This is a genomic window from Halorubrum gandharaense (genome assembly GCF_054654575.1).
Map to the genome: position 1 here is coordinate 1 of NZ_BAAIET010000001.1, position 113,927 is coordinate 113,927.

A 113,927-nucleotide genomic window follows, 5' to 3' on the forward strand; every position below is an offset into this window, starting at 1 on the left:
CCATGAAACCGCATGACGTAGGGCGGTTGCTTCGACGGGGTTAAGTATAACCCGGGCATTCGGATTAATGCGAAGGTCGCCCCGGGTCGCCTGGGGTGACAGAGTCGGCCGCCGACCGCGGCCGTCTCGAAACGCGTTCCGGAGCCCTTAAGTGTATAAGGGCATTCGGAATGTAATGCGAAGAACGCACTCGCGAACTCGGGCCGTTCAACTCGGCCCGGTTTCGCCGAGTCGGTTTCGGCCGACTCAAAGACATGAGGATTTCGCCCCCTGCGCTCCGGCGTAAGAGGAGATCTGATGTGAGCCTTGGTAGTTCGGTGTCACCCGGAACGCCCGGTGGGACCGGACACCAATATTGGACCATGCAATGGTGTTTTGACATTACGTCAAAACCCGCCAACCCCCTCGAGCTGGGAATCAAGCTCGAGGACGTCATTCCGGTTGATCCTGCCGGAGGCCATTGCTATTGGGATTCGATTTAGCCATGCTAGTCGCACGAGTTCAGACTCGTGGCGAATAGCTCAGTAACACGTGGCCAAACTACCCTTCGGAGCACGATAACCTCGGGAAACTGAGGCTAATAGTGCATATCACACTCACTCTGGAGTGAGGAGTGTGTCAAACGCTCCGGCGCCGAAGGATGTGGCTGCGGCCGATTAGGTAGACGGTGGGGTAACGGCCCACCGTGCCGATAATCGGTACGGGTCATGAGAGTGAGAACCCGGAGACGGAATCTGAGACAAGATTCCGGGCCCTACGGGGCGCAGCAGGCGCGAAACCTTTACACTGCACGCCAGTGCGATAAGGGAATCCCAAGTGCACAGGCATAGAGCCTGTGCTTTTCTGAACCGTAGGGAGGTTCAGGAACAAGGGCTGGGCAAGACCGGTGCCAGCCGCCGCGGTAATACCGGCAGCCCAAGTGATGGCCGATTTTATTGGGCCTAAAGCGTCCGTAGCTGGCCGCGCAAGTCTATCGGGAAATCTATCCGCTCAACGGATAGACGCCCGGTGGAAACTGCGTGGCTTGGGACCGGAAGGCGCGAAGGGTACGTCCGGGGTAGGAGTGAAATCCTGTAATCCTGGACGGACCGCCGATGGCGAAAGCACTTCGCGAGGACGGATCCGACAGTGAGGGACGAAAGCTAGGGTCTCGAACCGGATTAGATACCCGGGTAGTCCTAGCCGTAAACGATGCCTGTTAGGTGTGGCTCCCACTACGAGTGGGTGCTGTGCCGTAGGGAAGCCGCTAAACAGGCCGCCTGGGAAGTACGTCCGCAAGGATGAAACTTAAAGGAATTGGCGGGGGAGCACTACAACCGGAGGAGCCTGCGGTTTAATTGGACTCAACGCCGGACATCTCACCAGCATCGACTGTGGTAATGACGGTCAGGTTGATGACCTAGCCACGAGCCACAGAGAGGAGGTGCATGGCCGCCGTCAGCTCGTACCGTGAGGCGTCCTGTTAAGTCAGGCAACGAGCGAGACCCGCATCCTTACTTGCCAGCAGCACCGAGAGGTGGCTGGGGACAGTAGGGAGACCGCCGCTGCTAAAGCGGAGGAAGGAACGGGCAACGGTAGGTCAGTATGCCCCGAATGTGCTGGGCAACACGCGGGCTACAATGGTCGAGACAAAGGGTTCCTACTCCGAGAGGAGACGGTAATCTCAGAAACTCGATCGTAGTTCGGATTGTGGGCTGAAACTCGCCCACATGAAGCTGGATTCGGTAGTAATCGCGTGTCAGAAGCGCGCGGTGAATACGTCCCTGCTCCTTGCACACACCGCCCGTCAAAGCACCCGAGTGAGGTCCGGATGAGGCCGCGTCACCGCGGTCGAATCTGGGCTTCGCAAGGGGGCTTAAGTCGTAACAAGGTAGCCGTAGGGGAATCTGCGGCTGGATCACCTCCTATTGACCCGGGACTCCCTTTCAGTAGGGAGCCCACCTTTCGACCGTTCTATTCGAACGGTCACTACTCATTCGCATGCGTCCATTGGCGTCCGCCCACCGGCCGTTCCGGGCACCGACGAACTACCGAGGCTCGCGAAACCGACGCTGACCACCACCCTTCCCCCACGGGAAGGTGGGCTCATAGCTCAGCGGTAGAGTGCCTCCCTTGCAAGGAGGATGCCCTGGGTTCGAATCCCAGTGAGTCCATGTCAGACCCGGTCCGAAACCGTCCCCTTAAGTGGGAGGCGGGATTCGGATTGGATAGACGACGACCGATGCACCACTCCGGGAAACCGCGGGTGGGAAGGGTTCGACGAACACGCCTGAAAGCCTCAGGGTGATTCGATGACGACCGTGTATACGTGCGATCCAGACGTCCACTGAACTCATACGAGTTTTCGGTGGAACGTCAGTGAACCATTACAGTCGGCGGTCTTCTTCTGGAAGACCAACGATTACGATCAGCGGTCTTTCTTTGAAAGACCAATGATCACTGAACTGGCTACTGTGCCAGCTGGTGAATGGCTCGGCTCAAGAGCCGATGAAGGACGTGCCAAGCTGCGATAAGCCCATGGGACCCGCATGGAGGGAAAGAACATGGGATTTCCGAATCGGAATCCGTTTACAATTGCCACGCGCAATAGGGAACCCCCCGAATTGAAACATCTCAGTAGGGGGAGGAAGAGAACGCAATAGCGATGTCGTCAGTAACCGCGAGTAAAATCGACACAGCCCAAACTGAAGGTCTTCGGACCGATGTGGTGTTCGGGTTGACAATCAAGACGAGAAATCGCATCTGAAGTCTCCTGGAATGGAGCGTGAGACAGGGTGATAACCCCGTAAGATGTGCGAGTACCGTCGGCGTCAATACCAGAGTAGCAGGGGTCGGATATCCTCTGTGAACAACTCAGGCATCGCCTGAGAAGGCTAAACACTCCTTGAGACCGATAGCGAACAAGTAGCGTGAGCGAACGCTGAAAAGCACCCCGAGAAGGGCGGTGCAATAGGGCCTGAAATCAGTTGGCGATCGAGCGACAGGGCGTAAAAGGCGATTCTCAAAACGACCGAGGAGCGATCCTCCAGTAGGAAGAGAATCGAGCCGGCGTCGTGTCGTGCGTTTTGAAAAACGAACCAGGGAGTGCACTTAGATGGCGAGTCTAACCGGAGTATCCGGGAAGGCGCAGGGAAACCGATATGGCCGCAGCATTGCGAGGGCCACCGTGTTCAAGCGCGGGGAGTCATCTGGGTGCGACCCGAAACCGAGCGATCTATGCACAGGCAGGGTGAAGCGTGGCGAAAGCCACGTGGAGGCCCGTTAGGGTTGGTATTCTACAATATCCTCCCGTGATCTGTGTATAGGGGTGAAAGGCCCATCGAGCTCGGCAACAGCTGGTTCCGACCGAAACATGTCGAAGCATGACCTCATCCGAGATAGCCCGCAGGGTAGAGCTACCGATTGGATGACCCGCCTCCGAGAGGAGTCGGCCATCCTGTCGAACTCCAAACCTGCAGGCGTCGTAGACGATGGGAGTCCGGTGCGCGGGGTAAGCCTGTGTACCATGAGGGGAACAACCCAGAGCTGGGTTAAGGTCCCAAAGTGTAGATTAAGTGCGATTCGAAGGTGGTCTCAAGCCCTAAACAGCCGGGAGGTGAGCTTAGAAGCAGCTACCCTCTAAGAAAAGCGTAACAGCTTACCGGCCGAGGTTTGAGGCGCCCAAAATGATCGGGGCTCAAATCTACCACCGAGACCCAGCCGTGCCCGTGAAAGGGCAACCGTGTAGGTCGGCGTACCGTTCGGATGGAAGCCCGGGAGAGATCTCGTGTGGACCGTTCGGTAACGAAAATCCTGGTCACAGTAGCAGCGATAGTCGGGTGAGAACCTCGACGGCCTGAAGAGCAAGGGTTCCTCGGCACTGCCAATCAGCCGAGGGTCAGCCGGTCCTAAGTCTGCCCGCAATTCGACGCAGACAACGGGAAACTGGTTAATATTCCAGTGCTGCTATGCATTGAAAGTCGACGCCGTGTGGAACGTTGAGCTGGGTTTTCGCCCAGTCGAATTGAGGAACGTCGTGGAAGCCGTCATGGCAGGAAGCGACCGAAGCTCAAGATAGCGCAAGTCAGCCGTACATAGGGCCCGTGAAAAGACGAGCATAGTATCCGTACCGAGATCCGACACAGGTGCTCTGGCAGCGCAAGCCAAGGCCTGTCGGGAGAACCGACGTTAGGGAATTCGGCAAGTTAGTCCCGTACCTTCGGAAGAAGGGATGCCTGCTTTCGACGAAGCAGGTCGCAGTGACTCGGGCGCTCCGACTGTCTAATAACAACACAGGTGACCGCAAATCCGCAAGGACTCGTACGGTCACTGAATCCTGCCCAGTGCGGGTATCTGAACACCTCGTACAAGAGGACGAAGGACCCGTCAACGGCGGGGGTAACTATGACCCTCTTAAGGTAGCGTAGTACCTTGCCGCTTCAGTAGCGGCTTGCATGAATGGATAAACGAGAGCGCCACTGTCCCAACGTTGGACCCGGTGAACTGTACGTTCCAGTGCGGAGTCTGGAGACCCCCAAGGGGAAGCGAAGACCCTATAGAGCTTTACTGCAGGCTGTCGCTGAGACGTGGTCGCCGATGTGCAGCATAGGTAGGAGGCATTACACAGGTGCGCGCGCCAGCGCGTCGCCGAGCCATCATTGAAATACTACCCGTCGGTGACTGCGACTCTCACTCCGGGAGGAGTACACCGGTAGCCAGGCAGTTTGACTGGGGCGGTACGTGCTCGAAAAGATATCGAGCGCGCCCAAAGATCATCTCATCCGAGTCGGGAACTCGGAGAAGAGCGCAAGAGCACAAGATGGTCTGACAGTGTCATTCCCAACGAGTGACGCTGACGCGAAAGCGTGGTCTAGCGAACCTACGAGGCTCCGTGATGGGGCCCGTAGATGACAGAAAAGCTACCTTAGGGATAACAGAGTCGTCACCCGCAAGAGCACATATCGACCGGGTGGCTTGCTACCTCGATGTCGGTTCCCTCCATCCTGCCCGTGCAGAAGCGGGCAAGGGTGAGGTTGTTCGCCTATTAAAGGAGGTCGTGAGCTGGGTTTAGACCGTCGTGAGACAGGTCGGCTGCTATCTATTGGGGGTGTTTGAGGTACCTGACGTGAACGAACGTATAGTACGAGAGGAACTACGTTTGGTCGCCACTGGTGTACCGGTTGTTCGAGAGAGCAGATGCCGGGTAGCCACGCGACACGGGGTAAGAGCTGAACGCATCTAAGCTCGAAACCCACATGGAAAAGAGGTACCCTGGAGGTCACTCGTAGAAGACGAGTTCGATAGACTCGGGATGTACGCACCAAGGCAACGAGGTGTTGAGTCCACGAGCACTAACAGACCGAGCCACAGTCATACGGTCACTGGAGTTCCACACCCGTATGAGTTCAGGCGGTAACTGGATCGCACATATACACGGTCAGTACGAACCATCGACAGTGGTCTTCGAATCCCGGTTCGATTCCGGGAGTCGACGTTAAGGCGGCCATAGCGGTGGGGTCAACACCCGTACCCATTCCGAACACGGAAGTTAAGCCCACCTGCGTTCCGAGCAGTACTGGAGTGCGCGAGCCTCTGGGAGCCTGGGTTCGCCGCCTCCCATTCATTTGCAGTCATCACCCGTCTTCGAGCGATAGCGCTCGAAGGCGGGTTTTTGTATTTCGAAAGGGGGAGCTCGCCGGCGAGCGCGCACGGCGCCCACCCGTGGACCCGTCACTCGGGAAATGTTTCGCAGCTTTCACGCTTGATTTTGCCATCGATACGCTTATTGCTGGTCTATCCGTCGTTTCTGTAAGTAATGGCTCGTTCGAGCGTCGCGTGGAAGCGGTCCACCGTACGCCTCACACGAGGACCAACGGGAGACGTTCGGTCGGGGTGTGTTTCACCACAGGTAGTGTCGGTACTGTTTGGAACGGACGTCGATGAGTGGCGCAGGGGGTGGCGCGCGACGGTCAGCGGTGAGCCTCGGCGGGAGGCGGTCGTTTCGGTTGCGGACCTGACACGCGGGGCCGCAGCGTCATCGACGCAGGTGTTTCCGGACCGGGAACTGGCGTACACGCAGCTCGACCGGCCGGTGGACCCGAACGTCGTTGGTGAGGTCGTCGAGGAGTATCTGTCGGGGAGCACGGGCGAGGTGACGGTGTTGGTCGACGATCTGGCCTCGTACGCGGCGGACGCGGGCGATGATGCGGCCATCACGGTGCTCGACGAGCTGCTGGTCGCCGCGGAGACGAGCGGTGCATCGGTGTCGGTGGGGTTCTCCGTCACTCCGGCGACGGTCTCATCGGTCAGCGCCGTCACGGGTCGCGTCGGATCGGTGGCGGTTCCCGAGTCAGTTGACGAGGCGGTCGTTCGCCTCCGGGAGGACGATCCGACGACGTTCGGGCATCTTCGCCGGCACTGGCGGGAGGTGGGTCGGGCGCTCGCCGTCGAGAATCGAAACTACGCGCAGGCGAAACAGCTCCATGCGGCGCTCGGCGAGACGGAGATGTCGACGCGGTCGCTGGGCATGGCGCTATCCGGACTCGCGGAAGTGGGTGTCATCGACACCTGGGGTGACACCGTCGGGTCAACTCGGTACGACCTGACGGGGTACGATTCGGTGCGGCTGGAGCTCGTCGGGCAGGCATTGGACGGGCTGGAGTAGGCTACCCGTCGAAGACGGGTTCTCGGAGGGAGTGGTCGACGACGGTGCCGTCGGGGTCGAGCGTGACGGTGCCGAGGGTGACGCTGTCGCCGGTGTCGGCGTGATTGGCGATCGCCGTGAGGACGGGGTCTCGTTCGAGGTGGTCCCACACGACATCGGCAACCAGCGACTGGAACGTCTCGGGGTCGGTCCATCCGGAGTCGATCTCCGAGGGAACGTGGACGACGAACCGGAGCTCGTCAGCGGTGACGTGGATGGCGACGCCGAAGGTGTCCGCACACATACGCGCGGGTTCGCGGTGGTCCCTCAAAGTCCCGTCGTCGTGGGTGGGCGTCCCAAAAGCGGTAACGGTAAGCACGGGCCGCCGGAAGCACGGGCGTGACTGGACGCGAGTCGCCGCGCGTGCCGCCGATGTGGGGGCTGGTCGTCGCGGTGGTGGCGGTGAGCGCGGGGGCGATACTGGTTCGGTGGAGCACGGCGCCGAGCTCGGTCGCGGCGTTTTATCGGGTGTTGTTTACGACGCTTCCGCTGCTTCCGATCGCCGTCGTTCGCTATCGCAGCCACTTCGCACGGATCACGCGTCGGGATCTGGTGTTCGCGTCGCTCTCCGGGGTGGCGTTGGCGCTTCATTTCGCGGCGTGGTTCGAGAGTTTGGCGTGGACGAGCGTTGCCGCGAGCGTGACGCTCGTGCAGGCACAGCCCGTCTTCGTCGCCCTTGGGGCCTGGCTGCTGTTGAGCGAGCGAGTCTCTCGCCGGATGGTTGGCGGAATCCTCGTCGCCGTCGTGGGGATGGCGGCGATGTCGTTCGGCGACCTGCTTGGCGGCGTGCTCGTCGGCCCGAATCCGCTATACGGGAACACGCTGGCGCTCATTGGTGCAGTGATGGCGGCAGGATACGTGCTCGCCGGGCGCTCGCTCCGCCAGCGGGTGGCGCTGGTGCCGTACGTGGTGGTCGTGTACGGGGTGTGTACGGTGACGCTGCTGGGACTGGTGGTGGCACAGGGGCATCCGCTGACGGGATACGCGGGCAGGGAGTGGCTCATATTCGCGGGGCTCGCACTCGGCCCGGGACTGTTCGGCCACACCGTCCTCAACTGGGCGCTGGGGCACTTGGAATCCAGCGTCGTATCGGTGTCGCTGCTCGGCGAGCCGGTGGGGGCGACGCTGTTAGCGCTCGTGCTGCTTGCGGAGGTGCCGACGGCATACACGGTGGTCGGTGGCGTCGTCGTGCTCGCGGGGATCTACCTCACCGCGTCGGACTCGGCGGCCACGTAGTTGCTCCGTCCTCCGGCTCCTTGGTCCGTGATCTCCTCAGTGGAGTTTCAGCTCGACGCGTCGTCCGTCGGGGTCTCTCACGTACGCAGCCCAGTCTCGGCCGTACGCGCCGTAGCGCTTGCGCGGCTCGTCGGGTTCGACCTCGTACCCGGCATCGGAGACCGGCTCCAGGATTTCCGCGAGCGCCTCGCGAGTGTCCACCTCGTTCGAGCGGAGCAGGAAACGGACGTGTTCGCCGCCCAGCGGCGCGTCGGCGTGGTCGGTGTCGTCGCGATCGGCACCGTCCCTCTCCGCGGTGGGGTCGATCGTGTCGTCGTCCACGGGGACGAGATGGACGTGGCGCCCGCCGGCGGCAACGGCGACGGAGGGGACCGCGCCTGCCTCGTAGCGGTCGCGGTCCCTGACGCGCATGCCCAGCAGGTCACGGTAGAAGCGAAGCGACTCCTCGAGGTCGGTGACGCGGATCGCGACGTGGTCGATGCCGACGACGTCGAGTGACTGTGGCGGACGGCAACCTGGGGTTCCGGCGACGTAGCTCTACACCCGCTCGACGAGCGACTCGTTCGGATCGCTCACGCGGACGACGGCGTGGTCGTCGGCGTACTCGAGCGCCTCGTCGAGTTTGGACTGGCGCTCGGCGTGGATCGTGTAGAGGTGGTCGCCGGCGGCCACCTCGTCGCCGCCGCGCCGGTGAATGTGGAGGCCGGCTCCAGGGTCTGACGGAGCACCGGCTCTGCGGGCGAGTCCACTCACGCGGTTGTTGGCGATCGTGTCGACGACCCCGCTATCGGCGGCGGTGACTGTGTGGGTACGGTCCCCGGGGTGGAGGTCGTCGACGGTCACGTCGCGGTCGCCGCCCTGGGCGGCGACGATGTCGCGGAAGGCGTCCGCGGCGTCGCCGGCGTCGAGCAGGGTTGCCGCATCCGGCGGGGCGCCATCGAAGGCGTCGGGACTCGCCATCTCGAGGAGGAGGTCCGCGAGCCGGACGCTCTTGCGTCGGAGGTCCGCTGGCCCGTCGCCTTCGAGAACAGCAAGCACGTCGCGCGCTTCCAGAACGGGGCCGATCCCCGTGCCGACCGGACGGGAGCCGCGGGTGATCGCACACTCCACGTCGATGTCGAGCCCCTCGGCGACGTGGGTGAGGTCCGCGGCGAGCTCGCGGGCCTCGTCGAGGGAGGTGACTTTCGCGCCCTCGCCGTAGGGGAGGTCGATGACGAGGTGGGAGGTGCCGGCGGACACTTTCTTCGAGAGCACGGAGGCGACCAGCTGGCCGTGGGGGTCGAGCGAGAGGGGCGTCTGTGCGCGGATCACCTTGTCGTCGACCGGCGAGAGGTCGACGGCGCCACCCCACACCAGACAGCCGCCGGCTTCCGTGACGATACGGTCGATGTCGTCGCGGTCGAACTCGACGGGGCAAAACACCGCCATCGTGTCGGCGGTGCCCGCTGGGGAGGTGACGGCACGCGAGGAGGTTTTCGGGACGGTGAGCCCGGCGGCGACGGCGATGGAGACGAGAATCGGGGTGGTGCGGTTCCCCGCAACGCCGCCGATGGAGTGCTTGTCGGCGACGACGGGAGCGTCCCATCGGAGCCGTTCGCCGACATCGGCCATCGCCCGCGTGAGGGTAGTGGTCTCGGACAGCGAGAGCCCGTTGGCGTAGCTGCCACAGACGTACGCGGACAGCTCCATGTCGGAGAGGCGGTCGTGGTGGATGTCGTCGACGACGGTGCGAAGCTCCGCGTCGTCGAGCTCGGCATCGTCGAGCTTGCGGCGGATGGCGCTGACGGACTCCGGCTGCGGTGCCGGTGCCACGGTCACTTCGCCACGGCGCTTCCGGAGCCCGTGGCTCACGCCGAGCCGCCCGGCCTTGACCAGTTCGTCGGTCACCTTCACGATCCCCACGTCGGTGGCGTCGTCCCAGCGAAGCTCCACGCGGTCCAGCGGGTTGACGCCGAGCGTCTCGGCGTCGGCCCCGTTGAGCAACACCACCGGACGCTTCGTCCCGATGTCGATCGGCTCGGCGACCAGTCGCATGGGCGGGTTAACGAGCGCCCGACGGTTAAGAGTCAGCGAAGCGCCGGCGGGTCCGGCGGTGGCGGTCGCGGAACATCCCCTCGAAACCGACCTTCGCGACGGGGCCGACGGCGTCGCCGATGACGCCGAAGGGGAGCCGGTAGTCGACGGTGTCGACGAGGATCGTCTCGTCGCCGTCGGCGTAGAAGGCGTGCGTGTGGTTCCAGGTGCGGAACGGCCCGCCGGTCATGTCGTCGACGAAGTAGGCGTTTCCTGCGTCGCGTTCGAGCGCGTCGTCGGCCTCCCGCTCGACGATCCGGGAGATCCAACGCTGGCGGGGCCCCACGCCGAACGGCTGGACCGACATGCGGATCTGGGCGCCCTGCTCCAGCACGTCCGGGTCACGCTCGCCGTCGGGGCCGCGCACCGCGTCGATGCGGAGGTGCATCCACTCGGGTGTGAGCGCCTCCAGTCCCTGCACGGTCGAGTGGAAGGCCCACACCTCCGAGATGGGCGCCGGCACGCGCGTTTCGCGACGGTACGTCGGCATACACGACCTACGGGGAGCCCGCCCAAAAGGGTTCGTGGCGTCAGCGGGCAACCGAGAGCCCGCCCGCCGAGCGCGGCACCGAAACCCGCATACGCTCCGCTCCCCTCGGAACGGACAATGGAACGTGGAGCGATCGACATCGGCGAGCTCGAAGGGCCGTTCGACCTCCAGGCGACCGTCGAGAGCGGCCAGTCGTACCTGTGGAACCGCGCGGACGGGCGGATGTACGAGGAGTCGGCGGCGTACGGCGGCGACGCCTGGTACGAGACGGTGGTCGCCCCGATCCCCGGCGTCACCGCCGAGCAGGTCGTCCTTCGGGCGAGACAGGTCGGCGGCGTCCACGACGGCACGCTCGAATGGGAGGCGTCGACCGACGCTGTCCCGCTCCTTACCCACCTCCTCCGATTGGACGACGACCTCGACGCGATCCTCGACGCCACTCCCGCCCTCCCGCTCCTCGACCGGGCCTACGACGCCTACGAGGGGATGCGGCTGATCCGCGATCCGGCGTTCCCGTGTCTCGTCTCCTTTATCTGCTCGGCACAGATGCGCGTCGCCCGCATCCACGGGATGCAGCGCCGCCTCCGCGAGGAGTTCGGCGAGACGCTGACGGTCGACGGCGAGCGCTACCACGCGTTCCCGACGCCCGACCGGCTCGCGGCGTGTACGGAGGAGGAACTGCGTGACCTCTCGCTGGGCTACCGCGCGCCCTACGTCCAGCGGACCGCGGAGATGGTCGCCGAGGGCGAGGCGGACCCCCGCGAGGCCGTCGACCTCGACTACGAGGATGCACGCGAGTCACTCCGTCGGTTCGTCGGCGTCGGCGACAAGGTGGCCGACTGCGTGCTCCTCTTCTCGCTGGGCTACCTGGAGGCCGTCCCGCTCGACACCTGGATCCGGTCGACCATCGAGGACCACTATCCCGACTGCGAGCGCGGCAACTACGCCGACACCTCCGCGGCGATCCGCGAGCAGTTCGGCGGCGAGTACGCCGGCTACGCACAGACGTACGTCTTCCACTATCTCCGCTCCGGCGGGGAGTAGCGGCGGTCGGCTCGGGCTTGGTCGCGCCCGGCGACGATTCGACGGCGGCCGAACCTTCATGCCGGCGCGTGCGGTACATGTTGGCACCATGGACTGCCGAGTCGTCGTCGAGGCTGCCGTCCCCGTGTACGACGTGGAGACCGCCGACGAGGCGGCGCGGATCGCCGTCTCGAAGACGGGTGAGATGTTGAACCCCGACCTGAACTACGTCGAGATCGAGGTGGGAACCCGCGAGTCGCCGAGCGGCGAGGAGCTCCCGCCGGCGTTCATCGCGGCCGACGAGGCGCTCGTCGCGCTGGAACTCGAGATGGACGTGTTCAACGTCGACCGCGAGGAACACGCCAGCCGCGTCGCCCGCAAGGAGATCGGCCAGCGACTCCGGAACATTCCGCTGAAAGTGCTCTCCATCAGCCGGATCGACGCGGAGAACTCGGCGGGCGAGTCGACCGACGGCTCGACGTTGTCTGCCGCTGATGCGGACGACGATGGTGCGGAAAACGACGGTGAAGACGATACCAGCGTCGAGCCGGACGAGAACTGAACGGCCGGCGGAAACACACGGGACGACGACGCGGGGGTGGCGCGGAGCCGGGTCGAACCAGAAGCTCGCCGGCGTGCTCGCCGTCGAACCGCTTGCGGGCGGGCGATCGCGGTCGCTCGCCGTCGAGCGTCGTGTGTGATTCCACTACGGGAGCAACGAGCTTCGGAACGCGGTCGGAAGGGTTCAGTCGGCGGTGGGTGCCAGCGGCTCGGATTCCGCTTCTCCCATCGGCGCCGTGATTCCGTCAGTCAGTTTGAAAACAGCCGCTTTGTGGTCGGTCTTCGATTTGTGGATCGATGTGGGTTTGACGCCGAGTTCCTCGTAGGCATCGAGGTCGAGGTCCTCGTCCCAGTATTCGCACTGTTTTCGTACTTCTGCGAGCAGGCCGTGAAGGTGGATGAGCTCCTGCTTCTTCATGAGCAACCAATCCTTGCTACCGGAGACATATATTACTATCTTGAGTCCCGTTAACACACCACGCCTGAGAGCGCCCCGCTATCCTCCGGATACACGGTTCTGACGAACTCCCCCCAGGGTTGATCGAGAGCGATCGGGGAACCCCGGCGACCGCCGACGGAGCCCACCGGCCGATCCGGTGAGGGCACCGTTGCTCGCTGCGGGTGACTTTCGGGAGAAACGGGCCGCGGGCGGTCGTTCTACGGAGTTCAAGGCGGAGTGCCTCGGGGCTTGACCCCGAAGCCGTTCACTGGAACTGCTTGACGGACTCCAGATCCCGTTCGGTTTGCATGAACTGCGTCAGCCGCCGGGTCGCGTGACAGCTCGGACAGCTGAAGTTGGTTCGAAGTTCAGGGAGGTCGGAGGGGCTCTCCTGCCAGTCCTTTCCACACTCCGGACACAGCAACGTGACGAAGGCTTCCACCATGTGCCGGTGTATGACACACCAGCCTAAAAGAGTATGTGGCCGCGCGTTCGTGGCCACCATGACCTCGACGGGACACGGGACACGGACCACGAGTGTCTCCCGGGGATCGCCACCTGGTCGCCGGCGGGCTCAGGCCGCCAGCTCGTCGCTCGCTTCCAACAGCTCCTTGTAGCGGTTGCGGATGGTGACCTCGCTGATGTCGGCGACCGCCGACACCTGGCTCTGGGTCACCTTCTGGTTCGTGAGCAGCGCGGCCGCGTAGACGGCGGACGCGGCGAGCCCGACGGGCGATTTTCCGCTGGTGATCCCGCTCCGTTTCGCGCTCTTGAGCAGATCGCGAGCCCGGCGCTCGACCTCGTCGGACAGCTCCAGCCGCGAGACGAACCGGGGAACGTAGCTCTCGGGGTCCGCGGGCTGGACCTCCAGCTTGAGCTCCCGGATGATGTAGCGGTACGTCCGGGTGAGCTCCATCTTCTCCACGCGCGAGACTGCGGTGAACTCGTCGAGGCTTCGGGGGTTACCGGCCTGGCGTGCGGCGGCGTACAGCGACGCCGTGCCGACGCCCTCGATGGAGCGGCCGGGCAGGAGATTCTCCCCGAGCGCACGGCGGTAGATGACGGAGGCGGTCTCGCGGACGTTCTCGGGGAGCCCGAGGGCGCTCGCCATGCGGTCGATCTCGCCGAGCGCCTGCTTGAGGTTGCGCTCCTTGGAGTTGCGGGTGCGGAACCGCTCGTTCCAGGTGCGGAGCCGCTGCATCTGCTGGCGCTGCCGGCTGGACAGCGACTTTCCGTAGCCGTCCTTGTTCTGCCAGCCGATGTTCGTCGAGAGCCCCTTGTCGTGCATCATCTTGGTCGTAGGGGCACCGACGCGGGATTTGCTGTCGCGGTCGGCGCTGTCGAACGCCCGCCACTCCGGGCCGCGGTCGATCTCGTTCTCCTCGACGACGAGCCCGCAGTCGGAACAGACGGTCTCGCCGTGCTCCGTGTCCGTCGCCAACCGGCCGTCACACTCGGGGCAGACGCGTACGGTTTCATCGGCCGTCGACTCCGCACGCTCCTTCTCCGTCCTCGTACCGTGGTTTCTGATCTGTGTTTCGGTCATGATGGTCCTCCCCTCGAACTCCGGCGAAAATGAACGGCCGGCTGGCCCGATTGGTTAACTAATGGTAATCTCTAGAAGCATATAAGTCTGTCGTTAACTTTTTAAGCATAGAAGCTGCTAACCGGCGGTAACGGGGCTAAAACTCCGTGATGGCATGCTGTGGGATCACGGACAACACGAACTGTGTGGCAAGAATCTCCTCGCCCACGTATATAAATCGTTCTTCCAACTCGACCGAGTGTCGTCACCCGCTCTCCGACAATCAGTGTGACCACCGCGGTTGCCGGCGCTCCGCCAGCGAACGCCAGCGCTCCGCCAGTGTCATCGGTCGCCACCGTCCGCGTCGTCGTCCGCGCCGCTGTCTGCGTCGTCGTCCGCGCCCCGTCCGCCTCAGCGATTCCGACTGACTGGGAAGGCCACACGGTCCGGGTTCTCGTTGAATCTGTCGAGGATCCGCTCGTACAGCTGGTTTTTCACGCGCTGTCCGCGTCGCGGGTGGGTGAGGTAGCGGAGCCGAAGCTCCATCCACGACTCTCCCTGGCTCACATTCACCGTGGGGTGGTCGTAGACCTCCAGTTCGACGGGCGTCTCCGCGAGCGCCTCCCGGTAGTCGGCAATGCTGTCGGCCATCTCCTTGCCCAGCAGGTCGGCGGCCTCCTCCTGCATCACCCCGCGCGCGAACTCGAGGTCCGTCTCGAACGCCACCTGCACGGCGACCTCGTTCCACACCGCCGCGGAGCCGCCGCCGGCGAAGTTGACGACGTTCGAGGAGAGCACCACGCTGTTCGGCACGGTCACGACTCGCCCGGATGGCTGATTCGAGGAGACGAGCTCGCCGTTGATCTCCCACAGCGTCGTCACGAGGAAGTCCACCTCGATCACGTCCCCCTTCGAGTCGCCGATCTGCACGCGGTCGCCGACGCCGTACGGCTGTTTCACCGTGATGTACACCCACGCGATCAGCGAGAGCAGCGGCTGCTGGAGCGCGAAGGTGATCGCAAAGCCGACGACGCCAAGCGACAGGAGGAGCCCGAGCCAGTTTTCGGTTAACACGGCCAGCGTCGCCACGATGCCGACGAAGCCGAATCCCAGTCGGAGGAGGTTTCGGGTGTTGTGCGCTCGCCGCTTGTTCGTCGAACGCCACACCAACTGGAGCACGAGCAGGTACAGCCCGGAGAGCACGCCGACGACGGCGGCGACGAGCAGCGCACGCCCCACCACGAGATCGGCGGGATAGCCGACCAGCTCCGGCCAGGTCGAGAGGGGATCCACGGCGAGTACGTAGCCACCGGCGACGCCGGCCAGGAGGCCACCGATCAGCGCGCCGATAGCGACGAGACGTCTCACGAGCGGTGGTCGGCGGCCTGCAGTAAAACCGTTCCGTCGGGGTGGGATCGCGGTCCCGCCCGAACGGTGCTACTCGGACCCGTCCCCGGAGACGCCCGCCGTCGACGCCACGGCGCCGGCGAGCACCCGCGTGGCGTCGGCACAGTCCTCCCAGTCAGTCCACTCCAGTGGGTTGTGCGAGATGCCGTCCCGCGAGGGGGCAAACAGGAGCGCGGCGTCGGTCACCTGCGCGACACGCATCGCGTCGTGGGCCGCGCCGGAGGGCATGTCGACGGCGTCGAGCTCGGCCGCGGCGGCAGCCTCGTGGGTCGCGCTGCGGAGCCGGTCGCTCATCCGCGTGGGACGCACGTCGAACGGGCGGCGCAGCCCGGTGCGGACGCCCCGTTCGCGTTCGAGTTCGGCGAGCGAGTCCCTCGCGGCGTCGACGATCGTCTCCATCGACTCGTACTCCACGTCGCGGATGTCGACGCCGGCCTCGACGCGACCGGGCACGACGTTGGTGGCGTTCGGCGAGACTGACAGCGAGCCCACCGTTCCGACCGCAGTCGGACTGGAGGCGTCCACGACCGCGTTGGCGGCTCGCTCCACGTCGAGGACGAACTCGCTGGCGGCCGCCAGCGCGTCGGTGCGGTCGCTCATCGGGGTGGCGCCGGCGTGGTTCGACTCGCCGGCGATGACGACCTCACAGTGGGTGATGCCGGTGATCGTCGTCACGACGCCCACGTCGTCGTCCGCCTCCTCCAGCGTCGTGTCCTGTTCGATGTGGAGCTCGTAAAAGGCGTCCCAGCCGGCGGGATCGAGCGTTCCGTCCCCGATGTAGCCGGTTTGTGCCAGCCCCTCGCGAAGAGTTCGGCCATCGTCGTCACGGGACATCAGCGCCTCCTCGACCTCCATCTCGCCGGTCGCCACCGTGGAGCCGAGCAGCCCGTCGCCGAACGTGCCGCCCTCCTCCTCGGTGAAGGAGACGACGAGAACGGGCCGCGCGGGCTCGACGCCGGCGTCCTGCATCGCCCGAACGGTCTCCAGACCGGCGTACACGCCGAGTGGACCGTCGAAGATCCCACCCTTTGGAACGCTGTCGAGGTGGCTTCCGGTTGCGACGGGCGCCGCCGACACGTCCGCACTCTCGGGCACCCACGCGCCGGCGATGTTCCCCACGCCGTCGATCGTCACGTCGAGGCCGGCGTCCTCCATCCGGCTGACGAGGTGGTCGCGGGCCTTCCGGTTCGCGTCACTGCCGGTCGGTGCAGTACGACCGCGCTTTTCCGGATCGTCGTACGAGACGGCGCCGAACTCGGCGTTTGCCTCAATGTCCGCCCGGAGACGGTCGGCGTCGACGGGTACTGGCTGGCTCATGGTCGCCGTTCGCTCGGCATCGGCAAGGAGTTTGGGTGTTCGGTCGTCACCCACCGCCCACCGGCGACAGTGACCACAAAGCCCTTTTCAGTCGACTGAGTGGACCGACCAACGATGCTCTTCACCCTCCCGCTGCAGGCTGGCGCCGGCGTTGCCCTGCTCGTCTGGCTGCTGTTCTTCGTCGTCCACCTCGGACTGATCGTCTGGACGTACTCCGACGCGAAGCGGTACAGCGACCATCCGGCGTTCCTCTGGGCGCTCGTCGTGTTCTTCGCGCCGATTCTCGGGATCCTCCTGTACCTGATCCTCGGTCGGACGAAGCGGTAGCGGGAACCGCTGAGTGGGTAGCTTCCACCTACCGAACGTGGAACTCGCCGAGCTCCCACAGCCGGTCGGCGAGCTCCTCGGTGAGTGCGTCCTCCCGGACGCGCCACTCCCAGTTCCCTTCAGCCGTCCCCGGCTCGTTGAATCGTGCGTCACTGCCGAGTCCGAGGAGGTCTTGAAGGGTGGTGAACGCGACGACCGCCTCCGATCCCCAGACGGCGTCGATGATCTCCCACTCGATGGCGCGCTCGCCGTCGATGCCGAGATTGTAGTGGAAACAGTCGCGCTGCTCGGCGGGGAGGTCCTCGTAGTAGCTCACGAACGTGTCGGTGTCGTGTGTCGAGGTGTAGCCGGCGCTGTTTTCGGGGTAGTGCATCGGCTGGTGGTCGTTACCTTCCTCACACCAGTCGGCGTAGTGGGGAACGCGCATGCCGGGCAGCTCGTACTCGATCTGCAGGTCGCGCATTTGGTCGTCGACGAACCCGAGATCCTCCGCGAGGAACGGGACCTCGCCGAACTCGGCGCGGACGCGCTCGAACAGGTCGCGGCCGGGCCCGTCACGCCACTCGCCGGCGGCTGGATCGCCGGCGTCCGCGGGGATCGCCCAGTACCGGACGAACCCCAGAAAGTGGTCGAGCCGGGCGGCGTCCGCCTGCTCGAACAGCCGGTGGAACCGGTCGAGCCACCAGTCGTAGTCGTTTGCGGCGAGGGTGTCCCAGTCGTACAGCGGGTTCCCCCAGCGCTGTCCGTCGTCGCCGGGATTCGGCGGGACGCCCGCGACCGCGGTCGGACGGTGGTCCTCGCCCAGTTGGAACGCGTCGGGGTTCGCCCACACGTCCGCGGAGTCGAGCGAGACGTAGATGGGCACGTCGCCGACCAGCGACACGTCGCGCTCGGCGGCCTCCTCGCGGAGCGCCTCCCACTGGCGGTCGAACGTCCACTGACAGAAGGCGTGGTATCGGATCCGCTCGGCGTGCTCCTCACGCGCCTCGGCGAGCGCCTCGGGCTCCCGCTCCCGGAGCGGGGCGGGCCACTCTACCCAGGTGTCCTCCGGGCGGGCGGCAGACAGCGCGCGGAACAGCGTGTAGTCGTCCAGCCACGCTTGCTCCTCGCGGAACTGTTCAAACGCCTCGCGGGCCTCTCCCGTCGCGTGGGTGTCGAACCGCTCGAAAGCGGTCTCCAGCAGGGGGAGCTTGTACTCCCGGACGGCCTCGTAGTCGACCCGGTCGGCCGGAAACTCCGGCACGGGTTCCAGCTCCTCGGCGCGCAGCGCGTCCTCCTCGACCAGCTGTTCGAGACTGATCAGGAGCGGATTCCCCGCGAACGCGGAGTACGACTGGTACGGCGATTCGCCGGCGGCGGCGATGGTCGGGCCGAGCGGACAGGTCTGCCAGTGGTCGACGCCGGCGCGGTCGAGAAAGTCGAGGAACGTTCGGGCGCCGGCGCCGAGATCCCCGATGCCGTGGGCGGACGGCAGCGAGGTGACGTGACAGAACACGCCCGACGAGCGGTCGAAGGTCATGCACCTTCCTGCGGACGCCACCGACTCAAGGCTTCCGACGGGGTGTCAGACGCGTGTACGACGCCGGGGGAACTCCTATACGTGCGCCACGAGACGTTGAGGTATTCATGGCATCACTCACAGACCATCTCGCCGATCTCGTCGCGGACGCCGACGCGACGTTCCTCTTCGCGCCGACCGGGTCGTTCTACGAGCAGTTCCGGGAGGCGGACGAGGAGGTCGTCGTCGTGGCGACCGAGAACGCCGTCGACGCCGAGACGTTCGTCGAGCTCCCGCTGGAGTTCGACAACGTCCGCGACCGCATCCGGTTCGGCATCGAGGGCGCGATGGACCAGGAGCTCGTTGCGGAGGGCGACGAGGTCGTCTGTGTCGCCTCCGTCTTCGAGGGCGAATCCGACGCCATCATTCGGATCACGGTCGACGAGAACGTCCACACGGGTATTTACGACCTGTTCGCCAACTCCCGGGCGGACCCCGGCGTCATCCGGGACGTGTTCGAGGTCGCCATCGAACTCGGACAGAAGGGCCAGAAGGGCAAGCCCGTCGGCGCGCTGTTCGTCGTCGGCGACGCGGGCAAGGTGATGAACAAGTCCCGACCGCTGAGCTACAACCCGTTCGAGAAGTCCCACGTCCACGTCGGCGACCCCATCGTCAACGTCATGCTCAAGGAGTTCTCTCGGCTCGACGGCGCGTTCGTCGTTTCCGACTCCGGGAAGATCGTCTCGGCGTACCGCTATCTGGAGCCCGGCGCCGAGGGCGTCGACATCCCGAAGGGGCTCGGCGCGCGCCACATGGCCGGCGGCGCGATCACCCGTGACACCAACGCGACGGCCATCGTGCTCTCGGAGTCGGACGGCCTCGTGCGGGCGTTCAAAGGCGGGAAGCTCGTGCTGGAGATCGATCCGGAGGAGTACTGATGACCGGGGCGTTCGCCTCCCTTTTCAGTGGTCTGCTCGCCGCACAGCTGGGGGGGTCTCCGGGAGATTTAGTCGCCACCATTCCGGACCGGGTGTGGCTGGCGCTGTTCGTGCTCCTGTTGGGGCTGGTGTCGGCGTGGATCGTCGGCGTCGTCAACCGCAGACTCCTCAAACGCGCCGGCGTTCCCGAGGCGATCGAGGGAACCGCCTTCGAGCGCACCGCCCGGGAGTTCGGCACCTCCACCGTCCGGATCGTCGCCAAGTTGTCGAGCTACTTCATCGTCGGCATCGCCGTCATCGTCGCGCTCACCGTCGCGGAGGTGGAGTACGTGGAGCTGTTCTGGTCGGACACCGCAACCTTCCTCCCGCGGCTGTTCGTCGCCGTCTTCGTCCTCATCGTCGGGGTCGTGCTCGGCGACAAAGTGGAGCTCCTCGTCGCCGAGCGTCTTCGCGGCGTGAAGGTGCCGGAGATCAGCATCATCCCCACGGCCGCGAAGTACAGCGTCGTCTACGTCGCCGTTCTCGTCGCGCTCGGGCAGATCGGCGTTGCCACTCTCGCGCTGATCGTCCTCCTTGCCGCCTACGCGTTCGCGGTCGTCGTCCTCACTGCGTTGGCGACGAAGGACCTGCTCGCCTCGGCGGCCGCCGGCATCTTCCTGCTGCTCCGCCAGCCGTACGGGATCGGTGACGAGGTGAAAGTCGCCGGCCAGCGCGGCATCGTTCAGGAGGTCGACCTCTTTACCACGCACATCGAGACCGACGGCGAGGAGCACATCCTCCCGAACCACGCGGTTTTCCGGGACGGAATTGTGCGAATCCGGAGTTAGTCGCGTCGCCCGCTCTCCCCGCTCTCACATCGTTCGCTCCTTCCGCGCTCCTCCGTGTTCTCCGTCCCCACCTTCGGTCACCGCAACGGTTACCGCCGCCGCGCTCCGAATGCGGGTCAACGTGGCAGACGCGGACACTGACCCCACTGGCGACCCAACCGAAGACGCCCCGGAGTGGCTCCGGTCACGGCCGTACTACGAGGGCCAGATCGCCGCCCACCGGCGGTTCCCGGCCAGAGACGCCGAGTTCGCGGACGTGGACCTGGAGCCGCGGCTCGCCGGCGCGCTCGACGAGCGCGGCGTCGACCGGCTCTACCGCCATCAGGCCGAGGCCATCGAGGCACTCCGTGCGGGCGACGACGTGGTGCTCGCGACGGAGACGGCGAGCGGAAAGTCGCTGGCGTACACGGTGCCCGCCTTCGAGGCCGCCATGGACCACGGCGGGCGCACCCTCTACATCGGCCCGCAGAACGCGCTGATCGCCGACCAGGAGGAGAGCCTCTCGGAGTTGGCACACGGCCTCGGCTTCGGCAGCCGGGTGTCCGTCGACTCGTACACCGGCCGGCTCTCCCAATCGGAAAAACGGGACGTGCGCGACCGCCGACCGACCGTCCTGCTGTCGAATCCGGACATGCTCCACTACGCGCTGCTCCCGCACGCCCGGCGGCTGTGGGAGTGGTTCTTCTCCTCGCTGGAGTACGTCGTCATCGACGAGGTGCACAGCTACCGCGGCGTGTTCGGCTCGCAGGTGGCGCTGACGCTCCGCCGGCTCGCGCGGGTCTGCGAGCGGTTCGACGCCGACCCCCAGTTCGTCTGCTGTTCGGCGACGATCAACAACCCGGTCGAGCACGCCGCCACGGTCACGGGCGGCGATCCGGACGGAATCACCCTCGTCGACGAGGACACCTCCGGTCGCGGCCCCCGCGACTGGGTGCTGTGGAACCCGCCGGAGTACGACGAGGAATGGCAGGAGAAGGGGACCGGTCGCCGGAAGTCCAGCCACACGGAGAGTAAGCGGCTGTTCGTGGACCTCGTTTCGGCGGGATGCCAGACGCTGACCTTCACGCGCGCGCGACAGACCGCCGAGCAGTACGCCACTGACAGCGCCGCCGAGCTCCGGTCGCGCGGGGAGACCGCCCTGGCGAATCAGGTGGGGGCGTATCAGGCCGCGCTCGGCGACGAGAAACGCCGGGAGATCGAGGCCGACCTCCACGCCGGCGACCTCCGAGGCGTCTGGTCGACGAACGCCCTCGAACTCGGGGTCGACGTGGGCGGGCTCGACGCCGTCGTGCTCGACGGCTACCCCGGAACCCGGATGGCGGCCCACCAGCGCGCCGGTCGCGCGGGGCGCGGCGACGACCCCGCGCTCGTCGTGATGGTCGGCGGGGAAGACCAGCTCGACCAGTATCTGATGACCCACCCGGCGGACTTCTTCGACGCGCCGCCGGAGGACGCGATCTGTGACCCCGCAAACGACCAGCTCCTCCCGCGGCACGTCGCCTGTGCGGCCACGGAGAGGTGGCTCTCGCCGGCCGACGAGCGCTTCTTCGGCGAGCGGTTCCCGGACGTGGTCGCGGACCTCACCGAGCAGGGCGTGCTCGACCGCCGGTCGACCGCCGAGGGCACCCGCTGGGTGTACGCCGGCGACGGCAGTCCGCAACACGAGATGAGCCTCCGGACGGCCGAGGAGCGCGAGGTCGACCTCGTCGCCGACGGAGAGACGGTCGCCTCGCTCGGGTTCGCGGACGCCCTCCGTGACGCTCACCCGGGCGCGATCTACCACCAGCAGGGCCGCACCTACGAGGTCGCGGAGCTCGACCTCGAACGCGACCGCGCGGAGCTGCGGACCACGTGGGCCGACTATTACACGCAGGTGTTGACCGACAAGGAGATCGTCGTCAACGAGGACCTCAGCGAGCGCGCGCTCGACGCCCGCCCGGACGTACCCGTGCGCTTCGCGGACGTGACCGTTACGGAGCGCGTGACGGGGTTCGTCCGCAAGGACGGCTCCACGGGCGAGTCGCTGGGCGAGACGCCGCTGGACCTGCCCGAGACGACGCTCCGGACACGCGCGCTCTACTTCCCGGTTCCCGAGGACGTGGAAGCCGAGATGCGGGCGATGGGCGGGGAGGGCGACGGCGGCGCCGGCGCGTTCAACGGCGGCATCCACGCCGCCGAACACGGGCTCATCTCGCTGTTCCCCTTCCACCTGCTGTGTGACCGCGCGGACGTGGGCGGCATCTCGACGCCGCACCACCCCCACGTCGACGGTCCCGCGGTCTTCGTCTACGACGGTTATCCCGGCGGCGTCGGGCTCACTCGCCGCGGCCACGACCGCGTCGCGGAGCTGATGACGCGAACCGCCCGGCTGATCGACGGCTGTGACTGCGAAAACGGCTGTCCGTCCTGCGTGCAGTCGCCCCACTGCGGCAACGCCAACGAGCCGCTCGCGAAGGCGCCCGCCGTCCACCTGCTGGAGACGCTGACGGGGACGAGCTCGGAGTGAGCGCCGGGAGAACCGGCGGGCGGGATGCCAGCACCTGCCCGTGACGGAATCACCGCGGCTCGTGACGACTCACGGTTCACTCCGCTCCGCGTTGATGAACAGCGTGAGCGCGATGGCGGCGAGCGCGAGACAGCAAACGCCGGTTACGACACCCCACAGTAGGTGTGGGACGCCGGCGAACACCCACAGAACGCCGAGCCCGCCGACGTGGACCACGCCGACGAGGTAGAGCACCGGCTCCCAGAATCGCGTCGAAAACAGGAACACCCCAAAGAGGAAACTCCCGCCGATGATCAGTAGTGGCGTCTCCTCGGCGGTGAGCCCGACGCCGACCCAGTGGAGGGCCGTCCACTCGCCAAAATCAGCGAGGAACCCGTCCGGCTGGTTCGTTGACATACTGTCCCGTCCACGCCCGCTTATAAAACCGTTCTCCCGGGAGGCGTTGTCGCGCGTTCGCTTGGATCGGGGTGGCCTGTCCACTTTTGAGCAGCTGACTGACTCCTCTCCATTTCCGGTCGCACAGGTCTCTTGATGAGCGATATCGGGAGTGAGTATTGCAATTCGTCGCCAGCGGTAGAGTATATAAAAGGCCGAGAGTGGCGGTGGCGCTCTCCTTATAAACAGGGTGCGGTGCGGTGGCGCGCCCGGCGAGCGCCCAGCGGGTGCTCGCCGGCGCGCGAGGGAGTCGTCGCCGGAGGCGACGACGAGGCTGGGGAGGCGTGAGGTGCGGTTGCTGTGCGGTGTGGGGTGGGACTCAAAGGGGCAGCCGGCTCCGGGAAGACGGGCGACGTAAGCACCGCAACGAGCGGAGCGAGTGAGGAGCGCAGCGAGCGTCCCGCGAGCGTGCGAGCGGGACGACGGAAGTCGCAGCCCGCGAGCGAAGCGAGCCGGACCGTCTTCCGGAACCCTCGACCGGAGCCGGCTGGGGCTTTGCCGGCGGTCCTCACCAGCGCAAAACCAGCAACTCACCGACCACACTCTGCTTATAAATGAACCACAACGCCACCAACGTCCCACTAATAAACGCCACCCCCAACCACGTACAACACTCACTCCCGGTAACACTCACGACTAGCAGTTTCTTGTGTTGTCGAGTCTCAAAAGTCCCATTTCGACGGATATGTGCGCGGTCGTGTGCGCTGTCTCGCCGCCGCCTTATCCGCTCCACCCGCCGACCATGTCGCCGGCGACGTTGCCGCGCCACGCCTCGAAGCCGCGGGCGCAGTCGTCGCGCTCCTTCAGGTGGTCGACGAACCCCGCGCCGGGGTCGTCCAGATCGCTCTCACAGAACGGACAGACGTGCGGTTTACTCCACGTTGGGTCGGGAGTCGTCGGGGTTTCAGCGGACATACGTGACACGCACAACGTGCAGGTGCTTAAAAGTGAAGAGAAGCAACTTTTTGTGTTCATATGTTCTTCTCTCTGCGGTCTCTCCCCAGAAAATTGGCTATGATAAGCACCTTTAGAGGATTATAGTGGACAATCGCAGCCCATTTAATATGGGAAGAAGATATTGAGGCCCTACTCTTCCAATACGACTGTCTCGGAATCACGCGGTCCCTGAGTAGCTCGCATCTTGCATAGAATATTAGGAGTAAATAATTTCTCGGTATCCTCGCCAATCTCGTAGTATATGGAAATAAGAAGATGACATCTGGTACTAATGATGGGTTCCCTACTTTACGCGAGGAGATTATGGGGAGTTAGCACATTCTCAAAATTCAAGCTCGTTTTCAAAAGTGGAACAGATCTTATCGTCTTCCTCAACCACATCACAAGAGAGAACTCGGAAATACAGAAAACCATCTACGTGGATTACAATTCCAACATAAACACAATCTGTATCCGCTTCAGAGGGGACATCAACCGTTTTCCACTCCTCGTCCAGACGGGCCTCTAATTGAAAGTCCCTGGGCTCTGTATCCCACTCGCACTCAATATCAGTAAAATCATCTCTCTCCGTATTTTCACCTGATTGTTCTGCGGGACCGAGAGTGATCTCCGTCTCCTGTATTTGTTGATCGCCGTCCAGAACACGGAAATCAATCGATTGCTCCTGTGAGGTTTCATTCCCTGCCTCAAGACCGGCTATTTGCACCTCTGGATTAAAATATGAAAGGCATCCACTCAGACCAGTGACGGCACCTCCAACGCCTATTGATAGATATGTTCTTCTTTTCATGGTTGTTCTCTCCCCCGAATATTATTAATATTCGGGGGTTCGCTTCGTCCAATCATTTATTGCTTCACATATACTCTAAATCTCACACCGATTTCTCACTCGTTAGTGGACATGTCGGTATGTTCGGTGTTATTTCGTTTGTCTGTATTGGCCGCAACTGTGCCGAAAATCGGTTCCCAGTGACGGTGTCAGCCGGGCCGTCCGTGCAGAACGGCCGATCGCCCCGTATCAGGGGCCGTCACATCCCGCCACCTCCCACTCCGCCTCACTCGTCGAGCGGGACGATCACTGCACTCTCCACCGAGAGGGCGCGCTCGCCGGTCTCCTCGACGGTGACCGCTTCCTCGGTGAGGAGGTTCCGGTCGCCGTGGGCGGCGTCCACGCTCACGACCGCCTCGCCGGGCGCGAAGTTGAGGACGACGAGCAGGGCGTCGTGGTTGCCGTCCCCACCGCCACGCTCCTCCTCGGGCAGCTCACGCACGAACGCCACCACGTCGTCGGGGTGGACGCCGCCGTCGGCCGCCAGGGGTCGCTCGCCGCGCTCATCGTCCGTTAACGCGTTCGTCACTCGGTAGTCGACTCGCCGGAGGTCGCCGGCGGGGCCGAGCGCGGGATAGGCGTCGTGAGCGTCGATCAGCCGCTCGTGGTGGGCACGTACCTCCTCACGGGCGTGCTCCCACGCGATGGGGTCACGCCGGCCACGCTGGCCGATCTCGCCGCCGGCGTAGATCATGGGAACGCCCGGAAGGGTGAACGTCGCCGCGATCGCGGCTGCCGCGGCCGCGTCGCCACACTCGACGCGATAGCGCGTCTCGTCGTGATTCTCGACGTACTGGAGGAAGCCGGCGTGGTCGGGGAAGCCGGTTTCCGTGCGCTCGTCGATCGCGTCGAGGGCGGCGGTCGCGGGCTCGTCGCCACGGCCGATCTGCCGGAGCCGGAAGTAGAGCGTGGCGTCGAAGTGCACGTCGAACATCCCCTCGTGGAACTCCGGGATGTAGGGGATCGTCTCGTCCAGCAGCAGGAACTCGTCGTCCATCGCCTTCACGCGGTCGCGAAGCTCCCGCCAGAAGGAGTCGGGGACGGCCCACGCCATGTCACACCGGAAGCCGTCGACGAGCGGCGCCCACTCGTCGACCACGTCGAGCAGGAACCGGCGGACTTGCAGGTTGTCGTGGTTCAGGTTGGCGATCAGCTCCCAGTCGAAGTAGGTGCCTGGCTCGCCCGTCTCCTGCCACTCGAAGTGCTCGCGGTACGCGGAGTCGGGATTTCGGTAGGCGTCCTCGAACCACGGGTGGTCGCGGGCGGTGTGGTTGGCGACGAAGTCGAACAGGACGCGCATCCCGTGGTCGTGGGCAGTTTCGACGAGCGCCTCGTACTCCTCGCGGCTGCCGAGGTCGTCGGCGGTGTCGAGGAAGTCGGTGATGTTGTAGCCGTGTGGCTTCCCGTCGTGCTGAAGGACGGGCGTGAGCCAGAGGGTGTCGACGCCGAGCTCGTCGAGCTCCGGGATCCGGTCGGTGACCGCCGCGAACCGCTCGCCCTCGGGCGCGTCGGTGAACGTGCGGACGTACACCTCGTACACCCGCGCCGTCTCGGTCCACTCGGGCGGCTGGTTGAGGCGGACGACGGAGAACTCCCCATCAGCCTCGCGCGCGATCGACACCGCGTCAGCCACGCTGTGGGACGTTCGCTCCGGGCCGCGTGCGACCGCGGCTCCGTGCACCCGGAGGCGGTCGCCGACCGCGTCGAGGGGAACGCGCCACTCCACCACGTCATCGTCGGCTCGTCGGGTCCGACAGGCGTTTCGGGGGTTCGGGCGGCCGGCGGCCGTCGCGTCGGCCACGTCCCGGTCGTCGACGAGAAACTCCACCTCCAGATCGTTCGGGTCGCGGTCGTCGTACGGGTGTGGTGTCGCACGGGCCGCCACGACCGCCTCGTCGTCCTCGATTCGCGCGTCGAGGCGGACGCGGGGCATCCCGTCGCGCGCCGTTCGGTCGTCGGCGACGTGCGGGTAGCCGGAGCCACGCGGTTCCGTCGCGTCGGCCTCCACCGGCTCCCCGGTCGCCTCGCCCTCGCGGATGGCCTCTCCACTGCCGCCGGCGACATCCACGCCGGCGAACGCTGAGGGAAACGCGCGAACGGTGAGACGGTGCTCGCCGTCGGGCGCGGAGAGTCCGAGGACGTAGCGGCCGGGTCGGTCCGGCGTGAACGGGGAGACGGCGCCGTCGCCGACGGTCGCCTCGCTGTCGGGCGGCGCGGAGACGACGCGCCAGGCGTACGACGCCTCCGGATCGGGGTCACGGGGCGCGAGCTGGGTCGTCTCCCCGGCGTCGAGGAATCGGGGTGGACCTGGGTGGTGCATACGGGCTCATCGACGCCCTCCCCCTTCGGTGTTTCCCGAGCGCGACAACCGCCACTTCGACAACGCTTTTACTTTGTCGGCCGCGGTACTCACCATGCGATTGCGAACGGCCCTCACGGAGCATGGACGACGCCGCGAGGAGCGATTTCCCGCGGAACGACCCACCACGGAGGGGGCCTTCGCCGGCGACGACGGCCGACTCGTCGCGGTCGGCAGAGACGGCACCCTCCACGACTGCTCGTACCCCCTCTCCAGTATCGGCGGGCTCGACCGCGTCCGGATCGGCGTGGCCGGCACCGGATCGGTGCGCTGGTTCGACGACCTCCCGACCACGCGCCAACACTACGCGGGCGACTCTCCCCTGGTCGAGACGGAGTACGACGCGGGCCGCTACACGGTCCACCAGTTCGACCTCACCGTGGGCGACACCCACCTCACCCACGTGGAGCTACGTGGGGCGCCGCCGACGGACGCGACGCTCGTGGCCGCCTGCGCGTTCGCCCCGGACATGGTCGAGGGACGGGTGGGCAATCTGGTTCACGAGGGTGCCGGCCCCGACGGCGGCCACGTCGTCGAGGCGTTCCACCGGTCGGAACACGACTTTCTGACGGCGTCGACCGGGGTCGCGGAGGCCCGCGGACGCCGACAGGACTCCATCCAGGAGCTGCTCGGCCAGGCGTCCGACGGCTTCCCTCGTCGCGGCGAGATCGACGAGCAGGAGGACTCCCACCTCACCGCCGACGTGGTCGTCCGCGCTCCCTTCGAGCGGGACGGGCGAGCCGAGCGGGTCACCCTCGCCACGCGCGCCGTGCGCGACGACTCCCGGACCGCCGACGGCGACGGCGCCGATCGGAACCGCTGGATCGACCAGCTCGTCGAGACGGCGACGGCACACGCCACCGCCGACGATCTCCGCGAGGCGGCGGCCGAACGCGCCCCCGATCTCCCCGAGAGCGCCCCGCGACGCAAACTGCTCGCGACCGACCTCCGAACGCTGGGTCTGCTGACCGCGGAATCGGGCGGTCGGATCGCCGCCCCCGAGTTCGACCCCTTCTACGCCACCTCCGGCGGCTACGGCTACATGTGGTTCCGCGACGACGCCGAGGTGTCGAACGCGCTGCTCGCGGCAAGCGACGAGCTCGGCGTCGACGTGGACGCCGAGCTCAGAGCGACTGCCGACTTCCTCTGTCGCACGCAGGACGGCGACGGCGGGTGGCCCCACCGGGTGTGGGCCGACAGCGGGAAGGTTGCTCCCGGCTGGGCGAACGCCCGCATCGAGGGCGCCCGCACCGAGTCGGGACCGGACGACCAGCTCGACCAGCCGGCCGCCGTCGTCGCGTTTCTCGCCCGGCTCCGCCGGACTCGTGACCTCCCCCCCTCGGAGCGTCGGCAGATCGACGCCACCGTCGCGGACGCCGTCGAGTTCCTCGTGGAGACGACCGAGGACGACGGCCTCCCCCGTCGCTGTCAGAACTGCTGGGAGAACGCGATCGGCCGGTTCACCCACACGGCCGCGACGTATCTACGAGCGTTCGCCGCCGTCGCCCGGGGTCCCTTCGACGCCGCGCTCCGCGAGCGGGCGGCCGAGGCGGCCCACGCGGCTGCCGCGGGGATCGACGACCGCTGGCTCCCGGACGAGGAGCGGTTCCCCCAGCGCGCCGGCGAGGACGGCATGGATGCCCGTGCGGACGCAAGCACGTTCGGGATCGTTGACGCGGTCGTCGAGTACGTCGCGCTCGTGGAGGCCGAGGGGGCTGCCGGCGCCCCGCCCGCCTCCCAAGCCGCGCCGGCCACACCCCCCGCATCCAACCTCGACCGGCTCGTCGACCGGGTGGCGGCCCATGTCGAGACGAGCGTCGAGGCGTTGCTGCGTGAATCCGAGGAAGTCACCGGACTCGTGCGGTTCACCGGCGACGACTGGCGCACTGCCGAGCAGTCGGACGCGAAAGTGTGGTCCGTCGCGACGCTATGGGGTGCGGAGGCCGCCGCCGAGCTCGGGGGGCTCCTCGAATCCCGCGAGGAAGCCGGCGGCCCGCTGTTCGAGCTCTCCCGAGACCTCTACGCGCTGTGTGGGCCGGACGGCCCGCTGACGAACGACGCCGGCCTCATCGCGGAGCAGGCGTTCGACGACGGCACCCTCGACAGCGCGACGCCCATCGGCTGGTCGCACGCACTCCGGCTCTCGACGACCGCGACGCTCGCGCAGTACGGGGCGCTCCCGATTCCACACGACCGACCGACGGGCCCGGAGGAGGCACCCCAGTGGACGACGGGGCGGAAGTTCGGCGTCGGGACGCCCGCGGACCACGGCACCGACGACCCGGTCCCGCTCTGGTACACGCTGACGGAAGGGGCGATGACGGAGGTCAGGTTCCCCCGCATCGACGTGATGAACCTGCGGACGTTCGACTTCCTCGTGGCCGACCCGGAGACGGGCTACACGATCCGGACCTTCGACGAGACCAGCCACGAGACGGCGACCGAGACGATCGTCCGGACCACGGAGCCGGCTGACGACCACGCGCTCGCCTACCGACAGACGATCGCGGAGACGGGCGATGAACACGGTCACGAGTGGACGCTGACGGTGGAGTACGCCGTTGACACCGACGGAGACGCGCTTCTGGCGGACGTCTCGTTCGAGGGCGGGCGGGAGTACGACGTGTACGCGCTCGTGGACACCACGCTCGCCAACAAGGGCACCGACGACCACGGGGCACGCGTCGGCGACGACGAGTACCACCTGCTCGCGCGCAACGCCGATGCCGGCCGCGAGCCTGGGAAACTCGTCGATGCTGACGGGGACCCCTTCGACGTTGCGCTCGCGCTCGTCGCCGACGGCCGGTTCGACTGGGCGACCGCCCAAACGGCCGGCACCGAGGCGCTGGCGGAGCTGTTCGCGCACGGCGAGCGCGAGCCGGCTCGCGAGGAGGCCACCGGAAACGTGGTGTTGGCCGGCAGGGTCGGCAGCGGCGAGTCCGTCACCGACACGCTCGCGCTCGGCTTCGCGGAGCACGCCGACACCGCAGCCGCGCTGGGTGAAGCCGAGGGGGCGCTCTCCCGCGGCTTCGACGCCGTCAGCGAGGCGTACGTCGAGACGTGGCACGACTGGCTCGAGGGATGGGAATATCCCGACAGCGTCGCCGAGCCCGACTTGGAGACCCAGTACCGGTTCGCGCTGATGACGCTCGCGACGGTCGAGGACAAACGCCATCCCGGCGCCGGTATCGCCAGCCCGAGCGTCCCCTGGGGCGAGACGGAACACGCCGCGGAGGAGCGCGGCTACGGCTACAACTTCGTCTGGTCCCGGGACCTGTATCAGGTGTTCTCCGTGCTGGTGGCTGTCGGCGAGTTCGAGCGCGCGGCCGACGCCGTTTCCTACCTCTACGAGGTCCAGCAGGCGGACGACGGCTTCCTGCCGCAGAACACCTACATCGACGGGCGGACCCGGTGGGGGGGCGAGCAGATGGACAACATCGCCTTCCCGGCGGTGATGGCGTGGACGCTCGCGGAGCACGGTCACGACCTCTCGGACGCCGAGTACGGCTACGAGAACGTGCGCCGGTCGGCGGCGTACGTCGCCCGAAATGGTCCTCGTACGGCACAGGAGCGCTGGGAGGAGGAGTCCGGCTACTCGCCGTCGAGCATTGCCGCAGAGGTCGCCGGGCTCGTCTGTGCGGCCGACCTCGCCGACGAGGCGGGCGAGCGGGCCGACGCACTGGCGTGGCTCGCGCTCGCCGACGACTGGACCGACCGGGTCGAGGAGTGGTGTGCGACCGATACCGGCACCGAACGCCACACGGAGACGCCCTACTATCTCCGAATCACCGCCGACGGAAACCCGAATGCGGGTCGCGCTCGCACCATCGCGAACGACGGACCGACCTACGACGAGCGGGAGATCATCGACGGCGGCTTCCTCGAACTCGTCCGACTCGGGATCAAGCCCGCGGACGACGAGACGATCCGCAACTCCGTCGCGGCCGTCGACGACGCGATCAGGGTCGACACGCCACACGGCCCGGCCTGGTACCGGTACGTCGGCGACGCCTACGGCGAGCTCGGCCGTGGCGACCCCGGTGGGCCGTGGGCCGGCCGCGGCGACGGTCGCGGACGACTGTGGCCCATCTTCACCGGCGAGCGCGGCGAGTACGAGCTCCGTGCTCGGGCCGACGGTCCGGACGCGTTCGGCGGCACGGACGAGTCGGCGTTGGAGCCCGATTCCCTCCTCCGGTCGATGGCCGGGTTCGCCAACTCCGGCCGGATGCTCCCCGAACAGGTCTGGGACCGCGAACACCCGACGGCGTACGGCTGGGAGTTCGGCGAGGGGACCGGCGGGGCCACGCCGCTGGCGTGGTCGATGGCGGGATTCATCCGCCTCGCACACGGCATCGACGCGGGCGAACCCGTCGAAACGCCGGAGGTCGTCCGCGACCGGTACGTCGAGAGGGACCGTCCGGTCGGCCCCGACCTCCGGGCGGGCGTCGACTACGCCGGCGAGCACCTCGTCGTCTCCGGCACCACCACCGGCGAAGTGGTCGCCGTCCACACGGATGGGGAGGCACGGCTCGTGGAACCGACCGATGGCGCCTATACGGTCGAACTCGATGCCGACACTCGCACCGAGACGGTCGTCGTCGCGGCGGCCGACACCCACGACTTCGACCGAGCGGGGACTGCCGTCGAACGACTCCACGTCTGAGCGGCTCCGGACTCCCCCAACCCGTCCGTCGGACCTCCGGCCGTTCCCCTTTTCCCCGCGCCGCGACTCCGTAGCGATATGCCAACGCGTCGTCGTCTGCTTGCGGTCGCCGGCACCTCATCGCTCGCCGGGCTCGCTGGCTGCTCGGCGCTGGTCACGGGTGAGCCGGTCGAAGTCGCCTCGGAGCCGGCACGCGGCTCCGAGCGGACCGCGGAGGACACCGGCTACGACCTGAAGGACCTCTCGGAGGAGTCAGTCGAGGAGGAGTTTTCGGTGTTCGGCCGCCCCGTCGAGGTACAGGCGTCGAACTGGGTCGCCACCCACGGTAAGACCATTGTCCACTCGGTGATCGGCCCTGCCGATCTGGGGGTGTTCGCCGTGCTTACCACACCGTCAGTGAAAGTCGCCGGTCAGGAGTTCAACCCGGTTGGGGGGTACGACAACGACGACTTGGTCGACCTGATGGACGACGAGTACGAGGACATCGATGTCGAGGACGAGGCCGTCGACACGCTCGACCGAACGGTCCTCGGCGAGTCGGTCGAGGTGTCCGTGTACGAGGGCGACGCGACCTTCGACGACCGCTCGCTCGACGTGTACGTCCACACCGGCGTGGTTCGACACGAGGACGACTACGTCGTCACGATGGCGATCTACCCACAGGAGCTCGAAGACGAGGAGCGCGAAAACATTCGGCGGATGGGGGAGTCGGTCGAACACCCCGTCACGCCGGACGAGACCTAGTTCTCACTCACGTCGCCCACCTCATCCGAGCGGCACGACCCGAATCTCGTGAGCGGCGCCGTCGACGGTGACGGTTACGGTGTCCGACACGCTCTCGCGGACGGCCGCGCGCCACTCGTCGACGGCGGCCGCGTGGCGTTCGCGACGCTCCTCGAGGTCCGCATCCGGGTGTGCGGCGGCCGTGTCGTCGACCTCCGGATACGGCGGCGGCTCCGCCACCAGATCGCGAGGATCGAGGTGGACGGCGGCGCCGTCCTCCTCGCCAGGACCGGCTGCCTGCTCACGCTCGCCGACTTCGTGGATCCGGCCGCGCATTCGGCCTGCAAACGGGGGCGTCATCCGCAACACCACCCGTCGGTCCGTCCGGAGCGTGGCCTCAAGGGCGGTCGCGACGTCCTCGCGGTGGACGGCGACCGAGCGGACTCGCTCGACGGCGGATTCGGAATCGTCCCGTTCAGTCATCGCCCGGAGTCCACTTCGCATCCGAGAGCGTTCGCTGGACGGCTTCCTCGCCGACCGCCTGCGCGAGGTGTTCGAACCCCTGCCGGACGCCGCGGTCGCCCGCGTTCGCGACCAGTCGGGAGACGATAAACTCCGGGGTGGACTTCCCCACGGTGCCGAACCGCGGCTGGTAGTCGACGCGGAGTTCGAGATCGTTCGTCAGTCCCTCCGCGAAGATGCCGTCGATGCGTGCGGCGTCGGGAAGCGGCGAGAGGTCGTCCGCGAGGTGCGTGACGTAGACGCCGAGCGCCTCACGGTCGACGGTGAGGTCGACCAGCCCGTTGAGCAGGTCGGCCGCGCGCCCCGGCTCGGTGATCGCCTCGAACTCGTCGACGAGCATCAACGTCCGCCCCTCGGCGACCAGCGGGGGGACGACCGACTTCAGCGTCGACTCCAACACGCCGGCGTTGAAGGAGGCGTGACGTCGGTGGAAGACGATGCGGTCGAAGCTGCCGACTTCCGCCTCCTCCGCGGGAACGGGCAGCCCCATCGATGCCAACAGGGTCACGGCACACAGCGTCTCCAAAAGCGTCGTCTTCCCGCCGGAGTTCGCTCCGGTGAGCACGCTCACGCGGTCGCCGGACGGCGGCTCGTTCGCGGCGGCGACGCCCGGACCGCCGCCGAGCCCGTGGCTGCCGACGCCGTACGACACCGGCTGTACCTCGCCGTCGAGAAAGAGGTTGCGTGCGTTTCGCACGGCGACGCCGTCGTCGACGAGCGCCGGGCGAACGAGGTCGTGCTCGGCAGCAAACCGGCCCAGAGAGAGGTAAAAGGCGATGTCGGAGACGGCGTCGACGGCGGCGGCCACATCCGACTCCGCGGCGTCGATCCGGTCGCGGAGGTCTGCGGCGACCTCGCGTTCCCGGTCATCGACCGCGGCTTCCAGTTCGTCGACGAGCGCGCGAAGGGTCCCCGAGACGAAATCCGCGGCGTCGAGCGCCTCGTCCGGTGCCGCCGACCGGATGCGGGCGTGTTCGACGCCGGTTCGGTCCGCCACGTGGTCGACGACGCCACCTTTGAACGACTCGAAATCCCGAACGGAGCCGTCACGGACGGAGTCGATCACGTCGAAGGCGGCGTTCTCCAGTTCGCGTGCGGCGTCGAGCTGCTCGCGAAGCTCGTCCAGTTGCTCGTCCGCACCCGTGAGCACCTCCGGACTCTCGCCCTCGCCCGTCACTCGGACGTAGCCCAGCGCACCCGCGGCCGCCGAGAGCGCCTCCTCGTCGATGCCGTCGAGCGCGTCGAAGGTCGATCCCGAAAGACCGGCCGACCGGAGTTCGAGGGCTGTCTCCACGGCAGCCCGATCGGAGCCGCCGGCGTCGTCGTAGTCGGCGAACGCCGCGGCGACGAGCTCGCGGTCCGTCTCATTGAGCCCTTCCCACGCGTCGCGTGCGGCGAGCACGTCGTCGAGCCGGTTCGAGATGGCGTCGCGGTCGAGCAGCGGCGTCAACACACGGATCCGGTCGCCGGCGTGCTCAGTGAGCGCGTAGCTCGACGCAAGGGTCAGCAGGTCGTCGTAGACGGAGCGGGCGTCGCCGGTCGAGAGCACGTCCATGCCGGCCTCCCCGTTGGCGCGGCGGAGGATGCGCGTCGCTCGGCCTCTGTGGAGGCCGGCATCGACCAGCGTCCGCACGTCGGAGGACTCGATCGCCTCGACGGCGCGTTCGACGCCGAGCTCCTCGACGAGCAGGTCGCTCGTCTTCGGCCCGATCCCCCAGTAGTCCTCGAGTCGCATACGGTCCCGTAACGGCGTACCGTCTTGTCGGTTTCGTCGCGATCAGGCCGCGAGCGTGGGCTGCGCCTCGCGCTCGTCGGCCTCGGTGTCCGCGTCGCGGTCGGTGTCTGCAGGTTTCTCGATGTCCGACTCCAGCGCCTCGGCGAGCACCTCCGCCAGCTTCAGCGCGGCCTCCTTGTGGTCGTCGCGGGAGCCGCGCATCGCCATCGGCGAGGTGCCGACCGCCTTGTACGCGCCGAGGTCCTCGTCAGCGATGTCCCCCTCGTCGATGAGGTCCTTGGCGACGGTGCCGAGCAGGCCGTGGAAGTGAACGATCTCGGTTTTCTTCATCTACTCCTATGTTGTCTCCGTGAGGTCAAAAGTCCGTTGCCGAACGGTGCTATTTAAAACCAAGAGAACAGCCGGCTCGACTGCGCTCGCCGGCGATAGGGGAGGAAAAGATCCCGAAAAACCGCACGACGGCAACCAGTTTAAATGGAGGGGGAATCGGAGTTCGTCCGTCGCTCGGCGGGCGAGTCAGGCGTCTCCGCGAAGCTCGCGGTAGTAGCCCTGCAGGTACGCGCCGACGAACATCCCGGCGACGCCGTAGAGGATCACGACGTTGCCGATGCCAAGGCTCGCGTAGGCAGCCCCCGGGCAGATCCCGGAGAGTCCCCACCCGATGCCGAAGATCCCGCCGCCGACGACCACGTCACGGTCCATCGACTTCAGCCGGCGACCGTACCGGGTGCCGGTGAACGGTGCCGAGCGCCCCGATAGCGTCAGCCCCCAGAACGTGAGCGCGACGACGACGCTCGCGCCGCCCATCACGAAGGCGAGCCCGAAGTCGCGCAGCTGCAGGAACTCCAAGACGATCTCCGGGCGGGCCATCTGGCTCATCGCCAGCCCCACGCCGAAGACGGCCCCGCCGAGGAAGATAAGCGGGAGGAACAACGGGTGGCTCTCGTGGTCGGCGACGACGCCGGCGCCGCTCATGGGGTCACCCCCAGCGCCATCACGAGCTGGGCGACGCCGACCGCGACGAGCATGAAGATCCCGACGTTGAGGATCGAGACCCGGGAGGCGGAGCCGACGCCACAGACCCCGTGACCGGAGGTACACCCCTTCCCGAGACGGGTGCCGATTCCGATGAGGATCCCGCCGCCGAACAGCCGCCAGGGCTGGACCTCGGTGGTCCAGCCGAAGTCGCCGAGCGCCAGCGAGTAGGCGGCCGCGCCGGCGACGATGCCGAGCGTGAAGACGACGCGCCAGTCACGGGAGGCGACGAAGCGGGGCTGTTGGAACCGGCGGAGCTTCGAGCCGTACGACAGCGTCGACTCGAGGAAGGTGCTCGCGCCGGCGTGGATGCCGGTGCCGACGTAGATCAGCGCGGTGCCGAGCCCGATGAGGATCCCACCGAGCAGGTAGTGGGAGATCCCCCGCGGGAACAGGGCGTCCGCGAGAAGCGTGACCTCGTTCATGCTCGTCTCTGGGCGGCCGTCGCGGGAAAGGGCTGCGCTCGCCGGCCGATCTTGCCGTTCTCGGTCACTTCTTCGGTTCGAGCGGGAGCTCGTCGTCGGGGCCGCTCACCTCCTCGATCCACTCGGCGCGGCTCTCGCGCTCCATCTCGCCCCCGGATTCGAGCCACTCGCGGAGCGCGTCGGGACAGTCGTCGCTCTCACAGAGGTCGCGGAGCGACCGGCCGTTCAGGTAGTGGTCGCGGAACACGTCGGAGAAGAACCCGTCGGCGATGGGGAAGTTGTGCTCGTCCTCCCGCGAGGCGACGATGGCGGGGTTCCGCGGTCCCTCGATCGGCTGCCGGCCGCTCTCGTGGCCGGAGTTCGAGTAGGTGTACCAGCCGACGGAGACGCCGCGGTCCGTCTTGATCCCGAGCATCGAGGCCGGCTCCTCGAAAAACCGGATGCGAATGTCGTACTCCGGGGCGTACATGTGGAGGAACTGCAGCGTCGAGATGACCGGCTTCTGGTCCTGGTCCTCGAACAGATGGTCGGGGTGCTGGAACAGCAGGAACACTCGGGCGCCGTTCCCGGCGGTGGTGTCGATCGCCTGTCGGAGATAGCTGGAGATGCCGTCGTAGCAGAGGATGTAGACGTCCTCGCCGGGCTCGACATCGAGAATATCGCTCTGCTCGGCGACCTCCGAGTGTTTCTCGGCGAGCATGACGCGGTCGAGCACCCAGTTCCCGATGCGATGGACCTCGGACTCCAGCGCCTCCTGTGAGACCAACAGGAGGAGCATCACGATCAACACCGTCTCCGTCAAGGGAACGAAGCCGAGCGCGGTCTGTAAGCCGAACCAGATGATCCCGAGGACGACGAGGAAGCCGAACTTGACGGCCCGACGATATTTCGAGTTGGAGTAGTACCGCCAGACGATCTCCGAGAGTCGTTGCATTGCCATTGTCGGGCGTCTCCCGACAGCCCCCGTAGATCTTTCGGAACCCGCAAGCCGTCAGGGGTTCGACCGCGCACGACGAGCCGCGCCAGCCGGTCGCCGGCCGGTCGTCGAACGCCGCGGACATCGCAGGCACCGCAGACACCGCAGACACCGCAGGCACCGCAGAAACCGCGGAACACCGCCGAATGCCACCTACCGCGACTGGCGGTAGATCAGGTTGCGCTGGATGTCGTTGGCACCCTCGTAGATGACGGGAATGCGGGCGTCACGGTAGACGCGGGCAATGCGGCGGTCAGTGAGGATGGAGCGCCCGCCGTGGAGCTTCATCCCCTTCTCCGCGCAGTCGACGGCGACCTCCGTCGACTTCGTCTTGGCGAGGGCGGCCCAGTAGCCGGCGTCCTCGTGGTTCGCGACTTTCTCGCAGGCGCGCCAGTTGAGCGCGCGGGCGGACTCGAACTCGATCCGCATATCCGAGAGCGTGTGCTGGACCGCCTGGAACTCGTTGACCGTCCGGCCGAAGGCGTTGCGCCCGTGGACGAACTCCTCGGCCTCCTCGATGGCCGCCGCCGCAAGCCCGAGCCCGTGGCCGCCGACGACGACCCGGCCGTGGTTGAAGAAGTCGGCGAGGACGTAGAAGCCGCCGCCCTCGCTGCCGACGACGTTCTCCTCGGGGACGAAACAGTCGTCGAAGACGATGCGGCCCTGCTTGGAGGCGCGCATGCCCATCTTCTCGGGGATGTGCTCGGCCTCGTAGCCGTCCGTGTCCGTCTCGACGATGAACAGCGTGTAGTTGGAGTAGCGGTCCTCGCCGTCGCCGGTTTTGGCGTAGACGGTGAGCCAGTCTGCCTCGACCGCGTTGCCGACCCAGTACTTCTCGCCGGTGAGCTCGTAGCCGCCTTCGACCTTCTCGGCTTCCGTCGTCATCCCCGCGAGGTCGGAGCCGGTCTCCGGCTCGGAGACGGCGAGCCCGGAGATCTGGTCGTTCTCGGCGACCGGCCGGAGGTACTCCTCCTTCTGTGCCTCGGTCCCGTACTGCTCGACCATCTCACAGCCGAAGCTCGCGAGCTGGAGCGTGAGCGCGATGCCGGCGTCCGCCCGGTAGAACTCCTCCGCGATGGCGAGAATCTGGGGCAGGTCGAGCCCGCGACCGCCGTACTCCTCACTGATGTCCTGTGCGACGAGCCCGGCGTCCATCCCGGCTTCGAGGATCTCCCAGGGGTACTCGCCGGCGCGGAACGCCTCCTCCGCGTTGGGCTCGATATACTCGGCCGCGAACTCCCGTGCTTCCGCTTTCACGTCCCGGGCGTGCTCCGGAACGATGCTGTCGTCGAGTAGGTCCATACACCCCCGTGTGACGCCGAGGGCAAAACCTTCGTGGAATAACGAAAAACGAGTTGGGAGTTTACTCGTCCAGATATCGCTCCGCAAGCCGCCGCTCCGCCCGTCGGAGCGTCTCGGCGGTCGCCGATTTGGTGAGGCGCTCGGCGTCGGCCACGTCGGCGACGGACGCCTCCCGCGGCACGGCGTAGTAGCCGGCGTCGAGCGCGGTCGAGAGCACGCGCTCCTGTTTCGCGGAGAGCGGCTCCGGACGGCTCGTCCGGGAGTGGACCACCTCCACCTCGTACTCCCGCACGTGCTCGTCGAGTGCGTTGTGGAGCGCGGAGAGTCGCTCGCTGGTGGTCCGGACCCGAAACCGGAGCGTCGTCCCGTCGACGGCGGCCGGCGGGTCGAGGGCGACGCGGGCCGCACTCAGTGCCGCAAGCGGCGCACACGGAACGGAGATGTGAACCTCCTCACGGTCCTCACCGCCGGCGAGAACGCCGCCTACCCCCAGTCCGTGGGCGTGATCCCCCTCCGATCCGCCGTGGTCGTCTCGTCGTGCGGCGTCCACGAGGCGCTCGGCGGCGTCCGCCGCGTCGGCGCCCGTCAGCCGAACCAGCAGGGGGACGGAATCCACCACGCCACCGCTACCTTCGTCCCTGTCGCACTCGGCGGTCTCGAGATCAGGTTCGGATTCGGAGTCGGACGCGGGTCGGGACCCGGATTCGTGGCAACCCACCGGGTGTGCCGGAGCGATGCCGACGATCTCCACGGCCCCCGCGGCGTGCTCGGCGCCGACGACGAGCGGGTGGTCCGGCGGCAGCGACGCTGACAGGGTTGCTTCGGGCATCGGTGGTTGTTCTCACGGTGGACGGTTAAGCGTCCTCGTCAGTCTCGCGCTGTTCGGGTGGCTGGTTCCCGTTCGACTCTGCCGCCTCTCCTGTCTCGGTCGGCTCCGCCCGTTCGATGGGCACGGCACCGTCATCGGACACAGCAACGTCATCGGGCGCGTCATGCTCGTCGGGCGCGTCATGCTCGTCAACGCCATCGCTCTCGTCGACCGCGTCGGTGTTCCGTACCGGCTCGGGCTCCGCGGGCTCGAAGCCGGCGGCGTCGAACTCCCCTTCCTCCGGACGGGGTGGCTCGTGCCCGTCACGGCGGACGATCTCCCGAACGGCCTCGCGGTCGACCGTTCCGGAGACGGTTCGCGGCAGTTCGCCGGCGAACGCCACCGTCCTCGGGAGCTTGAACCCGGCGAGACGGTCTCGCAGGAACGCGAACAGGTCGTCCTCGATCAGGGCGTCGCCATCGGGAGTGGCCGTCTCGGTGGTGCTCCCCGCTTCGCCGGGGGTCCGGTCGGTGTCCGAAGCGTCGCCTGCCGCTTCCGGGACCTCCGGCTCCTCGCCGGCCGTCTCCGCCGGTTCGTCCTCGTCGTCGACCGCTTCCACCGCACCCCCTTTCTCTCCCGCACCCTCACTCACACCCGCCCCTTCCGATCTCCCGGGCTCCGCCGTTGCCGAATCCTCATCCGCCGCGGTCTGCACGGGCCCGTTGGGAACGACGAGCGCGGCGACCCGCTCGCCCCACTCGGGATCCGAGAGCCCGACGACGGCGGCGTCCATCACCTGCGGATGGGTGCGGAGCACGCCGGCGACCTCCCCGGGCTCGACGTTCTCGCCGCCGGTGAGGATCCGGTCGTCGCGCCGATTGAGCACGTGGAGGTAACCGTCCGCGTCGAGCGTTCCGATGTCGCCGGTGTGGAGGCCGTACTTGCCGAAGGCGTCCGCGGTGGCGGCCGGGTCGCCGTAGTATCCCGGGGTGATCGTGGGGCCGCTCACCACCACCTCGCCGGTTTCGCCGCGCTCCACGGGCACGCCGGCGTCGTCGACCACGGTGATGTCGGTGCCGAAGAGCGGTCGTCCGACGGTGCCCAGCCGGTCGGTGGCCTCCTGCGGCGTCGCGGTCGCCACCTGGGAGGCGGCTTCGGTCATGCCGTAGGTGGGATAAACGGGGACGGAGTAGTTCTGACAGCGTTCGATCAGCTCGTCCGGCGCGGGCGCGCCGCCGACGAGGACGACCCGCAGCGAGTCGGCGAGCGTCCCGCGGCTGTCGAGAGTCCGCTTGAGCATCGTCGGCACCAGCGAGATACCCGTCACGTCGTAGCGGCCGATGTCGTCGGCGGTGCCGCCGGGATCGAATCCCTCACGCAACACGACGGTGGTGCCGTACAGGGTCGAGCGGTAGATGGGCGCGAGCCCGCCCATGTGGTGTAAGGAGAGACAGACGAGCCAGCGGTCGTCCGGATCGACGCCCAGCCGAAACGCGGAGGCGACCGCGCTCGCGTAGAGGTTGCCGGCGGTGAGCTCGACCGGCTTCGGCTCGCCGGTCGTGCCGGACGTAAAGAGGAGACAGCAGCGGTCGTCGTCGCTCCACGACGGGGCCTGCACCGGTTCGGGCTCCACGTCGTGAAGCCCGGCGACGCTCGGTTCGGTGGGCTCGTCGACGGAGAGGACGGGCACGTCGTCGGTCGCCGCGACGGCATCCGACTCGGTCGACTCCGCGCAGACGAGCACGGAGAGGTCCGCCCGGTCGACGCGCGCGGAGAGTTCACGCGGCGTGAGCCGCTCGCCGAGCGGGACGAGCGTCGCGCCGACCCGCATCGCGGCGTGGACGAGCCCGACGTAGCCGACGTACGGCGGCATCAGGACGCCGAGGTGGTCCCCCTCGCCGATGCCGCGTGCGGCGAGCCGGCCGGCCGTCTCCGCGACGAGTCGGTCGAGGTCCGCGTACGTCCACGCCTCGCCGTCCTCCGCGCGGATAAGGGCGGTGGCGTCGGGGGAGGCGGCGACGCGGTGAGAGAGCCAGTCGCGCATGGCCCGCCTATTCGGGGGTGGGTACTATTGCCTTGCGGTCGTCGCCGTCTCGTTGCCGTTTCGTCGCCGTCTCGTTGCCGTTTCGTCGCCGTCTCGTCGATCCGAAAGCGACCGCCTGGGGCGCGGTCGGAGGCGCTCGGCGCCCGCCGTCGGTCAGTTTTCGACTCAGTCCTCGGCGGGCTGGCGGACGGTCAGGACGGGCACCTCGGAGGTCCGAACGACACGTTCGGTGACGGAGCCGAGGAGGTAGCGGTCCAGCCCCTTGCGGCCGTGCGTCCCCATCACGACCATGTCGATGTCGTTCTCGTCGACGTACTCGGAGATGGAGCGATAGGCGGTGCCGGTGGTCACCGTGGTGACGTTCTCGACGCCCGCTTCCTCGGCGGCTTCGGCGACGCGCTCGGTCGCCTCCTCCCCTTCGGATTCCAGCGCCTCGATCACGATCTCGGAGCCCGCCTCCAGCGTGGAGTAGGCGGCGCCGTCGACGACGTACAGCGCGTGAACGCGCGCGTCATACTTCGCGGCGAGGTCGATCGCGTGCTCGATGGCGGCGTCGGACGCCGGACTACCGTCGGTGGGAACGAGAATCTCGTCGTACATGTCGGTCGACGATACGACGGGGAGCGGTTAAAAACCACTCCCCGGGAGTCGTCGTGTTGCTAGGAGAGTCGGTCGACGACGGCGTCCTCACAGGTCCGCAGCGCATCCGGGCGGTCGGCGTCCGCAAGCGGCACCTTCTCGACGACGACCCAGCCCTCCGGGTCGGCGTCGGGATCGTCCGGGCCGTCCGCCAGTGCTGACGCCAGCGCGGCACCCGTCACGGCGTTCTCCGTGGCGATCACGAGCCCGGGCGTCTCCCCGTTCGTCTCGGTGGCGACGGCGTAGGAGACGTCCTCGGAGCGGTTCAGCGCCGCGACCTCCGCCTCGCGAAGCCGGCGACGAGGCAGCGTCGTGAGTTCGGTCATGCCCCGTCCTCGGCGCTGGCCGGCTTTCAGGCTTCCGAGAACGCCGGAGCGGAACACTCAGGTTCCCCGCGTCGGAAGCCGTCGCGTATGCTCTCGGGTCGCGACCGCGTGGCCGTCGTCGGCGCCGTCGGCGCCGTCGTCCTCGCCGCCGTTCTCGTGCGGGTGGTCGGGTTGGGCACGCGCCCGTTCCACTGGGACGAAGCCCGCGTCGGCTACTGGACCCTCCGATCGCTGGAGACGGGCTCGTACTCGTCTCGGCCGGTTGCCGGCGGCCCGCTCGTCTACCTGCTCGCCCGGCTCGCGCTCGGCGTCGGCACCGCCTCGGACTTCCTCGCCCGTCTCCCCATCGCGCTCCTCTCGGGACTCCTCCCGGCTGCGGCGCTGCTCTATCGTGGACGACTACGGGACGATGAGACGGTCGCGCTGGCGCTGCTGTTGGCGTTCTCCCCGCTTCTGCTCTACTACGGGCGGTTTCTTCGCGGCGACCTCCTCGCAGCGGGCGCCGCGCTCGTCGCCGTCGGCTTCCTTCTTCGGTGGGTCGACACCGACCGCGACGGGTTCCTCTATGCCGCGACGGTCTCGGCGGTCGCCGCGTTCGCCGCGTCCGGATTTGCCGTCGCGACCCTCGTCCTCGTGGTTGTCGCCGGCGTCTTCACCTTCGACCGACACCGGATCGAAGGGGATCCTGTGGCGGCTCGCGAGGCGGTCGCCCTCCGCGGCGCGTGGCTCCGCGAGCGCCTGACGCCGCTTGCGCGGGCACTGTTCGTGTTCCTCGGTGCGTGGGCAGTCGCGTTCGCCCCTCGCGGGTACGGCGCGCTCTCGGACCCGGTCGGATTCCTGCTGGCGACGTACCGCACGCCGGTCGTCGAGTTTCTCGCGGTGCGGGTGTCGGGCCGGGAGGGCACGGAGCTGCTCCCGTTCCTGACCGACGCTGCCGGCACGCTTCTCGCCACGTCCGCGGTCGTGTTCGCGCTCGGCGTCGCCGGGTTCCTGCTCGACCGCTACGAGGGACTTCCGGCCGTCGAGGGGCCTCGGCCGTTCGTCGCGTTCGCGGCGTTTTGGGCCGGTCTCGGGCTGATCGGGTACCCGATCGTCGCCGAGGTGACGGCGCCGTGGACGCTCGTCCACGCAATCGTCCCGATGACGGTCCCTGCCGCCGTCGGGCTCGCGGCAGTCGTCCGATACGGTCGACGCGCGCTCGCTCGCGAGGACGCGGCCCGCGCGGCCACCGCCCTGCTCGTCCTCGTCGCGGTCGCCGCCGGCGTCGGAGTGGTTGCGCTTGACGGAATCGCCGGCGAGCCGACACACGAGGACGGCTTCTCGCAGTACGGCCAACCTACGGGCGACCTCGAGCCGCTGGTCGGGGAGATGACCGCGGCGCTCGCCGCCGGCGACGACGGCCGAGTCGTCTACGTGGGCGAGCGGTTTTACCTGGCTGACGAATCCACCGTGACGGACCCGCCGGTCCCCGATCCGGACGCCCGGGCCGCGTTCGGCGAGCGCCTCCCGCTGCCGTGGTACGTCGAGCGCACCGGCGCGACGACCGCCAGCGTGGCCGACCCCGGGGAGATCGACGGTGAGCCCGCCGTCATGATCGCCGACCCGACCCACGAGGGAACGGTCGCCGACCGCTACCCGGACCACGAGGCCGTCGTCGTGGAGACGGCGCTGTACGACCGGGAGGTCGTCGTGTTTCTGCACGCAAGATAGCGGATCAGCAGCGGAGAAAGAAGGGGTGTGCGGTCGCGCGCCGACCGACCTAGCGGAACCCCATCGCCTCGATCTGCTCCTGATAGCGGTTGCGGATGGTGACCTCGGTCACCTGCGCGACATCCGCGACCTCGCGCTGGGTCTTCTTCTCGTTACAGAGCAGCGAGGCGGCGTAGATGGCGGCGGCCGCGAATCCGGTCGGGGACTTGCCGGAGAGGAGTCCCTGCTCGGCGGACACGTCGATGATCTCCGTTGCCTTTGCCTGCACTTCCTCGGAGAGCTCCAGCGAGGAGGCGAACCGGGGGACGAACTGCTTGGGGTCGACGGGTTTCAGCTCCAGACCGAGCTCCTGGGAGATGTAGCGGTAGGTACGGCCGATCTCCTTTTGCGGAACGCGGGAGACCTCGGCCACTTCGTCGAGGCTGCGCGGAATCCCCTCCTGCCGGCAGGCGGCGTACAGCGCGGCCGTCGAGACGCCCTCGATGGAGCGGCCGCGGATGAGGTCCTCCGTCAGCGCGCGGCGGTAGATGACGGAGGCAACCTCGCGCACCGAGCGGGGGACGCCGAGCGCGGACGCCATCCGGTCGATCTCGGAAAGGGCGAACTGGAGGTTGCGCTCGCCGGCGTCCTTCGTGCGGATCCGCTCTTGCCACTTGCGCAGCCGGTGCATCTGTGACCGCTTCTCCGAGGAGAGCGACCGGCCGTAGGCGTCCTTGTCCTTCCAGTCGATCGTCGTCGTCAGCCCCTTATCGTGCATCGTCTCGGTGATGGGGGCGCCGACGCGCGACTTCGACTGGCGCTCGGAGTGGTTGAACGCGCGCCACTCCGGGCCGCGGTCGATCGTCTGCTCGTCCAGGACAAGGCCACAGTCCTCACAGACCAACTCCTGGTCCGCGTCCGTCACGAGTTCGCTGGAATCACACTCCGGACACTGGAAAGTTTCTCCGTCCGACTCTTGTTCGGGTTCTCGCTCCTGCTGGCGTTGTCGGGTCGGACGTTCCATTATAAGGTTTCTGGTAATCTTCGTATTTAAACCTTCGGAGAACGTGACGGACCGCTTAGATGATTTGTCGACGGCGTGGAGACGGCCACTGACGGGGATGAACCCTCTCAAGCCTCCGTATTTTCGGATAATTAGCGACAAATGAACTAATTGGGTTGTCCAAAAGACGACTAATTACGAGGGGTGAATCCTGCTCACTTCCGGGTATTAAAAGAGGAGATCACGCTCGCGCGCCGAGCGCGGGATCGTGGGTGGACGGCGACGACCGACCGGCGTTTGATATTACTGTTGGACATTCACAAAGGCTTTTGTATAACCTGCAACAATGGGTGAGTATGAGCACGACGGAGTCCGCGGGCGTGGAACGCACCATTGAGGGCTGTCAGCCGGCGGAGATCGAGCCGATCGTCATCGACGGCGACGACCTGGGAAGTACCGCACCCGACCATCTGCGCGACCTCAAGGCCGGCCTCTCGGCGCGCGGCTACCAGCCGGCGACCCTCTCGGTCGACGCCTGCTTCGCCGAGGACTGCTCGCTCGCCACCCAGGAGGAGGCGGACCGCCTCCGTGGCTACGTTCGCGCCGCGGCGTTCCTCGGCGCCGGGCGCATCGAGCTGTCCGTCGACGAGATCGCCGAACCCGGGAAGGTCGATCCGGCGCTCGCCGCGCTCGCCGAGCGCGCGAGTCGCGAGGGCGTCTCCCTCCGCGTCGTCGGCGACGCCGCCGCCGAACTCGACCTGGCAGCGTAACGCGATGGCGAGCAAGCGAGCGCTGGCCGCCGACCTCGGCGTCGTCGCCGGGTTCGAGAGCCCGCGCGCCGCGCTCGAACAGTATCCCACGCCCCCCGATCTCGCCGCCCACGTCGTCCACCTCGCCGACCTCCACGGCGACATCGACGGCCGCACCGTCGTCGACCTCGGAACCGGCACCGGCATGTTCGCGCTCGCGGCCGCCCTGCGGGGCGCCGCGCGCGTCGTCGGCGTCGAACTCGACCCCGCACCCCTCGACACCGCCCGCGACAACGAGCGACGTGTCGCCGCCAGCGCCCCCGTTCACTGGGTGCGTGGCGACGCCACCCGCATCCCACTCTGTCCTGCCGAACCCGTCACCCTCCTCATGAACCCGCCGTTCGGCGCACAGAAGGGCAACCGCAACGCCGACCGCGCGTTTCTGGAGACGGCCGCCGATCTGGCGACGGTCTCCTACTCCGTCCACAACGCCGGCTCCCGCGAGTTCGTCGAGGCGTTCGCCGGCGACAACGGCGGCGAGGTGACCCACGCGTTCGCCGCCGCCTTCGAGGTCGAGGCGCAGTTCGACCACCACACCGAGGACGTGCGCGAGCTCGACACCGAAGTGTATCGGATCGAGTGGACCTAAGCCGCCACGCTCCGCTCCGTTCAGCCTTGGCTACGCCTTTTTGAGTGCCGCCCGGTAGTGGTGTCCGGAGTCACCGCGCACGACGTCCGCGACCGTCCAGCCGGTGCCGACGGCGGCCTCCCGGAGGCGGTCGGGGCTGAACAGCCGAATCTGGAGGATCGGATTGCTGTCGCCCTCGTACTCGAAGAACATCACCCGGTGTGCCAGCCCGGGCGTCGGGTCGTCGCGGTAGCCGATCAGCTCGGCGGTCTCCGGATGCGTGGGATCGTAGCTGTCGAGGATGGCGGTCGCGTCCGGACGGGTGACGTACGCGAGGTCGCCGAGAAACTCCGAGAGTCCCCGCATCGACCCCGCCAGCCCGACCTGAGTGCCGTTCGACAGCGCGGACCCGAAACGGTCCCGCTCGAACTGCTCGCGGAGCGCGAACATGTCGCCCTCGCGGGCGTCGTGGACGCCGCGCTCGCGCATCGTCTCGACGAGCGCCGGGCTCGGTTCGATGGCGACCGTCTCGAACTGCTCCTGAAAGTGGAGGGCGTGCCGCCCCGTGCCGGCGCCGAGGTCGACGAGCGGCCCCTGCAGCCACGACGCCATCCACTCGTGGGTGGGCGTCTCCGGGTCGAACCCGCAGAAGTAGAACGACTCGATCGGATGTTCGAGCGTCTCCTCGCCGTCCCGATGCAGCAGCGGGGCGTCGCGCTCCCCGCGGTAGTGGTCGCGGATCGCCCGGCCGAAGGCGTCGGTCATACCGGCTACAACGTGACGGAGCTGAAAAAGCTCGCGTGAGAGGCGGTACCGCGTTCCGAACCGGAGTTGTTCGAGCCGGTTCCGCGTCCTCGCTCACCCCTCGAAGCTCTGCTCCGCCAGCGCCTCCTCCAGCGCGGCCAGCAGGAACTCGACGTTCTTGGGGCGTGCGGAGTGGCCCATACAGCCGATCCGCCACACGTCGCCCGCGAGGTCGCCGAGGCCGCCGGCGATCTCCAGGTCGTACTCCGCGAGCAGGTAGTCGATGACGGCGCCGTCGTCCACGCCGTCGGGAACCTGCACGGCATTCAAACTCGGGAGCCAGTACTCGTCGGGCGCGTTCATCTCCAGTCCGATCTCCTGCAGGCCGGCCTTGAGGCCGCCGGCGACCTCGCGGTGGCGCTCCCACCGGCTCTCGATCCCCTCCTCAGCCACGAGCCGGAGTGCCTCGCGGAGCGCGTACACGTTCGTGATCGGTGCGGTGTGGTGATACGCGCGCTCGTCGCCCCAGTACCCCTCAAGCAGCGAGAGGTCGAGGTACCACGACCGGGGCTGTTCCTCGCGGGAGAGCACCTTGTCCATCGCGCGGTCGTTGAGCGTGAGCGGGCTCGCGCCGGGCGGACAGGAGAGACACTTTTGCGGGCCCGAGTAGGCCACGTCCACGTCCCACTCGTCGACGCGTAGCTCGACGCCGCCGAGCGAGGTGACCGTGTCCGCGATCACGAACGCGTCGTGGGCGTGGGCGATGTCGGTGAGCTCGTCGACGCCAGGCTGGAGCACGCCGGTCGAGGTCTCCGCGTGGACGAACCCGAACACGTCGGGCTGGTGTTCGTCGAACGCCGCCTGCACGTCGACGGGGTCGAGCGGCTCCCCCCACGGGGCGTCCACCTCCACGACCTCACCGCCGGCGCGCTCGGCCATCGACGCCATCCGCCCGCCGAAGTAGCCGTTGGTGGGCACGAGCATCGTGTCGCCGGGCGCCACGAGGTTGCCGATGGCGGCCTCCATCGAGGCGGACCCCGTACCCGAGACGGGAATCGTCCACTGGTTGTCCGTCCGGAAGGTGTAGCGCAACAGCTCCTGGACCTCGTTCATGATCTCGACGAACGAGGGGTCGAGGTGGCCGACGAGCGGCGTGCTCATCGCTCGCAGTACGCGAGGGTTGACGTCGCTCGGTCCTGGCCCCATCAGCGTCCGGTCCGGCGGGGTGAGCTCGCCGACATCCGGCGGTTGCTCGACTTCGGCTCCCGTACTCTCGTGGTCAGGCATGGGTGATGATCGCGGAGATAACGTATAAAAACCATGAACGGGGAAACACGCGCAGTGATCGACATCCCGCAACGGCTAGCGATCGGTAACAGTCGTTTGTCGACCGTCAGCGCTTCCTCGCGGCCCCGTTCACGGTGTGGTTCGATCCCCTCATTAAAGTGTACCGCTCCACTATCTTTGGTAATGACTGATCTTCCATCGGTGTCGGGGGCGGAGGATTTCAAAACGATCCTCGACCGGATGGGAGACGGATTCTTTGCGGTCGACTCCGAGTGGCGGATCACCTACGCGAACGACCGTGGCCGGGAGATACTCCGAGCGGCGATGTCCAGCGATGTCCTCGAATCCGTGGACCAAATCGACGGGATTCACTTTTGGGACGCCATTCCTGACGCGGTTGACACCGAATTCCACGAGCGATATCACCATGCGATGGAGATTCAAGAGCCGGTTTCGTTCGACGCGTACTATCCGCCCCTACGGATGTGGGTGGACGTGCGAGCGTTCCCCTCCGAGACCGGGCTCTCCGTGTATCTTCGGGACATCACGGACGAGCGGAAATTAGAACGGCGACAACAGGAGAGCCTCCACGCCATCCAGCGGTTGTACGCCGTCTCATCGGACCGGAAGCTGTCGTTCGAACGGAAGGTTGACGCGCTGCTCGAATTGGGTTGTGAGTATCTTGAGCTTCCAAACGGCTTTCTCACCCATATCGACGAAGAGACGCAGCGCATCGATCGGTCCCATGCGGAACATCCGGCGTTACAGTCGGGTGCGAGCTGCCCGCTCGATGAGGCGTACTGCAGGCGGACGATAGAGCTCGATCGGTTGTTGACGGTGGTTAACGCCGTCGAAGAGGGCTGGGACGGCGATCCGGCTCACGACCGGTTCGGGCTCGGGAGCTACATCGGCGGGCGGGTCGAGGTCGACGGGAATCTGTACGGCACGCTGTGTTTCGCGGACACCGACGCCCGTGATGAGCCGTTCAGCGACACTCAACGGACGTTCGTGGAGCTGTTGACGCGGTGGGTGAGCTACGAGCTGGAGCGACGGCGCGCGCAGTCGCAGCTCGAACGGGAACGCGACCGACTCGACCAGTTCGCGAGCGTGGTGAGCCACGACCTTCGGAACCCGCTGAACACGGCGAAGGGGCGAGCGGACATGCTCGCGGATGAGTGTGACAGCGAGCATCTGCCGCCGATACGCCGGTCACTCTCGCGGATGGAGTCGCTCATCGAGGATCTGCTCACCCTGGCCCGTGACGGCGTGCCCGTCGAGGGGATGGTCGAGGTCGACTTCGGCACGCTCGCGGATGAGGCGTGGACGACGACCGAAACGAAGGACGCCACGATCGACATCGACATCGACGAGCTCCGGATTCGCGCCGACGAGTCCCGGCTTCGACAGCTCCTTGAGAACCTGTTTCGCAACGCGGTGGAGCACGGCGGCGACTCCGTCACGGTCACGGTCGGCGCCCTCCCGAACGGAAACGGGTTCTACGTCGAAGACGACGGCCCCGGGATTCCGGAATCTGAACGCGAACGCGTGTTCGAAACCGGCTACACGACCACGACCGAAGGGACCGGCTTCGGACTGAGCATCGTTACGGAAATCGCGTCAGCCCACGGCTGGGACGTGACGATATCCGACGGAAAAGCAGGCGGCGCGCGGTTCGAGGTTTCGGGCGTTACCGCGCTGTAGGCGAACGCCCTCGCCAGACTCCTACTTCCTACTCCCTACTCCGCGTCGATAAAGTCCGGCTCGGTCCGCTTCTCGTCGCGCTCGTCGACGAGGTGGTCGACGAAGGCGTCGAGCTCGACGCCGCTCTGCTCGTTCTCGAAGCGGTCGCGCACGGAGACCGTGCCGGCCTCCTGCTCGTCCGGCCCCACGACGACCATGTACGGGAGGCGGTCGTCGTGGCCCTGCCGGATCTTGCGGCCGACCGTCCAGTCGCGGTCCTCGACCTCGACGCGGACGCCGGCGTCCGCGAGCGCGTTCTTCACCCGGTGGGCGTACCCCAGCGTGTCGTCGGAGACGGGGAGCACGCGCACCTGCTCGGGTGCGAGCCACAGCGGGAAGTTGCCGTCGAAGTGCTCGATCAGCACCATGAAGAACCGCTCGTAGGAGCCGTACAGCGCCCGGTGGATCATCACGGGCTCGTGGTCCTCGTTGTCCTCGCCCGTGTACGTCAGGTCGAAGCGGTCGGGCATGTTGAAGTCGAGTTGGACCGTCGGGCCGTCCCAGACACGACCCAGCGCGTCCTCGAACCCGAAGTCGATCTTCGGGCCGTAGAAGGCGCCATCGCCGGCCTCGATGTCGTAGTCGTAGCCGCCGGACTCCAACACGTCACGCAGCTGCTCCTCGGCGGACTCCCAGATCTCGTCGCTTCCGACCGACTTGTCGGGACGGGTCGCAAGCGCGACCTCGACCTCGAGGTCCAGCGTCTCGACGACCTCGAAGATCATCTCGATGACGGACTCGATCTCCTGGCGGATCTGGTCGGGGCGGACGAACAGGTGGCCGTCGTCGATGGTGAACGACCAGACGCGCGAGAGCCCGGAGAGCTCGCCGCGCTGCTCCTTTCGGTACACCTTCCCGTTCTCGAAGTAGCGGATCGGCAGGTCGCGGTACGACCACGACGACTGGTCGAAGATAGTCGCGTGGCCCGGACAGTTCATCGGCTTGAGGCCGTACTCCTCGTCGTTGACGTCGAGGAGGAACATGTCGTCCTTGTAGTTCTCGTAGTGGCCCGACTGCTTCCACAGCTCCGTCCGGAACACGTGTGGCGTCTCGACCTCCTCGTAGCCGTGCTCGCGGTTGAGCTCGTTCGCGAAGTTCGAGAGTTCGCGCAGCACGGTCTTGCCCGGCGGGTGGTACAGCGGCAGCCCCGGACCCGTCACCGTCGGGATGGAGAACAGGTCCATCTCCTGGCCGATCTTCCGGTGGTCGCGCTCCTTGGCCTCCTCGCGCAGTTCGAGGTACTCCTGAAGGTCGGACTCCGAGGCGAACGCCGTGCCGTACACGCGCGTCAGCGTCTCGTTGTCCTCCTCGCCGCGCCAGTAGGCGGCGGAGATGTCGAGGAGCTCGACGGCGCCGATCTCGCCCGTCGACTCGACGTGCGGGCCCTGACAGAGGTCCTGCCAGTCGTCCTGCACGTAGAAGGTGACCTCCTCGCCGGCGGCCTCCTCGTCGAGGATCTCGCGTTTGAACCGGTTGTCCTCGTAGATCTCCAGCGCCTCCTCGCGGTCGCGCACGACGCGTTCGATGTCGTAGTCGGCCTCGATGATCGACTGCATCTCCGACTCGATCGCCGCGAGGTCGTCCTCGTCGAGGTCGACGTTCGCGATGTCGTAGTGGAACCCCTCGTCGGTGTACGGGCCGATCGTCAGCTTCGCCTCGGGATACAGCCGCTGGAGCGCCTGTGCGAACACGTGCGCCGCCGAGTGTCGGAGCACCTGCAGGTACTCATCGGACTGGTCGGTGACGATCTCGATCCGGGCCCCGTCGTGCACCTCGGCGTGTTTGTCGACGAGCTCGCCGTCGATCTTGCCCGCGACCGTGTCGCGACCGAGCCCGGGGCCGATCTCGTAGGCGACGTCCTCGACTGTCGACCCCTCCGGTACGGAGAGTGCTGATCCGTCCGGGAGGACGACCGTCACGTCGGCCTGAGCATCGGTCTCGCTCATGGATCCGGAAAGCCGGACGAGCGTCATAAGTGTTGTTTGATGGCGGGGCGGATCCACACACTACCAGTACCGACATCCAGGCCTCATTGAAATTCGATCTCTGATAATTTGGCCCGGACGTTCATGACCCACAGCCATCAACCGATCCCATGAACGACGACCGCATCGACGATCTCGTCGACCATCTCCACGAGACGGTCGGTGAGAACCTCCGAAGCGTCATCACCTACAATTACGACTGTCGGGAATACGACGTGGTGTACGCACGGGAGGGGGTACTCGACGCGTATCACGAACAGCAGATCGCCAACATCGTCCGCACCTACGAGAGCGACTCACTCTCGAAGCCCGGACAGGAACAGTGGTACGCCCATGGCGAACAACAGTGCGTGCTCCGGTGTTTCGAGGGCGGCGTCGAGCTCAACCTCATCGGCGACGGGCGGGGCGTCGCCGTCGGACTCGATGTCGGCGCGCTCGCCGGACAGCACTCCTTCGTCGGCACCTGTCTGGAGATCGCCGGCGTCGACTGAGCGGCCGCGTCGATCCCCGTCGCAGCTTACTCTTTCGGGTGGTCGGCTTTTCCGTCTCTCCCCACATCAGGATCCGCGGAGATCACCGTCGCCGGCACGCCGGCGACCGTCGTACCGGGCGCAACGTCCTCGGCCACCAGCGAGTTGGCGGCCACCTGCGCGCCCTCGCCGACCGTCACGCCGGGGAGCACGACGGCGCCGGCGCCGATCATCGCGCGCTCCTCCACCACCACGTCGCCGAGCCGATACTCGTCCTGCAGAAACTCGTGACACAGCAGCGTGGCGTCGTAGCCGATGATCGCGTCGTCCGCGACGGTGATCCGCTCGGGCCAGAACACGTCCGGCGTCGACTCCAACCCCCACGCGACGCCCGTCCCGACCGTGACGCCGAGCCGGCGCAGCAGCCAGTTTTTCAGTCGGAGACTGGGGCAGATTCGCGCAAGCACGATCACGAGGTAGTTCCGCATCACGACCAGCGGGGACTTCGCACGCGGCCACGACCACAGCGAGTTTCGGAGCCCGCCGGTCGCGTGCCGCTCCAGCCGCTCGCGGCGAGAGGGTCCGGAGCCGTCGCGCCCGCCGGCGCCCTCCCCGCCGTCTTCCGAATTTGTCGGCTCATCACCCGAACTTGCCGACTCGTCGTCCGTACCGGCCTCACCGGTATCGTCGTCGCTCACGCTCGGCGCTTGGCGCGGAGCGCTTAAAAGGGACAGGCCGGCGGGCGACCGGAGAGGCGTTTGCTGCCGATACACGCCGACTGTGGCACCCCACGTTTCAAGTGCGAAGCCGGGACCAACCCCGCCGTGACCTGAAACGCGCCCGCGGCGGTCGAGACGGGAGTCCGGCACGCCGTCGCGGAGTCGACCCGAGCAGGACGCCGGTGCCGGCTGTTCGCCCTTTTAACCCGAGAGCGACTGCCTCGTCGCCTTCCCGACGACCCTACTCGCCGCGTAGCTCGTTCATGTGGGCGATCCGCCGCTGCACCAGCGACGGCTTCCCGATGTCGTGGCGGATCCGCACGCGGTCGCCGGCGGCCGCCAGCCCCGCCTCCGCCTGCTCCTCGGCGGCCGGGATGGACGACCCGCGTCCCACCACGGCGAACGCTCGCGAGGTCGTGGTGTAGAGCCCGTCGTCGCGCTCGTCCACACTCGCGTAAAACAGCAGCGCGTCGCCCACGCTCTCCTCGTCGACGGCGATCCGCGCGCCGCTGTCCGGATCGACCGGGTAGCCCTCGGGCACCGCGTACTTGCAGACGGTCGCGTCACCCGAGAAGGAGAGTTCGGGGAGCGGCTCGGCGTCGCGTGCGGCCGTCAGCACGTCGATGAAGGGTGTCTCGAGCACGGGCAGGGTGTTCATCGCCTCCGGGTCACCGAATCGGGCGTTGAACTCCACGACCTTCGGTCCCTCGTCGGTCAGCATGAACTGGCCGTAGAGGACGCCCTTGTACTCCGGGAGCCCCTCGACGACGGCGTCGAGCACGTCGACGGCGGCCTCGTAGTCGCCGTCGTCCATGAACGGCAGCGAGAGCCCGGTGTCGGTGTACGACCCCATCCCGCCGGTGTTTGGACCTTCGTCACCCTCGTAGGCGCGCTTGTGGTCCTGCACGGCGGGCGTCGTCCGAAACTCGCCGTTCGCGACGAACGCCTGGATCGTGAACTCCTCGCCGACAAGCCGCTCTTCGAGCACAACCCGGTCGTACCCCTCCTCGCGCAGGTACGCCTTCGCCTCCTCGGGCGTGACCTGGTCGCCGATCACCTTCACGCCCTTGCCACCGGTGAGCCCGGCGGGCTTGACCGCGAGGTCGCCATCGTACGCGTCGATGTACGCGCAGGCCTCCTCGGTATCCTCGAAGACGGCGAAGTCCGGACAGCCCGGTACGTTCGCCTCCTCCATGAACCGGCGCTGGTACGCCTTGTCCGTCTCCAGGCGTGCCTCCGCCTCCCGCGGCCCGAACGCGTACACGCCGGCGTCGTCGAGCGCGTCAGCGACGCCCGCTGCCAGTGCCGACTCCGGGCCGATCACGGCCAGGTCGGCGTCCACGTCGGTCGCGTATGCGACGACCTCCTCGGCGTCCGTCTCCTCGACGACCGCGAACCCGTCCGCCAACGCGCGGATTCCGGGATTGCGGTTGCTTGCGCAGGCATACAGCGTGCAGTCGTCCGCCAGCGACCGCGCGATTGCGTGTTCGCGTCCGCCGCCGCCGACCACCAGAACGGTCTCCGTCATACTCGACGGGTCTGCGCACGGTAGTGTAAAGGTTACTCTCCATGCGAACAGTGTTAAACACGTTTGTGCATACTACTGCGGATGCCCCGACGACGCCGGTCGTCGATTGGCGTACTGGGACGCCGGCGTGGTGGAGTGACTTTTTGAGTCGGGCGCTGGAAGCCGGGGTATGTCACAGCCCACGGAGCGGAACCGGTTGGACGAGGAGGCCAGCCCGTACCTCCGCCAACACGCCGACAACCCCGTCAACTGGCAGCCGTGGGGCGAGGAGGCGTTCGAGCGCGCCCGCGAGCACGACGTTCCCGTGTTCGTCTCCATCGGCTACTCCGCCTGCCACTGGTGTCACGTGATGGAAGAGGAGAGCTTCGAGGACGAGTCGGTGGCGGCGACGCTCAACGAGTCGTTCGTCCCGGTGAAAGTCGACCGCGAGGAGCGCCCCGACGTGGACTCGACGTTCATGACCGTCTGCCAGCTCGTCACCGGCGGCGGTGGATGGCCGCTGTCAGCGTGGTGTACGCCGGACGGGAAGCCCTTCTACGTCGGGACGTACTTCCCGCCGGAGCCGCGCGGCAATCATCCCGGCTTCAAGGGGCTCTGTGAGCGGATCTCCGAGTCGTGGGCTGATCCGGATCAGCGGGCGGACATGAAAGACCGGGCCGACCAGTGGGTCGCCAGCGCACGCGACGAGCTTGAGGCCGTTCCGGACCAGCCGGGGGAGGTGCCCGACGAGGACCTGATCGGCGACGCGGCGGCCGCCGCGCTCCGCGGCTACGACGAGGCGTACGGCGGCTTCGGGACGAGCGGCCCGAAGTTCCCGATGCCCGGCCGGATCGACCTGCTGATGCGGGCGTACGCCGCGTCCGGTCGAGACGCCTTCGCGAACGCCGCGCTCGGAACGCTCGACGGGATGGCGTCCGGCGGGATGTACGACCACATCGGCGGCGGTTTCCACCGCTACGCCGTCGACCGCGACTGGACGGTTCCCCACTTCGAGAAGATGCTGTACGACAACGCCGAACTCCCGCTCAACTACCTCGACGCCTACCGGCTGACGGGAGACACGTCGTACGCCCGGGTGGCCCAGGAATCGCTGGGCTTTCTCATCCGGGAAATGCGCCACGAGCGCGGCGCCTTCTTCAGCACGCTCGACGCCCGGAGCCGGCCGCCGGAAAGCCGCGGTCGAGACGGTGACGAACCGGAGGAGGGCGCCTTCTACGCGTGGACGCCGTCGGAGGTTGACGCGGTTCTCGACGAGCCGGCGGCCTCAGTCGTGAAAGACCGGTACGGGATCGAGCCCGGCGGCAACTTCGAGCGCGGGACGACGGTTCTCACGATCGCGACCTCACTGGAGGCGATCGAGGAGGAGTACGGGCTCACCCGGCCGGAGATCCGTGACCTACTGATGGAGGCCCGCCTTGACTTGTTCGACGCGCGAGAGGAGCGCCCGCGTCCGGCGCGCGACGACAAGGTGATCGCGGCGTGGAACGGCCGCACCATCTCCGCGTTCGCCTCGGCGTCCCGTGCGCTCGGGGACGCCTACGCGGAGACGGCACGCGAGGCACTCGACTTCTGCCGAGAAGCGCTGTACGATGCGGAGACGAGGACGCTGAACCGGCGGTGGCTCGACGGTGACGTGCAAGGGCCAGGCTACCTCGACGACTACGCGTTCCTCGCGCGTGGCGCGCTCGACACGTACGCCGTCACGGGCGACGTAGAGCCGCTGGCGTTCGCGCTGGAGCTCGCGGAGGAGCTGCTCGACGCCTTCCACGACGAGGACGACGGCACGCTGTACTTCACGCGAGAGGGTGGGCCGGATGAGAGCGAGGACGGCGCCGGCGACGGACTCTTCGCCCGTCCCCAGGAGTTCACGGACCGGTCGACTCCGTCCAGCCTCGGCATAGCGACGGAGCTGCTCGCGCTCCTCGACGGATTTCGTCCCGATGACCGGTTCCGGTCCGTGGCGGAGTCGGTCGTCGCCACGCACGCCGGCCGGATCCAGGCGAGCCCGCTGGAGCACGTCTCGCTGGTTCGGGCCGCCGAACGCGTGCGCTCGGGCGGCACGGAGTTGACGATCGCGGCCGCCCCCGACAGCGCCGGTCGCGTCGACGTGCCGGCGTCCTGGAACCGGCAGCTTGGCGAGCGCTATCTCCCGGGCGTGCTTGTCGCGCCGCGCCCGGCGTCGGGCGCCGGACTCGACGAGTGGCTGGACCGTCTCGGGTTGGACACGACACCGCCGATATGGGCGGGCCGTGACGCGCTCGACGGCGAATCGACGGTGTACGCCTGTCAGGACTTCGCCTGCTCGCCGCCGGAAACGGACCTCGAGGCTGCGCTCGACTGGTTCGGCGAGGACGCGTAACCGACCTCCTCGGACCTGTCGTCACCGCACCCTGTCCGGCGGACGTTGCCCGAACGCCGTCCCTTTAACAGCCGGCGTGATGGAGATCATTCATGGAGCGGTACGACCTTCTCTATCGGCTTTATAACGAGTTCGATGCGGACGCCCTCCGCGAGTATCAGACGTTCGTCGACCTGTTTCCACCCGTCGACTCCCGGGTCGCCCTCGAACACTGGGAGGAGGCGAGCGACGAGCTGGACCGCCGGAAGACTGAGATCCGGACGACGCTGCCGGCGGGCGCGACGATGGCCGACGTGGCGGCGTACGCCGACCGCGAAACAGCCTTTCAGGCGCTGGACCTCCACAACCGGTACGGGCGGGCGGTGAACGCCCTCGTGCTTGACGTGGATGAGACGTTGCGCTCGGCGGGCGGGACGGACAACGAGATTCCGCGGGAGACGCTGCACATGCTGACACGGCTCCATGACGCCGGCGTCCCGGTCGTCATCTGCACCGGCCAGACGCTGGAGAACGTCAAGGGGTTCATGATCCAGGGACTCGGCAACGCGCTCGTCCACTCCGGCACGCTGTCGATCGTCTATGAGGCGGGCAACGGCGTGTTCACGCCTGGCCACGGCTCTCGGACGAAACAGCTGCTGTACGAGGAGCTCGACGAGTCGGTGCGGTCGGTGTTCGACGAGGTTCGCTCGCGAGTCCTGCCGGAGGCGCCGGAGAACGTCCGGCGGGGCTGTCATCTGCAGGGCAACGAGTTCAACGTGACGCTCAAGCCCAACTTCGAGACGGGGAGCGAGGAGGCGGAGACCGTGATCGACGACGGGCTCGTCCACATCGTCGATCTCCTGGGGAAGGCAGTTGTCGCGGCCGCCGAGCTCGACGGGAAGCAAGCGGTTGAGCAGCCGGACGGTGGGGGACGCTCCGGTGGAGCGGAAGGCTCGGGCAGCGTGGAACTCGTCGCCGACGACCGGGAGTACGACGCGTCGTCGGCCGGTGCGGCGTGGGCGCGCGCCCACTACGCCGCGGCGGACCCGGAGATCAGGGAGGTGCTGGAAGCAGACGGCGCAAGCGTCGACCTCGACCCCGGAGCGGTTCCCGATCCCGTTGTGGACTTGTTCGAGCGGGTCGATGTGGGGTACTACCACGCCGATGCCGCCGAGATCAGCTCGCTGGAGTTGAACAAGGTCGCCGGCGTGGAGGCCGCACTCGACGTGCTCGGCGTCACGGACCCGTTCGTGCTGGTGATGGGCGACAGCAAGTCGGACCTGCGGGTGATGGAGTGGGCGAAGCGGGAGGACGCCGGCATCGCGGCCGCGCCCGAACACGCCTCCGACGACGTGCTCTCACACGTTCGCGACACCGACGATCTGGTGTACGCCCGCGGGCATGCGGACGACCTGCTTCGGACGGTGTACGTGCTCAATCGGCTGGCACAGCTCTCCTGAGGGTGGGGTCCTGACACCGAGGCTTGACACCGCACTTCGACGCCGCACTCCGACGCCCCGTTTATATAGTCGGGCGCGGTTGGATCGGGTATGTACGACTTCGTCGTCGTGGGAGCGGGGCCGCCGGGCTCCCGCTTTGCACGACGGGCAGCCGAAGCCGGGTACGACGTGGTCGCCTTTGAAAAGGGAGCGGTGGGAACGCCGCTCGCCTGCTCGGGCCACGTGTCGACGGACATCTGGGAGTACGTGCCCGACGCCGCCAAAGCGGAGCTGTTCCAGAATCGGGTGTTCGGCGCCCGGTTCCACGTCGGTGACCCCGGTTCCCGGAGCTACCCCTTTTATAAGGACGAGGAGGTGTCGAACGTGATCGACCGGGTTGGCCTCGACCGGACGCTGGCCGAGTGTGCCCGCGAGGCGGGCGCCGAGGTGCGCGAACACCACACGGTGACGGGCATCGAGGAGCACGACGACCACGTGGCTGTCACGGTGAACCCGGCTGACGGCGAGACGATGACGGTCGACGCTCGGATGGTCGCCGGCTGTGACGGCCCCACCTCACGAGTTCGGCGGAGCGTCGGCCTCGGGGAACCCGACGACATTCTGCACGGCGTGTTGGCGTTCGATCCCGAACCGGACGACGGCGACTTCGTCGACGTGCATCTCACCGCGCCGACGTTCTTCGCGTGGCGGATCCCGCGTGGCGACGCCGGCGTCGAGTACGGCCTTGCCGCACCCCCCGGCAAGGAGGTTAACGAGCTGTTCGAGGCGCTCGTTGACGCGTACGACGTGGAGACTGAACACTTCTGTTCGGGCGCCATTCCCGTGGGGCCGCCGGATTCCGTGACGACCGACCGGGTGTTTCTGATCGGCGACGCCGCCGCCCAGACGAAGCCGTTCACCGGCGGCGGAATCCTCTACGGCATGACCGCGGCCGACATCGCGGCCCGGGTGATCGACCCGACGCGTCCCGAGACGCTCGCGGACTACGAGAAGGGGTGGCGCGACGAGCTGGCGACCGAGATCCGTCTCGGGAAGGCGATCCGTGCCTGCTACTCGCTGCCCGAACCGGTCCAGCGCGTCGGGCTCCGGGCGCTCTCCGGCGAAATCGGCGTCCACATGGACAAACCCTCGTCGTTCTTCTCACGGGAGCACCTCACGACTCTGTTCTCGCGTGGGTCGACGCCGGAGCCGGAGGCGGCTGCTGATCGGGATACCGGATCGCCGTCGAAAAAGCAGCCGTAATTGCTGCGGAAGAGACCCGTTATTCGCCGACAACGCTCGCGAACGACACGTTCTCGCGGACGCTCGTGATCTCGACGGTCACCTCGTCGCCGAGCTCGGCGTCGGGGACGATGACGACGTATCCGCGCTCGATCTTGGCGATTCCGTCGCCCTGGTCGCCGAGCGTCTCGATGGTCACGTCCCGCACGTCGCCCTCCGACACCGGCGGACCGTTGGACGCCGGGTCGTGCTCGCTTTGGCCGCCGGCGCTTCGTCCGTCGGAACTCCGTCGAGTGGACGTGTCGGAGCCGCCGGCGGCACCGCCCGCAGCCGGTCCGCTGGTTGCGCCCCCGTCAGCCGAGCGGCCGTCTCCGCTTGCGCCCGACGACGCCTCACGGTCCAGCAGCACGACGCGGTACGTCTCGCCGTTCCGGACGGTGTCGTGTTCGACCTCCGTGCGAGGGATGCGCACGACGTACTCGCCACTCTCGGACTCCTCGACCTCACCCGTAAACAGACATTTAAGTGAATCAGTCAGCTCGACCATGGGCCTGATACGGGACCCCCCATTGAAAAGGTCCCTATCCGCACCAACGATGACGGTGTTTTGGCGGCTCTGCTCGCCGGCGAATCCGTGGACACAAAGATTTACTTCGGTCCGAATTAACCACGATCCATGAGCAGAAACTACGAGTCGTTACACGACCCGAACGCGGAGTACACGATGCGGGAGCTGTCGAGCGAGACGATGGGCGTCACGGGGTCGCGCGGCGGCCGGCGCGACGTGGAGATCACGGACGTGCAGACGACGATGGTCGACGGGAACTTCCCGTGGACGCTCGTTCGCGTCTACACCGACGCCGGCGTCGTCGGCACGGGTGAGGCGTACTGGGGCGCCGGCGTCCCCGAGCTGATCGAGCGCATGAAGCCGTTCGTCGTTGGCGAGAACCCGCTGGACATCGACCGACTGTACGAGCACCTCATCCAGAAGATGTCCGGCGAGGGCTCCGTCGAGGGCGTGACCGTCACCGCGATCTCCGGCATCGAGGTCGCGCTCCACGACCTCGCAGGGAAGATCCTCGACGTGCCCGCCTACCAGCTGCTCGGCGGGAAGTACCGCGACCGAATGCGCGTTTACTGTGACTGTCACACCGAGGAGGAGGCCGACCCCGAGGCGTGTGCCGACGAGGCCGAGCGCGTCGTCGAGGAGCTGGGCTACGATGCCCTCAAGTTCGACCTCGACGTGCCGAGCGGCTTCGAGAAGGACCGCGCGAACCGCCACCTGCGCCCCGGCGAGATCCGCCATAAGGCGGAGATCGTCGAAGCCGTCACCGAGCGTGTGAAGGACAAAGCCGACGTGGCCTTCGACTGTCACTGGACGTTCTCGGGCGGCTCCGCAAAGCGGCTCGCCGCCGCCCTCGAGGAGTACGACGTGTGGTGGCTGGAGGACCCCGTCCCGCCGGAGAACCTGGAGGTGCAAGAGGAGGTCACCAAGTCCACGATCACGCCCATCGCAGTCGGTGAGAACCGCTACCGCGTCACGGAGGAGCGTCGCCTCATCGAGAACCAGGCGGTCGACATCGTCGCGCCCGACCTGCCGAAGGTCGGCGGCATGCGCGAGACGCGCAAGATCGCGGACGTGGCGAACCAGTACTACGTCCCGGTCGCGATGCACAACGTCTCCTCACCGGTTGCGACGATGGCCGCCGCGCACGTCGGCGCCTCCATCCCCAACTCGCTGGCCGTCGAGTACCACTCCTACGAGCTCGGCTGGTGGAGCGACCTCGTCGAGGAGACCGTCATCGAGGACGGCTACATCGAGGTGCCCGAGAAGCCGGGCCTCGGCGTGACCCTCGACATGGACACCGTCGAGGAGCATATGGTCGAGGGCGAGACGTTGTTTGATGAAGCGTAGCTTCATCGAGCCAGCAAATCTCCGATTTGCGTTGTTCGATCCGGCGTAAGCGCCAGTCCGCTGCGCGGATCTTCTTAAGACTCTCCCCTTCCCACAAGCCGCCGCACGGTTCCGGCGCCCGGCTTGCCGTCCTGCCACCACAGCCACACCCCCGCGACGAGGACGACGGCCTCGAACCAGAGCGTTGTCACCTCCACGCCGGCGACCGTGGCGACGTGTTTCACGCCGGAGTACGGGGGCATCTCGGTGACCGGCCACAGGAGGAAGCCGAGTTCGTGGGTGTCGCCAGCGAGGAGGTGCCACGGCACGTCCGCGGCGAGGTGTGAGAGGTAGCCGACGGCGAAGGCGACGCCGAGCTCCGGACGGTTCCGCCGGCGGGCGACGATCCATGCGGCGCCGACCGCAACCGCCGCGCCGAACAGCGAGTGGGCGATTGTCCGCCCCACGGGGGTGACGCCGAGCAGCCACAGCGGCTGGTCGATGAGGTCCGGGATGGCCGCAGCAGTGACCGCGACGAGTGTCGGTGCCCCCTCCGGCGGTCGCCCCTCCCAGACACGGGTCGTTGCGGCGTAACAGAGGTAGCCGACGACCGGATGCACGAACGGTTGCATCGCCGTCCGCTACACGCTGGAGGATCAAAAGCTCGGCCCCTCGTTTCGGAAATCCTGCCGTCGAACACCGGCTACGTCCGGTGGTGCCGAGTCGCCGGCGACTCAGACGACGGAGACGGGTTCGATCCCGCGCGTCTCGAACTCGCGTTCGATCGCCTCGATGCGGGGGGCGATCGCGTCGGGCTCATGGCTGTCGGTGCCGACGGTGAAGTTGACGCCGTGCTCGACGAGCGTGTCGAGAAACGCGGGGGCGGGGTGGAACTCACCGTAGTCGTCCAGCAGCCGACCGGCGTTGAGCTCGGGAACGGTCCGGGAGTCACGGAACGCTTTCGCCACGCGGTCGTACTGCTCCCGGCGCGCGAACCCTCGCAGGTGCGGGTTGCGCTCAACCAGGTCGGGATGGGCAGCGATGGCGAACAGCTCCGAGTCGACCAGCGCGACGAGCTTCTCGAAGTAGCGGTCGACGAACGCCCGCCGCTCGGCCTCGGACGCCGGCGCGAAGTGGTCGCGGACGTGCACGTTGACGCCGTCGAGGTCGTGGACGCTGCCGATCGCGTAGTCGAAGTCGGCCTCGTCGAGGAACGCGGCGATCGCCGCCTCGTGGTCGGGGTGGTAGTCCATCTCCACGGCGTCGTGGATGTCGACCGGCGCATCCACCTGCAGGTCGTCGATCGCCTCGCGCCGGCGTTCGTACGTCAGGTCGAGGTTGAACCCGTATGCGTGTTTGAACGACTCGGCATCCGGATCGGGGAAAACGTTGCAGTGATCGGCGATCCCGACACCGTCGATCCCGGCGTCGGCGGCGGCATCGACCATCCACTGGAGGAAGGTTCCGTCCGAGTACGTTGAGTGGACGTGGTAGTCGTGCATGGGAGGACACTCGTTCGAGGGGCCTTGTCGCTTGTGTCACCATGGGACCAGATCACGGGAGGCACCCGTCGGAACGACCGACCTGCCGGCGGGAGCCTCCGGGACGTCCGTATTTAAGTCCAATGCGGTGGATGTTGATCACGTATGACACACTACGACGAGCACGACGAGCCGTCCACCCGGCGCGAGTACACCGTTGACCACCACCTCTCGGACGCCGAGCGCAACATCCACCGCGCGTGGGACAACTCGCTCGACCCAGTCCTCTCCGTCGAGGACGGTGACGTGGTGCGGTTCGAGTGTCGCGACGCGGTCGACCGCCAGCTCGACGTGGAGTCGACCGCCGAGGACTTCGCGAACGTGAGCTTCGACCCCGTCCACCCCCTGACGGGCCCCGTCGCCGTCGAGGGCGCGGAGCCCGGCGACGTGCTCCAGGTCGAGCTGCTCGACCTCCAGCACAAGGGCTGGGGGTACACGGGGTACATGCCCGGCGAGATGGGTCTCGGGCTCCTGCCCGAGGACTTCCCCGACTCGGACGTGCACATCTGGGACCTGGAGGGCGACGTGGGCCACTTCGTCAACGGCATCGAGGTGCCGCTGGACCCCTTCCCGGGCGTCATCGGCGTCGCGCCGGGCGACGACGGCGAGCACGACACGCTTCCGCCGCTCTCGACGGGCGGGAACATGGACGTAAAGCACATGACGGCGGGCTCGACGGTCTACCTCCCCGTCGAAGTCGAGGGCGCGCTGTTCTCGACGGCCGACTGCCACGCCGCGCAGGGCGACGGCGAGGTGTGCGTGACGGGCGTCGAGGCGCCGATGTTCGTCACCGCCCGCTTCTCCGTCCGGAAGGACATGGAGATCGAACAGCCGCAGTTCGAGACGACGGGGCCGTTCACGCCCACCGGCCGCGACGAGCCGATGTACGCCACGACGGGAATCAGCGACGATCTGATGGAGGCGACGAAGAAGGCGACGCGGCACATGATCGACCACCTCGCGGAGAACCGCGACCTCACCCGCGGCGAAGCGTACATCCTCTGTTCGGCCGCGATGGACCTGAAGGTGAGCGAGGTCGTCGACGCGCCCAACTGGACGGTCACCGCCTACATCCCCGACAGCATCTTCCCGGACGAGTAGCCCTACTCGCTCCGGTCCGTCTCACGAGTGTCCGGCTGTCCCGTCCCGTTTTCGAGTCGCTCGGCGATCGCCGCGCCCGCCGTGCGCGGGTCGGCCTCGACGATTTGGACGGTATCACCGACCGAGACGGCTCCCGGTTCGACCACGTCACAGCAGAGCCCACCCCGATTTTTCAGTGCCGACGCGACGCCGTCCTCGCCGGCGAGTTGTTCCAGGTGAGCACACGGAGGACGACGACTCATCGGCCGGAGGTGGGCGTTGCCCACGGCGACGGTCGCATTCAACAGCGGGTCCATCCCCTCATCGAATCCGCGAACAACGACGTTTCGCCGGTGACGGCCGTCCGAGAGGTCGACGCCGATGTCGTCGTGAACGGCGTCGAGCGCCTCCGCCGCGACGAGCGTGACCGCACACGCGTCCAGCTGGAAGTGGCCGTCACCCCGGCAGTAACGGTCGCCCGACACGCCACCCGACACGATCTCGACCGTCTCGTGTTGTTCCGGTGGCGCGCTCTCGGCGGGGGCTGTGACCAGTCCCTTGACGGTCCCCGCGGGGGCCTTCTCATCCGTCAGGTCGTCCTCGCCCGTCATGGCGCTGGCTCCTCCAGCAGGTCCGGGTCGCCCGGTTTCAGCCACTCGCGGTGCGCGTAGTAGACGACGGCAACGACGGGGTACACCAGCGCGACGAGCGCGTACAGCCATTTGAACAGGCCGAGGTCGACGACGCCGTCGTCGCGTAGTGAGAGGGCGTCGAGGAGGATCGTCGCGGTCGCCAGCGGTGCCAGCAGGTAGGCGTACACGAACTCCACGCCTGCGCCCGCTGGCGTCACCGGATCGAGAAGTAGGCGATTGACCGCGAACAGGATGGTCCAGCCGACGACCGCGACGGCGAGGATCGCGAGCCACGGCCCGTCGAAGCCGCGGTCGGGCTCGATGAACCCGCGACTCTCGCGGGTTTCTCCGTCAGTTTCGTCCGAATCGTCGTTTCGGTCGCTCACGGCTGCTGTAGGTGATGCGCCGACATGAACGTCCGGATGGCAGGCTACAAGACCCCGGGGAACGGGGCGTTTACTATGGCCCGAGTAACCGTCTGGAACGAGCACCGACACGAGCGCGAGAGCGACGTGGTTGCCGACATCTACCCCGACGGCATTCACGCCGTCATAGCCGAGGTCCTGGACGCCGCCGGCCACGAGGTCCGCACCGCTACCCTCGACGAGGGGCCCGAACACGGGCTCACCGAGGAGGTTCTCGCGGAGACCGACGTGTTGACTTGGTGGGGCCACGCCGCCCACGACGAGGTGAGCGACGCGGTCGTCGACCGCGTGCAGGAGCGCGTTCTGGAGGGGATGGGGCTGCTCGTCCTCCACTCCGCCCACTACTCGAAGATCTTCAAGCGGCTGATGGGGACGACCTGCTCGCTCAAGTGGCGGGAGGCCGCCGAGCGCGAGCGGCTGTGGGTCGTCGAACCCGGCCACCCGATCGCCGACGGGCTCGACGAGTACATCCAGCTCGAGGAGACGGAGATGTACGGCGAGCGCTTCGACATTCCCGCGCCCGACACCCTCGTGTTCAACTCCTGGTTCGCCGGCGGCGAGGTGTTCCGCTCCGGCTGCTGTTACCACCGCGGCAACGGGAAGGTGTTCTACTTCCGTCCCGGCCACGAGACGTACCCCGTCTACCACGACGAGGACGTACAGCAGGTTCTGCAGAACGCGGTCGAGTGGGCGGCGCCCGGCGACGGCCCCCAACCCGATTTCGGCAACGCCGACCCGATCGAGGAGATCGACACGACTGACGACCGAACCGTCCACTAGGCGGTTTCAGCGCCGTTGAAACGCTGTTCTTTACCACGAAGCCGAATAGAACAGTCGCTCGGTGAGGCGTGCGAACTGGCCATGACAGAGAAAAATAAATATAACCTGATTGGATAAAAGTAACTCATGGTCGAATTAGAACGGTGGCAGTACCCGTGGATCATATTGGGTGGTGTCACTTTGGGGCTCTCCGGTATCGGAGGATACCTTGGATTCCCCATCGCGACGCTGTTCGCTTTTATTGTTGGTACTGGCATCCTCAGTATCGTTATCAAGCCAAGAGCGTACCCAATCGTAATGACAGGGATTGGTATCCTTGCGGTGGCCCTCTCCGGATTGCTACTTGTGTGGGATTGGAGCCTCCTCACGGTAGTGATTCTTGCTCTCGTCGGAATTGGGGCCGTTGTTCGGGGAATTCATACCTCTCTGAATATGGAACCCGAGCGGTAGTTGACCTGTACTGACCGCAAGGAGAGGCAAACAGCTCACACTCTATGGCTGCAACAGAGCCACGTTTTCCAATTTGTATCAAGCGGAGCGGCGAACGACGCCGTCGCTCATCGGTGTAGAACGGGTCGCCGCTACGGTGCGGGTTCGGCGGGATGTCACAGGCGCAGAGCGCAGGTGACGCCGATCTACTCGGCACCGGCGGCCGACCCGTTTCTTTGTCTTCCGCCGCGACTGATAAGGGCGTCGTACTCGGCCGGCGGCATGTGGTCGGCTGTCGGCGGTCGGCGGTCGGCGGTCGGCTGTCGGCGGTCGCCGGAACCTCTACCTCGCCGCGATCACTCGGGTCGGTGAACTTCGCCCTCCCGCGAATCGGCATCCTTCCGCCGGAGCGCGGCGGCCGCGTTGCTCGCGTCGTAGCCGAAGAACACGTCTTTGGCGTACACCTCGGCGACCTCCGTCGCGTGGATCAGGTCGTCCACGTCGACGTTCACCGCGTACAGCTCGAGTGAAAAGGGCGTCTCCGGCGGCGCGCCGTGGAGGTCGTAATCGCCGCCGAGCAACGTCCGGAAGCCGCGCGCGATCGTCTCCAGCCAGTAGGTGGTCCCATAGTCCATGTCGTACAGCGGCACGACGAACTCGTCGACGTGTTCCGCGAGGGCCTCGATGTCGAGGCCGGCGCGCTCCCGGAGGTGGCCCGGATACGGGTCGGGGTACAGCGTGAGGAAGGTCCGGCCCGGGATCCGGTCGGTCGCCTCGGCGACGAACGTCGTGATCACGTCGGCGCGCCAGTCGGCCCACTCGTCGTGGTCGGACTCCGCAAACAGGCGCTCACACCGGTCACACCGACAGAACCCCTCGCGGGGGAACCCCACGTCGTCGAGGCGCACGTCGCCGTTCTCGTCGGCGCAGTCCTCGATGATCTCGAAGAGCCCCTCGCGATACTCCGAGTGGGTGGGACAGACGTACGCCCAGTCGAAGTAGTCGCGGTCGCGCGTCGCGGGCTCGCCGCGCTCGTCGACCGGCACCAGCTCCGGGTTCTCGCCGGCGGCGGCGTTGTCGCCGAAACACGACACCATGTTCACCGCGTTCGGGAGCGGCGCCGCCGCGCGCCCGGTAACGTCCTTCACCTCGTAGAAGCCGAGATCGAACGGCTCCATGTCGACCTCGTCGGCGTTCCGCGTCACGACCCCGTACATACCAGCCGCTACGGGGTCGGGGTGGTAAAAGACCGTGGACCGTCCGCGGGACGAGGCTACTCGACTTCGACCGGCTCCTTGTCGCCGGCGAACAGGAAGTACGCGAGGACCACGAACGCCAGTACCACGACGAGCTTCACTTTCTTGCTCATGTCCAATCCTGCGACCGGCGGCGGCTAAAAGCTACCGGCGGCCGGGTAGGAAACCGCCGGTCCGATTGCGGAACACTCTGCCCTAGACGTCGATGTGCTCCGCCAGATTCTCGCGGATGATCGTCGAACAGTAGTCGCAGCGCACGCCGTCGGATACCACGTCGAAGCGCGTGTCGACGGGCTCGTCCGCGTTCGTGATACAGTTGTGGTTCGGACACGAGAGGACGCCGCGGACGTTCTCCGGGCGGGTGACGCGGTTCTTCTCGGCGACCTCGAACTCGCGGATGATGTTGATCGTCGCCTCGGGGGCGATCAGCGAGAGCACGTCGACCTCGGAGGCCGAGAGCTCGCGACCCTCAACCTTCACCACGTCCTTGTGCCCGAGTCGGTCCGAGGGGACGTTCATCCCGATGGAGACGCCGAACCCCTCGGAGCCGTCGATGCCGAGGATGGCGAGGACGTTGAGCGCCTGTCCGCCCTCGACGTGGTCGATGACGGTGCCGTTGCGGATCTTCGAGACGCGGAGTTCGTGGTCACTCATCGGTGGCCTCCATGAGGGTGTCGAGCAGCGCCATGCGAACCGGGACGCCGTTGTGCGCCTGCTCGAAGTAGCGGGCGTGGTCGGTGTCGTCGACGTCGGGCGCGATCTCGTCGACGCGTGGCAGCGGGTGCATCACGGTAAGGTCGTCCTTTGCCGCTTCGAGCGTCTCGGCGTCGATGCGGTACTCGCCGGCGACCTTGTGATACTCGTTCTCGTCGGGGAAGCGCTCGCGCTGAATGCGGGTGACGTACAGCACGTCGAGCTCCGGGAGCACGGCCTCCAACTCGGTGTGCTCGCGAACCTGCGCGCCGGCCTCGTGGAGGTCGAAGCGCACCGAGCGGGGGAGCCGCAGCGACTCGGGGCTGATGAAGTGCTGGCGCGCATCGAAGTTGGTGAGCGCGCTCGCCAGCGAGTGGACGGTGCGGCCGTACTTCAGGTCGCCCATGATCCCGACGGTGAGGTCGTCGAGCCCGTGGTTCTCCCGGATGGTGTGGAGGTCGAGCAGGGTCTGTGAGGGGTGCTGCCCCGCGCCGTCGCCCGCGTTGACGACGGGCACGTCGACGAACTCGGCGGCGAGCGTCGCCGCGCCCTCGCTTGGGTGGCGGAGCACGATGGCGTCGCCGTACCCCTCGATGACGCGCATCGTATCGGCGAGCGACTCCCCCTTCTTGACGGAGGAGGATTCGACGCTGCCCATGTCGATCGTCTCGGCGCCCAGTCGCTTCGCGGCGGTGTCGAAGCTCATCTTCGTGCGCGTGCTCGGCTCGAAGAAACAGAGCGCGAGCACCGACCCCGCGTGTCGGTCCGCGTACGCGGCGGGATCGGCGGCGACGTCGCGCGCCCGGTCGAGCACCGCCTCGATGTCGGCCCGCGAGAGCTGGGTCGCGGTGATGAGGTGGTCCTGACGCATTGTCTGAGAGGGGGACGCCGGTCGTCTTGAAACCCGCGGCTTACCCCCGAGAAAACCGCCCGCACATCCGTGCGCACCCGCCCCCGCCGGCGTTTCGAAATTCGCAACCTGACCATGTTCCTCGGTCACCTCCTGCCCACGTCACCGCTTATAAGCGCGCGCCGCCCCAACCGTCGTTCATGTCCGATGACGAGTTCGACCTCGACGACCTGCTCCCGAACGACCGCGTGCGCAAGGCGGCGCTCGCCGGCGACGTAACGCAGCTCCACCGCGGAAACCGCTACGGCGACCCCGGCGACACGTTCGAGGTCGACGGCGTGACCTTCGAGCTGACTGACGTCACGGAGCACACCCTCGGTGACATGACCGACGCGGACGCGAAACGCGAGGGGTCGCCATCGCTGGAGGCGTATAAGGAGCGAATGGTCAAGGTCCACGGCGGCAACTTCGAGTGGAACGACGACGCCGAGGTCGTTCGGCACCGCTTCGCGCGCGCCGAGGAGTCGTCGTAGTCGATTACCAAGACTCGCTTATAAGCGCTCGACGGCCCCGTGGAATGCTCACGAATTGCTCCCCGACCAAACCAGTCGGCGCGCCCGCGAGCGCCTGATAAGGCGCGAGCGGAGCGCGAGGGAGGCAGCGGGCGCCGGCGGAGCGGTTTCCCGCCGGCGGCCGTCTGCCGAGGCTGGGGAGGCGTGAGGTGCGGTTGCGGTGCGGTAGGGTGGGACTCAAAGGGGCAGCCGGCGAGGACGAAGCACGCCGACGTTTAGCACCGCAGCGAGCGACGCGAGCGAGGAGCGCAACGAGGCGCGCGAGTCGTCGCCGGCTGGGGCTTTGACGGTCGTGTTCTCCGTGGTCGCCGGCGCACTCCCCGCACAAACCGCTTATAAGGAGCCGGCTGGGGCTTTGGAGGCGTTCGCCGGCGCACTAACTCACTTCGCGGAACTACTCGCTTAAAAACCACCTCAAAACACGTACTAGTCGTCGTCGGCCGCCGCGCTCCCGCTCGCCGCGGCGTCGTCCTCGATGCTTGGCGGGTACTTGCCGCGGTCGAGCTTCAGGTCGCTCTGCGGGCGCGCCATACAGGTGAGCGCGAACTCCTCGGCCTCCTCGTCGGTGAGCCCGCGGGCGGCCGGCTGGGTCACCTCGCCCTCGACGATCTCCGCCGAACAGGCCAGACACATGCCGACGCGGCAGGAGTACTCCTGAGCGATCCCCTCCTCGATGCAGGGGTTGAGGATCGTCTCCGTGTCCGACACCTCGATCGTCTCGCCGGTGCCGACGAACTCCACGGTGTACTCGGTCATGCCACCGAGTTCCCGTGGGGCAATCAAAAGCGTTCCCCTCGGTTTCGTCGCCGTGAGGTCGCCGGAATCGGCCTGAAGGACCCTCCCGGACACCAGCCTTCCGGAACACTACCCGGACGAACTCGTCGGCCAAAGGACACCAGGTCGCCTCGCGGTGAACGCTCCCAGCACCTGCTGGACCGTTTATCGCATGCAGGGACCGTCTGCGCTACAATTATACTTCGTCCATGTGATGTGCTACCATGGATGACGGAGATCTCGAAAGCGAGTTGATCAGTGCGTGTCGGACCGTGATCGGAGATGAGATCCGGAGTATCACCCATTTCACCGAGGAGACGGTCGATCAGATCTACCTTCGTTCGGACCTCGAACGAACGGCCGATCTCACCGGCTTTGCCGAACTGGAACGAATGGGGTTCCGGACGGATTCGCTGTACGTCGACTCACAGCTCGGATCGTACCAGGCAACGGTTCGGATGTTCGAGCGCGGCTATCTGACGCGTGTCATTCACGGTCCGCATGGCGTCTGGGTGACGACTGACTCGATGTCGATGGAACGGTTCGAGGAGCTCGCCAGCTCCGCCAAGTCCATCCTCGCTGCGTATTCGAGTGACATCGACGGTTCGTAATCCGGGACTCACACGGGCCGATCCTCGCCGCCGGCCATCGCAACGACTAATCCCCCGCCGAACGCTTCCGGAGGTATGACCATGAAAGCCACCGCGCGAGCCCACCCCATCCAGGGGCTCGTGAAGTACCACGGGATCCGCGACCAGGAGAAGCGACACCCGTACCACGACAGCATCAGCCTCTGTACGGCGCCGACGGCGTCGACCACGACCGTCGAGTGGCAGCCCGATGCGAGCGAGGACACCTACGTGATCGACGGCGAGGAGGTCGAGGGCCACGCCGCGGAGCGGATCGTCAACGTCGTCGACCACGTCCGGGAGCTGTCGGGCTCCGACCACGCGGTTCGGCTGGAGAGCGAGAACTCCTTCCCGTCGAACATCGGGTTCGGCTCGTCGGCGTCCGGATTCGCCGCCGCCGCGCTGGCGCTCACCGAGGCCGCCGGCCTCGACATGACGCTGCCGGACGTGTCGGCCGTCGCGCGCCGCGGGTCGTCGTCCGCGGCCCGCGCGGTCACGGGCGCATACTCGATCCTCGAGACCGGCCTCAACGACGAGGACTGCCGCTCCTACCGGCTCGACGTGGGCGAGGGCGAGGACGGGTTCGACCCCGAGGAGGACCTTCGCGTCATCGCGTGCCACGTCCCCGCGTACAAGGAGACCGAGCAGGCCCACGAGGAGGCCGCCGCGAGCCACATGATGGACGCGCGGATGGCACACGTCCAGGACCAGCTCGTCGAGATGAAGGACGCGCTCCGCGAGGGTGCGTTCGACCGGATCTACAAGACGGCCGAACACGACTCGCTGTCGCTGACGGCGACGACGATGACCGGACCCTCGGGCTGGGTGTACTGGCAGCCGGAGACGATCGAGGTGTTCAACGCGGTCCGCGAACTCCGCACCGAGGAGGACGTGCCCGTTTACTTCTCGACAGACACCGGCGCGTCCGTGTACGTCAACACCCGGGAGGAGTACGTCGACCGCGTCGAAGCCCGCATCGCGGAGATCGGCATCGAGACCGACGTCTGGGAGGTCGGCGGCCCCGCCCACATCCTCGACGAGAGCGAAGCGCTGTTCTAGCCGTCCGAATCGGCGCCGATTAGCTCCGTTTCAGATCAACGCCGCTGCCTGCGTGAACGGCACCCCGACGGCGTCCGTAATTCCCGCAATCGGAAGGACGGTCAACACGAGGATGGCCGATCCCCAGGCGATGAAGCCGATGATGGCGGCGTGGACCCACGACGCACCGTAGCGCCACCGGATCACCCAGACCCACGCGATCAGCGGGATGAAGCCTCCGACGAGCGGGATCCACGACAGCAGGAGCTCGGAGAGCCCCCACACGAGCGCGCCGACGAGCGCGGTGAAGACGGCGTGGCTGTAGTCCCGCGTGCCGGTGACGACGCTTGCGGCGATGAAGATGGCGAGCCCGCCGACGAGCAGGCTCACCACGAACGCGACGAGCGACCCGATCAGTGACATTGTGAACGATTGCGAGCGGGAGTCACTTCAGGATACTGGGTGACCGGGACCGTACCACGGCGACCGTTCGGCAGCCGGCGGCCTCACTCCCCCGCTGCTGTTCGGCGTGGGTGGTGCGCCGGCGGCGACGACCGCGGCCAGCTCGGGGGCGCACACGGGGGGCCGAGACGACGTTTGTTTAAAAGTCGGTCACCCACGTACGGGTATGACCGTCCGGCTGGGCTACGAGAACGGGACGATCCGCGTCGACGCCGACGAGTCGGCGCCGTCGCTCCCGCCGCTTCCGGGGGTGGAGACGGACCCACGGTCCGGAACGAGCCGGGCGCCGGCCCACGAGTACGCGGCCATCCGGCGCGCCCTGGAGGTTGCTGGCCGGCACGTCGAGGACGACGTTCTCGCGGACCTCCCCGAACTCGACCTCTCCACGGAGTACGACCTCCGGGAGTACCAGCACGAGGCACTCTCGGCGTGGCACGACGCCGGCGACCGTGGCGTACTCGAACTCCCGACCGGCGCAGGAAAAACGGTGATCGCGATCCGCGCGATCGTCGACCTCGGCGTGCCGACGCTCGTCGTCGTCCCGACCGTCGACCTCCTCGATCAGTGGCAGCGCGAACTGGAGACGGAGTTCGACGTGCCGATCGGCCGCTTTGGCGGCGGTGAACAGCGACAGGAGGCGATCACGGTGTCCACGTACGACTCCGCGTACCTCAAAGCGGAGGGCGTGGGGAACGACTTCGGCTTCGTCGTGTTCGACGAGGTCCACCACCTCGGCGGCGAGGGGTTCCGCGACGTGGCGCGGCTCCTGCCCACGCCCGCACGACTCGGGCTCACGGCGACGTTCGAGCGCCCCGACGGTGCTCACGAGACGGTCGCGGAGCTCGTTGGCGACCGGGTGTACGGCCTCGACGTGGACGACCTCGCCGGCGAGCACCTCGCGCCCTACGACATCCGGCGGATCGAGGTCGACCTCACGCCGGAGGAGCGCGAGCGATACGAGGAGAAACAGGGCACCTTCGTCGAGTACGTCCGCGACGCCGGCATCACGTTCTCAAGCGGGAGCGACTATCGCGAACTCGTCAAGCGGTCGGGCAACGACCCGCGGGCCCGCGAGGCGCTCCTCGCCAAACAGGACGCGCGGGAGATCATGATGAACGCCGACCGGAAGGTCGAGCGACTCGGCGACATCCTCGACCGCCATCGCGACGACCGTGTTATCGTCTTCACGGCACACACGGACCTCGTCTACCGGCTCTCCGAGCGGTTCCTCCTCCCGGCCGTCACCGCGGAGACCGGCGCCCCCGAGCGCCGCGAGACGCTCGAACGGTTCCGTGACGGCACCTACAGTCGGATCGTCGCCGCGAACGTGCTCGACGAGGGGGTGGACGTGCCGGACGCCAACGTCGCCGTCGTGCTCTCCGGCTCCGGCAGCGAGCGGGAGTTCACCCAGCGGCTCGGCCGGATCCTCCGCCCGAAGGACGACGGCGGGAGAGCGACGCTGTACGAGCTGGTTAGCAGCGAAACCGCGGAGGAGCGCGTCGCCGACCGCCGGCGGTAGGGAGTGATAGCGGGCCGGAACAGAGCAGTAGCCGCCCAGCGTCTCAGTCGCGTTCGAGGTCCACCGTCAGCGAACCGCCGGCGTCGAACGCCTCGTACGACACCTCGAAGTGGAGAGGGACCGTTTCGACTTCCTCAGCGGGGACGGCCACGTCCGCCCGCTCCTCGTGGCGCTCGTCGCCGACCGTAACGGCGACGACGACCGTCCCGGAGCGCTCGCTGGGGGCCTCGTTGATCACGTTCGTCTCCACGCGGAGGTCGCCGTCGTCGTCCGACCCGAAGTCCCAGTCGCCGAGCCTGAACGCCGGCGAACCGTCGTCGGGTTCGGTGGGGTCCGGCGCCGCGGACCCGTCCCCGTCCGGCGGATTTCGAGGACCAGACGGCGGGCTCGCACCCAAACACCCGGCCGCGGTCGTCCCGACGAGCAGTCCCAATACCGCTCTCCGTCGCATATTCGGAGGTTCGCGCCGGCGCGTATAGGCGTTTCCCCGTCGGGCTCGAAGGTGGGCCCGGCGCTCTCGACGGGAAACTCTCCGCCCACGTCCGTCGCCTTTTAAAAGACGGACCGATTACTCCGAGACGTGTTACGGAAGGACCTCCTGCGCGTCTCCCGGGCCGGCGGCGGCTACCGTCCCAGGTTCGTCAGCCGGGAGCGCCGTCCGATCGCCGCGCATGTGCTCGGCACGTTCCGCAAGCACGTCGGCGAGCGCCGGGGCGACCTCGACGACGCACTGGAGGACCTGGAGGCCGACGCCCCGGACTTCAAGCTCGTCCGAGGGTTCGCCACACTCGTCGAGCGCGAGTGCGAGTTTGAGACTCGAGCACCTGTTCCGCCGCAGCGGGTCCGTCGAACCGCCTTCGAGACTGCCGAGGCGGTCGGCGTCGCCTCGGAGGCGGAACGCACCGAGGCACTCGACCGCGCGGCCGACCGCCTCGGGGTCGACGCCGACACGGTCGAGGCGACGCTGTACGCCGACCGCGACGTGAACGAGATCCTGATCGACGCCGACGTACGGTGGGACCCCGACGACCTGATCGAGCAGTACAACCTCTCGCTGGCGCAGACGGCGCTGTTCGACGCGACGGAGGTCCGCGTCCGGTCGGCGGACCCCAAGCGACTCGTCTCCGCGGTCAAACGCCTCCGGCTGATGTACGAGGTCGAGCAAACCCCGGACGGTCGAGAGCTCGTCGTCACCGGCCCTGACGCGCTGTTCTCGCGAACCCGCCGATACGGCACCGCCTTCGCACGCCTGCTCCGAACCGTCGCTGAGACCGACGACTGGCGCCTGGAGGCGACGATCGACGACCGGGGTACGGAGCGCACGATGACGCTCACCGACGGCGACGTGACCGTTCCCGGCGTCGAGCCGGTCGCCGAACCCGGATTCGACAGCGGGGTGGAGGCCGACTTCGCCGCTCGGTTCCGTGGGCTCGATCTCGACTGGACGCTCGTCCGCGAGCCGGAACCGCTCGAAACCGGGACGAGCGTGATGATCCCCGACTTCGCGTTCGACTACGCGCACGCCGACTTCCGGCTGTTCTTCGAGGTGATGGGCTTTTGGACCCCCGAGTACGTCGCCAAGAAGCTCGACCAGCTGGCCGACGTCGAGGACGTGGACCTGCTCGTCGCCGTCGACGAGAGCCTCGGCGTCGGCGAAGCGGTCGCCGCCCGCGACCACCGCGTCGTCACTTACTCCGGAACCGTCCGTGTGAAGGAGATCGTCGACGTGCTCCGCGAGTACGAGACCGAGTTCGTCGCCGACGCAGCCGCCGATCTCCCCGACGAGCTCGTCCCCGAGGGCGACACCGTCGCGCTCGACGCCCTCGCGGAGCGACACGGTGTGAGCGTGGATGCACTCGAAGACAAACGCTTTCCGAACCACGAGCGGGTGGGCCGCACCCTCGTCAAACCGGCCGTCCTCGAAGAAGTCGCCGGCAACCTCGATGCCGACATGACGCTCGACGACGCGGAGACCGTCCTCGCGGACCACGGCATCGACGACGCCAGCGCCGCGCTCTCCTGGCTCGGCTACCGCGTCGCGTGGGAGGGGCTCGGCGGCGGCACGCTCCGGAAAAAGGACGCGTAGCGTCGTCACTCATTCGACTGAACCGTCCGCCCAACACCTTTTGAGTGAAGCCGAAGCAACTCGCCGCGATGCAGTGACCAGCCACCACACGGCGGCCCGCGGGTGTGCGACGCTCCGCCGTGTGATCTCCGGTTTCCGCGCCAAGCGGCGTCGCCTGTCAGCCATCATCCGAATCGGCTCCGCCACTCCGCTTATCCGCCGTCCGCCAGCGACGGCGCTCCGTTACTCGTCGCGCTCGACGACCGCCAGGTTCTCGCGGCTCCCCTTCGGCACCACCGACCGGAGCTCGTCGTAGAGGTAGAGCCCGACGCCCATCGGCGCGGTCTCGCCGGCGACCTCGTGAGTCGCCACGAGGTAGCCCCAGTCACCGTCCCACTCGGGGAGGTCCTGGTCCTCGCCGGCCGCGAACCGGGCGGCCTGTTCGGGGTCGAGCTCGACGACGTTCCGCGTCGCCAGTCCACCGAATCGCTGGACGGCACGCGTCGTCGGCTTCCAGTGTTCCTGTCGCGTCCGCAGGAACGACATGCCGATCGCCTCGATCCGCGAGGGGTCCCCGGCCTCGCCGTTGAAGATCCAGACCTTCCCGGCGCCCTTCTCCCAGAAGGTGTACTCGCCGAGAGTCTCCTCGCCGATGCCGAACCGCTCGTCCCACCAGTCGAGCACCTCCTCGCGGGTCGCGCGCCCCGCGACCTCGCGCTCGGCGTCGGTCGCCGGCAGCTGGTCGAAGCGCTGGCCGTCGTTGGAGGGGCCGCCAGCGGCGTCGCCGTTCTCGTCGCTCATGCGTCCACCTCCTCGCCCGTGCTCGTCGACTCGGGTGTGCCGCCGTCGGGCTTCGTCTCGCCGCCGTCCGCCACGGCCGTACCACCGTCAGTCGCAACCTCCCCACCGACGCGCAGCTTCGCACAGAAGAACCCGCCCGTGTCGTTGTGGTGCGGGTAGACGCGGTGTGCGCGCGTCACCGACTCGTCGTACGTCTCGCCGTCCCACTCGGTGACGCCGGGGACCGTCTCCAGCGGCAGGTCAAACTCGACCAGCTCGCAGTCCTCCTCGCGGAGCACGTGGTCCAGCACGGCCTCGTTCTCCTCCGGGGCGAACGTGCACGTGGAGTAGACGACGACGCCGCCCGGGCGGGTTGCCTGGACGGCCCGCGTCAGGACGCCCTTCTGGATGCCGGCGACCTGCTTGACGTGGTTGAGGGTCCACTCGTCGAGCACGTCCGGGTTCTTCCGGCAGGTTCCCTCACACGAGCAGGGCGCGTCGACGAGCGCGCGGTCGAACTCGTCGAACGCCAGCGGCTTCGTCGAGAAGTTCCGGGCGTCCTGGTTGGTGACGACCACGTTCGTCGCGCCGAGCCGCTCCGAGTTGTGTCGGAGCGCGGAGAGTCGGCCGAGATTGTTGTCGTTGGCGACGAGCGTGCCCTCGTCGTCCATATCCGCAGCGATCTGGCTGGTCTTGCTCCCGGGAGCCGCGCAGGCGTCCCAGACGCGTTCGCCGGGCTGGGCGTCGAGCGCCAGCCCCGGAAGCACGGACACCTCCTCCTGGCCGTGGAGCCAGCCGTGGAAGTAGGGCCAGTTGGTGCCCGGGCTCCGGTCTGGTAGCCGGAACAGCCCGTCGTGCCAGTCGACGGCCTCGTAGGTCACGCCCTCCTCGTCGAGCGCGGCGCGCGCCTGCTCGGGAGTCGCCTTGATCGTGTTCACGCGGACGACGGACGGAAGCGGCCGCTCGCAGGCGGCTCGAAACGCCTCCACGTCGTCGACGAGCGGCTCGTACCGCTCAAGGGGGTTCATACCCCGTCTTCCAGCCGCCCCGATTAGACGGTTTCGGAGCAGCACCGCCGCCGACCGACTGAAGCCGCACGTTTACCATGTCGGTTAGCGTATGGTAGCATATGGCACAAATCTCCGTCGTCGAAGACGTCGAGTTGACCGACCCCGTGTTGGTCGAGGGGTTTCCGGGTGTGGGATTGGTCGGGAGCATCGCCGTCTCGCACCTGATCGAGACGTACGACATGGTCCACCACGCGAACGTCCACTGTGGGGGACTTCCGCGTGTGGCCACCTACGAGTCGTCGGATCCGTCGCTCACGACGCCGGTTCGGCTGTACGCCGACCCTGAGCACGACGTCGTCGCGCTCCGGAGCGACGTGCCGGTGACGCCGGACGCGGCCGTCGAGTTCGTGGACTGTTTCGCCGGCTGGCTCGACGAGACGAACGCGATGCCGATTTACCTCTCGGGGATCGGCCGTGAGACGGACGAGGAGCAGCCGGGATTGTACGGGGTCGCCACTGGCGGCGCGGAGTCGGCCCTCTCCGATGCGGGAATCGACGACCCCCCCGAGTCCGGCGTCGTCGCCGGCCCGACCGGCGCGCTGCTTGCCGACGCGCTGGAGCGGGGCATCCGCTCGGTCGGTCTCATCGTCGAGTCGGATCCGCAGTTCCCCGATCCGACGGCGGCGCGCGTGCTCATCGAGAAGGGCATCGACCCGATCGCCGGCCTCGACACCGCGACGAGCGAACTCACCGATCGGGCAGCCGAGATCCGCGATGCGAAACGACAGCTCGCACAGCAGCTCCAGAGCGGCGAGGCGAGCGCCCGAGCGGAGCCGCTGCGCGGGTTCCAATAGGGCCACCCGGGTGGATGCGCGCCTGCTCGGCTCAGTCGTCCGTCTCCAGCTCGTCGAGGATCGGCCGGTACTTCAACTGGACTTCGTCCCACTCGCGGTCCGGATCCGAATCGGCCACGAGGCCGACGCCGGCGAACAAGGTTGCCTGTCGGTCGGTGGCGACCGCCGACCGGATGGCGACCGCGAACGCGCCGTTGCCGGCGGCGTCGATCCACCCCACCGGAGCGGCGTACCAGCCGCGGTCGAACGGCTCCGTGTCGTGGATGGTCTCCAGCGCGCGGTCCGGTGGCAGGCCGCCAACCGCCGGCGTCGGATGGAGCGCCTCCACGAGTTCGAGGACGTGGCGGTCGGCGTCGAGCTCCGCCGTCACCGGCGTGTGGAGATGCTGGACCGTCGCGAGTCGCCGGACTCGTCGTTCGCCGGCGGCGATGGAGGCGGCGAACGGCTCCAGCTGATCACGGATCGTCTCGGCGACCAGTTCGTGTTCGTGGACGTTTTTCGGATCGGTGAGCAGCTCCTCGGCGAGCCACTCGTCCTCCGACGGCGTCTCGCCGCGGCCGGTCGTCCCGGCGAGCGCGTCGGTCTCCAGCGTCCGTCCACGGAGGGCGACCAGTCGTTCCGGTGTGGCACCAAAGAAGCTGGCTTGGCCGCCGTTCGGCTCGAAGCTGTAGCGGTAGCAGTCGGGATATTTGTCGGCCAGTCGCTCCAGCGTCGCGGGTCGTGAGAGGTCGCTTACGAGATCGGCCTCCAGTGCCTGCGCGAGCACCACCTTACGGAGGTCGCCGCCGCGGATCCGGTCGACGGCGGCCTCGACGCTCTCGCGCCACGCCTCACGACTCGTGGTGCGCCGTTGGGAGGCGATCCCCGGACGTGGCGGTTGCGGGCCGTCGTTCGAGCGGCCGGAGAAGCGGTCGACGGCCGCTTCGAGACGCTTCTCGACGGCTTCCGGCGTTGCATCGGGGGCGGCCTCGGTGGCCGTGAGCCACGTCCCGTTGTTTGCGTACGTGACCTGTGTCCGGGGCAGGACGAACCGTGCCTCCGGAAAGTCGGTCCACGGGTCGGTTGCACAGCCTCCCTCGTGGAAGGCGAAGCCGCCGAAGAGGCGGGGGCGTGCGGCTTCCGTGCCGGCGTGAACGTCCCCGGACTCGAACAGCTCCTCGGCGCCGTCACGTACCGCAGTGAACCGGTCCGCTCCGGCAGCTTCGATGACGGCGGCTGCACCGCCAGCGAGGACGGTGGCGTCGTCCGGCGCGGACCAGGCGGTTCGTGGGCTCGGGAGCGCCTCGTACGCCGCGCGGAAGTCGGGCGCGTCGATGCGGGTCGTGCGACTGACCAGCGTCGTCGCGGCCGTCGAACGCGGCGGTTCCATTGAAAAGGGGTCCGGTCCCCGGCTCCTTTACGCTAACTATCCCGGTGGTCCGGTTGCGCGCGGGTCCCCACTCCGGGGGCTAGCTGTAACGCTCCTCGTTCCAGGGGTTCGCGGTGTCGCTGTAGCCGCGCTTCTCCCAGTAGCCCAACTCCTTGTCGGTCAGGAACTCGACGCCGGAGACCCACTTGGCCCCCTTATAGGCGTACTTGTGAGGGGTGACAACCCGGAGGGGGCCGCCGTGGTCCGCCGGGAGCGGGTCGCCGTCGAAGCCGTACGCGAGGAGCACGCCCTCGTGCCGGCACTCGGACAGCGGGAGGTTCGTCGTGTAACCGTCGTGCGCGTGAAACAGCACGTGGTCGGCGTCGTCGTGGACGCCGGCGCGCTCAACGAGTTCGTCGAAGACCACTCCCGTAAACTCACAGTCGAACTTGCTCCAGCCGGTGACACAGTGGAAGTCCTGCCGCTGGGTGACCGACGGAAGTGCCTTGAACTCGGACAGCGAGTAGTCGAGCGGTTCGTCGACCGCGCCGTACACGTCGAGCCCGGCGTCATCGGGGTCGACCGACGGCGTGCCGCTCTTCGAGAGCACGGGGAACCGGTCGGTCTTCCGCTGGCCCGGCGGGAGCCGGTCGTCGCCGTACTCGCGGTGGATGTGCGTAACGTCCTCGACCATGCCCGACGTAGGGCGTCGATTCACCTATGGGTACCGAATTCGCGACGACCGGCGCGATCGGCCGACCCACGATAGTTTGGGTGTCTTGACAAGAGGAGTTTCCGGAGTGCGAAACGTAATTGGGAGCGTATCGAACCGTGCTTTCCTATCCTCGTATTGTCGACGCCAAACTTATATGCCCTATGCGATTACAGCGGAACGTAGAATGCCCAAAGTAGAGATCACGGTGCCCGAGCATCTGGAGATGCAGATCGCCCAGATGGTCGAGGAAGGCGAGTTCCTCAACCGCGGTGAGGCGGTCGAAGAGCTCCTCTCCACCGGCATCAAGGCGTACAAGACGAGCGGCCCGATGGACGACGAGGAGACCGGCGGCAGCGGGTTCGAGGAGGAAGGAATGATGGGACACGAAGACGAGTACGTCTTCTAACGGTCCACGCGGCTCGCGCGCCACCGCGTCCGGCCACGGCCACGAACCGGCGCGTGTGGCAGTCGACCGCAAGAAGGATTAAAAGCCCTTCGTCCCCTATTCATAAGCATGCACAAAGATGAACTGCTCGAGCTCCACGAACAGATGGTTACCATCATGGAACACTTTCGTGAGCGCGAGAGCGTCGACGAGGAGCTGTTCGACCCCTACGACGAGCTCAGCGTCGATCCGTCCCACGTCCACAAATCCAAAAGCGAGCACAAACACGCCGTCTTCGTGCTCGGCAACGCGCTCGCCACCGCGATGAGCGAGGACGAGTTCTCGCCCGCGGGCCGCGTCGGCAAGCGCATGGAGGAGTTGGCGAAGGACGCCGAGAACAAGATCTGAACCGGTCCGACGTTCACGTTCACCAACGTGCACTGGAACCGGGAGCGACGGCCATCCCCACCGGATGCTGCATGCGCTCCGCTGCTCGTGACTTCGCCTGGTGGCCGACTCCTTCAAGACCCGCCCATTGATTAGCCGTGCGCCGGAGTGTGGAATATGCTCGCGGACGCGCTCGTTTCGGATGCCGGCCACCTCCTCGTCGCGCTTGCGACGGTGGCGCTCGCCGCGCTCGTCGTCCGCCGGATCGACCGCCCCGCCGGCGAGTGGGGCCGAACGCTTCGATCCCGCCTGTTGCTCGGCGTCCCGTGGGGGACGCTCGTCGCCGTCACGTTCGTCGTCGCCGTCTACCTGTTCGTTCAGAGCGGGCTGGAGAATCCGAACCGGCCGGTCGTGATCCCGTTTCGGGCGTGGTCGTACTTCTACCCGGAAGGCGTGCTCTGGTCCGGATTCGCACACTCCTCGCGGAGCCACATCACGGGGAACCTCCTGTCGACGCTCGTCGCCGGCGCGCTCGCCGAGTACGCCTACGGTCACTTCCCCCGTGAACGGGGGTCGTCGTCGTTCGCCGACGCTCGGTCGAACTCGTACGTCCGGGCGTTTCTGTTCGTCCCCGGCGCGATCCTCCTGTTCGGCTTCCTCTCGTCGCTGTTCGCGCTCGGTCCCGTCATCGGCTTCTCGGGCGTCGTCTTCGCGCTGTGGGGTTTCGCGCTGGTCCACTATCCGCTCGGCACGATCGCGGCGCTGACTGCCTCGACGCTGGTCAGCACGGTCCACTCGACGATACAGAGTCCGGTCGAGGTGGCGAGCGCGTCATCCTCCTACGGGCCGCCGAGCTGGGCGAACATCGCGGTCCAGGGTCACGCGCTCGGCCTGCTCGGGGGCATCCTCGCCGGCGTGCTCCTGATCCGCCATCGCGAGACGGCGATGGCGGCGGTTGGCGCCACTGGGGCGGTTGGGGCAGCCGCACCGGCCGGGGATGCCGACGGCGTCGACCGCGTGGACCGCGCCAGAGACGTCCTCACGAGTCGCTCGGCGCTCGCCGTCTTCACCGCCGTCCTGCTGTTCGGCGCGTCCCGACGGCTGTGGGCCGTCTACTGGTACCTCGGCAACGAGCGCTACGAGCTGTATCGGGCGATCGGCCTCGCGCTGCTGGTCCTGCTGGCGCTGATCGTGGCCGTGGCGGTGGCCGGACGCGACGAGCCGGTGTGGCCCGAGCGGGCGGTTTCTAACCCCGAGTCGACCGCGGAGCAAGTGCGCTCGGCGACGCCCGCCGCCGTCGGACTGCTCTGTGTCGTGCTCGCGCTCGCGGCGGTCGCCGGGCCGGGCATTCTCCCGAACCTCGTGACGGTGTCCGACGACGAGCTCCCGGGCGACCCGATCGAGGTCGAGGGGTATCAGGTCACCTACGCCGAGAACGTCGAGGACGGAATGGTGAACGTGGTCGACGTCGAGGCGTTCGGCCGGTCGACCTCCGTGCGGACCTCGGGGGTGATCGTGCGGAGCCCCGACCGAAACATCTGGACGACGGCGGTCTCGCGCGGCAATCTGGCGTTCTGGGAGTATCGCGCCGTCGACGTGGGTGGCACGGGCTGGCGGGAAACCGTCTGGGCGATCCGCTCGGGCTGGCAGCCGGCGGGCGCCGACGCCACCTACCGCGTCGACCTCCAGCACGACGGCGAGCGCTCGACGGCGTTCGTCTCGGAGGCTCAGGCGGCCGAGCCTCGAATCGACGGCCGGAACGTGACCGTGGCCGCCACCGAGGGCGGCTTCGACCTGATCGTCGAACACGACGGCGCAAACGAGACGGCGCGGATCCCCGCGGCCGGCGAGTCGGTCAGGCTGCAGGGGGTCGACTTCGTCCGTGAGGACCGCCGGCTGTACGCCGAGCGCGGCGAGACGCGGCTCCGGATCGCCGAGCGCGAGCAGTACGAGGGGCGGGAACGGAGCTAACCCGCTCCCCTTCCTTGCTCCTCTCGCTCGCCCCCTGCTACCCTAAAAAGCGGCCCTGAACCGGTCGATCAGGCGAGCGAGGAGGCGCGTGTTCCGGCCTCCTCGGGGGCGGTTCCGCCGTCTCCGTCGCTATCGCCGTCTCCACTGCTCCCCCCATCGGTCCCGTCGCCGCCACCGCTTCCGCCGTCGCCGAGCGCAACGAGGGTCGCTCGGGTTTCGCGTCTTCAGACGGGCTCACCACGCCGCGAGCGCCCGGCGACCGTGGTCGCGGACGAGGATCGCGAGGAACATGGCGACGCCGAGCAGCGCGAACCCGCCGCCGACGTAGAACACCGACGCCATGCTCACCTCGATCATCAGCCAGCCCGCCAGGAGCGGGCCGAGCACGGATCCCGGACGCCAGACGAGCTCGCGAATGCCGAAGCTGGAGGCGACGCCGCCGTCGTCGGTGCCCTCGTCCGCGAACAGCGCCATCGAGGCGGGCTCACGGAAGGAGTCGGCGACGCCGAGCAGCCCCGACAGCGCGACGAGTGGGAGGTACGCCGGCGGGAGGTCGCCGAGGAACGGCAGGCTCACGTCCGTGCCGAGCGCGGTGCCGATGGCCGGCGAGAAGGGGATGCAGATGGCGATCAGCCCGTAGGCACCGCCGCCGGCGAAGACGAACAGCGACCGCCCGTAGGCGTCCGAGAGCCGGCCGGTGAACAGCTGGCCGACCATGTTCGTCGCCTTCTCCGCGGTGACCGTGACGGCGACCGCGAGACCGGCGACGCCGAGCCCGCCCGACAGCATCGCCGTGCCGGCGTAGATGGGGATCCAGTTGCGCACCATCTCGACGGCGAAGGCGTAGTTGAACCGGAAGCTCGTCATCGTGAGGATCCGGCGGTTGACGGCCAGATCCGAGAAGGGGAACCCCTTGACGCGGGTCTCGTCGTCGTCGAGGAAGCCGAGCGTGACGAGCCACGCGGCGACCATCAGGACGGCGATGATGGTGAAGATGGGGCCGAAGCCGTAGAGGTCGTACAGTCCGCCGGCGGACAGCGAGCCGACGATGGAGGCCGCAAAGGAGGCGGCGTTCGCCTTGCCGATCTTGTCCGCGCGGGTGCCCACGTCGGCGATCTGCCCGACCAGCGACAGCGTCATCAGCCCCGCGCCGGTGACGACGACGCCCTGTAACGCCCGGACGCCGATGAACGACGCCGAGGAGTCGACCATCGGGAACAGCGCGTAGACGCCGGCGCCCGCCGCGAGGATCCACAACAGGACGGTCCGCTTGTCGAAGCGGTCGCCGGCCCACGCCAGGGGGACGACGGCGACCGTCTTCGCGAGCGTGTAGCCCGCGGTGTACATCCCGATGATCAGCCCCGCGCTGATCGTGATCCCGAAGATGGCGGTGGACTGCGGGTCCAGCGCCTCGATGTACATCGGCAACAGCGTGACGAGCGTGATGAACCCGAACCCCTCCGCGAAGCGGGTGAGGTAGATGGCCCAAAACTGGATCCGGTTGTCGGCGTTGCTCACAGTCGTAGGCGGCAGAGTCGTTTCAAAGGGGTTGCGGTTCGGAAGTCGCGGTCGAGTGCGTCGACGCCCGTCGGCGTCCGCCGGCGAGCGCTCGCGACGCCCCGCCGTCCCGCCCACTGATAAGGGAGGCCGCCGACTCCACGGGTATGCCCGACCTACTCGACACCTATCTGGAGAATCGCTCGCGGATCCAGCCGAACCACACCAACAACTACGAGATGGCCCACGGGGGGAACGTGATGAAGTGGATGGACGAGGTCGGCGCCATGTCCGCCATGCGCTTCGCCGGCGAGACCTGCGTCACGGCCAACATCGAGGGGATGGACTTCAAACGCCCAATCCCCGTCGGTGACACGGCCCTTATCAAGGCGTACGTGTACGACGCCGGGCGCACGAGCATGCAGGTCCGCATCCAGGCGTTCCGCGAGCAGCCCCGCACCGGGGAGGTCGAGCAGACGACGGAGTCCGCGTTCGTCTTCGTCGCCGTCGATGAGGCGAAGCGCCCGGTCGAGGTCCCCGAGCTCATCGTCTCCTCCGAGCGCGGCCGCCGGCTCCGGCAGGAGGCCCGCGAGCGCGCACTCGACCACTGATGGGCGACCCCGCCTGCGACCGCCGATTTTGTGCGGTCTGTGACGCGCCGGCGACACGCACCGACGAGGCGTGTCCCGAGTGTGGGGTGGCGTTGGAGGACTAGTCGCTCACGACGTGGGACATACTGTCCCTGTGTGCGGACGGAGGCCCGAATCTCGACATCTTAGTGCCCGGTCTGCGGTCGTCGTTCGCGACCGTCAGGCGGGCTGGTTGTTTCAGTTGATCGACGACCGCGTTTCTCGCCTTCGCCTTTTCAACCGTTTTTAAAGAACTCGCGAACTTCGATAATAGCCGTTGTTCAGTTGTCGTCAGCGTCGTCGTCATCGTCACGCTGGCGACCTTTCGAGACCCGCTCGCCGCCGCTGAGGAGGCTTTCACGCGCCTTTTCTCGGTCGGACCGTTCTTCACTCTCTGCGCTCATACAACCACTTTTACAGTCAATTGTATAACCGTTTGGTCGATACCACTTCTGAAGGTCGTCAAGCGTTCGGCAAGTTTGATCAGACCGGGTGTCAATGGGTCCTCTCCGAGGAGAAAGATCGACGCTACCGAGACCCCCCGAACGCACAAGTGTAGCTGCCGCCGGTTGCCATCGTCAGTTCACCGCCTCCTCGACGATCTCGATCTCCTCCTCGCTAAGCCCGTAGAGCTCGTAGACGATCTCGTCGATCAGGTCGTCAGTCTTCGCGATCTTCTCGTCGAGCTCGCCGGCGCGCTCGACCGTTCGGAGGTAGTTCTCAAGGTCGTCGGCCACGTCGTCGGGGTCCGGCAGTTCGATCGCCTTCAGGCGGTCGACGAGCGAGTTCGTCTTCGTCGCCGTCTCGCGGAAGTTCGCGAAGCCGCTGGCCTCGTCGACGGCGACCGGCACGAAGTGCTCGATGAGGTCCGCCTCCGTCTCCGTGAGGTCCGTGATCCGGAACGCGGGGAGGAACTCTGTCTCCGTGTAGCCCCACTGGTCCGTCTCGGAGGCGTCCTCGTCGTCGGGCTTGTAGCGAGCGGTGGCCTTTATCAGGACCGTGTTCGGGGATTCGCGCTCGACGGCGGCGGTGCCGATGCGGAGGCTGGGATAATCGCCGGCACACTTCTCTAATTTCTGGCTGCTCTGTGATGCCGGCTGGAAGAGGCCTAAATCGGTGATTGATTTTGGATCCACAGTGCTATTTATATAGTCTAAAAGGTCGGTGTTGAGTCTCCGACGTTGATCTACATTCTCCAACATATCCTCAGTGTGGCTCTCCAAAACATCACGCATTGATTCGGAGCTCTCGTCGGTTTTCTGCTGTAGCTCTTTCACACAGACTGGCAACTTCTCTATAAACCGACGGGCATACGAATAATAGCCTCCACGGAACTGTGAACTCTCTTTCTGTAATACCCATTCGAGCAGGTTACTGTTCAAAATGGGCAGTAGTGACTTGTGCTCAAGATTAGTCTCTGGAGATAAGACAACACCGTAACCACCGGCGTTACCTCCCCCGACGAATACGTACTCTCCATCCTCGTCAAGAGCAAATGATGATTCGGCTGCTAACACCTGAGTCATCAATTTGTCAGTTTCAAATTTGTCAAGGTTTTGTGGCCTCCCGTACTGCCACCAGTCTTCTTCATTCACACCGGACCGGTCAATGAGTCTCTGACGGTTCTGAGACAGGTATTCCCACGTTTTTGGATAACTCTCCCTCATAACATTCTCAGAAATCAGTGAATAGTGGCCCTCTGACGGGTTCGTGTTATATGGGAATATCACTCTTTGATCACAGTTCGACATAGTCCACTTTGACATGTCTTTCCCCCTCAAAAGGGGGTTCAAGATCTCTTTTTCCAGTTCCACAACGTCCTCCTGCTCCTTCGAGAACAGGCTCACTGTGTCATTCTTCTCATCACGAACCTCCAGAATGTATATTGGATCAGCACCTGTAATTATTCCCTGAAAAATCTCGTCAGTGATCGATCCTAATTCTGGATAGGGCTCAATCTTATCAAGTATTTCACGTTCTCCCGGTAGCGCAAATACCCATGGATCGCCTCCCAGATTTTCAATATTCTCGTCGTATGCGTACATCCCTTCAGTGCGCATCTGCCCTTCTCCGCCTGCGTCTTTGAGCTGTGAAACTGTTCCCTCTAGATCGGATACGTTGAGGTATCTGAACTCAGGACTATGTGACTTCTCCAAGAACAGCAGGACAGTGTATGTGCTGGCGCCATCGAAGATCTGTTGATCACCAAAATCAACTAGTTCAGTCACTGCTTCCCTTTCCGTGAGATATTCTCGGAGCATCTCACCGTACTCGCCTTGTATCCACTTCTTCGTCTCAATATACCCAAATATTCCTCTCTCAGAGAGGAGTTGATAGCCCTTCTCAGTGAACGGAACTGCCAGGTCGTAATTTTGATGAGTTGACTGATATACGATTCCAAGATAGTCAACCAATGTGTCGTTCGCAATGTTCTGTATGCGAATGTATGGTGGGTTCCCCACAACCGCATCAAACCCGGCCCCCGCCAGCTTCTCACCGTCTCTCCCGAAGAACACCTCGGGGAACTCCAGTTCCCAGTGGAAGAACGCCTGCTCCGCCGCGGTCGCCTGTGCCGCCTCGAACCAGTCCTCGCCGGCGATCGCTTCCCAATCGGCTTCGTCCTCGATAGCCCCCGCCATCTGCTCGTAGGCGCCCTCGGGCACGTCGACGCCGAACTCCGCGGCGGTGTGGACGTTCGCAAGCTCGAACAGCCGCTGGTACAGCGGGTCCTCGCGGATCTCGTCGTACAGCTCCTCCATCGACTTCACGTCTTCGAGCGTCTCGTTGTCGAACGCGAGCAAGTCCGCCATCAGCTCCATCACGTGTTCGAGCGTGTCCTGGCGCACGCGGGCGAACGCCTGCGTGAGCGTGATCTGTCCGGTGTCGTCGTCGCCGCCGTCCTCCGAGAGCACCTCCGTGATGTCGCTGCCCACGAGGGAGTTCCCCGCTTTGAGGTGGTGGTCCAGGAAAGCGAGCGGCTGGTCGGCGGCGAGCGTCTCCAGCCACATCGACAGCTTCGCGAGCTCGACGGCCATCCCGTTCAGGTCGACGCCGTAGATGCACTCCTTGGAGATCTCACGACGGAGGTACTGCTCGTCGTACGATCCGACCTCCTCCTGCTCGCGAACGACCGCCATCACCTGCTCGGTGAGGTAGCCCGTCGCCTTCGTCAGGAAGTGACCCGACCCCATCGCCGGGTCGAGCACCGTGAGGTCCTTCACCTCCTGCCAGAACTCGACGAAGTACTCCCGGTCGCTCGGTTCGAGCCCCTGCTCGCGGAGGTCGGCGTCGATCTCGTCGATCAGCGGATCGACCGTCTCCTCCACGATGTACGTCACCACGTAGTCGGGCGTGTAGTACGCCCCCGTCGCCTTGCGCTCGCCCTCGTCGTTGACGACGTAGAGCCCGCCCTCGTCGACGACCTCGACGGCGTCCGCGACCGAGACCTCGCCGGCGGGCTCCCACACCTGCCCGCCGTCCGCCGAGACCGCCGCGACGCCCTCCTCGCCCGCGATCCGGAACTCGTGTTCCAGAAGCCCCTCGTAGATGGAGCCGAGGTGCCGCGTGTCGAGGTCGGCGTAGTCCGCGGGGACGTGGTCGCCCTCGTCGTTCTCCGTGGTCGACAGCCAGAATACCACCTCCGCGATGTACGGGTCCGTCACCTCGTGCTCGTCGAGGAACGCGTGGTCCTCCCGGCTGAACAGCCCCCCGTTGTACGGCGGGATGTCGAGGTCCTCCTCGCCCTCGTCGATCAGCTCGAACAGCTCGGTGAGCCGCCCCCAGATCGACGACGAGTAGCTGCTGTACTCGTCGTCGAACGCCGCGCCCGACTCGACGTCGAGGCCGTCCACGTCGTCGACGATCTCCTCGCGCTTCGCTTCGAGGCTGAAGTACTCCTGATACTCCTCGCTGGCGGCGGGGTCGTCGGGGTCGATCAGCCCGCGCGACTCCGCGTAGAGGACGAACATCAGCCGGTAGAGGAGCACGAGCGACTGCTCTTTCAGCTCGTCGCGGGCCGCCTCGTCGTCGGGATCGATGTCGAGGTCGTTCGACTCGACGAACCCCTTCCCGAGCACGCGCAGCGCCCGGAACACGTTGTCCTGGAGGTCCTCGCCGAGCTCCTGTGCGGCCGTCTCCGACTCCGTCCACACGTCGTCGAGGAAGGAACTGCCGGCGCGCTCGACGAACGCCTCCGGCCGGAAGAAGACGTAGAAGTACTTGAACGCCTCCAGATTCCCGCTTTCGAGGATCTCCGGGAGGTCGACCTCGTAGTAGGTCTGCGTCTCGTAGTCCTTCGTCCCGTAGAGCCGCCACTTCTTCCCGTCGGTGAGCACGCCCCACTTGAGGTCGCCCGGCGTCCGCTCAAGGTAGTACTTGATCTGATGCGAGGCGTCGCGATAGGAGCGCTGTTCGGAGAAGAACTTCTCGAAGTCGGCGTCCCACTGCTTGGCTTCGAGGATCGCTGCGGCCCGCGAGAAATGTCCCGCAGTACCGCTGTCGAGCGCCTGCTTGGCGCTCTCTCGGCGTACGTCGTCGCTCTCGAAAAGCAGCCGGTCGACGTATCCGCCGCCGTCCGGAAGGGTCACCTCCGAACTCGTGCCGTACCCGAGGACATCGAGGATCTCGGCGATCCACGTGTCGAGCAGTTCGTCCTCCTTATACGACGAGAGCAACGACCCCTCTTGCTCCCAGAGTTCGCGTATCTGCTCGAACGCCGCCTCCGCTTCGTCGTCGCAGTCCCACGCGTCGAGGTCGGCGACGCGCTCGTCGAGAAAGTAGCCGGAGAAGAGATTCGAGTTCCGGTAGGGACCACTTCCGAGCGTCGCTTGGCTCATGTGCTGTCACATTCACACGTCAGCGTGGCTAAATAGATGACGGAGCGATCACCCGTTCCGACCGTCGTCGACCCACTCACACGGATGCCGCCGGTATTCGATCCATGCCCGAGAGAACGTTGTTGCGCTTTGATAAGTGCGTGAAGTCGCGCCGCCGCGCTCTATCCCGCAACCGTGGGTGAACCGCATCCGATACCCGCCGCTCGCGAAGCTGTTCGCGTCGAGAAAGCGGGCCGAGCGCGATTTGAACACACGGTCGGACGTGCTCGCTACCGCTGCGCGCGACCTCCCTGCGTTCAAATCGTGCCTGCCGGTTCCTGCACCGCCTCGCTGTCGCTCGGCGGTTCAGTGTACGGGCCGGGCGCGATTTGAACACGCGACCGACGGATTAAGAGTCCGTCGCTCTCCCTAACTGAGCTACCGGCCCTCATGACATCGTATCGTCGTCGGCTTAAAAGGTGTTTCCATTCGGTACGCGAGCGGCGGCGATTCACACGGCACGCCCTCCCACGATTTCTCGCAAATCATGTGACAACCCTACAAGACGACTGAACGAGGGAAACGGTTATCCCCGTATGTGACATCTGTACAAGAGTATGACAGACGACCAAATACACCATGGCACGGACCGACGCAATCTCTTAAAAGGGCTTGCGGCGGCCGGTGTCATCGGCATGGCGGGTTGTACGGACGACGACAATGGCGACGACGGTGACGCCGGAGACAACGGCGACAACGGAGACAACGGCGACGACGAAACCGCCGTGATCCGCTGGCACGCCGGCGGAACGGGCGGGACGTACTACCCGCTCTCCGGCGAGTTCGAGGGGATCATCGAGGACACCACGAACTACAACGTCGAGGTCTCCTCGACGGGGGCATCCGTCGAGAACGTCGGCAGCCTCGGCAACGGCGACGCCGACTTCGCGCTGATCCAGAACGACATCGCGTACTTCGCCGCCAACGGCACCGGGCTGGAGGCGTTCGAGGGCGACCCGATCGAGAACCTCCGTGGCGTCGCGACGCTGTACCCGGAAACGATCCACATCATCACGCGCCCCGACGCGAACATCGAGTCGCTCGCCGACCTCGAGGGCGAGCGCGTCAACACCGGCGACCTCGGCAGCGGGACGCAGGTGAACGCGCTGCAGATCCTCGAATCCGTCGCCGGGCTCACCACCGACGACTTCGACGAGCAGAACACCGACTTCACGCAGGCGGCCGACCAGATCCGCGACGGCGACGTCGAGGCGGCGTTCGTCGTGGGCGGCTGGCCCGTCGGCGCCGTCGAGGAGCTCGCGACGACCTCCGACATCGACATCCTCTCGCTCACGGACGACGAGCGCGAGGCCGCCCGCGAGGACGCCTCCTGGTTCGCGGACGACACGATCCCCGGTGGCACCTACGAGGGCGTCGACGAGGACACGCCGACCGTCTCCGTGCAGGCGATGATCGCGACCCGCGAGGAGTACGACGCCGACATCGTCGAGGGGATCAGCGAGGCCCTCTTCGAGAACGTCGACCAGCTGTCGATCAAGACGGACTTCATCAACCGCGACTCCGCACAGGAGGGCATGTCGATCGACCTCCACGAGGGCGCGGCCCGCTACTTCGAGTAGCGTGACGCGCAGGTCGCGGGCACCGACGGTCGTCGGTGTCGTCGCCGTCCTGCTCGTTATCAGCGGTATCGCGGTTTTTCTTGCGGGCGGCGTCGACCGAGTCGCCGGCGAGCCAACGCTCGTCGTGACCGATAGCGACGGCAACGAACTGGTCGCGGCACCGATCGGAGAAAACGAGGAGATCATCCTCGAATACACCCATAGCGTCGAGCGCACCCTCGTTCGGGACGTGTACGTCCACGAGGACGGACGGCTCGTGATGACGCGGATGGAGTTCAGCTCCTTCGGCGCGGGATTGCCATCGGACGCCGAGGTCGTCGTCCGTGACGGACGATACGTATATTACCCGCCACGGTCAGAGTACGAGACACTACGTGTCATGACCGGATCAACCGCCGACCACGACCTGATCATCGGCGGTGACCGGTACGACATCGCCGCGATGAGCGACGATGGAGCCGTGGAACTAACCGTGGTGAAACGAACACGGGAACTACTGTGACGACCCCAAGCCCACAGAGTGCCTCCATCCCGGATCCCGACGCTGACTCCGCCCCGGAGGAGGTTTTCGAGGAGATCGACAAGCGCCGAACCCTCCGCGGGGCCGCCGCCCTCGCCGTCACGCTCGTCGCGATCACGTTCTCGGCGTTCCAGCTGTGGATCGCCGCCCGAGGGTTCGTCTTTCAGTTCACGATCCCCGGCTATGGGCCCATCCGTCTGGGCGCGCTCGCCCAGCTGCAGATCCGCGCCATCCACGTCAACTTCGCGCTGATACTGGCGTTTCTGTTGTTCCCCGGGTCGACGGGGGATGGTGCGATCACCCGTCGGGTGGCGGCGGTGCCGGCGTTGCTCCGCGAGCACGTCGGCGGCGGCGTAGCGACCGCCGCGGAGCGCGTCCGCCGTGCGCTGTGGTGGCTGTTCGTCGACCCCGACTCGCGGCGGGTGGCGCCCTCGGACGTCGCGCTCATTCTGCTGTCGCTGTTGCCGACGGCGTACTACCTCACCCGCTACAACGAGGTGACGAACGTCGTTCGCGTTCGCGGGCTCGCCGGCGCCGGCACCGTCGGTGACGTGTACCCGTGGCTGGCGCCGCTGGAGATCGGGCCGCTGGTGGAGTACCCGCTCGCGTACCTGATGGGGGTCCTCGCCATTCTGCTCGTGTTGGAGGCGACTCGTCGCGCGCTCGGGCTGATGCTCACCCTGTTGGTCGCACTGTTCCTGCTGTACGCCAAATACGGCTACCTGATACCGCGTGATTTCCCGGTGCTCGGATCGTTCACGGTCTCGCAGCTTCGGTGGGAGCAGATCGTCCAGAACCTCTGGTACACCGTCGAGGGGATCCTCGGCGTGCCGGTGGGCGTCTCCGTGCGTTTCATCTTCATCTTCATCCTGTTCGGGGCGTTTCTGGAGATGTCGGGCGCCGGCAAGTGGTTCATCGACCTCGCCTACTCGCTGACCGGCACCCGGAAAGGTGGCCCCGCAAAGGCTAGCGTCGTCTCCTCCGGGTTCATGGGGATGCTCTCGGGGTCGTCGGTCGCGAACACGGTGACGACGGGCGCGCTCACGATCCCCCTGATGAAGCGCTCCGGCTACTCGCCGGAGTTCGCCGGCGCCGTCGAGTCGTCGGTCTCCTCGGGCGGACAGATCCTCCCGCCCGTCATGGGCGCGGCGGCGTTCCTCATCGTCGAGTACACCGCGACACCGTTCCGGGAGGTCGTGATCGCGGCGACGCTGCCCGCGCTCGCGTTCTTCTTCGGCATGTGGGTGATGGTCCACTTCGAGGCCGCAAAGGAGGGGATCGGCGGGCTCGCCCGGAGCGAGCTGCTCGACATCGGCCCCCACATGCGCCGGGGCTGGTTCTACCTCGTGCCGCTTGGACTACTCCTGTACTACCTCGTGATCGCCCGCCTCTCCGTCGGTCGCGCCGGGTGGCTCACGATCGCCGCGACCGTCGCGCTCATCGCGATGGTCGCCGCATACAACGAGCGCACGGGCCCGTACCTCGTCGCCGGGATCGCCGCCGGATTCACCGCGTACGCCGTCTCGTTGTTCTACACGGGGACCACCCCGGTGGGGCTGGTGTATGGCGAGGCGGGCGCCGGCCTCGCGACCCTTGAGGCGCTCCGTGAAGCGGTCTCCTCGCTCCCGACGGTCGTCACCGCGGTGAGTCTCGCGTTCCTGCTTGCGGACCCGCGCGGCTCCGCGCCACTGCTGGACCTCGACGACTCCGTCGAGGGGGCAGCTCAGTCCGTCGACGAGATGGCCGGCGGCGAGGTCGCGAACTCCCGGGCCGGGCGCTTCGCCACGTTCGTCCTGAAGTCGATGGACAGCGGGGCGCGCACGGCGACCATCGTCGTCATCGCGGTCGCGGCCGCCGGCATCATCCCGGGCGTCATCGGCATCACGGGACTCGGCGGGAGCCTCCGGGCGCTCATCCTGGCCGCCAGTGGTGGCTCGCTCGTGCTGCTGCTCATCCTCGCCGGCATCGCCTCCGTCATCGTCGGGATGGGGATGCCCACGACCGTGATGTACATCATCATCGTCGTGCTGCTCGGGCCCGTGCTGCCCGAGTTCGGGATCGCGATCCTCGCCGTCCACCTGTTCGTCCTCTATCTGGGGCTGATGGCGGACGTGACGCCCCCGGTGATGGTCGCCGCCTACGCGGCCGCCGGCATCGCCAAGTCCGACCCGTTCGAGACGGGGAAGAAGGCGTTCCTGCTCTCGCTGAACAAGATCCTCGTCCCGTTCGCGTTCGTGTTCGCGCCGGGGATCCTCCTGTTGCGCTCGGAGAACGGCTCCGCCTCCATCATCACGGCCGCGGACGTGACCGACCTCGGCTTCTTCCTGCCGGAAGTGGTCGTGCCGGTCCTCGCGACGTTCGCCGGCGTCTACGCGCTCGGCGTCGCCATCATCGGCTACTACCACACGCACGTCTCGCGTCTCTCGCGTGTGTCGCTTACGGTGGCAGCGCTCTTCCTCTCCGTCCCGGGGATGGTGCTGCTGCCGGCGTCAACCGGGCTGGGTCTCGTTGGCGTTGATGTGGCGTTCCACACGGTCACCAACGACGTACTCCTGCGTGCCGTCGGCGCGGTGCTGCTCGTCGGCGGACTCGTGCGGAACCGTCGCCGCGCCGCGCGCGGCGCGGACGGAACCCCCGTGGGAGACTCCGCGGAGGCCGACGACCGGAGCGAGGCGGCGGACGCGACGGACGCGACCGCCTGACCGAGCGTCCCAGTCATTCCCGCCCCGGCAGACGGTCTCCGGCGGTCTCCGGCAGCCCTCCCGGCTTTCAACACCGTTTGTGAACGGAATGCCCCCTGCCGGAACCCGGCGTGGCAACGCGCCACCGGCGGATCGGGACGCAACACTCCGGTCGGCAGTCCACTGCTCGCGCCGTCGGACAACGCCGTGAGCGACTCACGGCATCCGGTCCCGTTTTCGCCGCCCGCGACCCCGAGAACGTACTGATTAAGTGGCGTCGACACACAGCAACGTCAATGAGTAATGGGGTACGCGGTTCGGCACGAACGCGGTACGCCATCCTCGGCTGTGGCAGCGTCGGCCACGCGGTCGCCGAGGAACTGACGGACCGAGGCAAGGACGTGCTGATCCTCGACCGCGACGAGAGCCGGGTCGAGGCGCTTCGCGACCAGGACCTCAACGCCCAGGTACAGGATATCGCCGAGCCGGACGTGGTTGATGCGGTCGACGACCGCGACATCATCCTCATCCTCGCGTCCGACGTGGAGGCGAACAAGGCCGCGGTGTCGGCGGTCCGCGACACCGGCGGCGACCACTACGTCGTCGTGCGCGCCTCCGACCCCGTCAGTGAGGACGAGCTTCGCGATCTCGGCGCCGACGTGGTGATCAACCCCTCCACCGTCATCGCCGATAGCGCGCTCCGCTCGCTGGAGACCGGCGAGCTGGAGTATATGGCCCGCCAGCTCGCGGAGATCATCGAGGGGACCGACGGCAAGATGGCGATCCTCACCCACGACAACCCCGATCCCGACTCGATCGCGTCCGCGACCGCCCTCCAGGCGATCGCGGAGGCGTTCGACGTGGACGCCGACATCCTCTACGCCGGCGACGTGGGGCATCAGGAGAACCGCGCGTTCGTCAACCTGCTCGGCATCGACCTGCTCGCGCGCGACGAGGCGCAACCCCTCTCGGAGTACGACACGCTCGCGGTCGTCGACCTCGCGAAGTCGGGCGAGAGCGACCTCGCGCTCGACGCCGAGGTCGACGTGTACATCGACCACTTCGAGGCGGAGACGGCGCCGGACGCCCGGTTCGTCGACGTGCGGACGAACGTCTCCTCGACCTCGACGATCCTCACGAAGTACCTCCAGGAGTTCGACCTCTCGCCGTCGGAGGCGGTCGCGACCGCGCTGCTGTACGGCATCCGCGCGGAGACGCTCGACTTCAAGCGGGACACGACGCCGGCGGACCTGACGGCGGCCGCGTACCTCCACCCGTTCGCGAACCACGACACGCTCGAACAGGTGGAGTCGCCGTCGATGAGCCCGGAGACGCTCGACGTGCTCGCGGAGGCGATCCAGAACCGCGAGGTGCAGGGGAGCCACCTGTTCTCGACGGCCGGGTTCATTCGTGACCGCGAGGCGCTCGCGCAGGCGGCCCAACACCTGCTCAACCTTGAGGGGATCACGACGACCGCGGTGCTGGGGATCGCCGACGACAACATCTACCTCGCCGCCCGCTCGAAGGACATCCGGCTCAACATCGGCAACGTCCTCCAGGAGGCGTTCGCGGAGATGGGCGACGCCGCCGGCCACTCCACGCAGGGGTCCGTGGAGATCCCCCTCGGGATCTTCACCGGGATCGAGACCAGCGACGAGAACCGCGACACGCTGCTCCAGCTTACCGAGGAGGCCGTCCGCCGCAAGCTGTTCGACGCGATGGGCGTCGAAGGGTCGTCCTCGGAGCCGGCGAACGGGTCGTAGTGTGGGCGTGTCGGCGTGCGCCGGCGGTGAGACGCGGTTTCGTGTTCTCGAATCGGGAACGCCGACTTCGAGACCGACCCTCGACTGGACTAGTCGGTCGATGCCACTCCATACTGGCTACTGAGCGTTTTACTGTAGACAGTAGTACTATCCACTCTAGGTGCTGATCAGCACTCCATAGTGACTAAGATCGAATCAACTGTGGAACGTTCTTCGATAAGATCTATCGTAAATTCGTCCGCCTCTCCGCGCTCCATAGCAGTCACTTCAAACCTGATCTCGGATTCATCTACGTCCTTCCGCACGACAACTTCACCGTCGGCCCTTCGTGCTTCAATTACATCCACGGCGGCCGGATCAAGGTGGAGAGAAACCACTAAACAGGTCGTACGTGTTGAGCGGTCACAACTCCCATTGATTCGGGCGGTGTTGCTTGAGTGACTGACCGATTGTTGTTCAACGATGTCGGTGTCAAAACGGTCACTAGATGAAGAACAATCGGGACCAGGATCAATATAGCTTAAACATCCTGCAGTCCCGCTTGCAATCACTGTTCCGAGTATCGCTCTTCGTGAAGCGAACTGTGGAGGGCGCATAGTCAATAAGAATACCAGTACCAATTAATAATTTCTGTCATATTTATAAAAGTAATCATGGCTTGTTCTGGGATGATATTTTGATGATGCTGATAGATGTCGGGAGTAGGTGTATCACCTGAGCGGGTGCTGGGTTTATAAGTTAGACGTGGATGGTTCTGTCTGTCCTTTATAAAGAGTGTTTGTTTGGTGAGTTGCTCGTTCTGCGCATGTGAGGACCGCCTGCAAAGCCCCAGCCGGCTCCGGTCGAGGGGCTCGCTGCGCTCCTCGCTCTCAGCACCGCCCGCTGCGGTGCTTACGTCGCCCGTCGTCCCGGAGCCGGCTGCCCCTTTGAGTCCCGCCCCGCACAGCACTGCACCCGCACCTCACACCTCCCCAGCCTCGGCAGACGGCCGCCGGCGGGAAACCGCTCCGCCGGCGCCCGCTGCCTCCCTCGCGCGCCGGCTCGCGCCCGCTGGGCGCTCACCGGGCGCGCCACCGCACCGCGCGTCCATTTATAAGGAGAGCGTCACTTCCATTCTCGACCGTTTATATACCACGTCGCCGGCGACGATCTGATCCACCCCCTCCCGATATCACTCATCGAGGACTTTGTATAGACCACAACCAGGGCGGATCTTCTCAGCCACAGCGGATTCCACGAGCCACGTCCCGTATCAGGCGATGTCGCGACTCGTGTCCACGCTGACCGTGTCGGTGAGCTTCACCTTCACCGGCTCGGTGAGCGCGCTGCCGCCGCGGAACTTCGTCACGTACAGTCGGGTGTCGATGGACAGCGACGTTTTCACGATGTCCACCTCACACACCAGATCCGACCGCGCCAGCGTCCGGGTGCGCCCGGCGCCGTCGGCGTCGTCCACGAGACAGTGGACCATGCCGACCGCGCCGGCGGCCTCCAGTCCCGACTTGAGCGCGTCGAGCACCCCGACGTGGCGGGTACGGTCGACCGTCTCGACGGGGTTGAACGGGTCGACCACGACGACGCCGTCCTCCGGAATATCCGCCAGCAACCGGTCCGGCTCCGTGGTGAGCGTCTGTGGGTCACACGACCGGACGGAGACGTTCTCGACGCCGGCGTCCGCCAGCTGTCGTTCCACCTCCACGGCGGGACGCAGGGTGGTGAGGTACACTGCCTCCGTGGTGTCACACAGCGCGCGCAAAAACAGCTCACTCTGTGACTCCGGCGGGGCGACGAGCGCCGCCAGCGACCCCGGCGGCAGCCCCCCGCCGAGGCGCCGGTCGAGCACCGGCACCCCGGTCGACAGTCGGCTCACGTCAGACGTCGTCGTCCTCGTCGTCGCCCGTGTCGTACCGCTCGACCACGTCGTTGACGAGGACGATGTCGCCGACGGCACGCACCCAGCGGTACGGGACGATGACGCCCTTGCCGGCGTCGATTCGGCCCGCGAACAGCTCGGCGTTCAGCTCCGCCAGCGCCAGCCCGGTGACGGACTGGGCGTCCAGATCGAGGCGAACGTCCTCCACCTCGCCGACGAACACTCCGTTGTTCGAGTACACCTCTCGTCCGACCAGGGACGTGATCTCCTCCGGCGGTCCGCTCATCGCGTTCATACTCCATACGGTCACGAGCGCGCCTAATAAGCGTTCGTTGTCCGACGACGAGCGTCTGACGCTCGGCCGACGGAACGGGGCGTCGACTCCCCCTACGACGACGGCGCCACCAGTTCGACGGGGTGTCGCGCCGGCGCGTCCAACAGCGCGTCCAGTTGCTCGCCACACGAGGTACCCGTCGCGACGAGCGTCCGGTCGGTGTCCCCGAACTGCTCTTGAAGCGGCTCGCCAACGGCCATGCTCAACTCGTAGTAGTCGGCCTTGTAGCCGAACGACCCGGCCATGCCGCAACACTCCGTCTCCGAGACGCGCACGTCGTAGCCGAGCCGTTCGAGGACGGCGGTCGCGTGCTCGCCCACGCCCAACGTCCGGGCCTGACAGTGTGGGTGGTAGGCGACTCCCTCGCGGGCGTCGATGCCGGCGGGCGCCGCGAGCGCGTCGGGGTCGCCGCCGTTCTCCAACAGGCCGAAGAGGTACTCCATCAGGTCGTAGCTCCCGTCCGCGAGTCGCTCGGCCGAGCGCTCGGCGAGGAACCGCTCGTACTCGCCGCGGAACATGGCGAGGTCGCTCGGCTCGACGACGACGAGGTCGCGCTCGGCATCGAGGTGTTCGGCGACCGCACCGTAGAGGTCGTGCGCCCGCGACTCAGCGGTGGCGATCATCCCCTGTGAGAGCGGGGGTCTGCCACTTGGCGGGAGGTCGGGGACGGTCACGCGCACGTCGAGCGCTTCCAGCGCGCGCACGGCGGCTTTCCCCCGACCGACGTGGACGTAGTTGGTGGCGGTGTCGGGGTAGAGTACGGCCTCGCGGGTCGCTTCCGTAGCGGACACCTGCGCCCCGCCCCGCCTGTCGAACCACTCGACGAGGGACTCGCTCGCGAACTCCGGGAGGTCGCGCCGGCGGTCGATGCCGAGGGTTCGCTCCATGACGGCCCGGAGGGGACCAGTCTTCGCAAGGTGGTTGCTGATCGGCGCCGTTCGGCTTCCCCACTTCGCCAGCGTGGCGAAGTTGCCGACGAGCCGCTTGGTGCGGTCGAGGCCGGCGGGCTCGCCGGAGTCGTCAGGTGCCGCTCGTTCGGTGACGCTGTCGGGAACCAGCTCGTCGTACGCCCACTCCAGCGACCCGGGGTCGGTCTCCCCGCGGTTGATCCGGTCGCGTACGACGGTGTTGAGCCACGGGATGTCGATGCCGACGGGACAGGCGGGTACACAGCGCGAGCAGCCGGTACAGAGGTCGTTGAACTCGGCGGCGACGTCGAGCCCCTCGACGCCGGCCTCCCAGCCGGTCGCGATGCCGCCGGAGTACGTCTCGCCGCCGAACGCGTGGCCGCCAACCGCCTGAAAGTTGCCGCAGGCGTTCGCACACGCCGAACACCGGATGCAGTAGAGCGTCTCCCGGAGTTCAGGATCCTCGCGCATCTCGGTGCGCCCGTTGTCCACGAGCACAAGGTGGAACTCGCGGTCGTCGGCATCTCGCGCCGCGACCGGCGCCTCGTCATCGGAGAACTCCGGTACGGGCGAGTCGACGGGCGGCGTCAGCGTCGAGATGTAGGCGGTCACGTCCTGGCCCGTCCCCGAGCGCCCTATCAGCTCGACGAACGGGGCCACGTCCCCCTGCGTCGGGACGAGCTTCTCGACGCCGGCGACGGCGACGTGCGTGTCGGTCGCCGTCACGGTCTTGCGCGCGTTCCCCTCGCTGGTGACGAGCGTGAGCGTCCCCGAGTCCGCGGCGATGAAGTTCGCCCCCGTCACGCCCACGTCGGCGTCCTCGATCAGGTCGCCGAGGCGCTCGCGGGCGAATCGGGTGAGCTCCTCGGCCGTTTCCAGCGGCTCATCCGGGTCGAACCGCTCGTTGAACAGCGCCGCGATCGACTCCCGAGAGCGGTGGATCGCCGGCGCGACGATGTGAGAAGGCGTCTCGTCGGCGACCTGCAACACCCACTCGCCGAGGTCGGTCTCGACCACCTCGACACCGTCGCCCGCCAGCGCCTCGTTGAGGTCGAGCTCCTCGGTCGTCATCGACTTCGACTTGACGACGCGCTCGCCCTCGCGCTCGTCGACGACGTTCCGGATGTAGTCGTTCGCGTCGGCGGCGTCTTCGGCGACGTAGACGGTGCCGCCGTTGGCCTCCACGGCATCCCGCACCTCGTCGATCAGCGACGGGAGGCGCTCGATGGCGTCCTCCTTGATGGCCCGTGCTTCCGCCTTGAGCTCCTCGTAGTCGTCGAGCTCGGCGGTCGACTCGTACCGACCGGCGTTGAACCCGCGGGTCGCGTCGGCGACGGCGTCGCCCTCCGTCGCGAGCAGCTCTCGGATGCGGCCGGCGCGGTCAGGCGGATGTGGATCGTGTTCCCCCCTCGCGTCACTCATCAGTCGAGTCCTCCTCATCTTCCGCGGCATCTCGAATCAGCACGACGTGGACCTCCTTCGGCCCGTGTGCGCCCCGCACGAGTCCGCCCATGTCCGCCGTCGCGCTCGGGCCGGTGGCCCACACCACGTCAGCCGAATCCTCGCGGAGTCGCGGGGCGAGCCAGTCGAACGCCTCGGCCCACCCGTCCACGAGGTCGCTTTCGTCGAGAACGACGACGTGGCGCTCCACGAACAGCGAGACGGGTTCGGTGGCCGCCCCGTCGGCCTCGATCGCCACGGAGCCGTACTCAGCGATGCCGAGCGCGCCGGCCGTGACCCCGGTATGTGCCGCCCGGAGGTCCGCGGTCGTCGGGGTCGTTGCCACGCGCTCGGGGAGGTGCGCACCGTCAGCGCGGTCGAGCGGCACCCCGACTGCGGGCTCGCCGGCGGCTGCGTCCACGGCGTCAGCACACTCCGCGGGGGACGCGATCGTCCAGGACACGTCGAGAGCGTCGAGCTCCTCGCGGAACGCCGACGTGCGTGCAGTTGACATGGAGAGTCGTTCGCGGGACGGGGGTTTGGATGTTGTGCCGCCCGCCGCTGAAACCGGCGGGTTTGGTTCGGTCCGGGGGCTTTTCGTCGCTCGGGCGTGACGGTGTCGCATGGCCACTCATACGCCCGGTCCCGACCCGCGGGACGGCGGCGACTTCGACTACGTCGGCGGCGATGTCGAGCGCCCCGACCTCGTGGATGCGCTCGACGCGCGCGTTGACGGCGACGTGCGGTTCGACGACTACTCCCGCCGGCTGTATGCCACGGACGCCTCCGCCTACGAGGTGACGCCGATCGGGGTCGTCTTCCCCGAATCGACCGCGGATGTCGCAGCAGTTCACGAGTACTGCTTCGCGGAGGGGATTCCCGTGCTCCCACGGGGCGGGGGCACCTCGCTGGCGGGCCAGACGGTGAACGAGGCGGTCGTCCTCGACTTCTCGCACTCGATGGACGGTCAGCTCGAGGTGGACCCGGAGGAGGAGATCGCCCGCGTCCAGTCGGGGGCGATCGTCGGCGAGCTCAACACCACACTGGAGCCGCACGGACTCAAGTTCGCTCCCGACCCGGCGTGGCGCGACAAGTCCGCCGTGGGCGGCGCGATCGGCAACAACTCGACCGGCTCACACTCGCTGAAGTACGGCAAGACCGACCACTACGTCGAGGACGTCGAGGTCGTGCTCGCGGACGGTACCGTCGAGACGTTCGGCGAGGTCGCCGTCGAGGACCTCCGGGAGTCCGCCGACCCCGACAGCGACGAGCTCCTGCCGCGGATCCACGCCGAGGTCGTCCGGATCCTCGACGAGGAGGCCGACGCGATCGACGACCGCTACCCGGAGCTGAAACGGAACGTCTCGGGATACAACTTCGACCGTCTGCTCGCAGAGTATCGCGGCGAGTACGGCGAGGAAGGCGTCGTCAACCTCGGCCGATTGCTTGCGGGCAGCGAGGGGACGCTCGCGACGATCACCGAGGCGACGGTCTCGCTGGAGCCGATCCCGAACACGAAGGCCGTCGCGCTCCTGACGTACGACGACCTGCTCTCGGCGATGGAGGACGTGGCCCCCGTGCTCGAACACGACCCGGCCGCAGTCGAGGTGATGGACGACGTGCTGCTCGACCTCGCGCGCGACACCGCGGAGTTCGAGGGCGTGGTCGGGATGCTCCCCGAGGGGACGGACTCGCTGCTGCTCGTCGAGTTCTACGCGGAGACCGACGAGGAGGGACGACAGAAGGTCGCGGACCTCGTCGCGGATCGGTGTCCGGGCACCGAGACGGCTGCTGATCCCGAGGCGGGCGCCGGCGACACGACGAGCCAGCCCGTGCGCGCACACGCCGCGATGGAGGCACACGATCCGGAGCGGCGCGACCGCTTCTGGAAGATGCGGAAGGCCGGGATGCCGATCCTGCTCTCGCGCACCTCCGACGCCAAGCACATCTCCTTCATCGAGGACTGTGCCATTCCGCCGGAGCACCTCCCGGAGTACACCCGCGAGTTCCAGCAGATCCTCGCGGACAACGACACGTTCGCGACGTTCTACGCGCACGCTGGCCCCGGCGTGCTCCACGTGCGTCCCCTGATCAACACGAAGGACGTGGACGACGTGGACGCGATGGTCGACATCGCGGACCGCGTCACCGACCTCGTCGTGCGCCTCGGGGGGTCGGTGTCGGGCGAGCACGGCGACGGCCGCGCACGCACCCAGTGGAACCGGAAGCTGTACGGCGACGACCTCTGGGAGTCGTTCCGCGAGCTGAAGACCGCCTTCGACCCCGACTGGCTGCTCAACCCGGGCAACGTCTGTGGCGACTTCGACATGCGGGAGAACCTCCGGTTCGACCCCGACTACGACCTCGAACTCGGGCTCGACCCCGAACTGGCGTGGCCCAACGAGAACGGGATGCAGGGCATGGTTGAACTCTGTCACGGCTGTGGGGGCTGCCGCGGCTCACAGGAGACCACCGGTGGCGTGATGTGCCCGACGTACCGGGCCGCCGGCGAGGAGGTGCAGGCCACCCGCGGCCGCGCGAACGCGCTCCGCGGCGCGATGGCCGGCGAGCTCCCGGCCGACCCGACGGACGACGAGTTCGTCACCGAGGTGATGGACCTCTGTATCGGCTGTAAGGGCTGTACCGTCGACTGCCCGAGCGAGGTCGACATGGCGAAGCTGAAGACGGAGGTGGAACACGCCCACCACGAGGAGCACGGCGTCGACCTCCGCACCCGGCTGTTCGGCACGTTCGAGTCGCTCGCGCCGCTTGCCTCGCGGTTCGCGCCCGTCGCCAACGCGCTCCCGAAGGTCCCCGGCGCCAGCACGGTGATGGAGAAAACGCTCGGCATCGCCAGCGAACGCAAACTCCCGACGTTCCGCTCGGAGAGTCTCGTCGACTGGTTCGACAGTCGGGGCGGCGCCGGCGTGCCGCTGGAGAACGCCGAACACAAGGTGCTGTTGTTCCCCGACACGTATACCACGTACACGAATCCGGGCGCCGGCAAAGCCGCCGTCCGCGTGCTGGAGGCCGCGAACTGCCACGTCCGGATCCCGGACGTTCCCGGCAGCGGACGCCCGGCCTACTCGAAGGGGCTGGTCGACGACGCCCGCGACATCGCCGCGGAGACGGTCGAGACGCTGGCGTCCGACGCCGCTGACGGCTGGGACGTGGTCGTCGTCGAGCCCTCCGACGCGGTGATGCTCCAGTCGGACTACTTCGACCTGCTCGGCGGCGACGCGAGCGACGTGGACGACGAGGCCCTGGAGACGGTCGCCGCCAACGCCTACGGCGTGCTGGAGTTCGTGGACGCGTTCCGGCTGGACGACGAGCTCTCCTTTGCGGCCTCGACGGAGACGCTCACCTACCACGGCCACTGCCACCAGAAGGCAACCAAGAAGGACCACCACGCGGTCGGCGTGCTCCGCCGTGCCGGGTACGGGGTCGACCCGCTCGACTCCACCTGCTGTGGCATGGCCGGCACGTTCGGCTACGAGGCCGAGCACTACTCGATGAGCAAGGCGATCGGCCGGATCCTCTACGACCAGGTCGACGACAGCGACGGCGAGACGGTCGTCGCGCCGGGCGCCTCCTGCCGCACCCAACTGGAGGACCGCGAGGCGGACGCCGGCGAGCCGCCACACCCGATCGAGAAGGTGGCGGCGGCGCTGGAGTAGCGTCGAACGCGGTCGCGGTGGCGACCGACGGCCTCGACGGGCGACTTCTGAAGAGAAACGGGACCTCAACCGGGTGGAACGGCTCCGTTGAACCTCTCTGAGGCGGATCGCCGGCCCCTGAAACAGTCGGTCGATGAGAGCTCCTTGTTGAGCGATGTTGGGAGTGGGTGTATTACGTGAGTGGGTGTGGGGTTTATCAGTGAGGCGTCGGTGAGGTTGTGGATCATTTATAAGGAGTGCTTGAAACACGAGTCGTTGGAGTGAGCACGACGACAAACACCTCCAAAGCCCCAGCCGGCTCCGGTCGAGGGGCTCGTTGCGCGCTTTTCGGGGCGTCTCTCCACACCGCCCGACGCCCCGAAAAGTGCTTACGTCGCCCGTCGTCCCGGAGCCGGTTGCCCCTTTGAGTCCCACCCCGCACGGCACCGCAGCCTCAGCCCTCCCCAGCCTCGGCGGACGGACCGCCGCGGGACCGCTCCGCGGCGGCCCGCCGCCTCCCTCGCGCGCGTTTCTCGCGCGCGCCGACCGCAGTCGGGTTTATAAGCGAGCAGCGGGACCACTCACGGTTGTTTATAAGCGATCACCGATGGCGCCGGTTACAATACCCACTCCCGAGGTCACTCACTGAAAACTCTCGCTCGCCGACGAAAGGTAGTGTCCGACCGGCGTGATTTCGGGGCGATCTCGGTCGCCTGAACGTGCTTTCCGAAGTGGTTCACCAACCGCCATCATCCGTGGGTTCAATACGTTTACCACGTGTTCACATACGTCTCGTAATATTCACTATAATTGAAAGTCAATTATAAGATAACTATGAAAGCTCGAATGAGATTCAAACAAATCTTCGAGAGTCGCTTCGACTGGATCCGGACGTCGGCGGACGGTTCCCTCTATCCGTTCGACGCGGTCGGGATCAAGTCCGCGCAGTATCTCGGCGGCCGATCGACCGATCCGCGGACGTCCATCTCCGTCTCTCACGACGGCTACGTCGTCGAGACGGACGAGTAGTACCGGCGTTCGGCCGGAGCGCGGGTGCCGACGGGGCCGCCGGCGAACCCGCATGCGGTCCGTTGCGGGTCGATACCGGAGTGGCTCCTGACGAGCGGCCTCACTCCCCGCCGGCGGTCCGCTCACGCTCGCGCTCGCGCCGGCGCTCAAGGAGGCCTTTCACGCCCTTCCCAGGACCGCCCTCGATCGGCCACCCCTTCGTCCGCCACTGCGGGGGTTCCGGCGAGAACTCCGGACAGGAGCCCGAACACTCCCGCGCAGTCGGCGTCTTCTCCTTCGCGGCACAGTGCGGCGTCAGCGCCCGGCCGCGCCGCTCCAGCTCGAAGTGGCGGCAGTCGGGGCGCATCGTGTCGTGGAACGAGCGCCAGCCCTTGCCGTAGGCCCGCTCTGCGATCTCCAGCCGGAGGGTCTCGGTTTCCGGGTCGCGCCCACGGGTGAGGTCGTCGCCCGCGGCGGCGTTCTCACCGATGCCGCCCGCTCCCGGTCCGAGGTCGCTCGGGTGCCACGCAACGGTGCCAGAACCCGCCCGCACACCCTCCGAAAAGTCCGTGGTGAGCACGCCGGCCTCGACCGGCATCGCCCGGAGGAGTGCGGGCTCGACGCGCTCGCCGGTCGTCTCGGTGGCGAGCCACGCCTCGTCGGCGAGTCCCGCCTCGACATCGTGGGAGAGCTGGTCGGCGAGCGCGTCCGCGGCGCTCGCGTCCAGATCAGGCTTGTTCTCGACGGCGACGATCCGGCGCACCCAGTCGGGGTACGGGCGCTTGCGCCGGAGCTGGATCCGGTTGTTCCGCCGGCGCTTGTCGATCAGGTCACGGCCGGCGGCACGGTGGACGGCCTGCCGGACGTACCGCCAGGGGTAGTCGGGTTCGGGGAGCGCGTCGCGGTACCACGCCCACTCGGCGGGCGCGTGCCGGACGACGTGGAGGAGGTCCGAGTCGAGGGTGCGGTCGCCAAAGCGCCGGCGTGCGGCGAGTCCTTCCGGGTCGACCTCGACGACCACCGTGTCCCAGCGCCGGCGTTTGGTGCCGAGCTGGCGGGCGACGAGCACGGGCGTCGGGTCGCCGCCGGGTCGCCAGGCCAGCTCCGCGTAGCGGCAGACGAGCAGCTCGTACTCGAACTCGGCGTCGAAGCTCACGGGTGGGGTTCCGCGTCGGTGGTGAAAAAGCGCTCGCCGGCGGTCGGGATCGGCGCCCTCGCTAGACGTACTCGCCCGACTCGTCGTCCTGCAGCTCGTCGAGGTACTCGTGGGCCTCCTCGAGGATCTCGCGGGGGCCGTCCTGCGTGATCGTGTTGACCGCCTGGTCGTAGTCGCGCCACTGCAGGTCGCGGTGTTCCTTCGAGAGTTCGGCGCTCGCCTCGAACGAGCGCGCGATGAACAGGTGAACGGTCTTGTGGATCGTCTTGCCGTTCGCCTCGAACACGTAGTCGTACTCCTCGCGGAAGCCGTCGATCAGCCGGAAATCCTCGATCCCGGCCTCCTCACCGACTTCTCTGATCGCCGTCTGCTGGAGCTCCTCGTCCCCCTCGACCCCGCCTTTGGGGAACTCCCAGTCCCCCGGTCGGCTCTTCAGGAGCAAATACTCCCGTTCGCCGCGGGTATCGCGGAAGAGGATGGCTCCAGCGCTGGTCGCTTCGACCGTCATTATCATCAGGTAAGCAACCCCCCGTAAAGAGGGTGTCGGACTCGACGGTGCATCCGGGTTCTGCGACTCTCTCCGCCGATCTGGCCGCGTTTCGGCAGTCCGACAGGCTGATCTTTGGCCCGGTTCCCCCGGGAGGCCGGGGAGTGCGCTGGCGGGCGTCGGCGTGCGCCACCGTCCACACGTGCCGTCCGTCGGTCGCTCCGGGGCGGAAAGCGGAGACGTGGCAAGCAGTTCGCATGGGTGTGTCTCCCACGTAGGAGGCCGGTAGATGCGTTTTTACCGCTCGGGCAACGATTGACTGGTAACCCCCAGCCATGACCTTCGTGACCAAACTCTCCTTTACCTCCGGCGACCGCGACGTGCTCGCGGAGACCGTCGAGGACGTGAAGACGACGATCGAACGCAAGGGCGCCGAGTGTAAGGGCCCGCACTCCGCGCCCGCCGAGCGCGTGCAGGTACCGCTGTACAAGCAGCTCCGCGCCGGCGACGAGTTCTCGCCGTGGGAGTACACCGTCTACTCCCGGTCGATGGAGATCCACGGCTCCGACGACATCGCCCGTGAAGTCGTCGCGACGGACTTTCCGGACTCGATCCACATCGAAGTCCAGGTCGACCGCAAGAAGCCACTCGGGCATCGTCGCGACTGAGCGGCAGGGACAGCGGGTGCGCGACCGCCGGCGCTCTCGGACGCCGCGTTCGCCGCCGCCGCGTTCGCCGTCACGTGGACACGGTCCGATGGTCGGACGTTCCAGAATTTTCACAATTTCCAGAAATTGTGATGTTGTGGGCGCGATCACGGTCCTCCCTCTCTCCTCGATCCCGGCGCGTCTCCCCGCCACTGGACCGTTTAAGTTCCGTCGGGTGCATCCGGTCGTATGAGCACGCGAGACGCCGACGCGTACAGCGAGTTCCGCCGCGACCTCCACCGCCACCCCGAACCCGCGTGGTGTGAGTTCTACACTACCGCCCGCATCGTCGAGGCGCTCCGGGAGCGCGACATCGACGAGATCCACGTCGGGCGCGACGCGCTCGCTGACGGCGAGCGCATGAACGTCCCGGACGAGGAGACGCTCGCGGAGTGGCTGAGCAAGGCCCGCGAAGCCGGGGGCGACCCCGACGTGCTCGACGACGTGGCCGGCGGCTACACCGGCTGTGTCGCCGTGATCGAGCGCGGCGAGGGGCCGGTGGTCGGCCTCCGGGTCGACATCGACGCGCTCCCCATTCTGGAGGCGGACGACGATGAGCACGTCCCCGTTTCGGAGGGATTCCGGTCGGAGAACGAGGGCTACATGCACGCCTGCGGCCACGACGCCCACGCGACCATCGGACTCGGCACCATCGACGCCGTGCTCGACTCCGATTTCGAGGGAACGTTGAAGGTGTTCTTCCAGCCGAGCGAGGAGCAGGTATCCGGCGGGAAGCCCATGGCCGAATCCGGCCACCTCGACGACGTGGAGTACCTCTACGCCGTCCACATCGGCCTCGACCACCCGTCGGGTGAGGTGGTCTGCGGGGTCGACGGCTTCCTCGCGGTGCGCCACTTCCTCGCGGCGTTCGACGGCGAATCCGCCCACGCCGGCGCGCGCCCCGAGCAGGGCCGGAACACGGTGCAGGCGATGGCTGCGGCGGTCCAGAACCTCTACGCGATACCCCGTCATTCCGAGGGCCCAACCCGCGTGAACGCCGGACTGGTCGGCGGCGGCACCGCGACCAACATCATCCCCGAGGAGTCGTTCGTGGAGGGCGAGGTCCGCGGCGCGACGACGGAGCTCGCGGAGTACATGGCCGAAAAGGCCGACCGCGTGCTGCAGTCGGCGGCCGACATGCACGACGTGTCCGTCGAAGTCACCACCAAGGGCGAGGCGCCGAGCGCGACCAGCGACGAGGCGCTCGCCAGCATCGTCGGGGAGGTTGCGCGCGAGAACCCCGGCATCACGTCGATCGTCGACAGCGACGACCTCGGCGGGTCGGAGGACGCCACCTACCTGATGCAGCACGTCCAGGACCGCGGCGGCTTTGCCTGCTACGTCGGCGTCGGCACGGACCACCCGGGCGGCCACCACACCGGGACCTTCGACGTGGTCGAGGACGACATCGAGCTGGGGATCACGGTGTTGGCCGACGCCATCGAGCGCGTCTCGGCGACGCGGCCGTAACGCCAGCCATCACGGCACAGTGCCGTCGAGCATCCCGTCGAGCACCGTTTCGAGCGAGTTTTGCAGCGACGTGTCGACGCGTCCGAGCGCCGCATGGGCGGCGGCGGAGCGCCGGTCCGCGCGTCGGTCGGCCGCATTGAGCAGCGACGCCCGCGCGAGCTCCGCACGCAACGACTCACATCGTCGGAGCGCGACGGCGACGGCGAGGTGACGGCCCGCCTGTCGCACGGCGACGCGCTCCCCCTCGTCGGCGACGTTACCGATGCCGACGACCAGCGCGGTGGCGTACAGCGACCCCGCGCCGCGAGCCAGTGCTGCCTCGATGTCGGCGAGCGACTCGCCGTCCCACTCGGTGGCCTGACAGACGCCGGCGGTCACGTCCGCCATCGTCTTCGCGAGCGTGGCGAATCGTTCGACCCCGCTCTCGGGGTCGTCGACCGACTCGATCGACCCGAACCCGAGCGCGAAGCCGACGTCCCCGGCCAGAATTGCCGGAGGGATCCCGGCATCGAACTCGTCGTCAATCGGTGCGTCCGGCGCCCCGGGGGCTTCGGCGAGCGCGGCGTGAATGCGTGCAGCGAGGTCGATCAGGCCGATCGCGACGGCGGACTCCATCAGGTCGTCTCCGAAGTCGACGGCTGTGCTCCCGTCAGGGAGGGCCGAACCGGGCTGGGAGTCGGGAACGTGTTCGGCGGTCGCGAGCGCGAGCGCGGCGGGCTCGGACGGACCGAGTTCGGCCGCCGACCGGAGGGTGTCGGCGAGCGACTCCGACCGGCAGTCGTCGAGCCGTGATCGGAGCGCTCGTTCGATGCGGGTCGCGTGCGGGGCGAGAAACGCGCTGGAGTGGGCGGACATCAGTGGCGGTGTGTGCGGGGCTCAGTACTTCGGATCCGCGCCGGTCGTCTCGTAGATCCGGTCCATGATCTCGTCGCGCCGGCCCGTCCAGTTGGCCATCGCCGCCGGGCTCGTCGGGTACGACTCGTAGTGGTCGAGCAGCTCGTCGGCGAGCGTTTTCGTCCGGTAGAAGTTCCGAATCGTCCCCCAGTAGCCGAACGACTTGACGGCACACTTGAGCTTGAGGCCGAACGACATCGACGTGGATCCCTCGTACAGCGCCTCCGCGAGGTTCTCGCCCGGGAGGCTGGCGAGCAGCCCCATCAGGTCGTCGACGTCGACCGCCGTCGACAGCACGTTGTACACGTCGAGGGCGGCGTATCGGCCGCCGTAGTGGTCCATCACGCGCTCGTTGTACCGCCAGAGGTTCTCCTCGGAGAGGTCGCCATCGGAGATCGCCTTGACGGCCTGCTCGCCGGCGTATTTGCCGGCGTAAGCGGCGCCGGCGATGCCGCCGCCGGTGGTGGGATTGACGTGACCTGCGGCGTCGCCGACCGCCATATAGCCGGGTGCGACCGCGGAGTCGTACGGCCGACGGGTGGGCAGTGCGGCGCCGAGCTTGTCGCGGACCTCCGCGCCGGCGAACTCCGGCCGGCTCTGGAGGTCCTCACGGAGCGCCTCGACCAGCTTCATCGGCTCCTCGTTCATCTGGAAGCCGAGCCCGGCGTTGATCTCCGTGCTCGTCCGCGGGAAGTACCAGAGGTAGCCCGCCGCGCGGTCGGTGGGCTTGAACACGAGCGCGTCGTCCCACTCGACCGGCTCGGGCACCTCGACGATCTCGCGGTACGCCGAGCAGAACTGCGAGTAGCGAACGTTGGTGTCGAACGTCGTCCCCTCGAAGTCGGCTTTATCCTGGAGGATCGAGAGCGCGCCGGCGCCGTCGATCACGACATCGGCGTTGTACTCTCGGAGGTTGCCCTTGCGCTTCGCGCGGAGGCCGGTGACGCGACCGGCGGCGTCCTGCGTCACGTCGTTGATGACGGTGTCGTAGTGGAAGTCGACGCCCGCCGACTTCGCGCCGTCGATGAGCCGGCGACCGTACTCCCAGCGGTCGATGACGGCGAGCTCGCCCGGAATCGGGATATTGAGGACCGTGTCCTCTTTGGGGATCTCGAAGCGTCCGTGGTCGACGCCGGTGTTGGTGAACGCGGGTTCGAGGTGTGATTTCGGGATCACGTCGGGGAACGAGTCCGCGCCCTTCAGCGCGTCCCCGCAGGCGATGTGGCCCGCCTCCGTCTCGTCTTTGCGCTCGACGACGACGACATCGAGACCCGCCTCCGCGGCGGTCGCGGCGGCGTAACACCCGGACGTTCCTGCGCCCGCCACGACGACGTCGTACTCGAAAGTGCTCATAACCCGACTGTGGTTCCGCCGGTGGCAAAACTCTTTATGCCCGATTCGGTTGCCGTTGGGGGAACAGGAACGTGAGTGAGCGCGGCTACAGGCCGAGCTGGCGGCCCAACACGACGTGTTGGATCTCGCTGGTTCCCTCGCCGATCTCCATCAACTTTGCGTCGCGGTAGAAGCGCTGCGGGGCGAAGTCCGTGGTGTAGCCGTAGCCACCGAGCGTCTGGACGGCCTCCTCGGCCACTTCACGGGCGGCCTCGCTGGCGTCGAGCTTCGCGAGCGCGGACTCCTGGGTGACGCGCTCGCCGTCGTCGTACGTCACCGCCGCCTTGTGGGTGAGCAGGCGCGCGCGCTCGGTCTGGCGGTGCATGTGGACGATCTTGTCGCGAATGGCGTCGAACTTCGAGATCGGCTCGCCGAACTGCTCGCGCTCGCCGGCGTACTCCTTGGCGGCCTCGTAGGCGCCCTGTGCGAGCCCCGTCGAGAGCGCGGCGATGGAGATGCGGCCGCCGTCGAGCGTCTTCATCGTCTGTTTCCAGCCTTCTCCCTCCTCGCCGAGCAGGCGGTCGGCCGGAATGCGAACGTCGTCGAAGCTGATCTCGCAGGTGGGCGAGCAGTTGAGCCCCATCTTCTCCCAGACGGAGACAACCTCGAACCCGTCGTCGTTCTCGGGGTCGACAATAAAGGTGGAAATGCCGTCGTAGCCCGCGCCGGGCTCCGTGACGGCCTTCACCAGAATGCTGTTGGCGACGTTCGCGTTGGTGATGAACTGCTTGGTGCCGTTGAGCACGTACTCGTCGGCGTCCGCGTCGTACTCGGCGGTCGT

98 protein-coding genes, 2 tRNA genes and 3 rRNA genes (1 of these 103 running past the window's edge) are annotated in these 113,927 nt (G+C 67.0%); 44 read left to right on the forward strand and 59 right to left on the reverse strand.

Annotated features, from left to right (window positions below; genetic code table 11):
* Positions 1–434: 434 nt before the first annotated feature.
* The 5 genes from ACYQ07_RS00005 (at position 435) to ACYQ07_RS00025 (ending at position 6,643) form a co-directional block, all read left to right on the forward strand.
* Positions 435–1,906 (forward strand): 16S ribosomal RNA (locus ACYQ07_RS00005).
* A gap of 175 nt (positions 1,907–2,081) precedes the next feature.
* A tRNA-Ala gene (locus ACYQ07_RS00010) sits at positions 2,082–2,153 on the forward strand.
* Positions 2,154–2,439: 286 nt separating this feature from the next.
* A 23S ribosomal RNA gene (locus ACYQ07_RS00015) occupies positions 2,440–5,354 on the forward strand.
* 120 nt (positions 5,355–5,474) lie between these two features.
* A 5S ribosomal RNA gene (gene rrf, locus ACYQ07_RS00020) occupies positions 5,475–5,597 on the forward strand.
* Together the 16S, 23S and 5S rRNA genes with 1 tRNA gene alongside form the textbook arrangement of a ribosomal RNA operon.
* Positions 5,598–5,890: 293 nt before the next feature.
* Positions 5,891–6,643, forward strand: coding sequence for a hypothetical protein (locus ACYQ07_RS00025; protein WP_459875631.1), 753 nt, complete (start codon positions 5,891–5,893; stop codon positions 6,641–6,643).
* 1 nt (position 6,644) lies between these two features.
* On the opposite strand, the gene ACYQ07_RS00030 is transcribed toward ACYQ07_RS00025, so the two are convergent.
* Positions 6,645–6,926, reverse strand: a complete 282-nt coding sequence (locus tag ACYQ07_RS00030; RefSeq protein ID WP_459875634.1) for a DUF8124 family protein — start codon at positions 6,924–6,926, stop codon at positions 6,645–6,647.
* A 128-nt stretch (positions 6,927–7,054) separates the two neighbouring features.
* Here ACYQ07_RS00030 and ACYQ07_RS00035 point away from each other — a divergent pair, with 128 nt between their 5' ends.
* Positions 7,055–7,918, forward strand: coding sequence for a DMT family transporter (locus ACYQ07_RS00035; RefSeq protein WP_459880160.1), 864 nt, complete (start codon positions 7,055–7,057; stop codon positions 7,916–7,918).
* 36 nt (positions 7,919–7,954) lie between these two features.
* Here ACYQ07_RS00035 and ACYQ07_RS00040 read toward each other — a convergent pair whose 3' ends face one another.
* The 3 genes from ACYQ07_RS00040 to ACYQ07_RS00050 are packed head-to-tail and all read right to left on the reverse strand — an operon-like array spanning position 7,955 to position 10,481.
* Complete coding sequence (locus ACYQ07_RS00040) at positions 7,955–8,398, reverse strand: VOC family protein (RefSeq protein WP_459880163.1); 444 nt, start codon at positions 8,396–8,398, stop codon at positions 7,955–7,957.
* A 57-nt stretch (positions 8,399–8,455) separates the two neighbouring features.
* Positions 8,456–9,952 carry an AMP phosphorylase gene (locus ACYQ07_RS00045; RefSeq protein ID WP_459875637.1) on the reverse strand — a complete coding sequence of 499 codons (1,497 nt, stop codon included), beginning with the start codon at positions 9,950–9,952 and terminating at the stop codon, positions 8,456–8,458.
* A gap of 25 nt (positions 9,953–9,977) precedes the next feature.
* Positions 9,978–10,481 (reverse strand): SRPBCC family protein, encoded by a 504-nt coding sequence (locus tag ACYQ07_RS00050; protein WP_459875640.1) that lies wholly within the window; start codon positions 10,479–10,481, stop codon positions 9,978–9,980.
* Positions 10,482–10,598: 117 nt separating this feature from the next.
* Here ACYQ07_RS00050 and ACYQ07_RS00055 point away from each other — a divergent pair, with 117 nt between their 5' ends.
* On the forward strand, positions 10,599–11,525 hold the full coding sequence (locus ACYQ07_RS00055) for a DNA-3-methyladenine glycosylase family protein (protein ID WP_459875643.1): 927 nt from the start codon (positions 10,599–10,601) through the stop codon (positions 11,523–11,525).
* An 88-nt stretch (positions 11,526–11,613) separates the two neighbouring features.
* Positions 11,614–12,066, forward strand: coding sequence for a DUF555 domain-containing protein (locus ACYQ07_RS00060; protein ID WP_459875644.1), 453 nt, complete (start codon positions 11,614–11,616; stop codon positions 12,064–12,066).
* A 183-nt stretch (positions 12,067–12,249) separates the two neighbouring features.
* Here the strand turns inward: ACYQ07_RS00060 and ACYQ07_RS00065 are convergent, their stop codons facing one another.
* The 5 genes from ACYQ07_RS00065 to ACYQ07_RS00085 all read right to left on the reverse strand — a co-directional run bounded on the left by ACYQ07_RS00065 (position 12,250) and on the right by ACYQ07_RS00085 (position 16,753).
* Entirely contained in the window at positions 12,250–12,483 is a 234-nt protein-coding gene (locus ACYQ07_RS00065; protein ID WP_459875646.1) for a UPF0058 family protein, read from the reverse strand.
* A 286-nt stretch (positions 12,484–12,769) separates the two neighbouring features.
* Positions 12,770–12,949 (reverse strand): DUF7836 family putative zinc-binding protein, encoded by a 180-nt coding sequence (locus ACYQ07_RS00070; protein WP_459875649.1) that lies wholly within the window; start codon positions 12,947–12,949, stop codon positions 12,770–12,772.
* 129 nt (positions 12,950–13,078) lie between these two features.
* Entirely contained in the window at positions 13,079–14,050 is a 972-nt protein-coding gene (locus tag ACYQ07_RS00075; RefSeq protein ID WP_459875652.1) for a transcription initiation factor IIB, read from the reverse strand.
* 390 nt (positions 14,051–14,440) lie between these two features.
* Complete coding sequence (locus tag ACYQ07_RS00080; RefSeq protein ID WP_459875655.1) at positions 14,441–15,397, reverse strand: mechanosensitive ion channel family protein; 957 nt, start codon at positions 15,395–15,397, stop codon at positions 14,441–14,443.
* A 69-nt stretch (positions 15,398–15,466) separates the two neighbouring features.
* Entirely contained in the window at positions 15,467–16,753 is a 1,287-nt protein-coding gene (locus ACYQ07_RS00085) for a Zn-dependent hydrolase (RefSeq protein ID WP_459875658.1), read from the reverse strand.
* Between the two features lie 114 nt (positions 16,754–16,867).
* Here ACYQ07_RS00085 and ACYQ07_RS00090 point away from each other — a divergent pair, with 114 nt between their 5' ends.
* Positions 16,868–17,080: a PLDc N-terminal domain-containing protein gene (locus ACYQ07_RS00090; RefSeq protein WP_459875660.1), complete on the forward strand. Its 213-nt coding sequence runs from the start codon at positions 16,868–16,870 to the stop codon at positions 17,078–17,080.
* A 28-nt stretch (positions 17,081–17,108) separates the two neighbouring features.
* Here the strand turns inward: ACYQ07_RS00090 and malQ are convergent, their stop codons facing one another.
* Positions 17,109–18,599: a 4-alpha-glucanotransferase gene (malQ, locus tag ACYQ07_RS00095; RefSeq protein ID WP_459875663.1), complete on the reverse strand. Its 1,491-nt coding sequence runs from the start codon at positions 18,597–18,599 to the stop codon at positions 17,109–17,111.
* A gap of 107 nt (positions 18,600–18,706) precedes the next feature.
* On the opposite strand from malQ, the gene dacZ reads away from it, so the two are divergent.
* From dacZ to ACYQ07_RS00110, 3 genes are all read left to right on the forward strand, one after another.
* Positions 18,707–19,516: a diadenylate cyclase DacZ gene (dacZ, locus tag ACYQ07_RS00100; protein ID WP_459875666.1), complete on the forward strand. Its 810-nt coding sequence runs from the start codon at positions 18,707–18,709 to the stop codon at positions 19,514–19,516.
* Positions 19,516–20,343, forward strand: coding sequence for a mechanosensitive ion channel domain-containing protein (locus ACYQ07_RS00105; RefSeq protein ID WP_459875669.1), 828 nt, complete (start codon positions 19,516–19,518; stop codon positions 20,341–20,343). Before dacZ ends, ACYQ07_RS00105 begins: the two co-directional genes overlap by 1 nt.
* 121 nt (positions 20,344–20,464) lie before the next feature.
* Positions 20,465–22,849 (forward strand): DEAD/DEAH box helicase, encoded by a 2,385-nt coding sequence (locus tag ACYQ07_RS00110; protein WP_459875672.1) that lies wholly within the window; start codon positions 20,465–20,467, stop codon positions 22,847–22,849.
* A gap of 69 nt (positions 22,850–22,918) precedes the next feature.
* Here ACYQ07_RS00110 and ACYQ07_RS00115 read toward each other — a convergent pair whose 3' ends face one another.
* The 4 genes from ACYQ07_RS00115 to malA form a co-directional block, all read right to left on the reverse strand.
* Positions 22,919–23,245: a hypothetical protein gene (locus ACYQ07_RS00115; RefSeq protein ID WP_459875675.1), complete on the reverse strand. Its 327-nt coding sequence runs from the start codon at positions 23,243–23,245 to the stop codon at positions 22,919–22,921.
* Between the two features lie 759 nt (positions 23,246–24,004).
* On the reverse strand, positions 24,005–24,199 hold the full coding sequence (locus tag ACYQ07_RS00120; protein ID WP_459875678.1) for a DUF7501 family protein: 195 nt from the start codon (positions 24,197–24,199) through the stop codon (positions 24,005–24,007).
* 364 nt (positions 24,200–24,563) lie between these two features.
* Positions 24,564–25,031 carry a hypothetical protein gene (locus ACYQ07_RS00125; RefSeq protein WP_459875681.1) on the reverse strand — a complete coding sequence of 156 codons (468 nt, stop codon included), beginning with the start codon at positions 25,029–25,031 and terminating at the stop codon, positions 24,564–24,566.
* 265 nt (positions 25,032–25,296) lie between these two features.
* Positions 25,297–27,390, reverse strand: coding sequence for an alpha-amylase MalA (gene malA, locus ACYQ07_RS00130; protein ID WP_459875684.1), 2,094 nt, complete (start codon positions 27,388–27,390; stop codon positions 25,297–25,299).
* Between the two features lie 94 nt (positions 27,391–27,484).
* On the opposite strand from malA, the gene ACYQ07_RS00135 reads away from it, so the two are divergent.
* Both ACYQ07_RS00135 and ACYQ07_RS00140 read left to right on the forward strand, forming a co-directional pair.
* A complete protein-coding gene (locus tag ACYQ07_RS00135; RefSeq protein ID WP_459875686.1) occupies positions 27,485–32,092 on the forward strand; it encodes a DUF7997 domain-containing protein in 4,608 nt (1,535 codons plus the stop codon).
* A gap of 78 nt (positions 32,093–32,170) precedes the next feature.
* On the forward strand, positions 32,171–32,836 hold the full coding sequence (locus ACYQ07_RS00140; RefSeq protein WP_459875689.1) for a DUF6517 family protein: 666 nt from the start codon (positions 32,171–32,173) through the stop codon (positions 32,834–32,836).
* Between the two features lie 21 nt (positions 32,837–32,857).
* Here ACYQ07_RS00140 and ACYQ07_RS00145 read toward each other — a convergent pair whose 3' ends face one another.
* From ACYQ07_RS00145 to ACYQ07_RS00195, 11 genes are all read right to left on the reverse strand, one after another.
* Entirely contained in the window at positions 32,858–33,298 is a 441-nt protein-coding gene (locus ACYQ07_RS00145; RefSeq protein WP_459875692.1) for a DUF8009 family protein, read from the reverse strand.
* Positions 33,291–35,072, reverse strand: a complete 1,782-nt coding sequence (locus ACYQ07_RS00150) for a MutS-related protein (RefSeq protein ID WP_459875694.1) — start codon at positions 35,070–35,072, stop codon at positions 33,291–33,293. The genes ACYQ07_RS00145 and ACYQ07_RS00150 overlap by 8 nt, the downstream gene beginning before the upstream one ends.
* 42 nt (positions 35,073–35,114) lie before the next feature.
* A complete protein-coding gene (locus ACYQ07_RS00155; RefSeq protein WP_459875696.1) occupies positions 35,115–35,402 on the reverse strand; it encodes a UPF0058 family protein in 288 nt (95 codons plus the stop codon).
* A 186-nt stretch (positions 35,403–35,588) separates the two neighbouring features.
* Positions 35,589–36,047, reverse strand: coding sequence for a DUF6691 family protein (locus tag ACYQ07_RS00160; RefSeq protein ID WP_459875699.1), 459 nt, complete (start codon positions 36,045–36,047; stop codon positions 35,589–35,591).
* A complete protein-coding gene (locus ACYQ07_RS00165) occupies positions 36,044–36,532 on the reverse strand; it encodes a YeeE/YedE family protein (protein WP_459875702.1) in 489 nt (162 codons plus the stop codon). The genes ACYQ07_RS00160 and ACYQ07_RS00165 overlap by 4 nt, the downstream gene beginning before the upstream one ends.
* A gap of 64 nt (positions 36,533–36,596) precedes the next feature.
* Positions 36,597–37,472, reverse strand: a complete 876-nt coding sequence (locus ACYQ07_RS00170; protein ID WP_459875704.1) for a hypothetical protein — start codon at positions 37,470–37,472, stop codon at positions 36,597–36,599.
* 189 nt (positions 37,473–37,661) lie between these two features.
* Positions 37,662–38,810, reverse strand: a complete 1,149-nt coding sequence (locus ACYQ07_RS00175; protein ID WP_459875706.1) for an acyl-CoA dehydrogenase family protein — start codon at positions 38,808–38,810, stop codon at positions 37,662–37,664.
* A 61-nt stretch (positions 38,811–38,871) separates the two neighbouring features.
* Positions 38,872–39,639, reverse strand: a complete 768-nt coding sequence (locus ACYQ07_RS00180; RefSeq protein ID WP_459875709.1) for a helix-turn-helix domain-containing protein — start codon at positions 39,637–39,639, stop codon at positions 38,872–38,874.
* Between the two features lie 25 nt (positions 39,640–39,664).
* Positions 39,665–41,662, reverse strand: coding sequence for a class I adenylate-forming enzyme family protein (locus tag ACYQ07_RS00185; RefSeq protein ID WP_459875712.1), 1,998 nt, complete (start codon positions 41,660–41,662; stop codon positions 39,665–39,667).
* Positions 41,663–41,827: 165 nt separating this feature from the next.
* Positions 41,828–42,262 (reverse strand): universal stress protein, encoded by a 435-nt coding sequence (locus ACYQ07_RS00190; protein WP_459875714.1) that lies wholly within the window; start codon positions 42,260–42,262, stop codon positions 41,828–41,830.
* A 59-nt stretch (positions 42,263–42,321) separates the two neighbouring features.
* Entirely contained in the window at positions 42,322–42,627 is a 306-nt protein-coding gene (locus tag ACYQ07_RS00195; protein ID WP_459875717.1) for a DUF7964 domain-containing protein, read from the reverse strand.
* 87 nt (positions 42,628–42,714) lie between these two features.
* Between ACYQ07_RS00195 and ACYQ07_RS00200 the strand changes: the two genes are divergently transcribed.
* A complete protein-coding gene (locus ACYQ07_RS00200; RefSeq protein WP_459875720.1) occupies positions 42,715–44,337 on the forward strand; it encodes a flippase activity-associated protein Agl23 in 1,623 nt (540 codons plus the stop codon).
* Between the two features lie 49 nt (positions 44,338–44,386).
* Here the strand turns inward: ACYQ07_RS00200 and ACYQ07_RS00205 are convergent, their stop codons facing one another.
* A complete protein-coding gene (locus tag ACYQ07_RS00205; RefSeq protein ID WP_459875723.1) occupies positions 44,387–45,340 on the reverse strand; it encodes a transcription initiation factor IIB in 954 nt (317 codons plus the stop codon).
* Positions 45,341–45,675: 335 nt separating this feature from the next.
* On the opposite strand from ACYQ07_RS00205, the gene ACYQ07_RS00210 reads away from it, so the two are divergent.
* Together ACYQ07_RS00210 and ACYQ07_RS00215 are read left to right on the forward strand one after the other, a co-directional pair.
* Complete coding sequence (locus ACYQ07_RS00210; protein WP_459875726.1) at positions 45,676–46,089, forward strand: DUF7961 family protein; 414 nt, start codon at positions 45,676–45,678, stop codon at positions 46,087–46,089.
* Positions 46,090–46,093: 4 nt separating this feature from the next.
* Positions 46,094–46,717, forward strand: a complete 624-nt coding sequence (locus ACYQ07_RS00215; protein WP_459875729.1) for an METTL5 family protein — start codon at positions 46,094–46,096, stop codon at positions 46,715–46,717.
* A gap of 30 nt (positions 46,718–46,747) precedes the next feature.
* Here the strand turns inward: ACYQ07_RS00215 and ACYQ07_RS00220 are convergent, their stop codons facing one another.
* Together ACYQ07_RS00220 and ACYQ07_RS00225 are read right to left on the reverse strand one after the other, a co-directional pair.
* Entirely contained in the window at positions 46,748–47,461 is a 714-nt protein-coding gene (locus tag ACYQ07_RS00220) for a methyltransferase domain-containing protein (protein ID WP_459875732.1), read from the reverse strand.
* Positions 47,462–47,554: 93 nt separating this feature from the next.
* On the reverse strand, positions 47,555–48,727 hold the full coding sequence (locus ACYQ07_RS00225) for a pyridoxal-phosphate-dependent aminotransferase family protein (protein ID WP_459875735.1): 1,173 nt from the start codon (positions 48,725–48,727) through the stop codon (positions 47,555–47,557).
* A gap of 183 nt (positions 48,728–48,910) precedes the next feature.
* On the opposite strand from ACYQ07_RS00225, the gene ACYQ07_RS00230 reads away from it, so the two are divergent.
* Positions 48,911–50,428 (forward strand): ATP-binding protein, encoded by a 1,518-nt coding sequence (locus ACYQ07_RS00230; protein WP_459875738.1) that lies wholly within the window; start codon positions 48,911–48,913, stop codon positions 50,426–50,428.
* Between the two features lie 35 nt (positions 50,429–50,463).
* On the opposite strand, the gene thrS is transcribed toward ACYQ07_RS00230, so the two are convergent.
* Positions 50,464–52,440 carry a threonine--tRNA ligase gene (gene thrS / locus ACYQ07_RS00235; protein WP_459875741.1) on the reverse strand — a complete coding sequence of 659 codons (1,977 nt, stop codon included), beginning with the start codon at positions 52,438–52,440 and terminating at the stop codon, positions 50,464–50,466.
* 122 nt (positions 52,441–52,562) lie between these two features.
* Between thrS and ACYQ07_RS00240 the strand changes: the two genes are divergently transcribed.
* Positions 52,563–52,943 (forward strand): DUF7522 family protein, encoded by a 381-nt coding sequence (locus ACYQ07_RS00240; RefSeq protein ID WP_459875744.1) that lies wholly within the window; start codon positions 52,563–52,565, stop codon positions 52,941–52,943.
* A 26-nt stretch (positions 52,944–52,969) separates the two neighbouring features.
* Here ACYQ07_RS00240 and ACYQ07_RS00245 read toward each other — a convergent pair whose 3' ends face one another.
* Both ACYQ07_RS00245 and purD read right to left on the reverse strand, forming a co-directional pair.
* Positions 52,970–53,485, reverse strand: coding sequence for an acyltransferase (locus tag ACYQ07_RS00245; protein WP_459880166.1), 516 nt, complete (start codon positions 53,483–53,485; stop codon positions 52,970–52,972).
* A gap of 397 nt (positions 53,486–53,882) precedes the next feature.
* Positions 53,883–55,169, reverse strand: coding sequence for a phosphoribosylamine--glycine ligase (purD, locus tag ACYQ07_RS00250; protein WP_459875747.1), 1,287 nt, complete (start codon positions 55,167–55,169; stop codon positions 53,883–53,885).
* Between the two features lie 169 nt (positions 55,170–55,338).
* On the opposite strand from purD, the gene ACYQ07_RS00255 reads away from it, so the two are divergent.
* From ACYQ07_RS00255 to ACYQ07_RS00265, 3 genes are all read left to right on the forward strand, one after another.
* Complete coding sequence (locus ACYQ07_RS00255; protein WP_459875750.1) at positions 55,339–57,528, forward strand: thioredoxin domain-containing protein; 2,190 nt, start codon at positions 55,339–55,341, stop codon at positions 57,526–57,528.
* Between the two features lie 92 nt (positions 57,529–57,620).
* Positions 57,621–58,967, forward strand: coding sequence for an HAD family hydrolase (locus ACYQ07_RS00260; RefSeq protein WP_459875753.1), 1,347 nt, complete (start codon positions 57,621–57,623; stop codon positions 58,965–58,967).
* A 90-nt stretch (positions 58,968–59,057) separates the two neighbouring features.
* The gene (locus tag ACYQ07_RS00265; RefSeq protein ID WP_459875755.1) at positions 59,058–60,209 is read left to right on the forward strand and encodes a geranylgeranyl reductase family protein; all 1,152 of its coding nucleotides are present in this window, start codon (positions 59,058–59,060) and stop codon (positions 60,207–60,209) included.
* Between the two features lie 19 nt (positions 60,210–60,228).
* On the opposite strand, the gene ACYQ07_RS00270 is transcribed toward ACYQ07_RS00265, so the two are convergent.
* On the reverse strand, positions 60,229–60,735 hold the full coding sequence (locus ACYQ07_RS00270) for a TRAM domain-containing protein (protein WP_459875758.1): 507 nt from the start codon (positions 60,733–60,735) through the stop codon (positions 60,229–60,231).
* 129 nt (positions 60,736–60,864) lie between these two features.
* On the opposite strand from ACYQ07_RS00270, the gene ACYQ07_RS00275 reads away from it, so the two are divergent.
* A complete protein-coding gene (locus ACYQ07_RS00275; RefSeq protein WP_459875760.1) occupies positions 60,865–62,103 on the forward strand; it encodes a mandelate racemase/muconate lactonizing enzyme family protein in 1,239 nt (412 codons plus the stop codon).
* 74 nt (positions 62,104–62,177) lie between these two features.
* Here the strand turns inward: ACYQ07_RS00275 and ACYQ07_RS00280 are convergent, their stop codons facing one another.
* Both ACYQ07_RS00280 and ACYQ07_RS00285 read right to left on the reverse strand, forming a co-directional pair.
* Positions 62,178–62,714, reverse strand: a complete 537-nt coding sequence (locus ACYQ07_RS00280; RefSeq protein ID WP_459875763.1) for a metal-dependent hydrolase — start codon at positions 62,712–62,714, stop codon at positions 62,178–62,180.
* A 102-nt stretch (positions 62,715–62,816) separates the two neighbouring features.
* The gene (locus tag ACYQ07_RS00285; RefSeq protein ID WP_459875765.1) at positions 62,817–63,584 is read right to left on the reverse strand and encodes a PHP domain-containing protein; all 768 of its coding nucleotides are present in this window, start codon (positions 63,582–63,584) and stop codon (positions 62,817–62,819) included.
* 144 nt (positions 63,585–63,728) lie between these two features.
* On the opposite strand from ACYQ07_RS00285, the gene ACYQ07_RS00290 reads away from it, so the two are divergent.
* Positions 63,729–64,724, forward strand: coding sequence for an acetamidase/formamidase family protein (locus ACYQ07_RS00290; RefSeq protein WP_459875768.1), 996 nt, complete (start codon positions 63,729–63,731; stop codon positions 64,722–64,724).
* Between the two features lie 2 nt (positions 64,725–64,726).
* On the opposite strand, the gene ACYQ07_RS00295 is transcribed toward ACYQ07_RS00290, so the two are convergent.
* Both ACYQ07_RS00295 and ACYQ07_RS00300 read right to left on the reverse strand, forming a co-directional pair.
* Complete coding sequence (locus tag ACYQ07_RS00295; RefSeq protein ID WP_459875771.1) at positions 64,727–65,314, reverse strand: MOSC domain-containing protein; 588 nt, start codon at positions 65,312–65,314, stop codon at positions 64,727–64,729.
* On the reverse strand, positions 65,311–65,658 hold the full coding sequence (locus ACYQ07_RS00300) for a hypothetical protein (RefSeq protein WP_459880168.1): 348 nt from the start codon (positions 65,656–65,658) through the stop codon (positions 65,311–65,313). The genes ACYQ07_RS00295 and ACYQ07_RS00300 overlap by 4 nt, the downstream gene beginning before the upstream one ends.
* Positions 65,659–65,796: 138 nt before the next feature.
* On the opposite strand from ACYQ07_RS00300, the gene ACYQ07_RS00305 reads away from it, so the two are divergent.
* Positions 65,797–66,540: a ThuA domain-containing protein gene (locus ACYQ07_RS00305; RefSeq protein ID WP_459875774.1), complete on the forward strand. Its 744-nt coding sequence runs from the start codon at positions 65,797–65,799 to the stop codon at positions 66,538–66,540.
* Positions 66,541–66,666: 126 nt separating this feature from the next.
* Entirely contained in the window at positions 66,667–66,990 is a 324-nt protein-coding gene (locus tag ACYQ07_RS00310; RefSeq protein ID WP_459875777.1) for a hypothetical protein, read from the forward strand.
* A gap of 335 nt (positions 66,991–67,325) precedes the next feature.
* Here ACYQ07_RS00310 and ACYQ07_RS00315 read toward each other — a convergent pair whose 3' ends face one another.
* The 3 genes from ACYQ07_RS00315 to pyrB form a co-directional block, all read right to left on the reverse strand.
* The gene (locus tag ACYQ07_RS00315) at positions 67,326–68,186 is read right to left on the reverse strand and encodes a hypothetical protein (RefSeq protein WP_459875780.1); all 861 of its coding nucleotides are present in this window, start codon (positions 68,184–68,186) and stop codon (positions 67,326–67,328) included.
* Between the two features lie 234 nt (positions 68,187–68,420).
* Positions 68,421–68,879, reverse strand: coding sequence for an aspartate carbamoyltransferase regulatory subunit (gene pyrI, locus ACYQ07_RS00320; protein WP_459875782.1), 459 nt, complete (start codon positions 68,877–68,879; stop codon positions 68,421–68,423).
* On the reverse strand, positions 68,872–69,789 hold the full coding sequence (gene pyrB / locus ACYQ07_RS00325; RefSeq protein WP_459875785.1) for an aspartate carbamoyltransferase: 918 nt from the start codon (positions 69,787–69,789) through the stop codon (positions 68,872–68,874). Before pyrB ends, pyrI begins: the two co-directional genes overlap by 8 nt.
* A 179-nt stretch (positions 69,790–69,968) precedes the next feature.
* Between pyrB and ACYQ07_RS00330 the strand changes: the two genes are divergently transcribed.
* Complete coding sequence (locus ACYQ07_RS00330; RefSeq protein ID WP_459875788.1) at positions 69,969–70,301, forward strand: ASCH domain-containing protein; 333 nt, start codon at positions 69,969–69,971, stop codon at positions 70,299–70,301.
* A gap of 465 nt (positions 70,302–70,766) precedes the next feature.
* On the opposite strand, the gene ACYQ07_RS00335 is transcribed toward ACYQ07_RS00330, so the two are convergent.
* On the reverse strand, positions 70,767–71,096 hold the full coding sequence (locus ACYQ07_RS00335) for a 2Fe-2S iron-sulfur cluster-binding protein (protein WP_459875791.1): 330 nt from the start codon (positions 71,094–71,096) through the stop codon (positions 70,767–70,769).
* 242 nt (positions 71,097–71,338) lie between these two features.
* On the opposite strand from ACYQ07_RS00335, the gene ACYQ07_RS00340 reads away from it, so the two are divergent.
* A complete protein-coding gene (locus ACYQ07_RS00340; protein WP_459875793.1) occupies positions 71,339–71,725 on the forward strand; it encodes a DUF7522 family protein in 387 nt (128 codons plus the stop codon).
* Positions 71,726–71,806: 81 nt separating this feature from the next.
* Positions 71,807–72,802, forward strand: a complete 996-nt coding sequence (gene mvaD / locus ACYQ07_RS00345) for a phosphomevalonate decarboxylase MvaD (RefSeq protein WP_459880171.1) — start codon at positions 71,807–71,809, stop codon at positions 72,800–72,802.
* 30 nt (positions 72,803–72,832) lie between these two features.
* Here mvaD and ACYQ07_RS00350 read toward each other — a convergent pair whose 3' ends face one another.
* A complete protein-coding gene (locus ACYQ07_RS00350) occupies positions 72,833–73,204 on the reverse strand; it encodes a hypothetical protein (protein WP_459875795.1) in 372 nt (123 codons plus the stop codon).
* Positions 73,205–73,409: 205 nt separating this feature from the next.
* On the opposite strand from ACYQ07_RS00350, the gene ACYQ07_RS00355 reads away from it, so the two are divergent.
* The gene (locus ACYQ07_RS00355) at positions 73,410–74,762 is read left to right on the forward strand and encodes a DEAD/DEAH box helicase family protein (RefSeq protein WP_459875798.1); all 1,353 of its coding nucleotides are present in this window, start codon (positions 73,410–73,412) and stop codon (positions 74,760–74,762) included.
* 43 nt (positions 74,763–74,805) lie between these two features.
* Here ACYQ07_RS00355 and ACYQ07_RS00360 read toward each other — a convergent pair whose 3' ends face one another.
* Entirely contained in the window at positions 74,806–75,213 is a 408-nt protein-coding gene (locus ACYQ07_RS00360; protein WP_459875801.1) for a transcriptional initiation protein Tat, read from the reverse strand.
* 129 nt (positions 75,214–75,342) lie between these two features.
* Between ACYQ07_RS00360 and ACYQ07_RS00365 the strand changes: the two genes are divergently transcribed.
* Positions 75,343–76,848: a DUF790 family protein gene (locus ACYQ07_RS00365; protein ID WP_459875804.1), complete on the forward strand. Its 1,506-nt coding sequence runs from the start codon at positions 75,343–75,345 to the stop codon at positions 76,846–76,848.
* 222 nt (positions 76,849–77,070) lie between these two features.
* Here ACYQ07_RS00365 and ACYQ07_RS00370 read toward each other — a convergent pair whose 3' ends face one another.
* Together ACYQ07_RS00370 and ACYQ07_RS00375 are read right to left on the reverse strand one after the other, a co-directional pair.
* Positions 77,071–77,628, reverse strand: coding sequence for a DUF7122 family protein (locus ACYQ07_RS00370; protein ID WP_459875806.1), 558 nt, complete (start codon positions 77,626–77,628; stop codon positions 77,071–77,073).
* Positions 77,625–78,635, reverse strand: coding sequence for an RsmB/NOP family class I SAM-dependent RNA methyltransferase (locus ACYQ07_RS00375; protein ID WP_459875808.1), 1,011 nt, complete (start codon positions 78,633–78,635; stop codon positions 77,625–77,627). The genes ACYQ07_RS00370 and ACYQ07_RS00375 overlap by 4 nt, the downstream gene beginning before the upstream one ends.
* A gap of 101 nt (positions 78,636–78,736) precedes the next feature.
* Here ACYQ07_RS00375 and ACYQ07_RS00380 point away from each other — a divergent pair, with 101 nt between their 5' ends.
* On the forward strand, positions 78,737–79,471 hold the full coding sequence (locus ACYQ07_RS00380) for a proteasome assembly chaperone family protein (protein WP_459875811.1): 735 nt from the start codon (positions 78,737–78,739) through the stop codon (positions 79,469–79,471).
* 31 nt (positions 79,472–79,502) lie between these two features.
* On the opposite strand, the gene ACYQ07_RS00385 is transcribed toward ACYQ07_RS00380, so the two are convergent.
* Together ACYQ07_RS00385 and ACYQ07_RS00390 are read right to left on the reverse strand one after the other, a co-directional pair.
* Complete coding sequence (locus tag ACYQ07_RS00385; RefSeq protein ID WP_459875814.1) at positions 79,503–80,840, reverse strand: isochorismate synthase; 1,338 nt, start codon at positions 80,838–80,840, stop codon at positions 79,503–79,505.
* A 79-nt stretch (positions 80,841–80,919) separates the two neighbouring features.
* Positions 80,920–81,513: a sulfite oxidase-like oxidoreductase gene (locus ACYQ07_RS00390; RefSeq protein WP_459875816.1), complete on the reverse strand. Its 594-nt coding sequence runs from the start codon at positions 81,511–81,513 to the stop codon at positions 80,920–80,922.
* Between the two features lie 205 nt (positions 81,514–81,718).
* On the opposite strand from ACYQ07_RS00390, the gene ACYQ07_RS00395 reads away from it, so the two are divergent.
* From ACYQ07_RS00395 to ACYQ07_RS00405, 3 genes are all read left to right on the forward strand, one after another.
* Positions 81,719–81,940, forward strand: coding sequence for a DUF7120 family protein (locus ACYQ07_RS00395; RefSeq protein WP_459875818.1), 222 nt, complete (start codon positions 81,719–81,721; stop codon positions 81,938–81,940).
* A 108-nt stretch (positions 81,941–82,048) separates the two neighbouring features.
* Entirely contained in the window at positions 82,049–82,327 is a 279-nt protein-coding gene (locus ACYQ07_RS00400) for a UPF0058 family protein (RefSeq protein ID WP_459875820.1), read from the forward strand.
* Positions 82,328–82,483: 156 nt separating this feature from the next.
* Positions 82,484–84,277, forward strand: a complete 1,794-nt coding sequence (locus ACYQ07_RS00405; protein ID WP_459875822.1) for a rhomboid family intramembrane serine protease — start codon at positions 82,484–82,486, stop codon at positions 84,275–84,277.
* 234 nt (positions 84,278–84,511) lie between these two features.
* On the opposite strand, the gene ACYQ07_RS00410 is transcribed toward ACYQ07_RS00405, so the two are convergent.
* A complete protein-coding gene (locus tag ACYQ07_RS00410; protein WP_459875824.1) occupies positions 84,512–85,795 on the reverse strand; it encodes an MFS transporter in 1,284 nt (427 codons plus the stop codon).
* 146 nt (positions 85,796–85,941) lie between these two features.
* Between ACYQ07_RS00410 and ACYQ07_RS00415 the strand changes: the two genes are divergently transcribed.
* The gene (locus ACYQ07_RS00415; protein ID WP_459875827.1) at positions 85,942–86,385 is read left to right on the forward strand and encodes an acyl-CoA thioesterase; all 444 of its coding nucleotides are present in this window, start codon (positions 85,942–85,944) and stop codon (positions 86,383–86,385) included.
* Between the two features lie 299 nt (positions 86,386–86,684).
* Here ACYQ07_RS00415 and ACYQ07_RS00420 read toward each other — a convergent pair whose 3' ends face one another.
* The 3 genes from ACYQ07_RS00420 to ACYQ07_RS00430 form a co-directional block, all read right to left on the reverse strand.
* Positions 86,685–86,807 carry a hypothetical protein gene (locus ACYQ07_RS00420; protein WP_459875830.1) on the reverse strand — a complete coding sequence of 41 codons (123 nt, stop codon included), beginning with the start codon at positions 86,805–86,807 and terminating at the stop codon, positions 86,685–86,687.
* Between the two features lie 174 nt (positions 86,808–86,981).
* Positions 86,982–91,238, reverse strand: a complete 4,257-nt coding sequence (locus tag ACYQ07_RS00425) for an Eco57I restriction-modification methylase domain-containing protein (RefSeq protein WP_459875833.1) — start codon at positions 91,236–91,238, stop codon at positions 86,982–86,984.
* 353 nt (positions 91,239–91,591) lie between these two features.
* Positions 91,592–91,665: transfer RNA gene (locus ACYQ07_RS00430), tRNA-Lys, on the reverse strand.
* A 169-nt stretch (positions 91,666–91,834) separates the two neighbouring features.
* On the opposite strand from ACYQ07_RS00430, the gene ACYQ07_RS00435 reads away from it, so the two are divergent.
* The 4 genes from ACYQ07_RS00435 (at position 91,835) to ACYQ07_RS00450 (ending at position 97,821) form a co-directional block, all read left to right on the forward strand.
* The gene (locus tag ACYQ07_RS00435) at positions 91,835–92,857 is read left to right on the forward strand and encodes a TAXI family TRAP transporter solute-binding subunit (RefSeq protein ID WP_459875836.1); all 1,023 of its coding nucleotides are present in this window, start codon (positions 91,835–91,837) and stop codon (positions 92,855–92,857) included.
* A gap of 1 nt (position 92,858) precedes the next feature.
* The gene (locus ACYQ07_RS00440) at positions 92,859–93,359 is read left to right on the forward strand and encodes a DUF1850 domain-containing protein (protein ID WP_459875839.1); all 501 of its coding nucleotides are present in this window, start codon (positions 92,859–92,861) and stop codon (positions 93,357–93,359) included.
* A complete protein-coding gene (locus ACYQ07_RS00445; RefSeq protein WP_459875842.1) occupies positions 93,356–96,079 on the forward strand; it encodes a TRAP transporter permease in 2,724 nt (907 codons plus the stop codon). The genes ACYQ07_RS00440 and ACYQ07_RS00445 overlap by 4 nt, the downstream gene beginning before the upstream one ends.
* Positions 96,080–96,354: 275 nt before the next feature.
* Positions 96,355–97,821, forward strand: a complete 1,467-nt coding sequence (locus tag ACYQ07_RS00450) for an NAD-binding protein (RefSeq protein ID WP_459875844.1) — start codon at positions 96,355–96,357, stop codon at positions 97,819–97,821.
* 1,252 nt (positions 97,822–99,073) lie between these two features.
* Here the strand turns inward: ACYQ07_RS00450 and ACYQ07_RS00455 are convergent.
* The 4 genes from ACYQ07_RS00455 to ACYQ07_RS00470 form a co-directional block, all read right to left on the reverse strand.
* Complete coding sequence (locus tag ACYQ07_RS00455) at positions 99,074–99,691, reverse strand: RAD55 family ATPase (RefSeq protein WP_459875847.1); 618 nt, start codon at positions 99,689–99,691, stop codon at positions 99,074–99,076.
* 1 nt (position 99,692) lies between these two features.
* A complete protein-coding gene (locus ACYQ07_RS00460) occupies positions 99,693–99,980 on the reverse strand; it encodes a PRC-barrel domain-containing protein (protein ID WP_459880174.1) in 288 nt (95 codons plus the stop codon).
* A 101-nt stretch (positions 99,981–100,081) separates the two neighbouring features.
* Positions 100,082–102,358, reverse strand: a complete 2,277-nt coding sequence (locus ACYQ07_RS00465; protein ID WP_459875850.1) for an LUD domain-containing protein — start codon at positions 102,356–102,358, stop codon at positions 100,082–100,084.
* Positions 102,351–102,890, reverse strand: a complete 540-nt coding sequence (locus ACYQ07_RS00470) for an LUD domain-containing protein (protein WP_459875853.1) — start codon at positions 102,888–102,890, stop codon at positions 102,351–102,353. Before ACYQ07_RS00470 ends, ACYQ07_RS00465 begins: the two co-directional genes overlap by 8 nt.
* Before the next feature lie 109 nt (positions 102,891–102,999).
* On the opposite strand from ACYQ07_RS00470, the gene ACYQ07_RS00475 reads away from it, so the two are divergent.
* Both ACYQ07_RS00475 and ACYQ07_RS00480 read left to right on the forward strand, forming a co-directional pair.
* Positions 103,000–106,053 (forward strand): FAD-binding and (Fe-S)-binding domain-containing protein, encoded by a 3,054-nt coding sequence (locus ACYQ07_RS00475; RefSeq protein ID WP_459875856.1) that lies wholly within the window; start codon positions 103,000–103,002, stop codon positions 106,051–106,053.
* Positions 106,054–106,878: 825 nt separating this feature from the next.
* Positions 106,879–107,061, forward strand: a complete 183-nt coding sequence (locus ACYQ07_RS00480) for a hypothetical protein (RefSeq protein WP_459875859.1) — start codon at positions 106,879–106,881, stop codon at positions 107,059–107,061.
* A 100-nt stretch (positions 107,062–107,161) separates the two neighbouring features.
* On the opposite strand, the gene ACYQ07_RS00485 is transcribed toward ACYQ07_RS00480, so the two are convergent.
* Both ACYQ07_RS00485 and ACYQ07_RS00490 read right to left on the reverse strand, forming a co-directional pair.
* Complete coding sequence (locus ACYQ07_RS00485; protein ID WP_459875862.1) at positions 107,162–108,196, reverse strand: DUF5787 family protein; 1,035 nt, start codon at positions 108,194–108,196, stop codon at positions 107,162–107,164.
* A gap of 61 nt (positions 108,197–108,257) precedes the next feature.
* Positions 108,258–108,704: a bis(5'-nucleosyl)-tetraphosphatase gene (locus ACYQ07_RS00490; RefSeq protein WP_459875865.1), complete on the reverse strand. Its 447-nt coding sequence runs from the start codon at positions 108,702–108,704 to the stop codon at positions 108,258–108,260.
* Between the two features lie 314 nt (positions 108,705–109,018).
* Here ACYQ07_RS00490 and ACYQ07_RS00495 point away from each other — a divergent pair, with 314 nt between their 5' ends.
* Positions 109,019–109,351 carry a 30S ribosomal protein S10 gene (locus ACYQ07_RS00495; RefSeq protein ID WP_459875868.1) on the forward strand — a complete coding sequence of 111 codons (333 nt, stop codon included), beginning with the start codon at positions 109,019–109,021 and terminating at the stop codon, positions 109,349–109,351.
* 228 nt (positions 109,352–109,579) lie between these two features.
* Positions 109,580–110,860: an amidohydrolase gene (locus ACYQ07_RS00500; RefSeq protein WP_459875871.1), complete on the forward strand. Its 1,281-nt coding sequence runs from the start codon at positions 109,580–109,582 to the stop codon at positions 110,858–110,860.
* A 9-nt stretch (positions 110,861–110,869) separates the two neighbouring features.
* Here the strand turns inward: ACYQ07_RS00500 and ACYQ07_RS00505 are convergent, their stop codons facing one another.
* The 3 genes from ACYQ07_RS00505 to ACYQ07_RS00515 all read right to left on the reverse strand — a co-directional run.
* Positions 110,870–111,715 carry a polyprenyl synthetase family protein gene (locus tag ACYQ07_RS00505; RefSeq protein WP_459875873.1) on the reverse strand — a complete coding sequence of 282 codons (846 nt, stop codon included), beginning with the start codon at positions 111,713–111,715 and terminating at the stop codon, positions 110,870–110,872.
* Positions 111,716–111,736: 21 nt separating this feature from the next.
* Positions 111,737–113,107 (reverse strand): geranylgeranyl reductase family protein, encoded by a 1,371-nt coding sequence (locus tag ACYQ07_RS00510; RefSeq protein WP_459875876.1) that lies wholly within the window; start codon positions 113,105–113,107, stop codon positions 111,737–111,739.
* 85 nt (positions 113,108–113,192) lie between these two features.
* Positions 113,193–113,927: the 3' portion of an acyl-CoA dehydrogenase family protein gene (locus ACYQ07_RS00515; RefSeq protein ID WP_459875879.1), read on the reverse strand. It continues 414 nt past the right edge of the window; the window shows 735 of its 1,149 coding nt (coding positions 415–1,149); the start codon falls outside the window, past its right edge; its stop codon occupies positions 113,193–113,195.

Bases quoted from the DNA above. Each gene is read 5' to 3' on its own strand.
- ACYQ07_RS00125 (WP_459875681.1), bottom strand. From the start codon at position 25,031: ATGAAAAGAAGAACATATCTATCAATAGGCGTTGGAGGTGCCGTCACT.
- ACYQ07_RS00330 (WP_459875788.1), top strand. From the start codon at position 69,969: ATGTCCGATGACGAGTTCGACCTCGACGACCTGCTCCCGAACGACCGC.
- ACYQ07_RS00505 (WP_459875873.1), bottom strand. From the start codon at position 111,715: ATGTCCGCCCACTCCAGCGCGTTTCTCGCCCCGCACGCGACCCGCATC.
- ACYQ07_RS00450 (WP_459875844.1), top strand. From the start codon at position 96,355: ATGAGTAATGGGGTACGCGGTTCGGCACGAACGCGGTACGCCATCCTC.
- ACYQ07_RS00230 (WP_459875738.1), top strand. From the start codon at position 48,911: ATGACTGATCTTCCATCGGTGTCGGGGGCGGAGGATTTCAAAACGATC.
- pyrB (WP_459875785.1), bottom strand. From the start codon at position 69,789: ATGCGTCAGGACCACCTCATCACCGCGACCCAGCTCTCGCGGGCCGAC.
- ACYQ07_RS00195 (WP_459875717.1), bottom strand. From the start codon at position 42,627: ATGACCGAACTCACGACGCTGCCTCGTCGCCGGCTTCGCGAGGCGGAG.
- ACYQ07_RS00295 (WP_459875771.1), bottom strand. From the start codon at position 65,314: ATGACGGGCGAGGACGACCTGACGGATGAGAAGGCCCCCGCGGGGACC.
- ACYQ07_RS00470 (WP_459875853.1), bottom strand. From the start codon at position 102,890: ATGTCAACTGCACGCACGTCGGCGTTCCGCGAGGAGCTCGACGCTCTC.
- ACYQ07_RS00075 (WP_459875652.1), bottom strand. From the start codon at position 14,050: ATGACCGAAACACAGATCAGAAACCACGGTACGAGGACGGAGAAGGAG.
- ACYQ07_RS00160 (WP_459875699.1), bottom strand. From the start codon at position 36,047: ATGAGCGGCGCCGGCGTCGTCGCCGACCACGAGAGCCACCCGTTGTTC.
- purD (WP_459875747.1), bottom strand. From the start codon at position 55,169: ATGACGGAGACCGTTCTGGTGGTCGGCGGCGGCGGACGCGAACACGCA.
- ACYQ07_RS00340 (WP_459875793.1), top strand. From the start codon at position 71,339: ATGGATGACGGAGATCTCGAAAGCGAGTTGATCAGTGCGTGTCGGACC.
- ACYQ07_RS00155 (WP_459875696.1), bottom strand. From the start codon at position 35,402: ATGAAGAAAACCGAGATCGTTCACTTCCACGGCCTGCTCGGCACCGTC.
- ACYQ07_RS00395 (WP_459875818.1), top strand. From the start codon at position 81,719: ATGCCCAAAGTAGAGATCACGGTGCCCGAGCATCTGGAGATGCAGATC.
- ACYQ07_RS00305 (WP_459875774.1), top strand. From the start codon at position 65,797: ATGGCCCGAGTAACCGTCTGGAACGAGCACCGACACGAGCGCGAGAGC.
- ACYQ07_RS00060 (WP_459875644.1), top strand. From the start codon at position 11,614: ATGGACTGCCGAGTCGTCGTCGAGGCTGCCGTCCCCGTGTACGACGTG.
- ACYQ07_RS00050 (WP_459875640.1), bottom strand. From the start codon at position 10,481: ATGCCGACGTACCGTCGCGAAACGCGCGTGCCGGCGCCCATCTCGGAG.
- ACYQ07_RS00170 (WP_459875704.1), bottom strand. From the start codon at position 37,472: ATGGCAATGCAACGACTCTCGGAGATCGTCTGGCGGTACTACTCCAAC.
- ACYQ07_RS00290 (WP_459875768.1), top strand. From the start codon at position 63,729: ATGACACACTACGACGAGCACGACGAGCCGTCCACCCGGCGCGAGTAC.
- dacZ (WP_459875666.1), top strand. From the start codon at position 18,707: ATGGCATCACTCACAGACCATCTCGCCGATCTCGTCGCGGACGCCGAC.
- mvaD (WP_459880171.1), top strand. From the start codon at position 71,807: ATGAAAGCCACCGCGCGAGCCCACCCCATCCAGGGGCTCGTGAAGTAC.
- ACYQ07_RS00115 (WP_459875675.1), bottom strand. From the start codon at position 23,245: ATGTCAACGAACCAGCCGGACGGGTTCCTCGCTGATTTTGGCGAGTGG.
- ACYQ07_RS00465 (WP_459875850.1), bottom strand. From the start codon at position 102,358: ATGAGTGACGCGAGGGGGGAACACGATCCACATCCGCCTGACCGCGCC.
- ACYQ07_RS00380 (WP_459875811.1), top strand. From the start codon at position 78,737: ATGGCACAAATCTCCGTCGTCGAAGACGTCGAGTTGACCGACCCCGTG.
- pyrI (WP_459875782.1), bottom strand. From the start codon at position 68,879: ATGAGTGACCACGAACTCCGCGTCTCGAAGATCCGCAACGGCACCGTC.
- ACYQ07_RS00035 (WP_459880160.1), top strand. From the start codon at position 7,055: ATGTGGGGGCTGGTCGTCGCGGTGGTGGCGGTGAGCGCGGGGGCGATA.
- ACYQ07_RS00375 (WP_459875808.1), bottom strand. From the start codon at position 78,635: ATGAACCCCCTTGAGCGGTACGAGCCGCTCGTCGACGACGTGGAGGCG.
- ACYQ07_RS00165 (WP_459875702.1), bottom strand. From the start codon at position 36,532: ATGAACGAGGTCACGCTTCTCGCGGACGCCCTGTTCCCGCGGGGGATC.
- ACYQ07_RS00420 (WP_459875830.1), bottom strand. From the start codon at position 86,807: ATGAGCGCAGAGAGTGAAGAACGGTCCGACCGAGAAAAGGCGCGTGAA.
- ACYQ07_RS00315 (WP_459875780.1), bottom strand. From the start codon at position 68,186: ATGTACGGGGTCGTGACGCGGAACGCCGACGAGGTCGACATGGAGCCG.
- malA (WP_459875684.1), bottom strand. From the start codon at position 27,390: ATGCACCACCCAGGTCCACCCCGATTCCTCGACGCCGGGGAGACGACC.
- ACYQ07_RS00265 (WP_459875755.1), top strand. From the start codon at position 59,058: ATGTACGACTTCGTCGTCGTGGGAGCGGGGCCGCCGGGCTCCCGCTTT.
- ACYQ07_RS00205 (WP_459875723.1), bottom strand. From the start codon at position 45,340: ATGGAACGTCCGACCCGACAACGCCAGCAGGAGCGAGAACCCGAACAA.
- ACYQ07_RS00360 (WP_459875801.1), bottom strand. From the start codon at position 75,213: ATGCGACGGAGAGCGGTATTGGGACTGCTCGTCGGGACGACCGCGGCC.
- ACYQ07_RS00390 (WP_459875816.1), bottom strand. From the start codon at position 81,513: ATGGTCGAGGACGTTACGCACATCCACCGCGAGTACGGCGACGACCGG.
- ACYQ07_RS00085 (WP_459875658.1), bottom strand. From the start codon at position 16,753: ATGAGCCAGCCAGTACCCGTCGACGCCGACCGTCTCCGGGCGGACATT.
- ACYQ07_RS00240 (WP_459875744.1), top strand. From the start codon at position 52,563: ATGAACGACGACCGCATCGACGATCTCGTCGACCATCTCCACGAGACG.
- ACYQ07_RS00475 (WP_459875856.1), top strand. From the start codon at position 103,000: ATGGCCACTCATACGCCCGGTCCCGACCCGCGGGACGGCGGCGACTTC.
- ACYQ07_RS00480 (WP_459875859.1), top strand. From the start codon at position 106,879: ATGAGATTCAAACAAATCTTCGAGAGTCGCTTCGACTGGATCCGGACG.
- ACYQ07_RS00200 (WP_459875720.1), top strand. From the start codon at position 42,715: ATGCTCTCGGGTCGCGACCGCGTGGCCGTCGTCGGCGCCGTCGGCGCC.
- ACYQ07_RS00065 (WP_459875646.1), bottom strand. From the start codon at position 12,483: ATGAAGAAGCAGGAGCTCATCCACCTTCACGGCCTGCTCGCAGAAGTA.
- ACYQ07_RS00405 (WP_459875822.1), top strand. From the start codon at position 82,484: ATGCTCGCGGACGCGCTCGTTTCGGATGCCGGCCACCTCCTCGTCGCG.
- ACYQ07_RS00070 (WP_459875649.1), bottom strand. From the start codon at position 12,949: ATGGTGGAAGCCTTCGTCACGTTGCTGTGTCCGGAGTGTGGAAAGGAC.
- ACYQ07_RS00105 (WP_459875669.1), top strand. From the start codon at position 19,516: ATGACCGGGGCGTTCGCCTCCCTTTTCAGTGGTCTGCTCGCCGCACAG.
- ACYQ07_RS00490 (WP_459875865.1), bottom strand. From the start codon at position 108,704: ATGACGGTCGAAGCGACCAGCGCTGGAGCCATCCTCTTCCGCGATACC.
- ACYQ07_RS00285 (WP_459875765.1), bottom strand. From the start codon at position 63,584: ATGCACGACTACCACGTCCACTCAACGTACTCGGACGGAACCTTCCTC.
- ACYQ07_RS00225 (WP_459875735.1), bottom strand. From the start codon at position 48,727: ATGCCTGACCACGAGAGTACGGGAGCCGAAGTCGAGCAACCGCCGGAT.
- ACYQ07_RS00275 (WP_459875760.1), top strand. From the start codon at position 60,865: ATGAGCAGAAACTACGAGTCGTTACACGACCCGAACGCGGAGTACACG.
- ACYQ07_RS00215 (WP_459875729.1), top strand. From the start codon at position 46,094: ATGGCGAGCAAGCGAGCGCTGGCCGCCGACCTCGGCGTCGTCGCCGGG.
- ACYQ07_RS00120 (WP_459875678.1), bottom strand. From the start codon at position 24,199: ATGTCCGCTGAAACCCCGACGACTCCCGACCCAACGTGGAGTAAACCG.
- ACYQ07_RS00210 (WP_459875726.1), top strand. From the start codon at position 45,676: ATGAGCACGACGGAGTCCGCGGGCGTGGAACGCACCATTGAGGGCTGT.
- ACYQ07_RS00350 (WP_459875795.1), bottom strand. From the start codon at position 73,204: ATGTCACTGATCGGGTCGCTCGTCGCGTTCGTGGTGAGCCTGCTCGTC.
- ACYQ07_RS00415 (WP_459875827.1), top strand. From the start codon at position 85,942: ATGCCCGACCTACTCGACACCTATCTGGAGAATCGCTCGCGGATCCAG.
- ACYQ07_RS00500 (WP_459875871.1), top strand. From the start codon at position 109,580: ATGAGCACGCGAGACGCCGACGCGTACAGCGAGTTCCGCCGCGACCTC.
- ACYQ07_RS00435 (WP_459875836.1), top strand. From the start codon at position 91,835: ATGACAGACGACCAAATACACCATGGCACGGACCGACGCAATCTCTTA.
- ACYQ07_RS00260 (WP_459875753.1), top strand. From the start codon at position 57,621: ATGGAGCGGTACGACCTTCTCTATCGGCTTTATAACGAGTTCGATGCG.
- ACYQ07_RS00355 (WP_459875798.1), top strand. From the start codon at position 73,410: ATGACCGTCCGGCTGGGCTACGAGAACGGGACGATCCGCGTCGACGCC.
- ACYQ07_RS00400 (WP_459875820.1), top strand. From the start codon at position 82,049: ATGCACAAAGATGAACTGCTCGAGCTCCACGAACAGATGGTTACCATC.
- ACYQ07_RS00370 (WP_459875806.1), bottom strand. From the start codon at position 77,628: ATGAGCGACGAGAACGGCGACGCCGCTGGCGGCCCCTCCAACGACGGC.
- ACYQ07_RS00385 (WP_459875814.1), bottom strand. From the start codon at position 80,840: ATGGAACCGCCGCGTTCGACGGCCGCGACGACGCTGGTCAGTCGCACG.
- ACYQ07_RS00045 (WP_459875637.1), bottom strand. From the start codon at position 9,952: ATGCGACTGGTCGCCGAGCCGATCGACATCGGGACGAAGCGTCCGGTG.
- ACYQ07_RS00090 (WP_459875660.1), top strand. From the start codon at position 16,868: ATGCTCTTCACCCTCCCGCTGCAGGCTGGCGCCGGCGTTGCCCTGCTC.
- ACYQ07_RS00180 (WP_459875709.1), bottom strand. From the start codon at position 39,639: ATGCCCGAAGCAACCCTGTCAGCGTCGCTGCCGCCGGACCACCCGCTC.
- ACYQ07_RS00310 (WP_459875777.1), top strand. From the start codon at position 66,667: ATGGTCGAATTAGAACGGTGGCAGTACCCGTGGATCATATTGGGTGGT.
- ACYQ07_RS00055 (WP_459875643.1), top strand. From the start codon at position 10,599: ATGGAACGTGGAGCGATCGACATCGGCGAGCTCGAAGGGCCGTTCGAC.
- ACYQ07_RS00280 (WP_459875763.1), bottom strand. From the start codon at position 62,714: ATGCAACCGTTCGTGCATCCGGTCGTCGGCTACCTCTGTTACGCCGCA.
- ACYQ07_RS00425 (WP_459875833.1), bottom strand. From the start codon at position 91,238: ATGAGCCAAGCGACGCTCGGAAGTGGTCCCTACCGGAACTCGAATCTC.
- ACYQ07_RS00135 (WP_459875686.1), top strand. From the start codon at position 27,485: ATGCGATTGCGAACGGCCCTCACGGAGCATGGACGACGCCGCGAGGAG.
- ACYQ07_RS00220 (WP_459875732.1), bottom strand. From the start codon at position 47,461: ATGACCGACGCCTTCGGCCGGGCGATCCGCGACCACTACCGCGGGGAG.
- ACYQ07_RS00460 (WP_459880174.1), bottom strand. From the start codon at position 99,980: ATGAGCGGACCGCCGGAGGAGATCACGTCCCTGGTCGGACGAGAGGTG.
- ACYQ07_RS00175 (WP_459875706.1), bottom strand. From the start codon at position 38,810: ATGGACCTACTCGACGACAGCATCGTTCCGGAGCACGCCCGGGACGTG.
- ACYQ07_RS00150 (WP_459875694.1), bottom strand. From the start codon at position 35,072: ATGCGACTCGAGGACTACTGGGGGATCGGGCCGAAGACGAGCGACCTG.
- ACYQ07_RS00495 (WP_459875868.1), top strand. From the start codon at position 109,019: ATGACCTTCGTGACCAAACTCTCCTTTACCTCCGGCGACCGCGACGTG.
- ACYQ07_RS00270 (WP_459875758.1), bottom strand. From the start codon at position 60,735: ATGGTCGAGCTGACTGATTCACTTAAATGTCTGTTTACGGGTGAGGTC.
- ACYQ07_RS00185 (WP_459875712.1), bottom strand. From the start codon at position 41,662: ATGCGCGACTGGCTCTCTCACCGCGTCGCCGCCTCCCCCGACGCCACC.
- ACYQ07_RS00255 (WP_459875750.1), top strand. From the start codon at position 55,339: ATGTCACAGCCCACGGAGCGGAACCGGTTGGACGAGGAGGCCAGCCCG.
- ACYQ07_RS00140 (WP_459875689.1), top strand. From the start codon at position 32,171: ATGCCAACGCGTCGTCGTCTGCTTGCGGTCGCCGGCACCTCATCGCTC.
- ACYQ07_RS00145 (WP_459875692.1), bottom strand. From the start codon at position 33,298: ATGACTGAACGGGACGATTCCGAATCCGCCGTCGAGCGAGTCCGCTCG.
- malQ (WP_459875663.1), bottom strand. From the start codon at position 18,599: ATGACCTTCGACCGCTCGTCGGGCGTGTTCTGTCACGTCACCTCGCTG.
- ACYQ07_RS00335 (WP_459875791.1), bottom strand. From the start codon at position 71,096: ATGACCGAGTACACCGTGGAGTTCGTCGGCACCGGCGAGACGATCGAG.
- thrS (WP_459875741.1), bottom strand. From the start codon at position 52,440: ATGACGCTCGTCCGGCTTTCCGGATCCATGAGCGAGACCGATGCTCAG.
- ACYQ07_RS00190 (WP_459875714.1), bottom strand. From the start codon at position 42,262: ATGTACGACGAGATTCTCGTTCCCACCGACGGTAGTCCGGCGTCCGAC.
- ACYQ07_RS00030 (WP_459875634.1), bottom strand. From the start codon at position 6,926: ATGTGTGCGGACACCTTCGGCGTCGCCATCCACGTCACCGCTGACGAG.
- ACYQ07_RS00510 (WP_459875876.1), bottom strand. From the start codon at position 113,107: ATGAGCACTTTCGAGTACGACGTCGTCGTGGCGGGCGCAGGAACGTCC.